96 protein-coding genes (1 of these 96 only partly in view) are annotated in these 115,343 nt (G+C 40.1%); 48 read left to right on the top strand and 48 right to left on the bottom strand.

The window, feature by feature from the left end:
* Both ybbP and ybbA read right to left on the bottom strand, forming a co-directional pair.
* Positions 1 to 331: the 5' portion of a putative ABC transporter permease subunit YbbP gene (ybbP, locus tag OOA_RS00800; protein ID WP_008910213.1), read on the bottom strand. It extends 2,105 nt beyond the left edge of the window; the window shows 331 of its 2,436 coding nt (coding positions 1-331); it begins with the start codon at positions 329 to 331; its stop codon lies off the left edge, out of view.
* On the bottom strand, positions 328 to 1,014 hold the full coding sequence (gene ybbA, locus OOA_RS00795) for a putative ABC transporter ATP-binding protein YbbA (protein WP_008910212.1): 687 nt from the start codon (positions 1,012 to 1,014) through the stop codon (positions 328 to 330). Before ybbA ends, ybbP begins: the two co-directional genes overlap by 4 nt.
* Between ybbA and tesA the strand changes: the two genes are divergently transcribed.
* The 5 genes from tesA to OOA_RS00770 all read left to right on the top strand — a co-directional run bounded on the left by tesA (position 985) and on the right by OOA_RS00770 (position 4,829).
* The gene (gene tesA / locus OOA_RS00790; protein ID WP_148284508.1) at positions 985 to 1,623 is read left to right on the top strand and encodes a multifunctional acyl-CoA thioesterase I/protease I/lysophospholipase L1; all 639 of its coding nucleotides are present in this window, start codon (positions 985 to 987) and stop codon (positions 1,621 to 1,623) included. The two genes, ybbA and tesA, sit on opposite strands and share 30 nt — an antisense overlap.
* Before the next feature lie 67 nt (positions 1,624 to 1,690).
* Entirely contained in the window at positions 1,691 to 2,476 is a 786-nt protein-coding gene (locus OOA_RS00785; RefSeq protein ID WP_008910210.1) for an SDR family oxidoreductase, read from the top strand.
* Positions 2,477 to 2,535: 59 nt separating this feature from the next.
* Positions 2,536 to 3,393: a co-chaperone YbbN gene (locus OOA_RS00780; protein WP_008910209.1), complete on the top strand. Its 858-nt coding sequence runs from the start codon at positions 2,536 to 2,538 to the stop codon at positions 3,391 to 3,393.
* A 15-nt stretch (positions 3,394 to 3,408) separates the two neighbouring features.
* Positions 3,409 to 4,353, top strand: a complete 945-nt coding sequence (locus tag OOA_RS00775; protein WP_008910208.1) for an SPFH domain-containing protein — start codon at positions 3,409 to 3,411, stop codon at positions 4,351 to 4,353.
* On the top strand, positions 4,350 to 4,829 hold the full coding sequence (locus tag OOA_RS00770) for an NfeD family protein (protein WP_008910207.1): 480 nt from the start codon (positions 4,350 to 4,352) through the stop codon (positions 4,827 to 4,829). The genes OOA_RS00775 and OOA_RS00770 overlap by 4 nt, the downstream gene beginning before the upstream one ends.
* Here the strand turns inward: OOA_RS00770 and cueR are convergent.
* Complete coding sequence (gene cueR / locus OOA_RS00765) at positions 4,783 to 5,193, bottom strand: Cu(I)-responsive transcriptional regulator (RefSeq protein ID WP_008910206.1); 411 nt, start codon at positions 5,191 to 5,193, stop codon at positions 4,783 to 4,785. The genes OOA_RS00770 and cueR overlap by 47 nt on opposite strands.
* A 242-nt stretch (positions 5,194 to 5,435) precedes the next feature.
* On the opposite strand from cueR, the gene copA reads away from it, so the two are divergent.
* Positions 5,436 to 8,381, top strand: coding sequence for a copper-exporting P-type ATPase CopA (gene copA, locus OOA_RS00760; protein ID WP_008910205.1), 2,946 nt, complete (start codon positions 5,436 to 5,438; stop codon positions 8,379 to 8,381).
* A gap of 117 nt (positions 8,382 to 8,498) precedes the next feature.
* On the opposite strand, the gene OOA_RS00755 is transcribed toward copA, so the two are convergent.
* A complete protein-coding gene (locus tag OOA_RS00755; RefSeq protein ID WP_008910204.1) occupies positions 8,499 to 9,401 on the bottom strand; it encodes a LysR family transcriptional regulator in 903 nt (300 codons plus the stop codon).
* Positions 9,402 to 9,498: 97 nt separating this feature from the next.
* On the opposite strand from OOA_RS00755, the gene OOA_RS00750 reads away from it, so the two are divergent.
* The 3 genes from OOA_RS00750 (at position 9,499) to ybaK (ending at position 11,653) form a co-directional block, all read left to right on the top strand.
* Positions 9,499 to 9,957, top strand: coding sequence for a multidrug/biocide efflux PACE transporter (locus OOA_RS00750; protein ID WP_008910203.1), 459 nt, complete (start codon positions 9,499 to 9,501; stop codon positions 9,955 to 9,957).
* A gap of 390 nt (positions 9,958 to 10,347) precedes the next feature.
* The gene (locus OOA_RS00745) at positions 10,348 to 11,148 is read left to right on the top strand and encodes a TraB/GumN family protein (protein ID WP_008910202.1); all 801 of its coding nucleotides are present in this window, start codon (positions 10,348 to 10,350) and stop codon (positions 11,146 to 11,148) included.
* Between the two features lie 28 nt (positions 11,149 to 11,176).
* Positions 11,177 to 11,653, top strand: coding sequence for a Cys-tRNA(Pro)/Cys-tRNA(Cys) deacylase YbaK (gene ybaK, locus OOA_RS00740; protein WP_008910201.1), 477 nt, complete (start codon positions 11,177 to 11,179; stop codon positions 11,651 to 11,653).
* A gap of 205 nt (positions 11,654 to 11,858) precedes the next feature.
* On the opposite strand, the gene ushA is transcribed toward ybaK, so the two are convergent.
* On the bottom strand, positions 11,859 to 13,526 hold the full coding sequence (gene ushA, locus OOA_RS00735; protein WP_008910200.1) for a bifunctional UDP-sugar hydrolase/5'-nucleotidase UshA: 1,668 nt from the start codon (positions 13,524 to 13,526) through the stop codon (positions 11,859 to 11,861).
* A 259-nt stretch (positions 13,527 to 13,785) separates the two neighbouring features.
* On the opposite strand from ushA, the gene OOA_RS00730 reads away from it, so the two are divergent.
* From OOA_RS00730 to OOA_RS20555, 3 genes are all read left to right on the top strand, one after another.
* Complete coding sequence (locus tag OOA_RS00730; RefSeq protein ID WP_008910199.1) at positions 13,786 to 15,000, top strand: MFS transporter; 1,215 nt, start codon at positions 13,786 to 13,788, stop codon at positions 14,998 to 15,000.
* 452 nt (positions 15,001 to 15,452) lie between these two features.
* The gene (gene ybaL, locus OOA_RS00720) at positions 15,453 to 17,192 is read left to right on the top strand and encodes a YbaL family putative K(+) efflux transporter (RefSeq protein WP_008910197.1); all 1,740 of its coding nucleotides are present in this window, start codon (positions 15,453 to 15,455) and stop codon (positions 17,190 to 17,192) included.
* Between the two features lie 863 nt (positions 17,193 to 18,055).
* Entirely contained in the window at positions 18,056 to 18,214 is a 159-nt protein-coding gene (locus OOA_RS20555; protein WP_158467565.1) for a hypothetical protein, read from the top strand.
* Between the two features lie 217 nt (positions 18,215 to 18,431).
* Here the strand turns inward: OOA_RS20555 and OOA_RS00710 are convergent, their stop codons facing one another.
* From OOA_RS00710 to apt, 9 genes are all read right to left on the bottom strand, one after another.
* On the bottom strand, positions 18,432 to 19,745 hold the full coding sequence (locus tag OOA_RS00710) for an inosine/guanosine kinase (RefSeq protein WP_008910196.1): 1,314 nt from the start codon (positions 19,743 to 19,745) through the stop codon (positions 18,432 to 18,434).
* A 242-nt stretch (positions 19,746 to 19,987) separates the two neighbouring features.
* On the bottom strand, positions 19,988 to 21,112 hold the full coding sequence (gene wzz(fepE) / locus OOA_RS00705) for an LPS O-antigen length regulator Wzz(fepE) (RefSeq protein WP_040690688.1): 1,125 nt from the start codon (positions 21,110 to 21,112) through the stop codon (positions 19,988 to 19,990).
* 117 nt (positions 21,113 to 21,229) lie between these two features.
* Positions 21,230 to 22,201 (bottom strand): ferrochelatase, encoded by a 972-nt coding sequence (gene hemH / locus OOA_RS00700; protein ID WP_008910194.1) that lies wholly within the window; start codon positions 22,199 to 22,201, stop codon positions 21,230 to 21,232.
* A 142-nt stretch (positions 22,202 to 22,343) separates the two neighbouring features.
* Positions 22,344 to 22,988, bottom strand: a complete 645-nt coding sequence (gene adk / locus OOA_RS00695; protein ID WP_008910193.1) for an adenylate kinase — start codon at positions 22,986 to 22,988, stop codon at positions 22,344 to 22,346.
* A gap of 191 nt (positions 22,989 to 23,179) precedes the next feature.
* Positions 23,180 to 25,054, bottom strand: coding sequence for a molecular chaperone HtpG (gene htpG / locus OOA_RS00690; protein WP_040690686.1), 1,875 nt, complete (start codon positions 25,052 to 25,054; stop codon positions 23,180 to 23,182).
* 390 nt (positions 25,055 to 25,444) lie between these two features.
* Positions 25,445 to 26,044, bottom strand: coding sequence for a recombination mediator RecR (gene recR, locus OOA_RS00685; RefSeq protein ID WP_008910191.1), 600 nt, complete (start codon positions 26,042 to 26,044; stop codon positions 25,445 to 25,447).
* On the bottom strand, positions 26,044 to 26,373 hold the full coding sequence (locus OOA_RS00680) for a YbaB/EbfC family nucleoid-associated protein (protein ID WP_008910190.1): 330 nt from the start codon (positions 26,371 to 26,373) through the stop codon (positions 26,044 to 26,046). The genes recR and OOA_RS00680 overlap by 1 nt, the downstream gene beginning before the upstream one ends.
* Positions 26,374 to 26,422: 49 nt before the next feature.
* Positions 26,423 to 28,342 (bottom strand): DNA polymerase III subunit gamma/tau, encoded by a 1,920-nt coding sequence (gene dnaX / locus OOA_RS00675; protein WP_008910189.1) that lies wholly within the window; start codon positions 28,340 to 28,342, stop codon positions 26,423 to 26,425.
* A gap of 95 nt (positions 28,343 to 28,437) precedes the next feature.
* Positions 28,438 to 28,989 (bottom strand): adenine phosphoribosyltransferase, encoded by a 552-nt coding sequence (gene apt, locus OOA_RS00670; protein WP_008910188.1) that lies wholly within the window; start codon positions 28,987 to 28,989, stop codon positions 28,438 to 28,440.
* Positions 28,990 to 29,138: 149 nt separating this feature from the next.
* Here apt and priC point away from each other — a divergent pair, with 149 nt between their 5' ends.
* Both priC and OOA_RS19870 read left to right on the top strand, forming a co-directional pair.
* The gene (priC, locus tag OOA_RS00665) at positions 29,139 to 29,687 is read left to right on the top strand and encodes a primosomal replication protein PriC (protein ID WP_040690979.1); all 549 of its coding nucleotides are present in this window, start codon (positions 29,139 to 29,141) and stop codon (positions 29,685 to 29,687) included.
* 16 nt (positions 29,688 to 29,703) lie between these two features.
* Positions 29,704 to 29,874 carry a DUF2496 domain-containing protein gene (locus tag OOA_RS19870; protein ID WP_008910186.1) on the top strand — a complete coding sequence of 57 codons (171 nt, stop codon included), beginning with the start codon at positions 29,704 to 29,706 and terminating at the stop codon, positions 29,872 to 29,874.
* Positions 29,875 to 29,880: 6 nt separating this feature from the next.
* Here the strand turns inward: OOA_RS19870 and mscK are convergent, their stop codons facing one another.
* From mscK to acrR, 3 genes are all read right to left on the bottom strand, one after another.
* The gene (mscK, locus tag OOA_RS00655; protein WP_008910185.1) at positions 29,881 to 33,261 is read right to left on the bottom strand and encodes a mechanosensitive channel MscK; all 3,381 of its coding nucleotides are present in this window, start codon (positions 33,259 to 33,261) and stop codon (positions 29,881 to 29,883) included.
* A gap of 86 nt (positions 33,262 to 33,347) precedes the next feature.
* A complete protein-coding gene (locus OOA_RS00650; RefSeq protein ID WP_008910184.1) occupies positions 33,348 to 33,701 on the bottom strand; it encodes a DsrE/DsrF/TusD sulfur relay family protein in 354 nt (117 codons plus the stop codon).
* A gap of 26 nt (positions 33,702 to 33,727) precedes the next feature.
* A complete protein-coding gene (gene acrR, locus OOA_RS00645) occupies positions 33,728 to 34,366 on the bottom strand; it encodes a multidrug efflux transporter transcriptional repressor AcrR (protein ID WP_008910183.1) in 639 nt (212 codons plus the stop codon).
* A gap of 131 nt (positions 34,367 to 34,497) precedes the next feature.
* Between acrR and OOA_RS00640 the strand changes: the two genes are divergently transcribed.
* Both OOA_RS00640 and OOA_RS00635 read left to right on the top strand, forming a co-directional pair.
* Positions 34,498 to 35,685 carry an efflux RND transporter periplasmic adaptor subunit gene (locus tag OOA_RS00640; protein WP_008910182.1) on the top strand — a complete coding sequence of 396 codons (1,188 nt, stop codon included), beginning with the start codon at positions 34,498 to 34,500 and terminating at the stop codon, positions 35,683 to 35,685.
* A gap of 15 nt (positions 35,686 to 35,700) precedes the next feature.
* On the top strand, positions 35,701 to 38,862 hold the full coding sequence (locus tag OOA_RS00635; protein WP_008910181.1) for an efflux RND transporter permease subunit: 3,162 nt from the start codon (positions 35,701 to 35,703) through the stop codon (positions 38,860 to 38,862).
* Positions 38,863 to 39,026: 164 nt separating this feature from the next.
* Here the strand turns inward: OOA_RS00635 and pdxR are convergent, their stop codons facing one another.
* Positions 39,027 to 40,436: a MocR-like pyridoxine biosynthesis transcription factor PdxR gene (gene pdxR, locus OOA_RS00630; RefSeq protein ID WP_008910180.1), complete on the bottom strand. Its 1,410-nt coding sequence runs from the start codon at positions 40,434 to 40,436 to the stop codon at positions 39,027 to 39,029.
* A 212-nt stretch (positions 40,437 to 40,648) separates the two neighbouring features.
* On the opposite strand from pdxR, the gene OOA_RS00625 reads away from it, so the two are divergent.
* On the top strand, positions 40,649 to 41,104 hold the full coding sequence (locus tag OOA_RS00625; protein WP_008910179.1) for a carboxymuconolactone decarboxylase family protein: 456 nt from the start codon (positions 40,649 to 40,651) through the stop codon (positions 41,102 to 41,104).
* Between the two features lie 215 nt (positions 41,105 to 41,319).
* Positions 41,320 to 42,255: a two-partner secretion domain-containing protein gene (locus OOA_RS00620; RefSeq protein ID WP_008910178.1), complete on the top strand. Its 936-nt coding sequence runs from the start codon at positions 41,320 to 41,322 to the stop codon at positions 42,253 to 42,255.
* Positions 42,256 to 42,534: 279 nt separating this feature from the next.
* Here the strand turns inward: OOA_RS00620 and OOA_RS00615 are convergent, their stop codons facing one another.
* The 7 genes from OOA_RS00615 to dgt all read right to left on the bottom strand — a co-directional run bounded on the left by OOA_RS00615 (position 42,535) and on the right by dgt (position 54,581).
* Positions 42,535 to 43,920: an SLC13 family permease gene (locus OOA_RS00615; RefSeq protein ID WP_008910177.1), complete on the bottom strand. Its 1,386-nt coding sequence runs from the start codon at positions 43,918 to 43,920 to the stop codon at positions 42,535 to 42,537.
* A gap of 627 nt (positions 43,921 to 44,547) precedes the next feature.
* Positions 44,548 to 45,849 (bottom strand): phosphopyruvate hydratase, encoded by a 1,302-nt coding sequence (eno, locus tag OOA_RS00610; protein ID WP_008910176.1) that lies wholly within the window; start codon positions 45,847 to 45,849, stop codon positions 44,548 to 44,550.
* Between the two features lie 154 nt (positions 45,850 to 46,003).
* A complete protein-coding gene (gene pyrG / locus OOA_RS00605) occupies positions 46,004 to 47,641 on the bottom strand; it encodes a glutamine hydrolyzing CTP synthase (RefSeq protein WP_008910175.1) in 1,638 nt (545 codons plus the stop codon).
* A 259-nt stretch (positions 47,642 to 47,900) separates the two neighbouring features.
* Positions 47,901 to 48,701 (bottom strand): nucleoside triphosphate pyrophosphohydrolase, encoded by an 801-nt coding sequence (mazG, locus tag OOA_RS00600; RefSeq protein WP_008910174.1) that lies wholly within the window; start codon positions 48,699 to 48,701, stop codon positions 47,901 to 47,903.
* 87 nt (positions 48,702 to 48,788) lie between these two features.
* The gene (gene relA, locus OOA_RS00595; protein WP_008910173.1) at positions 48,789 to 51,026 is read right to left on the bottom strand and encodes a GTP diphosphokinase; all 2,238 of its coding nucleotides are present in this window, start codon (positions 51,024 to 51,026) and stop codon (positions 48,789 to 48,791) included.
* A gap of 91 nt (positions 51,027 to 51,117) precedes the next feature.
* Complete coding sequence (rlmD, locus tag OOA_RS00590) at positions 51,118 to 52,437, bottom strand: 23S rRNA (uracil(1939)-C(5))-methyltransferase RlmD (protein WP_008910172.1); 1,320 nt, start codon at positions 52,435 to 52,437, stop codon at positions 51,118 to 51,120.
* Positions 52,438 to 53,057: 620 nt separating this feature from the next.
* Positions 53,058 to 54,581: a dGTPase gene (gene dgt, locus OOA_RS00585; protein ID WP_008910171.1), complete on the bottom strand. Its 1,524-nt coding sequence runs from the start codon at positions 54,579 to 54,581 to the stop codon at positions 53,058 to 53,060.
* Between the two features lie 228 nt (positions 54,582 to 54,809).
* Here dgt and mtnN point away from each other — a divergent pair, with 228 nt between their 5' ends.
* Together mtnN and btuF are read left to right on the top strand one after the other, a co-directional pair.
* A complete protein-coding gene (gene mtnN, locus OOA_RS00580) occupies positions 54,810 to 55,502 on the top strand; it encodes a 5'-methylthioadenosine/S-adenosylhomocysteine nucleosidase (RefSeq protein WP_008910170.1) in 693 nt (230 codons plus the stop codon).
* 281 nt (positions 55,503 to 55,783) lie between these two features.
* Positions 55,784 to 56,608 carry a vitamin B12 ABC transporter substrate-binding protein BtuF gene (gene btuF, locus OOA_RS00575; RefSeq protein ID WP_008910169.1) on the top strand — a complete coding sequence of 275 codons (825 nt, stop codon included), beginning with the start codon at positions 55,784 to 55,786 and terminating at the stop codon, positions 56,606 to 56,608.
* Positions 56,609 to 56,732: 124 nt separating this feature from the next.
* Here btuF and erpA read toward each other — a convergent pair whose 3' ends face one another.
* Positions 56,733 to 57,077, bottom strand: a complete 345-nt coding sequence (erpA, locus tag OOA_RS00570) for an iron-sulfur cluster insertion protein ErpA (RefSeq protein WP_008910168.1) — start codon at positions 57,075 to 57,077, stop codon at positions 56,733 to 56,735.
* A gap of 298 nt (positions 57,078 to 57,375) precedes the next feature.
* On the opposite strand from erpA, the gene hemL reads away from it, so the two are divergent.
* On the top strand, positions 57,376 to 58,665 hold the full coding sequence (gene hemL / locus OOA_RS00565; RefSeq protein WP_008910167.1) for a glutamate-1-semialdehyde 2,1-aminomutase: 1,290 nt from the start codon (positions 57,376 to 57,378) through the stop codon (positions 58,663 to 58,665).
* Between the two features lie 1,170 nt (positions 58,666 to 59,835).
* On the top strand, positions 59,836 to 61,143 hold the full coding sequence (locus tag OOA_RS00560) for an SGNH/GDSL hydrolase family protein (protein WP_008910166.1): 1,308 nt from the start codon (positions 59,836 to 59,838) through the stop codon (positions 61,141 to 61,143).
* A gap of 1,056 nt (positions 61,144 to 62,199) precedes the next feature.
* Here the strand turns inward: OOA_RS00560 and mrcB are convergent.
* Together mrcB and hrpB are read right to left on the bottom strand one after the other, a co-directional pair.
* On the bottom strand, positions 62,200 to 64,731 hold the full coding sequence (gene mrcB / locus OOA_RS00555) for a bifunctional glycosyl transferase/transpeptidase (RefSeq protein ID WP_008910165.1): 2,532 nt from the start codon (positions 64,729 to 64,731) through the stop codon (positions 62,200 to 62,202).
* A 330-nt stretch (positions 64,732 to 65,061) separates the two neighbouring features.
* Positions 65,062 to 67,563, bottom strand: coding sequence for an ATP-dependent helicase HrpB (gene hrpB, locus OOA_RS00550; RefSeq protein WP_008910164.1), 2,502 nt, complete (start codon positions 67,561 to 67,563; stop codon positions 65,062 to 65,064).
* 17 nt (positions 67,564 to 67,580) lie between these two features.
* Between hrpB and sfsA the strand changes: the two genes are divergently transcribed.
* The 7 genes from sfsA to panD all read left to right on the top strand — a co-directional run bounded on the left by sfsA (position 67,581) and on the right by panD (position 73,682).
* Positions 67,581 to 68,312, top strand: a complete 732-nt coding sequence (gene sfsA, locus OOA_RS00545; RefSeq protein ID WP_040690683.1) for a DNA/RNA nuclease SfsA — start codon at positions 67,581 to 67,583, stop codon at positions 68,310 to 68,312.
* Between the two features lie 197 nt (positions 68,313 to 68,509).
* Positions 68,510 to 68,965: an RNA polymerase-binding protein DksA gene (gene dksA, locus OOA_RS00540; protein WP_008910162.1), complete on the top strand. Its 456-nt coding sequence runs from the start codon at positions 68,510 to 68,512 to the stop codon at positions 68,963 to 68,965.
* Between the two features lie 487 nt (positions 68,966 to 69,452).
* On the top strand, positions 69,453 to 71,009 hold the full coding sequence (gene pcnB / locus OOA_RS00535) for a polynucleotide adenylyltransferase PcnB (protein ID WP_419177161.1): 1,557 nt from the start codon (positions 69,453 to 69,455) through the stop codon (positions 71,007 to 71,009).
* A gap of 1 nt (position 71,010) precedes the next feature.
* Positions 71,011 to 71,502, top strand: coding sequence for a 2-amino-4-hydroxy-6-hydroxymethyldihydropteridine diphosphokinase (folK, locus tag OOA_RS00530; protein ID WP_008910160.1), 492 nt, complete (start codon positions 71,011 to 71,013; stop codon positions 71,500 to 71,502).
* 59 nt (positions 71,503 to 71,561) lie between these two features.
* Entirely contained in the window at positions 71,562 to 72,353 is a 792-nt protein-coding gene (panB, locus tag OOA_RS00525) for a 3-methyl-2-oxobutanoate hydroxymethyltransferase (RefSeq protein WP_008910159.1), read from the top strand.
* A 33-nt stretch (positions 72,354 to 72,386) separates the two neighbouring features.
* Complete coding sequence (panC, locus tag OOA_RS00520) at positions 72,387 to 73,250, top strand: pantoate--beta-alanine ligase (RefSeq protein ID WP_008910158.1); 864 nt, start codon at positions 72,387 to 72,389, stop codon at positions 73,248 to 73,250.
* Positions 73,251 to 73,301: 51 nt separating this feature from the next.
* Positions 73,302 to 73,682 carry an aspartate 1-decarboxylase gene (panD, locus tag OOA_RS00515; RefSeq protein WP_008910157.1) on the top strand — a complete coding sequence of 127 codons (381 nt, stop codon included), beginning with the start codon at positions 73,302 to 73,304 and terminating at the stop codon, positions 73,680 to 73,682.
* A gap of 121 nt (positions 73,683 to 73,803) precedes the next feature.
* On the opposite strand, the gene OOA_RS00510 is transcribed toward panD, so the two are convergent.
* The gene (locus tag OOA_RS00510; protein WP_008910156.1) at positions 73,804 to 74,574 is read right to left on the bottom strand and encodes an ABC transporter permease; all 771 of its coding nucleotides are present in this window, start codon (positions 74,572 to 74,574) and stop codon (positions 73,804 to 73,806) included.
* Entirely contained in the window at positions 74,571 to 75,512 is a 942-nt protein-coding gene (locus OOA_RS00505; RefSeq protein ID WP_008910155.1) for an ABC transporter ATP-binding protein, read from the bottom strand. Before OOA_RS00505 ends, OOA_RS00510 begins: the two co-directional genes overlap by 4 nt.
* 382 nt (positions 75,513 to 75,894) lie before the next feature.
* Between OOA_RS00505 and can the strand changes: the two genes are divergently transcribed.
* Positions 75,895 to 76,548: a carbonate dehydratase gene (can, locus tag OOA_RS00500; RefSeq protein WP_040690679.1), complete on the top strand. Its 654-nt coding sequence runs from the start codon at positions 75,895 to 75,897 to the stop codon at positions 76,546 to 76,548.
* An 85-nt stretch (positions 76,549 to 76,633) separates the two neighbouring features.
* Here can and hpt read toward each other — a convergent pair whose 3' ends face one another.
* From hpt to OOA_RS00485, 3 genes are all read right to left on the bottom strand, one after another.
* Positions 76,634 to 77,170: a hypoxanthine phosphoribosyltransferase gene (gene hpt / locus OOA_RS00495; protein WP_008910153.1), complete on the bottom strand. Its 537-nt coding sequence runs from the start codon at positions 77,168 to 77,170 to the stop codon at positions 76,634 to 76,636.
* 325 nt (positions 77,171 to 77,495) lie between these two features.
* Entirely contained in the window at positions 77,496 to 77,705 is a 210-nt protein-coding gene (locus OOA_RS19865) for a DUF1240 domain-containing protein (RefSeq protein WP_008910152.1), read from the bottom strand.
* A 298-nt stretch (positions 77,706 to 78,003) separates the two neighbouring features.
* The gene (locus OOA_RS00485) at positions 78,004 to 78,306 is read right to left on the bottom strand and encodes a putative quinol monooxygenase (RefSeq protein WP_008910150.1); all 303 of its coding nucleotides are present in this window, start codon (positions 78,304 to 78,306) and stop codon (positions 78,004 to 78,006) included.
* Positions 78,307 to 78,852: 546 nt separating this feature from the next.
* On the opposite strand from OOA_RS00485, the gene OOA_RS19655 reads away from it, so the two are divergent.
* Both OOA_RS19655 and OOA_RS21155 read left to right on the top strand, forming a co-directional pair.
* The gene (locus tag OOA_RS19655; RefSeq protein ID WP_008910149.1) at positions 78,853 to 79,989 is read left to right on the top strand and encodes a DUF6396 domain-containing protein; all 1,137 of its coding nucleotides are present in this window, start codon (positions 78,853 to 78,855) and stop codon (positions 79,987 to 79,989) included.
* A 7-nt stretch (positions 79,990 to 79,996) separates the two neighbouring features.
* Positions 79,997 to 80,206, top strand: a complete 210-nt coding sequence (locus tag OOA_RS21155; protein ID WP_008910148.1) for a hypothetical protein — start codon at positions 79,997 to 79,999, stop codon at positions 80,204 to 80,206.
* A gap of 104 nt (positions 80,207 to 80,310) precedes the next feature.
* Here the strand turns inward: OOA_RS21155 and OOA_RS00475 are convergent, their stop codons facing one another.
* Positions 80,311 to 80,544 carry a YgdI/YgdR family lipoprotein gene (locus OOA_RS00475; protein ID WP_008910147.1) on the bottom strand — a complete coding sequence of 78 codons (234 nt, stop codon included), beginning with the start codon at positions 80,542 to 80,544 and terminating at the stop codon, positions 80,311 to 80,313.
* An 841-nt stretch (positions 80,545 to 81,385) separates the two neighbouring features.
* On the opposite strand from OOA_RS00475, the gene ada reads away from it, so the two are divergent.
* The 4 genes from ada to OOA_RS21345 are packed head-to-tail and all read left to right on the top strand — an operon-like array spanning position 81,386 to position 84,172.
* Positions 81,386 to 82,450: a bifunctional DNA-binding transcriptional regulator/O6-methylguanine-DNA methyltransferase Ada gene (gene ada, locus OOA_RS00470; RefSeq protein ID WP_008910146.1), complete on the top strand. Its 1,065-nt coding sequence runs from the start codon at positions 81,386 to 81,388 to the stop codon at positions 82,448 to 82,450.
* A complete protein-coding gene (locus tag OOA_RS00465) occupies positions 82,447 to 83,184 on the top strand; it encodes a 2OG-Fe(II) oxygenase (protein ID WP_008910145.1) in 738 nt (245 codons plus the stop codon). Before ada ends, OOA_RS00465 begins: the two co-directional genes overlap by 4 nt.
* 10 nt (positions 83,185 to 83,194) lie before the next feature.
* Positions 83,195 to 83,863 (top strand): DNA oxidative demethylase AlkB, encoded by a 669-nt coding sequence (alkB, locus tag OOA_RS00460; protein WP_008910144.1) that lies wholly within the window; start codon positions 83,195 to 83,197, stop codon positions 83,861 to 83,863.
* Positions 83,864 to 83,869: 6 nt separating this feature from the next.
* Complete coding sequence (locus OOA_RS21345) at positions 83,870 to 84,172, top strand: Ada metal-binding domain-containing protein (protein ID WP_419177157.1); 303 nt, start codon at positions 83,870 to 83,872, stop codon at positions 84,170 to 84,172.
* A gap of 391 nt (positions 84,173 to 84,563) precedes the next feature.
* Here OOA_RS21345 and cueO read toward each other — a convergent pair whose 3' ends face one another.
* On the bottom strand, positions 84,564 to 86,198 hold the full coding sequence (cueO, locus tag OOA_RS00450; RefSeq protein ID WP_008910142.1) for a multicopper oxidase CueO: 1,635 nt from the start codon (positions 86,196 to 86,198) through the stop codon (positions 84,564 to 84,566).
* 202 nt (positions 86,199 to 86,400) lie between these two features.
* On the opposite strand from cueO, the gene OOA_RS00445 reads away from it, so the two are divergent.
* On the top strand, positions 86,401 to 86,748 hold the full coding sequence (locus OOA_RS00445; RefSeq protein WP_008910141.1) for a YacC family pilotin-like protein: 348 nt from the start codon (positions 86,401 to 86,403) through the stop codon (positions 86,746 to 86,748).
* Between the two features lie 63 nt (positions 86,749 to 86,811).
* Here the strand turns inward: OOA_RS00445 and OOA_RS00440 are convergent, their stop codons facing one another.
* Positions 86,812 to 87,849 carry an AbrB family transcriptional regulator gene (locus OOA_RS00440; protein ID WP_008910140.1) on the bottom strand — a complete coding sequence of 346 codons (1,038 nt, stop codon included), beginning with the start codon at positions 87,847 to 87,849 and terminating at the stop codon, positions 86,812 to 86,814.
* Positions 87,850 to 88,002: 153 nt separating this feature from the next.
* Between OOA_RS00440 and OOA_RS00435 the strand changes: the two genes are divergently transcribed.
* Positions 88,003 to 88,413 (top strand): GNAT family N-acetyltransferase, encoded by a 411-nt coding sequence (locus OOA_RS00435; protein ID WP_008910139.1) that lies wholly within the window; start codon positions 88,003 to 88,005, stop codon positions 88,411 to 88,413.
* Between the two features lie 337 nt (positions 88,414 to 88,750).
* On the opposite strand, the gene OOA_RS00430 is transcribed toward OOA_RS00435, so the two are convergent.
* A complete protein-coding gene (locus OOA_RS00430) occupies positions 88,751 to 89,383 on the bottom strand; it encodes a TetR/AcrR family transcriptional regulator (RefSeq protein ID WP_008910138.1) in 633 nt (210 codons plus the stop codon).
* Between the two features lie 347 nt (positions 89,384 to 89,730).
* On the opposite strand from OOA_RS00430, the gene OOA_RS00425 reads away from it, so the two are divergent.
* The gene (locus OOA_RS00425; RefSeq protein WP_008910137.1) at positions 89,731 to 90,954 is read left to right on the top strand and encodes a Tm-1-like ATP-binding domain-containing protein; all 1,224 of its coding nucleotides are present in this window, start codon (positions 89,731 to 89,733) and stop codon (positions 90,952 to 90,954) included.
* A 10-nt stretch (positions 90,955 to 90,964) separates the two neighbouring features.
* The gene (locus OOA_RS00420; RefSeq protein ID WP_008910136.1) at positions 90,965 to 91,792 is read left to right on the top strand and encodes a phosphoenolpyruvate hydrolase family protein; all 828 of its coding nucleotides are present in this window, start codon (positions 90,965 to 90,967) and stop codon (positions 91,790 to 91,792) included.
* Positions 91,793 to 91,873: 81 nt separating this feature from the next.
* Here the strand turns inward: OOA_RS00420 and OOA_RS00415 are convergent, their stop codons facing one another.
* Entirely contained in the window at positions 91,874 to 92,770 is an 897-nt protein-coding gene (locus OOA_RS00415) for a diaminopimelate dehydrogenase (protein WP_008910135.1), read from the bottom strand.
* Positions 92,771 to 93,327: 557 nt separating this feature from the next.
* Here OOA_RS00415 and OOA_RS00410 point away from each other — a divergent pair.
* Both OOA_RS00410 and OOA_RS00405 read left to right on the top strand, forming a co-directional pair.
* Positions 93,328 to 94,674 carry an MATE family efflux transporter gene (locus OOA_RS00410; RefSeq protein ID WP_008910134.1) on the top strand — a complete coding sequence of 449 codons (1,347 nt, stop codon included), beginning with the start codon at positions 93,328 to 93,330 and terminating at the stop codon, positions 94,672 to 94,674.
* A 206-nt stretch (positions 94,675 to 94,880) separates the two neighbouring features.
* On the top strand, positions 94,881 to 96,200 hold the full coding sequence (locus tag OOA_RS00405) for an L-cysteine desulfidase family protein (RefSeq protein ID WP_008910133.1): 1,320 nt from the start codon (positions 94,881 to 94,883) through the stop codon (positions 96,198 to 96,200).
* A 79-nt stretch (positions 96,201 to 96,279) separates the two neighbouring features.
* On the opposite strand, the gene yjiA is transcribed toward OOA_RS00405, so the two are convergent.
* From yjiA to OOA_RS00385, 4 genes are all read right to left on the bottom strand, one after another.
* On the bottom strand, positions 96,280 to 97,239 hold the full coding sequence (gene yjiA / locus OOA_RS00400; protein WP_008910132.1) for a GTPase: 960 nt from the start codon (positions 97,237 to 97,239) through the stop codon (positions 96,280 to 96,282).
* 28 nt (positions 97,240 to 97,267) lie between these two features.
* Positions 97,268 to 97,471: a YbdD/YjiX family protein gene (locus OOA_RS00395; RefSeq protein WP_006815187.1), complete on the bottom strand. Its 204-nt coding sequence runs from the start codon at positions 97,469 to 97,471 to the stop codon at positions 97,268 to 97,270.
* Positions 97,472 to 97,542: 71 nt separating this feature from the next.
* Positions 97,543 to 99,696 carry a carbon starvation CstA family protein gene (locus OOA_RS00390; protein ID WP_008910131.1) on the bottom strand — a complete coding sequence of 718 codons (2,154 nt, stop codon included), beginning with the start codon at positions 99,694 to 99,696 and terminating at the stop codon, positions 97,543 to 97,545.
* A 390-nt stretch (positions 99,697 to 100,086) separates the two neighbouring features.
* Entirely contained in the window at positions 100,087 to 100,530 is a 444-nt protein-coding gene (locus tag OOA_RS00385; RefSeq protein ID WP_148284476.1) for a WG repeat-containing protein, read from the bottom strand.
* 476 nt (positions 100,531 to 101,006) lie between these two features.
* Here OOA_RS00385 and OOA_RS00380 point away from each other — a divergent pair, with 476 nt between their 5' ends.
* Both OOA_RS00380 and OOA_RS00375 read left to right on the top strand, forming a co-directional pair.
* On the top strand, positions 101,007 to 102,614 hold the full coding sequence (locus OOA_RS00380) for a GMC family oxidoreductase (protein ID WP_008910129.1): 1,608 nt from the start codon (positions 101,007 to 101,009) through the stop codon (positions 102,612 to 102,614).
* A 646-nt stretch (positions 102,615 to 103,260) separates the two neighbouring features.
* Positions 103,261 to 104,469, top strand: a complete 1,209-nt coding sequence (locus OOA_RS00375) for an MFS transporter (RefSeq protein WP_008910128.1) — start codon at positions 103,261 to 103,263, stop codon at positions 104,467 to 104,469.
* Between the two features lie 63 nt (positions 104,470 to 104,532).
* Here OOA_RS00375 and purT read toward each other — a convergent pair whose 3' ends face one another.
* From purT to OOA_RS00360, 3 genes are all read right to left on the bottom strand, one after another.
* Positions 104,533 to 105,711 (bottom strand): formate-dependent phosphoribosylglycinamide formyltransferase, encoded by a 1,179-nt coding sequence (purT, locus tag OOA_RS00370; RefSeq protein WP_008910127.1) that lies wholly within the window; start codon positions 105,709 to 105,711, stop codon positions 104,533 to 104,535.
* A gap of 112 nt (positions 105,712 to 105,823) precedes the next feature.
* Entirely contained in the window at positions 105,824 to 106,750 is a 927-nt protein-coding gene (rarD, locus tag OOA_RS00365) for an EamA family transporter RarD (protein WP_008910126.1), read from the bottom strand.
* A 234-nt stretch (positions 106,751 to 106,984) separates the two neighbouring features.
* Positions 106,985 to 107,929 (bottom strand): aminoimidazole riboside kinase, encoded by a 945-nt coding sequence (locus OOA_RS00360; protein ID WP_008910125.1) that lies wholly within the window; start codon positions 107,927 to 107,929, stop codon positions 106,985 to 106,987.
* A 293-nt stretch (positions 107,930 to 108,222) separates the two neighbouring features.
* Between OOA_RS00360 and OOA_RS00355 the strand changes: the two genes are divergently transcribed.
* Positions 108,223 to 109,677 (top strand): glycoside hydrolase family 32 protein, encoded by a 1,455-nt coding sequence (locus OOA_RS00355; protein WP_008910124.1) that lies wholly within the window; start codon positions 108,223 to 108,225, stop codon positions 109,675 to 109,677.
* 48 nt (positions 109,678 to 109,725) lie between these two features.
* Here OOA_RS00355 and OOA_RS00350 read toward each other — a convergent pair whose 3' ends face one another.
* Positions 109,726 to 110,721, bottom strand: a complete 996-nt coding sequence (locus OOA_RS00350; RefSeq protein ID WP_008910123.1) for a LacI family DNA-binding transcriptional regulator — start codon at positions 110,719 to 110,721, stop codon at positions 109,726 to 109,728.
* Positions 110,722 to 111,194: 473 nt separating this feature from the next.
* Here OOA_RS00350 and OOA_RS00345 point away from each other — a divergent pair, with 473 nt between their 5' ends.
* Both OOA_RS00345 and dhaM read left to right on the top strand, forming a co-directional pair.
* Positions 111,195 to 111,824 carry a response regulator transcription factor gene (locus tag OOA_RS00345; RefSeq protein ID WP_008910122.1) on the top strand — a complete coding sequence of 210 codons (630 nt, stop codon included), beginning with the start codon at positions 111,195 to 111,197 and terminating at the stop codon, positions 111,822 to 111,824.
* An 841-nt stretch (positions 111,825 to 112,665) separates the two neighbouring features.
* On the top strand, positions 112,666 to 114,096 hold the full coding sequence (dhaM, locus tag OOA_RS00340) for a dihydroxyacetone kinase phosphoryl donor subunit DhaM (protein ID WP_008910121.1): 1,431 nt from the start codon (positions 112,666 to 112,668) through the stop codon (positions 114,094 to 114,096).
* 42 nt (positions 114,097 to 114,138) lie between these two features.
* Here the strand turns inward: dhaM and OOA_RS21340 are convergent, their stop codons facing one another.
* Positions 114,139 to 114,780 carry a helix-turn-helix domain-containing protein gene (locus OOA_RS21340; RefSeq protein WP_008910120.1) on the bottom strand — a complete coding sequence of 214 codons (642 nt, stop codon included), beginning with the start codon at positions 114,778 to 114,780 and terminating at the stop codon, positions 114,139 to 114,141.
* 82 nt (positions 114,781 to 114,862) lie between these two features.
* Positions 114,863 to 115,027, bottom strand: coding sequence for a hypothetical protein (locus tag OOA_RS20550; protein ID WP_008910119.1), 165 nt, complete (start codon positions 115,025 to 115,027; stop codon positions 114,863 to 114,865).
* A 42-nt stretch (positions 115,028 to 115,069) separates the two neighbouring features.
* Here OOA_RS20550 and OOA_RS21335 point away from each other — a divergent pair, with 42 nt between their 5' ends.
* The gene (locus tag OOA_RS21335) at positions 115,070 to 115,306 is read left to right on the top strand and encodes a pilus assembly protein PilQ (protein WP_008910118.1); all 237 of its coding nucleotides are present in this window, start codon (positions 115,070 to 115,072) and stop codon (positions 115,304 to 115,306) included.
* The last annotated feature ends 37 nt before the right edge of the window (positions 115,307 to 115,343 follow it).

Here is a 115,343-nt window from a genome sequence, read left to right as displayed (position 1 = left end):
GATAAGCCTGATCAGCGGCTTTCACCAGCACTAGTTGTGGACGTAAGTCCTCATCCGCCGTTGAATATGCCATGGTTGAAAATGACATCTGTTGGCTTAACTTGATGCCATCGTCTTTGGCTTGTTGTAACCAAGCCGGATCAGTAGGATGAGAGGATTGTAAAACTAAATCCCCTGCCAATAGTTCACGGCTTTGATAACTCATGCTGTTTTCAATACGATCGCTTATCCGCCCTAAGGCGAGTACGCAGGCAACCGCTAAAGTGAGTGCGAGCCAGACAATCAACAGCGATGGCGTTTTCCACTCTCGCCAAAACCAACGCCAAATCATACCTCTTCCCTCAATACACCATCTACAAGCCGTAAGCGGCGCTGGCAGCGAGCCGCAAGTTCATTATCATGCGTGACGAGGATCAAGGTTGTGCCATGCTCTTTATTCATCGAAAACAGTAAGTCTGCAATTTTGTCGCCAGTATGACGATCGAGGTTACCTGTCGGCTCATCAGCAAATAAAATTTTTGGGCGACCATTAAACGCTCTGGCTAAAGCGACTCGTTGTTGCTCACCACCCGAAAGTTGTGCAGGCATGTGTTTAAGTCGTTTATCTAAACCCAATTCAGCTAATAGGCTAGCTGCTTGTTGGCTACTTTGGGATTCTGGCTCACCTCGTAATAGAGCTGGTAGTTGCACATTTTCAAGCGCATTAAGTGTCGGTATTAACATGAAGGATTGAAAAACAAATCCCACGCTTTGAGCGCGAAGGAACGCACGCTGCTCTTCGTTCATTTTAGTCAGTTCTTGCCCTAATAAACTAACGCTGCCGCTACTACCATCATCTAGTCCTGCAATAATCCCTAATAAGGTCGATTTACCTGAACCTGACTCACCAATCAAAGCAATTGTCTGTCCGGACTCGACAATTAGCTCAACACCTTGCAATATAGTCAGTTCATGTTCACCTTGACCAACACGTTTAATGAGATGATGAACTTCAAGAATATTTTTCGCCGACATTTACTGGTATTTCTCCTGTTACTGACCGCAAGTGGACAAGCACTCGCAGCAACGAAACTGTTAATCCTAGGTGACAGCCTAAGTGCAGGCTATCGCTTACCGGCTGAGCAAGCTTGGGCTACATTGCTCGCCGAGCGTTGGCAGAAAATGTCACCGCCCGTTATTGTGATTAACGGCAGTATCAGTGGAAACACTGCTGCGCAAGGGCTAGAGCGTCTTCCTGCCTTACTTAAACAACACAAACCTGACTGGGTTCTGGTCGAGTTAGGTGCAAACGATGGTTTGCAGGGGCTATCTGTCGAACAGATGGAGACCACATTACAGCAAATTATTGAACAAATAACGCAATCAGGTGCTAAACCGCTCTTAATGCAAATTCGTATACCACCGAACTATGGCAAACGCTATACTTCAAGCTTTGAAAAGGTTTACCCAACGCTTGCACAAAAAAATGATATTCCACTAATCCCTTTTTACATGGAAACTATCATTACCAAACCTGAGTGGATCCAACAAGATGGTATTCACCCAACTGAAGATGCTCAGCCTTCTATCGCTGATTTTATGGAAAAACAGCTTAAACCTTATCTAATTCCTGAAACTAAATAAGCACTTAGTGGATTGGCTATAGTAAAGCAGTTTTTAACTCAATGTGAGCCTACAGGTAGGTAAAGTTATGCAAAAATCACTATTTATCACCGGGGCATCTAGCGGTATTGGCTTTTGTGCCGCTCAAACTCTGCGCCAGCGTGGCTACCATGTGATTGTCGCCTGTCGTAAAGAATCTGATATTTTACGCCTGAAAGAACTCGGTTTTGATACGGTCGCTCTCGATCTCGATGATCACCATAGCATAGATGCTGCCGCTGATGAGGTACTTGCTCTGTGCCATGGGCGCCTTTTCGGATTATTTAATAATGCAGGTTTTGGTGTCTATGGTGCATTAACCAGCGTCAGCCGTAAACAGCTTGAAGCACAATTTTCAACCAATTTTTTCGGGATACACCAATTGACCCTACGCTTACTTCCAGCGATGCTAACGCATAATGAAGGCCGCATCGTACAAACCAGCTCAGTCATGGGTATTATCTCAACTCCGGGACGTGGTGCATATGCTGCCAGTAAATATGCATTAGAAGCTTGGTCTGATGCATTGCGTCTTGAGTTAAAAGGTTCTGGTATTCATATTAGTTTGATTGAACCCGGCCCAATTCACACCAGCTTCACCCAAAACGTAGCCCAAACTCAACAAGATAAACCCGTCAAAAACCCAGGAATTGCACAGCGTTTTACATTAACGCCAGAACACGTGGTCACGAAACTCATTCATGCACTTGAGAGTCCTCGCCCACGCATTCGCTACTCTGTTACCTTACTAACAGTAATTGTTCGTATCCTAAAACGGCTATTACCAGACTGCTTAATGGATAAAATACTGGCGGGTCAGGGAAAAAAGGCTTGAAAAAAAACAAAAAAGCCCCACCTTTAGATCATCAAGAATTCATTTAAAAGAGATATTTTATGCAAGCTTTTGCCCAAATAGTGGATGTTAACGAATCAAACCTACACCAAGTTGTTGAGCAATCCATGAGCATGCCTGTCATGTTCTATTTTTGGTCAGCACAAAGCCCACATTGCCAAGAGTTTGGCGCGACTTTGGATAAGATTGCCAATGACTATGCTGGCTTATTTATGCTGGCACGAGTCGATTGTGATGTTGAACAAAACGTCGCAGCTCAATTTGGGCTAAGAGCAATTCCTACCGTTTATATTTTGCAAGAAGGCCGTCCTGTCGATGGTTTCCAAGGCCCTCAGCCTGAAGAAGTTGTACTTGAAATGCTGTCGCGTGTTCTGCCAAGCCCTGAAGAATTGAAAGCAGCACAAGCTGCTGAACTGATAGCTGAAGGTAAGTTACAAGAAGCTCTGCCTTTATTAAAAGAAGCAAATCAACTCAACCCGAAGAATGGCGATATTACTCTGCTATTAGCTGAAACTCAGATTAAATTGCATCTGGTTGATGAAGCTGAAACCACGCTATCAACAGTACTCATGCAAGACCAAGATAGTCGCTATCAAGGGCTAGTCGCACAAATTGAGCTTGCAAGACAAGCTGCTGATACCCCTGAAATTCAGCAATTACAGCAAGAATTTGACGCTGCACCGGAAAATGCTGCACTTGCCGTGCAGTTAGCACTAAAATTACATGAAGTGAATCGTAATGAAGAAGCACTAGAAATATTGCTAACCTTCTTGAAAAAAGACCTCAGCGCTGGAGATGGCGCTGTTAGAAAAACTATGATGGATATTATGTCAGCGATGGGTACCGGAGATGCGGTAGCCAGTCAATATCGCCGCAAGGTGTATTCATTACTCTATTAATTAAGGATTAATACAATGGATTTGTTCGCGTTTGGTGCTATACCGATTATTATTTTTATTGCTATCGTTATTGTTTTTACCTGTGTAAAAACCGTACCGCAAGGTTATCAATGGACTGTTGAACGTTTCGGGCGTTATACCCGTACGTTACAACCAGGATTGCATTTTCTTGTGCCTTTTATGGATAGAATAGGTCGTCGCATCAACGTAATGGAACAAGTCCTTGATATCCCTTCGCAAGAAGTTATATCACGCGATAACGCTAACGTGACTATTGATGCAGTTTGCTTTATTCAAGTTGTCGATCCTGTGCGTGCCGCTTATGAAGTCAGCAATCTTGAGTTGTCAGTCCTCAATCTGACCATGACTAATATTCGTACGGTATTAGGCTCAATGGAATTGGATGAAATGCTGTCACAGCGTGATTCGATTAACACCCGACTCCTGCATATTGTGGATGATGCAACCAATCCATGGGGCGTTAAAATAACTCGTATCGAGATCCGTGATGTTAAGCCACCAAAAGAATTGGTTAATGCGATGAATGCCCAGATGAAAGCCGAACGTACCAAGCGTGCTGATATTCTGGAAGCAGAAGGTATTCGTCAAGCTGCTATCTTAAAAGCTGAGGGCGAAAAACAATCACAGATCCTCAAAGCTGAAGGTGAGCGAGCTTCAGCATTTTTACAAGCAGAAGCTCGTGAAAGGGCTGCTGAAGCAGAAGCTAAAGCAACTCAGATGGTTTCTGCGGCTATTGCTGCCGGTGATATGCAAGCGATTAACTACTTCGTTGCACAAAAATATACAGATGCATTAACCGCTATTGGTTCTGCTGAAAATAGCAAAGTGATCATGATGCCACTTGAAGCCAGTAATTTGATGGGCGCAATTGGTGGGATCACTGAACTTCTGAGTGAAAGTAAAAAAAACAGCGCCAATAAAAAGCAGGTAGGCTCATGATAGAACTTATCAGCATTCAACCCGCATGGTTTTGGCTGTGTCTTGGTGGTTTATTGCTGATTGGTGAACTACTTGGCACAGGTGGTTATTTACTCTGGTCAGGGATCGCCGCGGTTGCTGTGGCGATTATCGCACTGGTATTGCCCTTCGTCGGTTGGGAGTGGCAAGGCATCTTGTTTGCTATCTTAACCGTTGTTTCCGCTGTGTTATGGCGTAAATGGTTAAGTCTGCGTAAAGACCCGCAAACAGATGACGTTAATCAAAAGAGCCACCAATTAATTGGTGTTAAGGCACGTTTGATGATGGATACTGAAGAGGGTTTTGCCCGCGTGCGTCTTGCTGACGGTAGTTGGCGTGCCTACAGTGAATCACCGCTTAAAGCAGGCACTGAAGTGATCGTCACCTCAGTTGACGGCATTACATTACACGTTAAGCCTTACCATGATGGCAGCATCCACGAGCAAGATGGTCAATAATCGGGCAATCGGCACCCTCATCGCCGGGGCACGCGTCGACTAATTCTTGCAATGTACCTTTGATAGCAGACAATTTTGCGATTGTCTGCTCTATCTCTTGAATTTTGGCGATTGTCGTACTCTTCACATCTGCACTGTGTCTTTCTGGATTACGGAATAGCCCCAACAACTCACCGCACTCCTCTAAGGTAAAGCCAACATCTCGAGCCTGTTTGAGCAATCCCAGCTCATCTAGATGTCTATCTTGATAATAACGATAGCTATTTTCACCACGCTCAGGTGGAGTAATCAACCCTTTCTCTTCGTAAAAACGGATCGCTTTCGCGGTAAGACCGGTTTTTTTAGCAATTTCACTAATATTCATTATTCCCCCTTGACCTTAACCTTGCAGGAGGGTTTAACCTTTCCTACATGTCGACGCACCAATGATTATTTCAAGTTACATAACATTTGATTTAATTAGGGTACGGCACTTAGCACATCATATTAAACTGTTATATATGATGTTCGGGATATCTTTTCCAGTCAACTATAAGCAGCTTCGATTATTTTGTGTATAGAACTCGAATAAAAATATAATGAGTCATGAGTTAAGGAGATTTTACTATGAGCAGCAAAATCATTCTCTCACTGCAAGGCCTAAGTTGCATGCATTGCGTGGGTACAGTAACCAAAGCGCTTGAAGCGCGTTCTGATATTGAAAGCATCAAAGTCACCATTGAGTATGCAGTGATTGATACTGATGCCACTGCCGAATCACTGATTTCGACCATTGAAAAAGCAGGTTATGAGGCAAAAGTTGCTGGAGAACCAGATGTTACTTTGCAACTCTCTGGACTTAGCTGTATGAAATGTGCAGGTAAAACCCAGCAAGCATTAGAGGCTGTTGATGGTGTTGCCACCGCCATAGTTGATACAAAACAAGCTAAAATTTACGGTAATGTCGCTGTTGAGACATTGATCAATGCTGTCGAACAAGCAGGTTACAAAGCGACGCTAGCAGACTCCAACACAACTATTTTGGCACTATCTGGCCTCAGCTGCATGAAGTGTGCTGAGAAAACACGCCTTGCACTTGAAGCTGTCGACGGCGTTGAACAAGCTGAAGTGAATACAACCTCTGCTAGTGTTCGCGGCACAGCATCGGTAGATGCTTTAATTTCTGCTGTTACCTCTGCTGGCTACCAAGCTAGTCTCAGCCCAGAAGGTGATTCCCACCCAAAGACTGAGCCGCTGACCACGCAAATTGAGCAGCCGGAAGCTGACTCAGCGGCAATTTGTGATATTCCAGCTCAAGAATCTGATTTAGGTGAGCAACCTGAAATATCCCCAACAGATGACAGTGTTCAACTGTTATTAGATGGTATGACCTGCGCCAGCTGCGTTAATAAAGTACAAAAAGCACTGAGTAGCGTACCGGGCGTTGAAAATGCTCGTGTAAACCTTGCGGAACGTAGTGCATTAGTGACAGGAACAGCACAACAAGCTGACTTAATCGCTGCGGTTGAAAAAGCAGGTTATGGGGCTGAGATCATTCAAGATGAAACTGAGCGACGTGAACGGCAACAGCAAGTTGCTGATGCTAATATGCGTCGTTTCCGCTGGCAATCGGCGCTTGCATTAGCGCTCGGGATACCAGTGATGGTTTGGGGGATGATGGGCGATAATATGACCTTGACGTCTCAGAACCATTCTATTTGGCTCACTATCGGTATCTTAACACTCGCGGTCATGGTATTTGCTGGTGGTCATTTCTATCGAAATGCATGGCAAAGTCTCAAAAATGGTAGTGCTACCATGGATACGCTTGTTGCCCTCGGAACGGGTGCAGCTTGGCTCTATTCAATTGTTGTTAACCTTTGGCCTGATATGTTCCCAGAACAAGCTCGCCATCTCTATTATGAAGCCAGTGCAATGATCATCGGTCTGATTAATTTGGGCCATGCTCTTGAACAACGCGCCCGTCAGCGCTCATCAAAAGCATTGGAAAGATTATTAGATTTGACGCCACCCACTGCTCGTGTTGTCACAGAGCAAGGCGAAGTTGACATGCCACTCGAACAGGTCAAAAAAGGGATGATTTTACGCCTTGCAACCGGTGATCGTGTTCCTGTTGATGGTCAAATTATCGAAGGCGAAGTGTGGTTAGATGAAGCTATGCTGACAGGCGAAGCCATTCCGCAGCAAAAAAGTAAAGGTGATCAGGTTCATGCAGGAACCGTGGTGCAAGATGGTACCGTATTGTTCCGTGCGGCGGCGGTGGGAAGCCAAACAACTCTGGCACGTATCATTCACTTAGTTCGCCAAGCTCAAAGTAGTAAGCCACAAATTGGTCAATTAGCTGACCGCATTTCAGCAATATTCGTGCCTGTTGTGGTCGCTATCGCCGTAATTGCAGGCGCTATTTGGTACTTTGTTGGCCCTGCACCACAAATTACTTATGCCTTAGTGATTACGACCACAGTACTAATTATTGCTTGTCCATGTGCACTTGGTTTAGCAACACCGATGTCAATTATTTCAGGCGTGGGGCGTGCAGCTGAGTTTGGGGTGCTAGTTCGTGATGCTGATGCACTTCAACAAGCCAGTGAACTAGACACTATCGTATTTGATAAAACGGGCACATTAACCGAAGGGATGCCGCAAGTTACCGACATCCACACCTTTAATGGCTTTGATAAAGATGAAGCACTACAACTTGCCGCTTCGCTTGAAAGTGGTTCTAACCACCCTCTGGCGCGAGCTATCACCAATCGAGCTAAAGAGCTAATCATTCCCGCGAATGAACAGTTCAGAACTTTAGCAGGGTTAGGGGTCAGTGCGATAATTGACGGTAAAACAATTTACCTCGGTAACCAAAAATTATTGGTGCAGAGTGATATCGATACTCGCGCTATCGAAGAGACATTACATCAGCAAGCTTCTTTGGGAGTAACTCCAGTGCTGTTAGCCGTCGATGGTAAGGTCGCTGCTTTACTGTCGATTCGTGATCCATTACGAAAAGACAGTATCAGTGCGCTAACTCGCTTGCATAAACAAGGTTTCCGTTTAGTGATGTTGACGGGTGATAATCCAGTGACTGCAAATGCTATTGCTAAAGAAGCAGGTATTGATGAGGTGATTGCAGGCGTAATGCCAGATGGCAAATCAGCCGCTATTGAGGCACTACAAGCCAAGGGCCATAAAGTGGCTATGGTTGGAGATGGCATCAACGACGCTCCTGCCCTCGCCCGTGCTGATGTGGGAATTGCGATGGGCGGCGGTAGTGATATTGCGATTGAAACGGCTTCAATTACCTTAATGCGCCAAAGTCTACATGGCGTCGCTGATGCCATCGCAATCTCGAAAGGGACATTGCGTAATATGAAACAAAATCTGTTTGGTGCCTTTATTTACAATACACTAGGCATTCCAATTGCAGCAGGGATACTCTACCCACTGACTGGTACATTGTTAAACCCTGTCGTCGCCGGCGCAGCGATGGCGCTTTCATCCATCACTGTCGTCAGTAATGCAAACCGATTACTGCGGTTTAAACCCAAACAAGATTAATTGATAAATTGAGTCGGAGAGAACACATACTCCGACTCATATATCTAAATCGATCTCACCGTATAGCTCTTTATGTAATTCGGATAGCTGAACATCGTTATCAACAATACAATTTGATTAGTTATTGATATAGCTGACTTTATTAGGATCTTGAGCAACACGATTATTATCACTAAGCAATTTATTAATCAGCCAATAACCGGCTTTCCCTGGTGGGTTATTCTTAGACCAGACTAAATCTAAATCTATTTTACGCGGCCATTGGTCATATTTCAGGCTAACCAGTGTGCCGTGACCAAATTGTTTAACTAACCATGTCGGTAATATCGCCCACCCCATTCCTTGTTCCGCCATTTCTAGCAATAACAAGTAATTTGGTGCTAACCAATTCTTTTCACTATTAATAATAGTTTGGGTACTACTACTCAATCGCAATTGACGATTCATTGTTAGATGCTGATAGGTAATAGTTTTCTCTTGAGCTAGGAGATGTGTGTTTAAAACATATAAACCTAATTCACCTTGGATAGGTAGACGAGAAAACATAATATCAGCAGGATATTCAATCCTTGATTCCATCATGCCAATATGTGCTTGTTGATTTTGTAACATATCAATAACGTCGTCATTCTCAGCGATTAAAAACTCAAATTCGATATGTGGAAACTGTCTATCTAATGTATTCAACACATGTTCTGCATGTGGTGATTGATAAATATCAGAAAATGCACAACTTAATCTGGGTTCAATATCAGGAGAAAGCTCAACCCTTAGTGCCTGCAAACGCTCATCCGCAGATAAAATATCTTCGACTAAGCTCAATACTTTTTTACCTGCAATCGTTAAGGTTGATTCTCTCCCTTGACGATCAAATAAAGGGAACCCCATATCATCTTCTAGCCCACTAATGGTACTACTGACTGTTGATTGGCTTTTATTTAGCTTTCTGGCTGTTGCTGAAAACGATTTTAAAGATGCAGCTTCAACAAAGGTACGCAATGTTTCGATGGAATAATTCATATTGGTATCGGTTTTATCGATGGGTTCTATTTTGTATATATAGAGAAAATTGCAAATAATTGCACCTGTTTTATTGAATAATCAATTTGAGGTGGGTATGAGTCAATATCAAAAAACATTCATGGAGCGAGTTTTTCACGCTGTATCATTTGAAGTGATTGCAATTGCGATCACAGCCCCAATCAGCGCATGGCTTTTAGATCGCTCTATTTTTCAAATGGGGACTATCGCAATAGTATTATCAACACTCGCAATGCTGTTAAATTTATTTTACAACATGCTATTTGACCGTTATTGGCCACTTTCAAGAGGGCCTAGACCCATCAAAGTCCGCATCATTCACAGCATTGGTTTTGAATTAAGTTTTGTGATCTTCGGTGTTCCAATATTGGCAGTTTTACTGAAAATGTCCTTATTAGATGCATTCTTATTAGAACTTGGCTTTTTTGTATTTTTCCTTTTCTATACTTATGCATTTAACTTAGCTTATGACGTATTACGCGTGCGTTGGTTTGCTCGTAAAGAAAAGCAACATAAGACAGTATTGCGGTCATAATCGATAATAACTAAGTGCTTATAATGAGAAAACCCCATATAAATGGGGTTCTCAATGATTTGAATTGATTAAATACGAATGCTTTTTATTGGATCATAGACGATTATATTTGAGCAGTGACTTTCTCATGTTATGTGTATTTTACACTACAACAATAAGCTTTCTGCTCCATGCAAATTATGATTTTAATGTTATATCAATAAGTTGAGATTAAAATATCTTCTATACCGCGACATTTCGTTACTCTCTACTCGCCTCAATCGCATATTTATCTATCATTGTATTTATCTATGATCGACATAAAATGATTTTCTTGAACTTAAGTTGTTCGCAAATCCACGCTGGATTGTTTAATCTAACAAACTGATACTAAACAGTGGAAAGGCAAAAATGGGAAAGCTGCTCGAAAATCTAAGAAATTGGCTACATACAGAAGCCGCGATGGTCTATCCTTACCCTGCCATTGATGTTCGCCTATCAAAAAAATTAAAACTGCATATTGTTGGCAGTATTCATATGGGAACTGAAAATATGTTTCCTCTTTCTGCAACACTGCTCGAAAAATTGAACCAAGCCGATGCGTTAATTGTGGAAGCCGATATCACTGATATACGGTCGCCTTTTCCTCAAGAAGACACTTTGCGTATCCCATTAAATCAGCGTCTTAGCGAAAATGAATATCAACTATTCTTACAATATTGCCAAGAAATTCATCAAGATCCAGCTCAATTCGATAATCTTCCTTCATGGCAAATTGCGTTAGTTTTGCAAGCTACACAAGCACAAGGTCTGGGATTACGTGGCCAATATGGCATTGATTATCAGCTGCTACGCAATGCTCAATCCCAGCAAAAAAAGATTATTGAATTAGAAGGTACTGACTCCCAAGTAGAGCTACTCTTGAAGCTACCCAATGAAGGTCTACCTTTGTTAGAGGATACATTAGAACATTGGCGCACTAATGCCCGATCTTTGCAAACGATGATCAGTTGGTGGCTCGATTATCAGCCTGATCACTGTGTCACATTGCCAAAAACCTTTAGTGACGACGTTTATCAAGTACTGATGGAACAACGCAACCGCGATTGGAGTGGTACACTAAAATCATTACCCGATGGTAATTATGTGGTTGCAGTAGGTGCCTTACATTTATTTGGTGATGGTAGCCTAGTCGATTATCTGCGCAATTAGGTTATTTTTTTAAACAACAGGTGTAAACATGACTCCCGCAGTAAAGTTACTCGAAAAACAAAAAATTAATTTCACTCTTCATCCTTATGATCATGATCCTAGTGTACATAATTTTGGCGATGAAGCCGTTAGCAAACTAGGTTTAGATGCAAAACAAGTATTTAAAACGCTTCTCGTTGCGCTTAATGGTGATCAAAAAAATTTAGCAGTTGCAGTCACCCCTGTTTCGGGTCAATTAGATTTAAAATTGGTCGCTAAAGAATTCAAAGTCAAAAAAGTCGAAATGGCTGACCCACAAGTTGCACAAAAAACGACAGGTTACTTAGTTGGCGGCATCAGCCCATTAGGCCAGAAAAAACGCTTACCAACCGTAATTGATAGTCAAGCTCAGCAATTTACCACTATGTTTATTTCGGGTGGAAAGCGTGGTTTGGATATTGAGTTAGCACCGAATGATCTTGCCAATGTATTAAATGCAATATTTGCTGAAATAAAGAAAACGTAAGCAACAGCGGCTTTTAGCGATACAGGCAACGTATTGATTTTTTTATTGCTGATCTATCAATAGGCTCATTTTCTTACTTTCATTCGTTCGCTATTTATTAAGCTTCTCAACTCATAGCGCTTATTATGTGCTTACTTATATTTCCAAAAAAGCCTCAAATTCATTCCTGAATTGAGGCTTTCAATGTAAAACCGCGAACGTTTAATTATTTTTTATAAATAATCTCGCCTTTAGGCTCATAATCCGCTGCTTTGAGTGGTGAATGTTTCTCGATATAGCCTTTCAATACTTCAGCATCCACAAAGCCAGTATTGACATAACTAGGGTGACTATCCAGCTTCGGATAACCATCACCGCCGATCGCATTAAAATTCAATGTTGCCATACGGTAGGTTTTTTCAGGATCGACTGGCTTGCCATCAATTTTCACATCACTGATACTGCCGTCTGCATTTAATGTGAGGTTCACATTATAGAATTGAGCATAAGCACCTGAATCGGGCTTCATATTTGCAACAGCTTGTAGGTATGGCAGTACTTCGCTACCTTTGAAATCAATATAAACTAGTTCGTTAGTGAATGGTTGTACTTTCAGCACGTCTTTATAGCTGATATCACCGCTTTCGATTGAATCACGTACGCCGCCGCCACTCATGATAGCAAAATCAGCATCTGCGCGTTCTTTTTGTGCCGCTAACAATAAATGACCCATGTTAGTTTGCTCAAAACGAACTTTGTTACGATCACCGACCAACTTGCCATCAACAGAACCTACTTTCACATTCAGTTGCTCACCACCTTTTTCTTGGTATGGCGTCAACAGCTTCATCATTTCGGCATTATGTGCAATTTCTTTGGTGTAGTAAACGCGTTCACTTGTCCCGTCTTCTTTAGTGACTTTTTTACTTAAGTTGATTGGGATCAGTTGGTAATGTTTCAGCGTAAACTTACCATTTTTAAATTCAAAGTCAGCACGGCCGACATATTTGCCCCATTCGTGTGCTTGAACAATCCAAGTTCCATTTTGATTGTCTGGTGCACAAGGTGTACCTGGCACATAATCTGCTTGTTTATAGTCTTTATTTTCAGCCGACATACAAACCGGATCTTGGGAGTGACCACCAACAATCATATCCAAATAGCCTGCTGGTAAGCTGCGAGCCATCTCGACATCACCAGGCGCATTCGAACCATGTTGACCGTTATCATAGTGGCCCATATGAGTTGCAGCGATAATAATGTCTGGTTTTTCTGTCTCTCGAAGCTCTTCTACTACTTTTTTAGCTTCTACTGCTGGAATTCTAAATTCAACATCAGGGAAATTGGCTGGGTTGCCAAGTTTTGCAGTGTCATCTGTTGTTAAGCCTATAACTGCAATTTTAACGCCTTGTTTATCAAAAACTTGATATGGCTGGAAAAGACGTTTACCTGTGCTAGTTTGATAGATATTGGCAGATAAGAATGGGAAATTTGCCCATTTTTGCTGGTTACGAAGCGTTTCGAGAGGATTATCAAATTCATGGTTACCTAATGCCATCGCATCGTAACCCACTAAGTTCATGCCTTTGAAGTCAGGCTCAGCATCTTGTAAATCAGATTCTGGTACGCCAGTGTTAATATCACCACCGGAAAGCAGTAGTAGGCTACCACCTTGTTTTGCAACTTCATCGCGAATTTCATCAACAACTGTTTTTTGAGCAGCTAATCCATACTCGCCATGATCGTTATGCCAGAAGTGACCATGATGATCGTTAGTGTGCAAAATAGTAATATTATACGTTTTGTCTTTTTCCCAAGCATTTGCCAGAGCAGCTGGCAATAATGCTAAAGATACTGTTAATGCGCATGCAGATGCTTTAAATGTCAACTTCATACTTCTCTCCCGGCCCATATAAATTTTTTTTGCGATATGTGTAGATTATAGACTTAATAGTAAACCCTGTTTTATAGCATGAAACTGCGAGCAAAATCCGATAATCCATGCGTAAATCAATATCTGTTTCACTGAATTGAGATCTTATTCAAATTAATACTATCCGTGATTTTTTTAAACGGTATATTTATTGGTTCACATAAATTATAGATGCGTTATATTGATCACAATTGTGCAACACAACGAAAAGTTACTAATTATGAGTGAGCAAACAACAAGTCAAATAAAGACTAAACCATCAAAACCTGCCGGAAAAACTGTTTTTAGCATTCTAACTGCTATCAGCGTTTCTCATCTGTTGAATGATATGATTCAATCGTTGATATTAGCTATCTATCCTTTATTACAATCTGATTTCTCATTGAGCTTTGCACAAATTGGATTGATTACACTAACTTATCAAATTACAGCATCGCTGCTACAACCGATAATTGGCGCTTATACCGATAAATATCCGCAACCTTACTCGCTACCTATTGGTATGGGCTTCACCCTCACGGGGTTAATATTACTGGCAATGGCTGAAACCTACCCTGTCATATTGCTTGCCGCCGCACTTGTTGGAACGGGTTCTTCTGTATTCCATCCTGAATCATCCCGTGTCGCACGAATGGCTTCAGGTGGTCGCCATGGCCTTGCGCAATCATTTTTCCAAGTCGGTGGGAATTTAGGGTCTTCCCTAGGTCCTCTACTTGCAGCATTAATTATTGAACCATATGGCAAAGGTAATGTAGGTTGGTTCTCTCTCGCAGCATTGTTAGCGATTGTGATACTCCTGCAAGTGAGTAGCTGGTATAAACAGCAACATCGCGCTGCCAGTAAAAAACCAGCTTATCACGTTGAAATCAACGTTCTCCCACGTAAAGCCGTAGTTGGTTCCTTAGCAATATTATTGATATTAATTTTTTCTAAATACTTTTATTTAGCGAGCATCAGCAGTTACTACACGTTTTATCTAATCGATAAATTTGGTGTGTCAGTTCAAAATGCCCAAATTCATCTGTTTATTTTCCTATTCGCTGTTGCGGCTGGTACGATGATTGGTGGGCCTATTGGCGATAAAATTGGCCGAAAATATGTTATTTGGTTTTCTATTTTAGGCGTCGCACCTTTTACATTAATGCTTCCTCACGCCTCTTTATATTGGACAAGTATCCTAACGATAATTATTGGGTTGATATTAGCTTCAGCATTTTCCGCTATTTTGGTCTATGCCCAAGAATTGATACCGGGTAAAACAGGCATGGTTTCAGGACTGTTTTTCGGATTAGCATTTGGCATGGGAGGTGTTGGTGCTGCTGTACTGGGTCAGATTGCTGATAAAACGAGTATAGAGCAAGTTTATCAATACTGCGCTTTTCTCCCATTACTTGGAATTTTTACTGTATTGTTACCAAATTTAGAACAAAAATAGTCATTTCCCCTTATTTAACCCATACTTATCAAAACATAAGTATGGGTGGTTCTATCTATATACTACTTAAAATTCAACAAAAATTCATATAAACAACATCTTTGTAACGATTTAGCACTAATGAAGCGGTTTTATTTGAAAAACATTTCATTTTTTTAAGGAAATTTCCCTCAAATAAAGATAAAATGAAATTATATGCAAAGTGCATTCCAATATGTGAACGCATCGTTAGCCAAGATAGCGTGAGTTTATCAATCGAAGTATGACGGGCATGGCGGCAAACGAGTGAATCACTAGAAACATACATAAGTATGTGACTCGTGTGATCGAATGAAGCCAACAACGATATAAATCGAAGTATGACGGGCATGGCGAGCATTCACAATATTGGAAGTCAATGGCATGTAGGTACCCACCCAATACTTTTTCACACAATAACCAGAGGAGACTAGATGGAGCATTCAACGCCCTTAATTACAACCATTGTTGGTGGTCTCGCCCTTGCATATCTGTTAGGTATGATCGCTCAGCGATTAAAAATTTCCCCTTTAGTAGGTTATCTGGCTGCTGGTGTTTTAGCAGGTCCTTTCACACCTGGTTTTGTTGCAGATGCTGCACTTGCTCCAGAACTCGCCGAAATTGGTGTTATCCTATTGATGTTCGGAGTTGGATTACACTTTTCACTTAAAGATCTTTTAGCCGTTAAGGCAATTGCCATCCCTGGCGCGGTTGCACAGATTGCCGTTGCAACTTTACTGGGTTTTGGCCTTTCTATGTTGTTTGGCTGGAGCACCTTTTCAGGGATTGTTTTCGGTCTCTGTTTATCAACGGCAAGTACCGTTGTATTACTTCGAGCCCTAGAAGAACGACAGCTTATTGAAAGTCAGCGCGGACAAATCGCGATTGGCTGGTTGATTGTTGAAGATTTGGCAATGGTATTAGCACTTGTTTTGTTACCTGCCGCTGCCGCTATAATGAATTCAGAACAAGCAAGCTTTAGTGAACTACTCATAGGGCTTGCATGGACAATCGGTAAAGTGATTGCCTTTATCTTTATCATGATAGTCATTGGCCGCAGAGTGATTCCTTGGATCCTGTCCCGTACAGCATCAACTGGTTCTCGTGAGCTGTTTACGCTCGCGGTACTTGTACTTGCGCTCGGAATTGCCTATGCCGCTGTTGCTGTGTTTGATGCATCTTTCGCACTTGGTGCTTTCTTTGCGGGCATGGTTTTAAATGAATCTGAATTAAGCCATCGTGCAGCGCAAGACACATTACCATTAAGAGATGCATTTGCTGTTCTGTTCTTTGTTTCTGTTGGAATGCTATTTGACCCAACGGTATTGCTTGACCATCCATTAGGTGTCATTGCTGTTCTAGCGATTATTATTATCGGTAAATCAGCTGCTGCACTTGTCCTTGTTCGAATGTTTGGACATTCGCGGCGAACTGCATTAACGATCTCCGTCAGTCTCGCACAAATTGGTGAATTTGCCTTTATTTTAGCAGGCTTGGGAATGGCACTCGGTGTCATGGACAAAGATGCTCAGAACCTAGTTTTAGCTGGTGCTATTTTCTCAATTATGCTTAATCCGGTATTATTTAGTTTATTAGATAAGTATTTAGAAAGAACTGAAACTATTGAAGAGCAGCTTCTTGAAGAGACATTGGAAGAAGAGACGCAGATCCCTGTCGATATTTGTGGTCATGCGATTATCGTTGGCTATGGCCGTGTCGGAGCAATGTTAGCGGATAAACTACGCAGACGTAATATTCCATTAGTCGTCGTTGAAGATACTCGAGCTAAGTTTGAAGAACTAGCCGAAAATGGATTCAGCGCTATTCTAGGTAACGGTGCAAATAAAGATACGATTAATCTTGCTCGTATTGAATGCGCAAAAACACTACTTCTTACCATTCCTAATGGTTATGAAGCAGGTGAAATCGTCGCAAATGCCAAAGCACTTAATCCGAGTATTACTGTAATTGTTCGTGCTCACTATGACGATGAAGTTAGCTTTATTAAAGAGCGTGGTGCGGATCATATTATTATTGGTGAACATGAAATAGCCAAATCTATGGCAACATTTATGTGCCAAGATATTCCTGAGGCTGGTTCAACAAATAGTGATAGCTCAACCAAGGAAGATGAAGGTAGAAATCTCGATGAATACCTAAAACCGTCCCATTAATTTAAGCTGTATGTAAGAAATTGCGCCGATATTCAGGATCACAAGTTAACATTGTGATTCTGGGTATTAGCGCAGTGCATTATTAGCCACAACTCGATATAATGTGATGCATAAAAATCAACCATACCAAGATAAAATTAAATGCAAAAAAATGAACATGTATCTAAATATTTTATTTCACTCTCTACTCTGACACCAAAAATTCACCCAATATAAGCTAACATATAGAAAACTATTAATTCATCACACTTGGGAAATAAACATAACAATTAAAAGCTTAAATTTAAAACAACAACATCATATTAAATAAAACATCCATAATAAAAAATTATAAATATAAAATATCAACACCTATTATTATATAACTCTACAAACTCTTTAAAATTAACTATTATTCACAAAACAAACTTTGAGCATTATATTAAGTTAACACTACTAAAAATGTAAACTAATTAATCCAAAAGGAAATTACATGAATAATATATTTATATTACTTTCAAATAGCGATATTTTTATTGCAACCAAGAGCTCATCTTGGCAAATCTTACAAAAAAGGGCTTATTTCGGGAGTTTCAGCATCTGTTTCAGGAATTGGAGCATGGGCTAAATTAGAAGGTAGTGGCACCTTTGAAACAAGGGTATTAGAAGAGTCACAACGTTATAAAAATTTTATACATAAATATCAAATAGATCTCGGATTAAACTCTTTTTCATCTTGAATGAATACAAATGACCATGCTCAAATTCATAAGGAAGAACTCATTGAAATATTTGATGAAATATCTTAATCACAATCGTTCAAGGGGAAGGTTAATATCAATTTAAGTGCTAGCGGTTTATATCCAAATGTTGAAGTAACAGCAATGGCATATGTTTCAGTTCTCGAGGTTGTAAACTCTTCTGGAAATAGTTTCAATATAATTTCTTCGGAGCCTCCAGAACAAGATACTGGCGCATGTGACCCACAAAATGGTCAATCACTGCTAAGTGAAGATAATAACTCAATAATTACTATTCATTAATCTAGATATAAAATAACAAATTTATCCGTGGGTTCTATAAATAACATTTATTACTAATAAGGTATCATTAAAAAGAACCCACGACATCTATTTAATTTTAAAAGTTACTTTAACTAATCAAGGTGCAATTTTTTATATTTATCATATGAAATAACACCTCACTATTTATATAAACGGTAAGGTGTTATTTTGAAAAACATAAGAATAAAGTTGAGAATTAACGATCCCAGTAGGACTCCTCTAAACTATCTTCTTTTTCCGGTAAGCCACGAGTTAAACGTGGTGAGTGTTGACTGAGTACCTGATAACTAACTCGGTTAGCATATTTACACACTTGTGCTAATGATGAATAAGTCAGGTATTGACGTGGATGCTTACTAGAATTAGGCACATTCATACGATGATATGAATTTGCTGTAATATCATGCAACAATGCAGATAATGCACCATCTCCTGCACCGTTTGTGTTCATGATTTTTTCAGGCCCACCCATATAAGGTTCGATATGAGAATATATGCGCATGGGAGCATCACAATCTTGCTGTCTCATTGCACGGCTAAATTCATATAAATTGAATTCCGCAATTGCACCAGGCAATAATGGATGCTGAGTTGTTCGTTTGAACGCTTCTTCCGTATAACCCGCCATATACAGTCCCGATGGCCCTGCTGTGCACAACACTAAATCAACCCAATTAAGTGCCATATCTGAAGCCAGCAACGGATCATTGAATCCAGTTAGTTCCAATGCTTCATCTTCATTCATTGCGACGACAGAAACATGTTCTGAGAGAAAATCACGCCAGAATTGCGGATCTTGTGCAATAACAAACTTAGTACCAAGCGTTAATACCACTGGGACATTATGCTTTTTAGCATAAGTGATAGCTTGCATGGTTGCTTCTGGCATTGTTTCACCCGGCTTACAGCGAACTAAATATGCTGTCAAAACCAATGCAGATGCTCCAGCAATGATTTCTTCTGGGATGCTCTCAGGGCGTAGGCGATTCATATGGCCGGGACTAATAGCAAATGTCCGTTCGCCATTTTCTGTAATCAATGTAAAACAACGACCAATCGCACCATCAACGCCTTGTAAGTAGTTGAGATCCATGCGGCTGGAAGTATGGCAAAGGTAACGGTAAGAATAACTACCAATTTGAATATTGTTACACATGGTGCCTAATAGTACAGAGCGATCATCGGCTAACACAGAATAATTGTGTAATGTATTTCCGATTGTTCCCCCTGCAAACTCATGTGTAATTAATGCGTTGCTTGTGAGTTCTTCATATAACGCTTCTGCTACATCATCTTCAATCACTAAAGAGTGACCTTTGCTAAGTTGGTAGCGCTCAATAAACTCATCATCAACTTTGGCTTCAATATCTACCAATGTCTGGTCGATACCAACTATATAAGATTTACAGTTTTCATCATCATCCATACGCTCTTTAATAGGATGCAAAAGCGGATCTCTGAGACTAACTGGGAAATAATGCTTTGATTTACGTTGACCGGGGAATTTCATAATGAACAAATCAGATAGTTTAGATGACGCTATTCTAGCACGATAAATATAAACCATCACCTTAGACAACGGATTGTTTATAAAAACATCAAAATAATAAAGCACGCTTCTAAGTGAACAAAGCCGCTATTCCGATAAAAACCCCGTAAATATAAGAATATGATAATTCGGGTAGCTAGCTTCATTCAACATAAATGCAATTTAGTGTCTAATATAACTATCCAGTTTGGATTAGTTCCAATTTAAAGCAAAGTATTATTTTTTTTATAATCGCGATACAAATCTCGAGTCAGGACATAAACGCAACTAAGAATAAAACCTAATATTGCGCTTAATGCAATAATTAAAGATGATTTTGGCGAATCTTTTTTCGCGGGTAAATCAGGAGAAAGAATAAATTTAATTGGCGTAAAATCGATAGTATCAATATCTAGCTCTGACAGGCTTTTAATATAATGTTGACGGATTTGTAAATCCTCACTCATCAACGCAATATCTCTGTTTTGAGACTCAATTGTTAATTTTTTCTCCAACGCTTCAGTACCTAGGGCAATTGGATAATCAGGATCATCATTGATGATTGCTGAATCAGAGACAATTGGCTTGCGGACACCCGCTGCTTTTGCAATAGCAATCGCGCGTTTTAACCTTTCAACTTTCACATCATATTCAGTACGAATCTTGGTAACTTCTTGTTTAAACGACTCATTTGCATAAACTAGCTGTTGTGCTACCGCATTTTGAATATCATTCTTAAACTGTTCTCTTACTTTTGTTGCCGTAAAACGAATATAACCCGCTAATAAATCTTGAGCTTCAGCAGGTTGAGGCGCCGTAAATGTCAGAATAATATCTGTTGAATTACTATTCTTCTCTTTCGACTGATCTTTAATTTGAATACTACTGGAAATAATACTATTCACTAACCGTTGATCAATATTAACTTTATCCGCATTGTTTGTACTTTGAATAAAGTCTTTGTAGTAACTTGTACTTCTAACATAAACTTCTTGGTTAACTTTAGAACGATATTCATCAATAAAAGTGTTAAAAATTCGCTGCGTGGATAAATCAATTTTAACATCGAGTACACTTAGTTGTGTACCCAGTTCAGTGATATCTTTAATCTCTTCTGAAGTCGGTGGAATAATAACGGCTGTACTGCTCCATTTTTGAGGTAATTGAAATACCACAAGCGTACTGATAAGCGAAATTATTACAGTTATGGCAAGAATAAGAAATTTATTTCTTATTAAAACAGAGAGCAAAGCCATCAAATCAATTTCATCACTTTGCTGTACTTTGAATTGTGGAACCTCTATTTTACCTGCCATTTTGTCATTCCGCGAATGTTTCTCAGTGCTCATATAAGTTCCAGTTTAAAAATCAAATTAGAATGCAATGGAATATTGTATGTGCAAGTATAATGATTTTTGCAATTTATGATATATAGATTAACGCCAGATTAGGCAGCAATTTAAACCTTAAAGTTTACCTATTACATCATTTATAAGTAATTTAAATAACTCAATGCTATCGTCATTATCATTTAACGCTGGAATATAATGATAAGACTCGCCACCATTGCTTTTGAAGAACTCTTGATTTTGCTCACTAATCTCTTCTAACGTTTCCAAGCAATCTGCTGAAAACCCTGGGCAAATCACTTGCACAGATTTTACACCTTGCGATGGGAGCTGATTCATTGTTTCATCAGTATAAGGTGTTAACCAAGGTTCACGACCAAAACGAGACTGATAAGTCATTAATACGCGGTCACTCGGGAAATTCAATGCTTCTTTGAGTAAACTAAACGTTTTCTCGCATTCTTGTGAGTAAATGTCGCCTTTATCGATATAACGCTTAGGAATACCGTGAAATGAAAGGATTAAGCGGTCTGGTTCACCATGCTCAGCAAAGCTTTTTTCAATTGAATTTACTAACCCTTTGATATAAGCAGGATGTGTAGCATAGCTACGAATAAAAGACAAAGAAGGTATTGTCGGCATCTTACGAAAAACCGCTGAAATACCATCATAAACAGCTGCTGTTGTTGTTCCTGAATACTGAGGATACAGAGGAAGAACAATTAGTTGAGTAACCCCCTGATTGATTAAATTATCTATCGCACTCTTTAATGATGGAGAGCCATAACTCATCCCTACTTCCATAGGTATGCCAGGAAAACATTCGGAAAGTTTATGTTTTTGACGTAACGTATTGGCTAATAGTGGAGAGCCGTCCTCAGTCCAAATTGATTGATACAATTTAGCAACTTTTGGCGACCGAAATGGCAGGATAACGCCATGTAGAATAGGTTTCCAAATAATGCGCGAAAGATCAATAACCCGAATATCACTGAGAAATTCAGCTAGATAACGTTTTACGGCGGGGGTTGTCGGAGAATCAGGTGTCCCTAAGTTAACCAATAAAATACCATATTTATTTTCTGACACAATGATTTCTCCATAGTGATAATGACCACTGATGTTATATCACAAAATAATATCTTTTGGTCTTCTAATATGACAAAAGTATAAACCATGACAAAAAAAAGCAGCGATTTTCGCTGCCTTAACTAATCTGGGTTTTCAGGTTTTAGCCAAGAATTTTTGCCAATTCTTCACTAACTTCAACAACTTTACGAGTACCATCAAGTTTGAAGTATTTAGTATTACCAGCATCCGCTTCTTTTCGGTAATAAGCAACCAAAGGTGCAGTAAGGTCATGGTATTCAACTAAACGTTTACGAACAGTATCTTCTTGGTCATCTTTACGAAGAGTCAACTCATCACCAGTAACATCATCTTTGTTTTCAACCTTCGGTGGGTTGAATGCCACATGATAAACACGACCTGATGGCGCATGAACACGGCGACCAATAATGCGCTCAACAATGATTTCATCCGGCACATCGAACTCTAAAACGAAATCAACATTAATTCCAGCTTCCTTCATTGCATCTGCTTGAGGAATTGTGCGTGGGAACCCATCCAACAAGAAGCCATTGCGGCAGTCATCTTGTTTGATGCGCTCTTTAACTAATGCAATCACTAATTCATCAGTAACTAATTTACCATTATCCATTAGTTCTTTAGCTTGTATGCCTAACTCACTACCCGCTTTGACGGCTGCACGTAGCATGTCGCCAGTTGAAATTTGTGGGATCCCAAATTTCTCCATAATAAATTGAGCTTGAGTGCCCTTACCGGCGCCAGGAGCACCAAGTAGAATAATACGCATTGCGTAAACCCCTTGCTATTTAGTTTTTTATAATTTGAAAGAAAACAAGCTACCATACCATTAGCATAGCGCTCTACTCAAGAAGACACGTAAACGTTTTCGCATTTAACTTCTTTCGTAAAAGAAAAAAACCACGCTAAAGCACGAGCTAAAACGCGGTTTTTGTTCCAAAACGAAAATCAATCACCGAATTATTTTAATAATAATTCATTGATTTTACGGATGAATAAGTTCGGATCTTCTAATGTGCCACGTTCTGCCAATAGAGCCTGATCTAATAACACATCAACCCAATCCGCAAAAAGCGCTTCATCACTAACATCTGATGCTTTCTTAACCAATGGATGAGAAGGATTCAGCTCAAAGTTATATTTCACTTCTGGTGCAGCTTGGCCCGCAGCAGCAAATAATTTTGCCATTTGAGTACTCATTTCATCAGCATTCGTTGTCACAATGGCTGGTGTATCCGTTAAACGGTGAGTCAGCTTAACCTCTTTCACGCGATCGCCCAATAATGTTTTCACACGCTCAACAAATGGCTCTAACTGCTTATCAGTTTCTTCTTGCTCAGCTTTGTTTTCATCCGCTAATTTATCCAGAGACTCATCAGCCTTGCTCACTGATTGGAATTGTTTACCATCAAACTCGGATAAATAATTCATCATCCATTCGTCGATACGATCAGATAATAATAGAACCTCAATACCTTTTTTACGGAATAGCTCTAAGTGAGGGCTACTTTTCGCCGCAGCGTAACTATCAGCAGTGATAAAATAAATTTTATCCTGACCATCAACCATACGGCTAACATACTCTTCTAGTGATACATTTTGTACGTTGCTGTCATTATGTGTTGTAGCAAAACGTAATAGCTTAGCAATAGCTTCACCATTGCCACTATCTTCAGCAGGGCCTTCTTTGATCACCAGACCAAACTGCTGCCAGAAAGATTGGTATTTTTCAGCGTCGTTTTTAGCCAGTTTTTCTAACGTTTGTAGAACACGCTTTGTTAAAGCACTGCGCAAGCTACGCGTTAAGGCGCTATCTTGTAAAATTTCACGCGACACGTTAAGTGGTAAATCATTGGAATCCAATACACCACGCACAAAACGTAGGTAGTTTGGCATAAACTGCTCAGCATCATCCATAATAAAGACACGCTGAACATAAAGTTTTAAGCCATGGCGTTGATCACGATTCCATAGGTCAAATGGCGCCTGTGAAGGAATATATAGCAGGCTAGTGTACTCTTGCTTACCTTCAACACGGTTATGTGTCCATGTGAGTGGATCGGCATAATCGTGAGAAATATGTTTATAGAATTCGATATATTCTTCATCAGAAATATCAGATTTATTACGTGTCCACAGTGCTTTAGCTTGGTTAATTTTCTCCCAAGTTACTGTGCCATCTTCTTCATTTTTATCTTCGATCTCAACAGGCAATGCAATATGATCTGAATATTTACTAATGACTGAACGTAAACGCCAGTTATCTAAAAATTCGCTTTCATCAGCACGTAGGTGCAAGGTAATTTCTGTACCACGTTCAGCCTTCTCAATATCAGCGATAGTGTATTCACCTTCGCCAGCTGATTCCCAAAATACACCTTGGTCTGCTGGTGTACCAGCAGCTCGGCTACGCACAGTGACTTTATCAGCCACAATAAACGCAGAATAAAAACCAACACCAAACTGACCGATCATTTGGCTATCTTTAGCTTGGTCGCTGCCTAATGTTTCTAAAAAGGCTTTAGTACCTGACTTAGCGATAGTTCCTAAGTTATCAATAACTTCAGCACGGCTCATACCAATACCGTTATCGCTAATAGTGAGTGTCCCGTTCTCTTTATTTGCGCTGATGCGAACACGCAGTTCACCATCATTTTCATACAGCTCAGGTTTAGAGAGCGCACGAAAACGTAGTTTATCTGCCGCATCGGATGCGTTTGAAATAAGTTCACGCAAAAAGATTTCTTTGTTCGAATAAAGAGAGTGGATCATCAACTGCAGTAGTTGTTTAACTTCTGATTGGAACCCGCGAGTTTCTTGTCCTTTCATACTCATTAATGGCCTCTATATCATCAATCTAATGGGATAGTTTTGACTTATCGATGGAGATCTAATGGGGGCAAAAAATGGGAATTCAACTATTCAAAGTAAAAATCCTTAAAATAGAGAGAAAAAGCAGCACGTTAGCGATTAATGATAATTAACAAGTACTATCAACAAAGTAAAGGCAATGATTGAGGTTTGAGGTTTGATCTTAATCGTTTTAAATTTGAAGTAGAGAATTGAATTTTGTTGTTTTACGATAAAATTACAGGAGCAATCTCCTAAATAATTCGAGCTACAGCTAGGCGGCAAGCAAAGATATCCCGGGTAGCATACACAAGTATGTGACTCGGGTAGCTTCGCGTAGGCAACAAAGCTGTAGCTTGAAGTATGACGGAGATTTTAAAGGCGTTGGCGACCAGCGAGCGAATGGGACAACGTCGTCCCATCAACCATCTCTAGTTCACCGCCAACAGGTACTCCATGGGCAATACGACTCGCCATCACACCATATTGCGCACACATCTGCCCAATATAGTTTGCTGTCGCTTCTCCTTCTACTGTCGGATTGGTGGCGAGTATCACCTCAACAATCGTTTCAGAAGAAAGTCGCTCCTCAAGCCTATCGAGGCCAATATCCATTGGGCCGATCCCATCAAGTGGCGATAAATGCCCCATCAGTACAAAATAGCGCCCTGAAAACTGCCCCGTCTGCTCAATCGCATAAATATCTGCCGGACTTTCGACCACGCAGATTAAACCGTTTTGTATACGACGCGGATTTTCACAGATATTGCACGCATCTTGTTCGGTAAAGGTGCGGCAATCACGGCAATGCCCGATTTCGGACATCGCTCGCGTGAGCGCCTGTGCTAGGCGCATCCCACCACTACGGTCACGCTGAAGCAGCTGAAAAGCCATGCGCTGCGCTGACTTTGGTCCCACACCGGGAAGACAGCGCAGCGTTTCCATTAATGTCTCAAGAAGCGGACTTGTTTGCATTAGAATGGCATCTTAAAGCCTGGGGGCAATTGCATTCCATTAGAAACACCCGCCATTTTTTCTTTTTGCGTTTCTTCGATACGACGTGCAGCATCATTGAATGCAGCAGCAATCAAATCTTCCAGCATATCTTTATCATCTTCAAGAAGACTTGGGTCAATCTCAACACGACGGCAGTTATGTGAGCCATTGATGGTAACTTTTACTAAACCAGCACCTGACTCGCCCGTTGCTTCTAGATTGGCGATTTCTTCCTGAACCTTCTGCATTTTGTCTTGCATTTGTTGGGCCTGCTTCATCAGGTTACCCAAACCACCTTTACCAAACATAGTTATCTCTCACAACTGAGGCTACAGCTTACTCACAGAGACTGCAGCGTTAAACGGGGCGAATACTCTCTTCATCCAACTGCGCATCAAACATCGAGCGTAGTTTTTGAATTGTTTTATCCGCAATAATAGACTGACGAGCTTGTGCCAGTTTTTCTTCATAAATCGCCTGTCGCCATTCAAGTGGCGTTCTCACTGCCATATTATCATCTTGAACGACTTTCAGTTCAACAGAACGACCATAATGTTGGCTCAACGCACTTTGTAAGACCTCATGCGCTGAAGGTTTATCAAGGTGACGTTGTGCGAGTCGCAAATGAAGAACAATTTGTGATTCGCTTATCTCTTCTTTATATGAATTCAAAGCCAATTGTTCAACCAGCTTAGGAATATTTAATTGTGCTATTTCTGCTGACCACCCATCCCGCTCACGAGCTTCTTCAACAATTTTCGCTGCTAATTCAGGGGTTTTCTCGTACTCAAGTGCCTCTTTGATTCCTGCTGGCGTTGTTTTCGTTTCTTTTATTTCAGTATCTTCAAATTGAGGACGCCACTGATACGGTTTTGGTTTAGCTGATTTTTTAGCTTCAGAAGGGCTATTTGCTGCATTTTTTTGACGCTGGCTGGTGACAGCTGCCAGCCTTTCAAGTGCTGACACTGCCGGCTTAGCCTTTTCAGGCATGGCCGGTTTATTCTTTTTTGCGTCAGGGCCCTCATTTTGAGGCGATTGTAACGCTTCCCTTGCCTTCAATAATTGTAAGGTAGGGTTATTTTCTGAAACAGCTGTACTTGCAGATGCAGGAGCGGCAGCAGGTGAGCGAGTTGGTGCTATTCGCTCAAGTGGAGAAATCACCTTAGGTACGGAGACCTCTTCAATAATACTTTTGGGATGAAATGCTAATGCGCGTAGCAACGCCATTTCAACACCCATACGGCGTTCAGGTGCATAAGCAAGCTCTTTGCGGCCTACAAGTAACGTTTGATAAAATAGCTGTAAATCCGCAGGAGAAATAATTCTAGCAATTTGTCTGAGACGCCCATCTATTGATGAAGGATCGGTTTCTTTCGCTGCTGGTAATAACTGGATCATTGCAACTCGATGCAATAATGACAATATTTCAACCAGCAGATTTTCCCAATCAGCACCTCGACTAGCTGCATGTTCAACTTCAGACATCACCGCAATACCATCAGCACGAATCAATGCTTCTATTATCGCTAAAGGTTGCTCGTCATCCAATGTACCCAGCATTTGACTGACGATATCAGCAGTAACTTTACCTTGACCCATTGCAATTGCTTGGTCAGTTAAGCTAAGTGCATCACGTAGACTTCCATCAGCAGCTCGTGCAATTAACTGACGTGCACGGCTATCATGTTCAATGCTTTCAGCATTGAGGATATGCTCAAGCTGTTCACTGATTTGAGTCACATCCAATGCTTTTAAATGGAATTGCAAACACCGTGATAAAATAGTCACAGGTAATTTTTGCGGATCAGTGGTTGCCAATAAGAATTTCACATGTTCAGGAGGTTCTTCGAGCGTTTTTAATAACGCATTGAAGCTGTGACGTGAAAGCATGTGGACTTCATCAATGAGGTAAACTTTGAAGCGACCTCTTGCCGGTGCATATTGAACGTTGTCCAATAGTTCGCGGGTATCTTCAACTTTGGTTCTTGATGCTGCATCGATTTCAATCAAGTCAACAAAACGACCTTGCTCTATTTCTAGGCAATTAGCACATTTACCGCAAGGTGTTGCCGTAATTCCCGTTTCGCAATTAAGGCCTTTAGCAAATAAACGTGCAATTGTCGTTTTGCCAACACCACGAGTCCCCGAAAAAAGATAGGCGTGGTGAAGCCTTTGGTGCTCAAGACCATTTGCCAGTGCGGTCAGTACATGTTGTTGACCGACAACATCTGAAAATTTTTGGGGGCGCCACTTACGGGCAAGTACCTGATAGCTCATGAATTATGCAGTTTCTAAACATGGTGATAGCACCATGCTACCACAGCCTCAGCCCTTACGGCGAGACCGTGATAAAAATAGTGAGGAAAATAGGATTAATGGCCTGGGAATTCAACTAAGCTAAATGAGTGGATCCCTTCTGCCGCAAGGCGTTCCACACCACCTAAATCAGGTAGGCTGATAATAAAGGCAGCATCGATAATTTCCGCGCCTAATTGTTTGATCATTTTAACTGTGGCTTCAATCGTTCCGCCCGTTGCTAATAGATCATCGACAACCAATACTTTGTCTTCTGGCTGAATACTGTCTTTGTGAATTTCTAGTGTATCGCTGCCATATTCCAAATCATAGGTAATACTTAACACTTCACGTGGTAGCTTACCTTTTTTACGAACAGGAACAAAACCAACACCTAAGCGTAATGCTACGGGTGCACCAAACAGAAAGCCACGGGCTTCAGTTCCTACAATCTTAGTCACCCCTTTGTCCTTATAATGCTCAACCAATAAGTCAATGGTGGCTTGATAGGCAGCGGGATTATTTAATAGGGTCGTAATATCGCGAAATAGTATCCCTTCTTTAGGATAATCATAGATACATGCGATACTTTCTTTAATCAATTGCAGTTGTTGCTCTCTAGCAGTCATAATAAGTGCCAATATAGTAAAATAGTAAAAACGAAAAGGAAGAATCTATGTAAAGTAGCATAAAAATGCAATAAGGAGCCGCCTATTTACGGCAAGTTTTATTGTTACACATCAATATTCCATTATTTTTCACTGCTATCGAGAAAAAAATGAAAATTCAGGCTCTTTTAGACGCACTAAAAGCACAAATTGACATATTGAAAACCCGCATTGCACCTATTGCCGATCAGGAATTCTCACACTCCCGTTTTGATACTAAACTTTTTAGTACTAAATCAACACATCTGGGAGATTGCCAAAAAGAGTTAAATAAGCTGTACGAGCAGCTTTGTCATAGTGTGTCGCTGAATCACAAAGAGCAGGTTAACTTCCTAACTGAAAAAATCGCACATCAAATTCAAGCTCTTTCACGGGAGCTATCCACACAATCATTACGTAAGAAGGAAACCTCATTCCGCGAAAAGAAAGACCGAGTTGATTTGTATCAACGACTAGCAGAGCATCAAGATTTCGAGCGTCGTTTATTAGGTATGGTCAGTGAGCGCGAGTTGCAATTAAATGCGCTAACCGATCACACTAAACGCCATCAATGTCAAAAAGATATTGCTGCATTAGCTGGTCGATTGTATCGTTGCCGCCAAGCATTAATGCGCATTGAAAAAGCGATTGAACATCAGGAAAATCAATTTTTAGAATAAATGACAAGGAGTTAGAATGAGTTCCCTTAAGGATGCCCCAACAGAGACCAAACTTGCTGTTGATTTAATTTACCTACTCGAAACTTCAGAAGTTGAAACTGACATTGTTCTTAAAGCTCTTGAGATAGTCAAAAGTGATTTTCTGACAAAGCAGGCCACAGAAGCGATCTGCTCACCAAAAAATTAATGGATATTAGCTATCATCATTATCTTTTCTTTCATTGAAATCACGCTTAACCACTTGAATTTTATCACCTTTATCATTATGCAGATGAACCTCTAACTGGTTAAATGCAATATCAATATCATTTTCACGACATAATTTATCTATTGCTCGGTTGACTTCATCGCTGGTACTTCCACGATCACTAATTTGGCGAACATAAAAGCGTAATTCATGATCCAATGTACTCGCACCGAAGCCTGTAAAATAGACACTTGGACTAGGATCTGTCATTACCTTACTATTTGAAGTTGCTGCACTTAATAGCACTTGCTTAACTTTATCGAGATCAGAGCCATACGCGACACCAATCGACACAGTGATCCTTGTTACGGTATCTGAAAGTGACCAGTTAATAAGGCGATCTGTCACAAAAGCTTTATTAGGGATAATCACTTCTTTACGATCAGAATCAATAATCGTGGTAGCACGAATTCGAATTTTACTCACCGTTCCTGAATAAGTACCGATAGTCACAGTATCACCAATACGGATTGGTCTCTCGAACAGTAAGATGATCCCTGAGACAAAGTTTGCAAAAATCTCTTGTAAACCAAACCCTAGACCAACCGTCAATGCCGCCGCTAACCATTGCAATTTGCTCCATGTAACACCAATCATGCTTAATGATGTTATCGCCCCTATCCCAACAATTATATAAGTCAAAATAGTTGTAATTGCGTAAGTAGAGCCTTGTCGTAGTTGCAACCTTGACAATACTAAAACTTCTAATAAACCGGGTAAGTTACGCGTCATGATCCAAGACACCACAATAATCACCATCGCAAGGATTAAATTAGCGAGAGTGACAGACTGTACGGTATTACTTCCTTCAGCTGTTGCCGCTGTATAATGCCAAAGATCCACACTATCTAAAAATGAAAAAATAGTAATGAAGTCAGACCAAATTGCATAGAAGCCCAATGTAAAAATAATAAACAGCACCATGGTCATTAAACGTAATGATTGCTGACTGATTAGCTCAATTGTCATTGGTGGTTCTTTTATCGGCTCATTTTCGTTATCTTCTTGATTTTGCGCTTTACGGCGCTCAAGTGCACGTTGATACGCAAGCTTGCGTGCCACCAAAGTGAGCCCTCTCAAGCACGCATTGTAGGTGATATTCCAAAGTAACAATAAATATAGGCTATCTAACCAGCGATTCGCTAGGCGAAGTGTGGTGTAGTAATATCCAGCCATCATCAAACCAATTAATATCAGAGGGGAGAAAGTGAGTAATGTTATTACCACTGAACGTGTCAAATGGCTGGATTTCTCTTGCCAAATATATTTACAAAATGGCAGAGTAAAGATGAACAGCAACAATAATGAAATTAAAATAATTAGTTGCCCAATCACATCTTCAGACACTTTGAGTGGATTAATCACACCATAAGTTGAAAAGCAAATTAGCGGCAATAAAGGCAGTGATAGACGAAAAACTCTGCGCCGTGTTTGCGCGGCTATTTTTTTATCGATTCCAAAATGCCGTTCAGCAATACCTTTTGGCTTCAATAAACGCAAGGTTAACTCAAATAACAGCCAAAAAATCGCTAGCTGTAAACATAATGCCCAGACAAATTCACCTTGAGGATTACCTGTTTTCAAAAACCAATAACCGAATGCGGCGAGCACCAAAGCTATTGGTAACGTCTGTAGTAACGTCAGTAACAAAGCAAAAGGGGTATTCAATATACTATCTTGCCTTAAGTTAGATAGGCTCTGATCAATTTCCTGTAGCTTTAAGGTGATTTTTCGGTACATCCATACAAACACTATTGCCAATAGAATAAGAGGAATAACCACCAGCAAAGAGTTTGTAGTGCCTTTTTTTATACTTCCTTTTGAAAGATTAAAATCAAACTGTTTTACCTGCTGCTTTGCCGCTTCTGGAAAGGCTTTAACCCAAGTAAGGTCAATCGGTTTATTACTATTCACCCAGAATATTTGCTGAGTTAAAGTATGCTCAAGCGAACTAATCACATTTAATAACTGGTTTTGATCAAGCTGTAAGTTAATAGCTTGGGAGATCTGGTTGCCTAACTGAATATTAAGTTCATCAAGTAACTCACGTCTCACCTCTAATAACTTCATTAATGCAGCTTTATCTTCGGCTGGTAATAAATAGCTGCTCCCCGGTTCTCCACCTGACTTTTCAGCTAATTGCTTCTCTATATCAGCTATATAATCATTAACTTGGTATAACGAATCACGCTGCTGGTTGATGTCAAATTGTTCAAGGCGTAAGTCTGCTATGGAATTCGGTAGATTCTTGGTGAGGATATTTGGCGGTAAATTTATTTGTTGCTGAAACAAAATACGAGACAGCAATAAACTTCCTCGTAGCACATTGATTTGTTCTTTCAGATTACGCTCTGACTGTGTCGCTCGTTCTAGTAGTGCTTTAACTCGAATGCTATTTTGTACCATTCGATTGCTGTCTTGCGTTGTTTCAATTAAACGCTGACTCAAGGCATTATTAATAGCCAATTCTTTTTGAATCAGTGGATTTTGTTTTAATTGAGGATCATTTTCTGTGTAGGTTTGAGCTTCTCGCGCCGTTGCCTCAGAATCATTTAAGCGTTTATCACTGATAAATGATTGGAGGAGCTGAATACGCGCTTCAAGCTGTTCAATGTAAAAGAATGTGTAATCTCGTTGCTTTTGCACAACATCTTGCAATTGAGTATTACCCTGTAATACTCGCTTTTGATATTCATTTTGTTGCTGTAAATAGTTTTGCTCTATTTGTAGCAATTCGATTTGTGAGTCGCGTAACTTTACTGTTTCGTAAAAAGCATTGTTTAGTTCATTACGAATTTCTTGTAGCCTACGGGCATTATCTAGCATAATAGCTTGAGCCCTTTCAGGCTGTGTCTGTAAGCTAATTAAATAACTGTTGTAGCTGGCAAGGTCACTTTGTTCTGATTGTAATTGTTCTAGTGTGTTGCTCAGCATTGCTTCAAGTTGAGCTTGTGATGCGCTTTTTATTCGATTAGTAAAATTAAGAACGGTTTCTTCATTATTATTTTTTAACTGTAATAACGCATGAACTGCTTGTTTAGCATCATCATTCGCTCTATCTAATTTTTTTTGTAACTCTTCTGTTTTATCATCAAGCTTGGCTTGTTCATCATAAAAAACCAATGCTTTTTCAATATCATTAATGGCGAGCTTATCTTCAGCGCTTTGACTATTTTTTTTACTTAATGAGTTTAGTTGGTTTTGAATGTCATTTTTACTAGGTAATGAATTGTTTACCGCTGCGCTGGCATAGCAAGAAAAAAGTAAAGTGAAAAGTGTTAAAATAATTCCAAATTGACGCAACCACTCATTTTTAATTTTCTGCATAACTTAACCCATAATAGGTCTTATTTACATGTAATAAACTTACCAATCGGCACTGATAACAAGGTTAACAGCACCTCGGTACAGAATTAAAATGTTAGAACTTTATCGGCTTCCAGCGTCCAATTTGCAAGCTCAACTAAAGTACCGATTTCCACACCATCAGCTAGCGATAATTCGCTGATCCCGCGAGCATCGGTGCAGGTTTTACATAGTTTAACGGGGACTTGCTGCGCCGTCAGAATCTCTAACATCTGCTGGATATTATAGCCTTCTTTAGGCTTTTGAGCATTGAGGCCGGCAGTGACAGCATCTGACATTAAAAATAATTTTAACTCAGTTTGTGGATGTTGTTCTTTAAGTGTAATAGCTAAACGTAATGAATTAAATAATGTTTCATTACCATAAGGTGCGCCATTAGCGATAATAAGGATAGATGACATTTATATTTCCTTGCTTATTCAATTCGTTATGTTTTTAATCGTAATGATGGGCTGTATTTTAAGGTTTCTAAAATTGCCGTCACCAAAGTTTCTGTACGCTCGGGTATATTAAAACTCTCTGGTTGTAATAACCAGTTTTCGATTAAGCCCGCCGTCATGGCACGGACTAAAATAGCTGCACTTTCTAAATCAAGGTTCGCAGGTAGCTGCCCAATATCAATACAATTGCGTAAATGCTCAACAAGACGGCAATGACTGGCCATATAATTTTCTTTTTTTAAATCGATAAGTGATGCCATTTCACCAACCAATTCACATTTATGAAAAAGAATATCCATCAAAGCACGATTTTTAGAACTTTCAATAAAATCAGTCAAAATATAAACTAAAATTTCTTTTAGAATTGCAAGTGGATCATTACTATATTTCGAACGATAATAGCTTTCTGCCTGTTGTATTTGATTATCACTAAATTCACAAGCATGATGAAACAGATCAACTTTATTTTTGAAGTGCCAGTATATCGCGCCACGGGTCACACCCGCAGCCTTAGCGATATCGGCTAATGATGTTGACGAAACTCCTCGCTCAGAAAATGTTTTGATGGCAGCATCTAAAATTTCCTGACGGGTTTCTTCAGCCTGTTGTTTAGTTTTTCGTGCCATTGTAACTCGTTTAAGTCGAAAGCTGATTTACATACATTAGTGTATGTTTGTACTATAACATAGTTGATAAATCTTATTGTTCACCATTTTTCTTATTTTTTGTAATCATATTGATTAATTGAGGTTAATTTATGCGAAAAAACAGGGGGGTGTTACCTCTGGCTCTGTTGGTTCTTTCAGGTGGCTTAGCTTTATCAGGTTGTAACGATGAACAGAAAGGTGGCGGTGAACGCCCGGCGCCTGAAGTAGGCATTGTTACGCTTAAAGCCGAACCTCTGACTATCAAGACCGAATTGCCTGGCCGTACATCTGCATTTCTTGTTGCTGAAGTTCGCCCACAAGTAAGTGGCATTATACTCAAACGCAACTATAAAGAAGGCAGTGATGTTGAGGCGGGAACGTCTTTATACCAGATAGACCCAGCGCCTTACCAAGCTAGTTACGATAGCGCTAAAGCGGAGCTTGCTAAAGCTCAAGCTAATGCAAATTTAGCGGGCTTGACCGTTAAACGCTATAAGCCATTGTTAGGAACTAATTATATTAGCCAACAAGATTATGATCAGGCTACTTCAACTTATGCTCAAGCTTTAGCTGCCATTAAAGCCGCAGAAGCCGCTGTTGAATCTGCACGTATTAATCTTAATTATACTAAAGTCACTGCACCAATTAGTGGCCGTACAGGGAAATCAAATGTTACTGAAGGCGCATTGGTTTCAACTGGTCAAGCTACTGAGTTAATGCGTGTTCAGCAACTTGATCCTATCTATGTAGATGTCACTCAATCGAGTGATGACTTTTTACGTCTGCGTAATGAGATTGAAAAAGGATCACTACAAAAAGAACCGGGTAAAGCTCCTGTTAGCTTGATGATCAATAATGGTCACGAGTATGCCCAAAAAGGAACTTTGGAGTTTTCTGATGTCACTGTGGATGAAACAACTGGTTCAATCACAATGAGAGCTCAATTCCCTAACCCAAATAAAGAGTTGATGCCCGGAATGTTCGTGCGCGCTATCTTAGAAGATGGTGTCGTCGAAAAAGCGATTGTGATCCCTCAACAAGGATTATCTCGTACTCCACAAGGTGACGCTCAAGTCATGGTTGTTGGTGCAGAGGATAAAGTTGAAGTCAGGAAAGTGACAACAGCACAAGCTATTGGCAATAAATGGCTAATAAGTGATGGCTTGCAGGCAGGAGATCGCGTCATTGTGATTGGCCTACAAAAAATCAAACCGGGTGTTGTTGTCGTTCCTAAGGAAGCAAATTTAGAAACGCAATCCATAGACAATCAGGCTAAACCTGAAGAAAAGTCTAAATAAGGGAGCGGTTGATTAATGCCTAAGTTTTTTATTGATAGACCAATTTTTGCATGGGTAATTGCGATTATCATCATGCTTGCTGGTCTGTTGGCAATTATCAAGTTACCTGTGGCTCAGTACCCGACCATTGCACCGCCGTCCGTCTCTATCTCGGCAAATTATCCGGGTGCGGATGCAACGACGGTACAAAACACAGTGACTCAGGTTATCGAACAGAACATGAATGGTATCGATAACTTGGTATATATGTCATCAACCAGTGACTCATCAGGCTCTGCAAGTATTATGCTAACGTTTGAAGCAGGTACTGATGGTGATATCGCACAGGTTCAGGTGCAAAACAAATTACAACTTGCTATGCCTTTACTTCCACAAGAAGTACAGCAGCAAGGTATCAGTGTTGATAAATCTACCAGTTCTTTCTTAATGGTAGCGGGTTTCGTTTCATCCGATGGTTCAATGGGGCAATACGATATTGCCGACTATGTGGGTTCAAACATTAAAGATCCACTTAGCCGAGTTAATGGTGTTGGTGAAACCCAGTTATTTGGTACGCAATATGCGATGCGCATCTGGTTAAAGCCTGAGCAACTCGTTAAGTACAATATGACAACCACTGATGTCATCAATGCGATTAAAGTTCAAAACAACCAAGTTGCTGCTGGTCAATTAGGTGGGACACCACCTGTGGCAGGACAGCGCTTAAACGTCTCAATTATCGCGCAAACACGTTTAAACAACCCTGATGAATTTGCCAACATCCTACTACGCGTCAATCAGGATGGGTCACAGGTACGCTTAAAAGATGTTGCAAGTGTTGAGCTTGGCGCTGAAAACTACAGCACCACTGCACGTTTTAATAATAAACCTGCAGCTGGTATTGGTATTAAGTTAGCAACTGGCGCTAACGCATTAGAGACCTCGAATAACGTACGTGCGGCATTGGCAGGTATGGAACCTTTCTTCCCTGAAGGGCTACAAATCGTTTATCCATATGATACAACGCCATTCGTTAAAATTTCGATTAATGAGGTTGTTAAAACGCTCGTCGAAGCAATCATGTTGGTCGTTGTGGTAATGTACTTGTTCCTTCAGAACGTGCGCGCCACACTGATCCCAACTATTGCCGTGCCAGTCGTACTACTGGGAACATTCGCGATCTTATCCGCGTTTGGGTACTCCATTAACACCTTAACCATGTTTGCGATGGTTCTTGCTATCGGTCTACTTGTAGATGATGCCATCGTTGTTGTTGAAAACGTTGAGCGTGTAATGCAAGAAGAAGGCTTACCACCAAAAGAAGCTACCAAGAAGTCGATGGAGCAGATTCAAGGTGCGTTAGTCGGTATTGCAATGGTACTTTCTGCGGTATTTATCCCAATGGCTTTCTTCGGAGGCTCAACAGGGGCAATTTACCGTCAGTTCTCTATTACCATCGTCTCAGCAATGGTGTTATCCGTACTGGTTGCGATGATTTTAACCCCGGCACTTTGCGCTACCATGTTGAAACCTATTAAAAAAGGCGACCATGGTGACAAAAAAGGGTTCTTTGGTTGGTTTAACCGGACATTTGAAAAGCAGGCTCATCACTATACCGATAGTATTAGCCGCATGTTAAATGGTACAGGTCGTTACTTACTAATTTATCTAGCTTTAGTTGCTCTTATGGCATTTATGTTTATCCGCCTCCCTTCTTCATTCTTACCAGAAGAAGACCAAGGTGTATTCTTAGCGATGGTTCAATTACCACCAGGATCAACGCAAGAGCAAACACAAGCCGTATTAGAAGAAGTGAATGACTATTTCCATACCAAAGAAGAACATAATGTCGAATCCGTGTTTACTGTTGGTGGATTTAGCTTTGCGGGTCAAGGCCAAAATATGGGTCTAGCGTTCGTGGTTCTTAAGAACTGGAGCGAGCGTACAGGCGCAGAAAACAAGGTTGAAGCTATTGTCGCTCGTGCAAACGCGGGGTTATCGTCAAAACAAGAAGCGTTGATTTACGCCTTTAACCTACCGGCTATTGTCGAATTAGGTACTGCCAATGGTTTTGACTTTGAATTGGTTGACCAAGCTGGCTTAGGACATGATGCCCTGATGGCAGCTCGAAATCAGTTACTTGGCTTAGCTGCCCAACACCCTGAAATATTGCAAGGTGTACGTCCTAATGGTCAAGATGATACGTCTCAATACCGTATTTACATTGACCAGCAAAAAGCTCAGGCACAAGGTGTTGCTATCAGTGATATCAACGCAACACTCAGTTCAGTATTTGGTGGAACTTACGTCAACGACTTTATCGACCGTGGTCGTGTGAAGAAAGTTTACGTCCAAGGTGATGCTGAAAGCCGTATGTTACCGTCTGACATTAGCGCGCTATATGTTCGAAATGCTCAAGGAAACATGGTTCCATTCTCTGCATTTTTGGATGAGTCCCAAGATCCTTGGAAATTTGGTTCGCCACGTTTAGAGCGTTATAACGGTGTTCCATCAATGAACATTCAAGGGCAAGCAGCACAAGGTCAAAGTACCGGTGATGCCATGCTAATGATGGAAAAACTGACAACTGAAAACCTACCGAAAGGGATTGGTTATGAGTGGACAGGTATGTCATATCAGGAACGTTTGTCTGGAAATCAGGCTCCGGCCCTCTATGCTATCTCTCTGATTGTTGTCTTCCTATGTCTTGCGGCATTATATGAGAGCTGGTCTGTACCATTCTCGGTTATGTTAATCGTTCCGCTTGGTATCATTGGTGCATTACTATTTACTTCTGTTCGTGGATTATCGAACGACGTTTACTTTAAGGTTGGGCTCTTAACAACCATTGGGTTATCGGCGAAGAACGCAATATTGATTGTAGAATTCGCCAAAGACTTAATGGAAAAAGAAGGTAAAGGGTTAGTTGAAGCAACACTAAACGCAGTTAAAATGCGTTTACGACCAATCCTTATGACATCATTAGCCTTTATGTTAGGTGTTATCCCTCTAGTATTTAGTAATGGTGCAGGCTCTGCGGCACAGAACTCTGTAGGTACAGGTGTTCTGGGTGGTATGTTCGCAGCAACCTCATTGGCCATCTTCTTTGTTCCGGTCTTCTACGTGGTGATTAGTCGCCGCTTCGCGAAGAAACCTGATCATATTGAAACTAGTCAGCCACCTACAAAAGCTGAATAATCGTTTCAGATGAAGCAATGACAAAGGGCCACTAATGTGGCCCTTTTTTTATTCATTGATTTTGTTATCTATTTATCATCATTAAAAAAGTGATAAAAATTAGCAAAATGATAAATAAAATATTTTATAGCAATGTATCTAACTGATTATATGGTGAATTTATATCACAAAAACCTACGAATTAGTTGGTCGAGCCGTTTACATGCATTAAGTATTTCCTCTCCTTCTTTATCAGCAATTCCAAGTAATAACCCTGACTGAAATGACGTATCAGGTATGTACCATGCCGATAATGGAGACGGCGCGAGATTATCATGATATGCGTAACGGGCAATCATGATGTCATCGGTACTTTTTGGTAGCTTTAGCAATACAGAAAGCCCATTAATTTCAGCTTCATAACCCATCCCCTTCAAGGTCGACAATAGACTATCGCTCCGAGACATGTAGGTACGCTTCATTTTACGTAGATGACGTAAAAAATGCCCTTCATGCAAAAAAGCTTTAGCTGCCATTTGCAATGCAGGATCAGGAGCCGGTGCTAAACTCGCAACAACATCAGACACAGTATCAATTAAAGATAGCGGAACAACCATAAAACCGAGACGAAGAGTGGGACTGATAGTTTTGCTAAACGAGCCAACATAAATTACGCGCCCTCTCTGGTCCATTGATACCAATGCAGGAGCTGCGCGACGAGTTAACTGTAATTCACCAAGATAATCGTCTTCAATAATCCAACTTTGTTTTCGTTCAGCCCATGCCAAAAGTTGACTGCGTCTTTCAAGCGATAATGTTACACCTAAAGGAGCCTGTTGACCGGGAGTGATCAATACTAGCGCAGCATCATTTGCATTTAACTCACCATAACTAACATCAATGCCTTCGGCATCTACGGGTATAGGAGCAAGGGTTAATCCTGCAATTTCTAATGCTCTACGTGCGGGAGGAAACCCTGGATTTTCTACCCAAACTTTTTTTCCATATAGACCGAGAGCATGAAGAATGGTCCCCATTGCCCCAGTGAAGCCAGAGGTAATAAAAATTTGTGATGGATGACAATTAACACCACGAGATAAGGCTAACTGTACAGCAATCTCTCTTTTTAATTCCATTTCGCCTCGAGGATCTGCATAAAGTTGTTGTGATGAGATACGCTTTCGTGCAGATGCTGAAAACAAACGAGCAAATAATGTTGAAGGAAATGCATCACTCGCAGGTATTCCCATCTTGAAATGCCCTTTTGGAAAAAAGAAATCTTGATAAATTGATGTCCTTGGGAGCTGCTCAGACTTAATAAATCCTTTATTTTTAACAGGCAAATACTCAGCAACACATGTTCCTTTCGAACGGGAGGATGTAACTAATTGTTCATCGCTTAAGCGCTCATAAGCCGTTTTCACTGTACCTCTGGATATACCCAATTGCTTAGCCAGATCTATCCAAGAAGGTAAACGAGTACCCGGTGTAAGAACACCACTCTTGATAGCTTCCGTTATTCTCGTTCGTATTTGCTCAGAAAGTGAAATTCGTATTGAACGCTCAATCTCTAGTTTGAATGTATTTTTTGGCATTAAAATCACCTATTACTTGAACCTCTATGAGGCAATTCCTACACACCCCATCAAAATTAATAAGTCAAAATGACTTTAACAATAACGCTAACGATTGACTAAAAAGCATTTATTCATCTTCGTGGTACATCATAAAAATTCATTTTTGGTTCTTTTTTTTGCACCTATAGCTGTTAATCTTTAAACCCTAACCAGCTAATAGGAAAAACTCAATGACCCAACGTATCGATTATACAAAAACCTCTCCAGCAGGCGTAAAAGCACTTGGTGGCATATATGCCTATATTGCACAGTGTGGATTAGAAAATACCTTAATAGAGCTGGTTAATTTACGTGTGAGCCAGATTAATGGATGTGCATTTTGCCTCGACATGCACACACGCGATCTGCTTAAAAAAGGGCTGAATCCTGTAAAATTGGCTCTTGTACAAGTTTGGAATGAATCTGGAAATGTTTTCAATGAACGAGAAAAAGCAGCTCTAGCTTGGGCTGAAATAGTCACTCGTGTTTCTGAAACTCACGTACCGGACGAGGCATTTGAAGCAGCATCAGCTGTATTTGAGGACAAAGAGCTAGCAGATTTGACAATGGCTATAGGCCTTATTAATGCTTATAACCGCCTTGCGATCAGCTTCCGCAATGTTCCACAAGAAGCCATAAACGCATAATAGATGTGCTCTGCTTTATAATGAAGTAGAGCACTGATGTTATGGCATGCAAACATAAGCAACAAAAATATTAAAAACAAAATAAATAGATAACTAATGAAGATTACTAATGTATTCTTTTTTATTTATCACATTATATTTTTTGATAGGTCAAAAATGGTTTAGGCTTGGCTATACTCCAATGCAAGGAATTATTCACAGCAAGGAGCACAACCATGAAGTCATCAAAAATATGTTTTACCCCACTCATATTATTATTCATTCACAGCACGACCATCGCATCATCCCCCGTCGATATCAGTAAAGCTAAAATCATCAATATCGCTGCACCACTTGAAAATCATGTTTCTTTTAATACCTTTGAAGCATTATCTTCCAATGAACATGGTTTAGTTTTTAATAATGATATCAATGATAACAGCACTCTTGGTGGTAAAGCAGCACAGCTAATACTGGCGGAAGTGACTGGCTCTCAAGCCTCAAATATTCAAGGAATTCTTGGTATTAAAGGGCAAGTTGCAAACCTAGTTATTGCCAATCCTAATGGCATCACGTGGAGCAATGGATCAGTGAGTAATATCAGTAGCCTATCATTGATTGCAGGTAATTTTGAACGACAATTTATCAAAGATAAGGATAATCCTAGCCAACTGCTTCCTAAACCATTAAAAGATTATACTCAGCTAAAATTTTCTGTATCGCCAGGTAGCCAAGTAACGATTAATCAACAACAAGCTAATCCAATTCAGTTATCTGCAATCAATGTATTTGCTGACCGTATTAAGTTACAAAATGCCGTAAACATTACATCAGCAGTACAAAACTATCTAGGTACATCGGGCAATGCTTCACTTTCAATTCGTGAAGGTATTTTACGATCTGGTGTTAGACACAAAACAGCTGTTCCCCATAGCCAAGGTAGTCATTTTGAGCTCGGTGAAAACAGTAAATTAACGGGCCGCTCTATTTTACTCGAAAGTCATCAATATCAATGTAAAGATAGCTTTATGTGCCCACAGAATAAAATTGATATCAAAGGATTAATTTCAGCGATGAATTTTTCACTTCAAGGTGATAGCCAATTGGCACTCACCGGAAAAATACGCCTTGCGAGTAATCAACAAATACTGGTTGGACAAAAAGCCGAATAATAAATAGATGATGTGAGTTTAAAGGAAAATCATTGATGCGATCCCAAAAATCGTGACATGTCACACTCACAACTTTCATGCAAAAATCAGTCACTCATATTTATAGTGTCTTGTTTTTATTGATGGGCTAATTAGGGATATACAAAATGATTTGATTTTCATGTATATCGAAACAGTTCGAGTTACTGACGAAAAACGACAACCCTAAGCTTTCAACTATCGAGGATAGCAGCCTCATTTATGAGGCTGCTAAGTAAAGAACTAGCTAACACTTTACTTTTAAATCCAGAAGAACCATGCAAATAATGAAATAACAATGATACAAGCTACGTTCAGTACCGCTCCCACACGCACCATTTCAATTTGCCGGATATAACCAGAGCCGAAAACAATTGCGTTTGGTGGTGTTGCAACAGGTAACATAAAGGCACAAGATGCACCAATACCAATAATCATTGTTAATGCAATTACAGGCATACCTAATGCTTCAGCTACAGTTGCAAAGATGGGAACAAGGAGAGCTGCACTTGCTGTATTACTGGTAAATTCAGTTAAGATAATAATGAAAGTCGTCACGGCAAGTATAATGACAAACCAATGGCTTTGGCCAAATGTCAATTGCATCCAATCAGCCATAATTTTACTTGCACCAGATGAGCCTAATACTGCACTTAAGGTTAAACCTCCACCAAACAGCATCAATACGCCCCATTCGGTATTTTTCTGAATTTGGGACCAACTAGCAACTCCCGTAACACCGATCAGAATTGCAGCACTGAGTGCGATAATACTATCAAGATCCTTAATCCCACCGAGAGCATCACTAAGAAAAGCACTGCCAATCCAACAAACTACAGCAAGTAAAAAAATAACCATTGCTATGATGCGTTTGCCGTTCCATTTTACATGTTCAAGTTCTATCTCAAAACGATGCCTTAGATTTGGACGTAGCATCATATACATTAAAACAAACATCATTGGTAGCAGGACTACCATGATTGGAATACCGTACTTCATCCAAGATAAGAAATCTAATCCGAGCGCAGAAGCTGCAATCGCATTTGGTGGACTACCTACAATTGTTCCTAAACCACCGATACTGGCACTATAAGCAATACCTAACAATACAAATACAAAGGTATTGCGTTCATGGCGAACGTCTAGATTTGATAAAATCCCTAAGACAAGTGGCAGCATCATAGCTGCTGTTGCTGTGTTACTGATCCACATAGATAACAAGGCAGTTACGCCAAAAAGCAGTAACACAGCAACAGATAGACGCCCACGCGCAGCCATTAATAAACGATTAGCAATCAGTCTATCAAGACCTTGAATATGCAATGCTGTTGCAAGAGCAAAGCCACCAAAAAATAAAAAAATGATTGGATTTGCAAACGATTTTAAAGCATCACCTGTATTCATTAACCCTAGAGCAACAGCTAAAAGCGGAATACATAATGCTGTGATAGTCACGTGTATGGCTTCGGTCAGCCAAAGTACCCCCACAAACACTAGCATAGCTAACCCCGCATTAGCCTTATCATCAAAAGGCAAATATTTTAAAAGCAAGATTAGTAATACGATATCAACTGCCAGTATGATCCAGCCCCTTACATTAGACGGGGTGGGGCCTACTGATGGTTTTAGCGATTCAGATGCATCCATATTAACTCCATCGTTTCATCAACACTCCAGTTCACAAACCGGTGTTAAGATTTATTTACGGATTATGAAATATAGGGTTAATTGGATGAAATAGAAATGTAGATAGTCCAAAAATGAGATATGAATGGCGTAACTAAATATTTTTTTCATTTAATACATAAAATTTATCTATTCCACTAACAAGAAAAAATAAATAGGTACACCTATCTGGAATAATTAAAATCATAATTAGCCAACAGGCCAAGAAGCTCTAATTAATCATTACAATACAATGCATTGAGTATTTGATTCTGGCTATAATCATAAAAAGATTTGCGAGAAGTGTCGTAGATATATGACGAACCGAGAGGATACAGTGAAAAAAACTGGTAATTCTGGATTGATAACCAAAATAAAGAATCGAATATCTATGTCCTAATTGCGCTTTAACATGTCCTACCTTTCATTATATCGGTTAATTATCACACATTAGTAGAATAATAGATCTCATCAGGGAATTAATTTAAGCTTCCAGTAGATAACCTCATCCCAGTAAATACCCTGCTAAATAACTCATGCTTCGCGCGCGCAAAAAAAAGCGGGAAGATGATTCTTCCCGCTTTCTCTAATTAACTAGCACAAATTAAATTATGCTTGGCCTTTAACTTCTTTCAGGCCATTGAATGGTGCACGGTTACCCAGTGCTTCTTCAATACGGATCAGTTGGTTGTACTTAGCAACACGGTCAGAACGGCTCATTGAACCTGTTTTGATTTGACCTGCTGCTGTACCTACTGCTAAGTCAGCAATAGTTGCATCTTCAGTTTCGCCTGAACGGTGAGAGATAACTGCAGTATAGCCAGCATCTTTTGCCATTTTAATTGCAGCCAGAGTTTCGGTCAGAGAACCGATCTGGTTGAATTTGATCAGGATTGAGTTAGCGATGCCTTTATCAATACCTTCTTTCAAGATCTTAGTGTTGGTAACGAATAAGTCATCACCGACCAATTGGATTTTATCGCCAAGAACTTTAGTTTGGTATGCAAAGCCGTCCCAATCAGATTCGTTCAGACCATCTTCGATAGAAACGATTGGATATTCTTTGGTCAAGCCTTCTAAATAATGAGTGAACTCTTGTGAAGTGAAGGTTTTACCTTCGCCTTTCAGCTCATAGTTGCCAGTTTCTTTGTTGTAGAACTCAGAAGCTGCACAGTCCATAGCCAGAGTCACGTCTTTACCTAAAACATAACCTGCTTGCTCAACCGCTTCTTTGATAGCAGCCAATGCAGCAGCGTTAGATTCTAAGTTTGGCGCATAGCCACCTTCATCACCAACAGCAGTGTTCATACCTTTAGATTTCAGTACTTTTGCTAGGTGATGGAAAATTTCAGAACCCATACGAACAGCTTCTTTCAGGGTTGGAGCTCCGATAGGCTGGATCATGAATTCTTGGATATCAACGTTGTTATCTGCGTGCTCACCACCATTGATGATATTCATCATTGGTAGAGGCATAGAGTATTGGCCGTGAGTACCGTTCAGATCAGAAATATGCTCATAAAGAGGCATACCTTTTGCCGCTGCAGCTGCTTTTGCGTTAGCTAAAGAAACTGCAAGGATCGCATTCGCACCAAATTTAGATTTGTTTTCAGTACCATCAAGATCAATCATGATCTTATCGATATTAGCTTGGTCTTTTGCATTTTGGCCAATCAGCGCTTCTGCAATTGGGCCGTTAACTGCGCCAACTGCTTTCAGAACGCCTTTGCCCAGATAACGTGATTTATCACCATCACGCAGTTCCAGTGCTTCACGAGAACCTGTAGATGCACCTGAAGGTGCAGCCGCTAAACCAACAAAACCACCTTCTAAATGAACTTCTGCTTCTACAGTAGGGTTACCACGAGAATCAATGATTTCACGACCGATCACTTTAACGATTTTGGACATAAGGTTTTCCTCAGTATAAGTTAAATTTCGGGGAGTAGACTGCTTTACTTATTCCCAACCAGTTATTTTATTTACCAATTTGAGCCTAATTAGCGCTCAAATTGGCTTAACAATAACCTTTACTAGAATAGGCTACCTTCTACCCCGCCATATCTTATTTCAACTCACCTTTCTGGTATACACCAGCGGCTTTAACAAAACCTGCAAATAACGGATGACCATCTCTTGGTGTTGAAGTGAATTCAGGATGGAACTGGCATGCAACAAACCATGGGTGGTTTGGATTTTCAATAATTTCTACCAGTTTATTATCAACTGAACGACCTGCAATTTTTAAACCTGCTTCTTCGATACGTTTTAGTAGCAGATTATTCACTTCATAACGGTGACGATGACGCTCAACAATAGTGTCTTCGCCATACATATCACGAACCAAGCTGCCATTGACCAAATGGCATTGCTGACCGCCAACACGCATAGTTCCACCAAGATCACTCTCTTCAGAACGAACTTCAACATTACCTTCTTCGTCACGCCATTCTGTAATTAGCGCAACAACTGGGTATTTACAATCAGGACTAAACTCAGTTGAGTTAGCATCTTCCATGTGAGCAACATTGCGCGCAAATTCAATCAACGCAACTTGCATCCCTAAACAAATACCTAAGTAAGGAATTTTGTTTTCACGAGCATAACGCGCTGTCATGATTTTGCCTTCGATGCCACGTTCACCAAAGCCACCCGGAACAAGAATTGCATCTAGCCCCTTAAGAACTTCAACACCACGGGTTTCGACATCTTGTGAATCAATCAATTTGATATTGACTGTCAGACGATTTTTAAGGCCGCCGTGTTTTAGTGCTTCAATTACTGACTTATAAGCATCGGGTAATTCAACATATTTACCTACCATACCAATGGTCACTTCGCCAGTTGGGTTAGCTTCTTGGTAAATAACTTGTTCCCATTCAGAAAGATTTGCTTCTTGGCAATCGATGTTGAAACGCTTGCAGATATACTCATCCAAGCCTTGTGATTTCAACATTCCAGGAATTTTATAGATAGAATCAACATCTTTCAGTGAAATAACCGCTTTTTCAGGCACATTACAGAACAGTGCAATCTTAGCGCGTTCATTCGCTGGAATAACGCGGTCTGAACGACAGATCAATACATCCGGTTGAATACCAATAGATAACAGCTCTTTTACCGAATGCTGAGTTGGTTTCGTTTTAACTTCACCCGCTGCTGCCAAGTATGGCACTAGAGTCAAATGCAGATATAATGTACGCTCACGCCCCACTTCCGCAGCCATCTGGCGAATTGCCTCAAGGAATGGCAGAGACTCGATATCACCTACCGTTCCGCCAACTTCGACAAGAACGACATCATGGCCTTCACCGCCACGAATAATGCGATCTTTGATTTCATTAGTGATATGAGGGATAACTTGAATTGTTGCGCCAAGATAGTCGCCACGGCGCTCTTTGCGCAGAACTTCAGAGTATACACGACCCGTCGTGAAGTTATTACGGCGTGTCATTTTGGTACGGATGAAACGCTCATAGTGACCTAAATCTAAGTCAGTTTCAGCGCCGTCTTCTGTTACGAAAACTTCCCCGTGTTGGGTTGGACTCATGGTACCCGGATCGACGTTGATATACGGATCCAGTTTCATCATAGTGACATTGAGTCCACGGGCTTCGAGTATAGCCGCCAATGAGGCTGCGGCAATGCCTTTACCCAGAGAGGATACGACCCCGCCGGTCACAAAAATATAATTAGTTTTCATGCTGAACCTGAAAGTTTAGGTTTAAAAGATGATGGATATAACAGGACGGGAAAACAGTATACCCGAACCTTAATTTCGCTACAAATGTTCTAAGCATAATAAGGTTAGTTTTCATCAATACCCTAATAATATCAATAAATTAATAAGCAAAATATTTATTGCTCGGTAAATATACATTTTTATAATGTGCACATCTTGCTGTTTTTTTCATGTTAGCACATTTTGCAGATAAAGGCTAAATCCTTTCAGCTTGCCGTAGCTACTGTTTTTCTTCCTGTTTTATCTGCTGCCAATGTAACTCCATTTCATCTAGTGTAGCAGTTTCTGTCGATTTTCCACTGTCGGCTAAGCGATTTTCTATTTGACGAAAGCGTTTTTCAAACTTTTGGCATGCCTTGTTTAGCGCCATTTCGGGTTTATGACCAAGATGACGCGATAAATTAACGGTAGCAAATAGTAGATCACCGATTTCTTCTTCCAGTCTCTGCTCGTCGATAACAACCTGCGTTGCTTCTTCCATGACTTCATCCAATTCTTCACGAACTTTATCAACCACTGGGCCTAATGTATCCCAGTCAAATCCGACTGAAGCACAGCGTTTTTGAATTTTGTAGGCTTTCATCAGTGCAGGTAATGCATTTGGAATATCATCAAGAACGGAATATTGCGCTTTTTGTGCGCGCTCTGCGGATTTACGCTTTTCCCAGCCAGCGATGACTTCATGGCTACTCGCACTATTTTCAGCATCAAAAATATGTGGATGACGGCGCTCTAATTTATCGCTAACCGCTTGGCAAATTTCATCAAAATCAAATAAGGACTGTTCTTTCGCCATTTGTGCATAAAATACCACTTGGAAAAGTAAATCACCTAACTCACCTTTTAGATCATCAAAGTCTTCCCGTTCAATGGCATCGATGACTTCATATGTTTCTTCAAGTGTATAAGGCGCGATAGTTTTAAAAGTTTGTTGTGTATCCCATGGGCAACCTGATTGCGGATCGCGTAGCGTTTCCATAATGGCGAGTAATCGTTCAATTTGTGGTGTTATCGTGCTCATCTCTTTGACCCTTTTTATACAAAAAATCCCATGTATCACAAGGATAGCATGGGATCATTTTTTACTACATTAAACTTATGCCGCGAATTACTGTGAATTACGTTTTGCTTCAATTACATCCGGTAATTGATTTAGCTTTGCTAAAACACGTGCGAGCACTTGCAAATTGTAGATTTCAATCGTCATATCGATAGTGGCTAGTTGCTGTTTAACATCGCTACGGCTAGTCACTCCAAGCACATTAACCTTTTCGTTTGCTAAGATAGTCGTGATATCACGCAACAATCCACTTCTATCGTTCGCTACAACACGTACGACTAATGAATAGCCACTGGAGTAGTTTTCACCCCAAACCGCATCCACCAGCCGCTCAGGCGCATGGCTTTGCAATTCAGCTAGCTGTTCACAATCAACGCTGTGAATGGAGATGCCTCTTCCTTTGGTGATGAAACCAACAATATCATCGCCCGGAATTGGTTGGCAGCAACGTGCAATATGGTGCATCAAGTTACCAACCCCCTCGACAACAACTCGACCACTGCTATTACTTTGAGAACCTGGAGGTGGTGCAGTTATTTTATTTTCCAGCGTTTTCAATGCTTCACGGTCAGCTTCTTCCGCAGTGGTCTTTTTGAATTTGCTTTGCAGGAAGTTAACCAACTGGTTAATTCGAATATCGCCCCCACCAATTCCTGCCAATACTTCATCCAGAGAATGAACGTTATAGCGTGCTATCAGTAATTTTTCAGCTTCTTTAATGCTGATGTCTAAATGTACCAGCTCATTATCAAGAATTTGACGACCCGCGATGATGTTTTTATCTCGATCCTGTTTACGGAACCAGTTGTGAATTTTTGCGCGACCACGGCTGGTTGTGACATACCCTAAGTTTGGATTGAGCCAATCGCGGCTTGGATTTGGGTGTTTTTGGGTAATAATTTCAATTTGGTCACCCATTTGTAATTGGTAGCTAAATGGCACAATACGGCCACCAATTTTGGCACCAATACAACGATGCCCAACATCACTATGAATATGATAAGCAAAGTCTAGTGGTGTCGAGCCGGTGGGTAAATCAATCACATCACCTTTAGGCGTAAACACATATACTCTGTCATCGAATACTTGACTTCGGACTTCATCGAGCATTTCGCCCGAATCTGACATCTCTTCTTGCCATGCAATCAGTTTACGTAACCACGCAATACGGTGTTCATAGCTACCACCTTTACCAACGCCAGTCGTACCCTCTTTATATTTCCAGTGCGCGGCGACACCCAACTCTGCATCTTCATGCATTTGACGGGTACGAATTTGAATTTCAAGTGTTTTACCGTTTGGCCCAAGGACGACAGTATGAATAGATTGGTAACCATTCGGTTTTGGGTTAGCAACATAATCATCAAATTCATCGGGTAGATGACGAAAATGTGTATGGACAATACCCAATGCGGCATAACAATCCTGTAGACGCTCAACCACAATACGCACAGCTCTAACATCGAATAATTCATCGAATGCGAGCGCTTTTTTCTTCATTTTTCGCCAAATACTGTAAATATGCTTGGGACGCCCATAAATTTCAGCTTGAATATGCTCTTTGAGCATATTTTTGCGCAATGTTTCCACGAAGTTATCGATATAATCTTCACGATCTATTCGGCGTTCATGCAACAGTTTAGCGATTTTTTTGTATTCATCTGGATGTAAATAACGAAAACAGAAGTCTTCTAACTCCCATTTTAACTGCCCGATACCTAAACGATTTGCTAACGGGGCATAGATATTAGAACACTCTTTAGCCGCCAACACGCGGTCATCTTCTGTTCCATCTTTGACTTCACGTAGATGCGCGATCCGCTCAGCAAGTTTGATGACGACACAGCGGAAATCTTCCACCATCGACAATAACATGCGGCGGATGTTATCTACTTGAACTGAGCTAGTTTCACTTGATTGGGTCGCTTTGAGTTGGCGAATAGCATCCATTTCAAGGACGCCTTTGACTAATTCATGAATCGAGTTACCGAAATCATCAATCACCGATTGTTCATCGAGTTGATTCTCTTCAACCAGAGGGAACAGAAGCGCGGCTTGCAAGCTTCCGATATCCATACTCAGTGTTGAGAGAATTTCAGTCATCTCGATCCCGCGCCATAACAGTAAAGGTGCTATTTCCTGCCCTGCTAATTTATCATGACAATACTGCCAGGTATGGATGAGCTTTTGTTCTGATTGTGGATTATTTAGCCCCAGTCCGCTCACCCACTTTTCAGGGGCAAACTCACCTGCTGGGGTAAGATGTGCACTTCTTACAGCAACCATATTTTCTCCCTACCTGTTAACCCTCTGGGCTACACGTAAATATACCCGTAATCTTTCAAGTAGCAGCGTCGTTGGCTGGCGATAACTTGGATTATTTGGAGTACAGCGCCATTGACTCCAGATGACTGGTGTGTGGAAACATGTCCAACATCCGCAGTTGTATTAATTTATATCCAGCGTCAAGCAAAACTTTACTGTCCCGAGCAAGTGTTGTCGGGTTACAAGAAACATAGACAATTTTTTCCGGCATCAGTTTAATTAAATGTTCCATTACACCCGCAGCGCCGGCTCGAGCAGGATCCAATAACACTTTATTGAACCCTTCGGTCGCCCATGGCTGCGTATGGATTTGCATCTCTAAGTTCTCATTATAGAAGGTCGCGTTGACAATTGAATTGCGTTTAGCATTGTTTTGAGCTTGTTTGACCAAATTTTCTACGCCTTCAACGCCTACGACGGCTTTTGCATGCCGCGCGATAGGTAATGTGAAATTTCCCATACCACAGAATAAATCCAAAACACGATCTTGCGCATTAATATCAAGCCATTCAAGTACTTGAACTACCATTTTCTGGTTAATCTCACCATTTACTTGGATGAAGTTTAGAGGGCTAAATTGCAAGGTTTCTCCAGCAACTTGATATTCAGGATAAACTGACGATTCAGTAAGTGCTTCTAAGCAATTTTCTTCACCTGCCAACCAGACTGCAACGCCATATTGTTGTTCAAAATATTGTAGTTGTTGTTTATCTGATGAAGTTAATGGAGCAAGATGGCGAAGCAACACGATAATGCTATTATCGGCGCGGATCAGCTCAACATGTCCAAGTTTAGATACAATATTTAATTTATTTAAGCAATCTGATAATGGTGAGATCAGCGCATCAAGTTGATGATGCAAAACGGGGCAATGTTTGATATCTACCAGCGTATTGGATTGTGTTTGACGAAAACCCATCACCAGATGTTTATTTTTATTTTGATATTGCAGCCCTAAACGCGCTCTTCGACGATAGCCATAAGCTTCGCCAAAAATAACCGACTCGACCTCTTTTTGTACACCCGTTTCTCGTGCTATCAGGTGCTGTAATGCGTTAGATTTGCTTTCTCTTTGTAATGAGATATCAATATGTTGCTGCTGGCAGCCACCACATTGATTAAAATATTGGCAATGAGGTTTAACTCGTTGCGGACTGGTATTAAAGCGTTTAATTACTTTTGCTTTAGCAAAGTGGCGTTTATCTTCAATAATTTCGACTTGAGCCTCTTCCCCCGGCAGTAAACCCGCAATAAAAATAGTTTTACCATCAGAGCGAGCAACGCCTTGGCCTGCGGAATCTAAACTATCAGCTGTTACCGTTATTTGACGGCGTTGTGTGGTACGGCGGTTTGGCGAGTAAAATTGGGCCATAATTCGTCACTACGAGGGGTTAAGTTTCAGAAAATAATATTATATTTTCTCTCTATTTCAAGATAATGCCAATTACTTGCATAAAATACGCACAGCAAAAAGGCGAGTGTATAGTATCATTTTTTTGACCAACATGAGTTATCACTTTTTCACTTAGCATATATTTTTTACTGCTTTTACTCATTTTTCATCGTGTTACACCTACAAAAAACCTTACAGCAATATACATAACCTAAATAATTCAAGTTTTAACGAAACTACAAACAAATGAGATCAACAATAAGATATTTTTGCATTTTTGCATTTTTGCACTTTTGCACTTTTGCACTTTTGCACTTTTGCACTTTTGCACTTTTGCACTTTTGCACTTTCGTTGTTTTGTTGTTTTGTTGTTATACATCGATATATCCTCAAAATAGTTCGTGTTGCAGCTAGGCGGCGATTGAGTGAATCCCTAGGAGCATACATAAGTATGTGACTAGGGTTCGCGAATGAAGCCAACAACGCTGCAGCGCGAAATATGACGAGGATAGGAGCACATACATAAGTATGTGACTCGAGCACGCTAATAAAGCCAACAACGCTGCGGCGCGAAATATGAAGAGGATATGAAGAGGATATTAATTGGAGACCATACACTTGCGAAACTCCTCGTACGCATAATGATCTGTCATCCCACTGATATAATCTTGAATCAATCTCGCTCGATAATAAAATTCCAAAATAGATTTTTCGACCTCATCTGTCGCGCAAATTTTTTCGATTGCTTCGCTATAGGATAGACGGTGTTTATTAGAAAGTTTATGAAATAGGCGAGTCTCAATAAAAAACTTTTTATGGTAATTATTCTCGACTAAAGAGGCAAAATCATTCTTTTCTAGCATCAACAATGGGCTATAAAAATCTAATAGGCCGCCAATAATGCGATAGCCTTGTAACTCAAGCTCCTCTACCTCGTGATGATTAAAAACATGTTTGAAAGCCACTGTTTTAAGCACTTTGAGTAATCGATGTTCTGGGCTTTTATCTTCTAATAGCGCACTATTAAGCGATCCCGCATAAATTTCAGGAAGGTTTCTAATAAAACGCTGAGCGCTATAACGAGCAAGCTTACTCGTGATATTGACACGTAAATACATAAAAAATTGGTCTTGCTGAATACGCCGAGTATGGTTGTCGCTAATATTATTAAAAGCTCCCATAATAGTTTCATCAAACAGATCGCCCTTTTTGACAGTTCCCCACTCGGCTTGTAAGTAACCAATTAATTGATCGACTGTAAATATGCCTTTCTCCGCAGCATCATCCAAATCGGCAATGCAATAAGAGATATCATCCGCAGCTTCCATAATATAAGACAATGGAAATCGGCAATATTTTTCCATATTTAATTTTTTATATAATTCATTGACGAAATTCAATTCAGACCAATAATAGCCCGGTTTTTTCATCAAATAATCGAATTGTTCAGGGATCGGATCAAGATCGTATGCCCCTCGCGTATATTTTAAGAGTGCACCAACCTGAGCATAGGTTAAGTTTAATTTTAACAGTCTGTGTACCATACGCAGCCCTTGAGCATTACCTTCAAAAGAGCACAAATCCTGTTTTAACTGACGACGAAATAAATCAAGGCGAGCATCTCCCGTTAAACGCATTGCTGCAATACGGCAAGGATCTGAAGATTCAGAGGTGTATTGGTAATCAGGCGCTAAAAGTTGCCTAAACCAGCTTTGAATAGCCGCTTCGCCAAAGTGACCAAACGGTGGATTGCCAATATCGTGCATCAAACACGACATTTCAACGAGGCTTTCAAAAGCATCGCAGCGTTCATCTAAACCATATTGCTCTAATAAATTTTTCTTTTTTAGCTCATTGAGAACGGTTTTACTGATATAGCGTCCAACTTGCTGCACTTCTAATGAATGGGTTAACCGGCTACGCACCGCTGCATTTTGTTCTAAAGGAAAAACTTGTGTTTTTTGTTGTAAACGGCGAATGGCTGCTGAGTTAATAATGCGACCGCGGTCGCTTTCGAATAGTCGATTGACTGCATCTTCATTATGAGCAGAAATTTTGGGGCTATTAGAACTACTATAGTTTCGTTGATAATTAAATTTGGTCAGGAAATTAATATTGCTCACACCGACTCCTTAAGTTGTTTGGTTATTAACTTCACTCAACGCCTAATCGTTTACTTATATGCCTATTAAATAGTTTAGCTTATCGACTATATTCAATTTTAATTATTATGGTATATATCGATTACTATAAAAAGAGAGAGGAAAAATACATTCCATCGGTCTTTCAATGCTACAATTTATCCATCTCAATCTTAATTACCTAAATTAATCAATAGTGAGTATGGCATAATGAAAGTTGGTATCATAGGTGCAATGGAGCAGGAAGTCGCTATCCTGCGTGAACAAATTGAAGAGTGCAAAACGCTAAGCCGCGCTGGCTGTGAAATTTACACCGGAAAAATTAATGGCGTTGATGTTGCGCTATTAAAATCGGGTATTGGCAAAGTTGCTGCCGCTATCGGCACCACGTTATTACTTGAACACTGCCAACCTGATATCGTCATAAATACCGGTTCTGCAGGTGGGTTAGATCCTCGCCTCAATGTCGGTGACATCGTTGTTTCAACGGAAGTTCGCTATCACGATGCAGATGTCACTGCATTTGGTTATGAACCGGGTCAAATGGCACAATGCCCACCTGCTTTTATCGCAGATCACAAACTGATTGAACTCGCCGAAAAATGTATTCAACAACTTGGTATGAATGCCGTTCGTGGCCTTGTCTGTAGTGGTGATGCCTTTATTAATGGTGCTGCCCCCCTAGCTCGCATCAAAAAAGCCTTCCCACAAGTTGCTGCTGTTGAAATGGAAGCAACCGCTATTGGCCAAGTTTGCCATCAATTTGGCGTACCTTTTGTCGTTGTGCGTGCAATTTCTGATGTTGCAGATAAAGAGTCACACACCAGTTTTGATGAATTCTTACCTGTTGCTGCTCGTCAATCATCACTGATGATCGCTGCCATCTTGGCTGAACTTGCCTAGAAATGATTTAATTTTAATGGCAAAAAGTGACAAAATGGCACTTTTAATGGCTATAAAAAGAGGGATAAGCATCATTTTCCCTCTTTTCATGATCAACCGATCGTTATCCGTCGAAAATCAATAAATTGGTTTTCTCTGTATATATGCTCAAGATAATTTGATTTTCATGTAGGCAGCAAGGAAAAATAGTCGGGAGCATAGCTAAACTCTAAGACTCGCTAAACGTAGTCAACAAACCCGAAAATAGAAGTATAACGAATATAGTTTGGAAATGAGCCAACATGAAATGGATCCCTAATAGTCTTAAAGCAACATTCACTTTATTAATTTTATGCTTATTAAATCCCCAAGCTATTGCGGAAACAAAACATCGTGTCATCAGCCTATCCCCAGCGAATACTGAATTAGCTTATGCAGCAGGGTTAGGTGACAGCTTAATTGCCGTTAGCGCCTATTCGGACTATCCTCCAGATGCTAAACAATTAGAGCAAGTCTCTGATTGGCAAGGAATCAATGTTGAACGAATTATTGCGCTTAAACCTGATTTAATTCTCGCTTGGCGTGGCGGTAATCCACAGCGCCCACTCGATCAGCTGGCTGCACTTGATTTCCCGATCGTCTATTTAGATCCTAATAATATTGAGTCTGTTATTTCAGCTGTAAAGAAACTGGAAGAGTACAGCCCAAAACCTGATATCGCTAAACAATCGATTTCAACGATGCAAGAACAACTTACTCAATTAAAACAAAAATATACTAAATCGAGCACCTCAAAAAAACGCGTATTTATTCAATTAGGTACTCAACCCTTATTCTCTACTGGAAAGGATACAATTCAAAATGAGATCATTTCGCTGTGCGGTGGGGAAAATATATTTGAAAATAGCCCGGTACAATGGCCACAAGTGAGCCGTGAGCAGGTATTAATAAGAAAGCCAGAAGTGATTGTAATAACCGGAGAGCAAGCTCAAGAAAAAACGGTACAACAATTTTGGCAGGCGCAATTACCGATACCTGTCATTCGCTTAAATGAAGATTGGTTCCATCGCGCAGGGCCGCGTGTGTTACTCGCCGCTAAAGAATTATGCGAGCAGTTATCCCCGTAACCCTTCAGGTTGCTGAGTATCGGCTTTGCTGGTTGCTTAAATGTAAACCGAATTATTTTAGATATGGACTTCAGAAGAAACATCGAGATTAGTGAGAGGGGAAAATCCCCTCTCCACAAAAAACTTAAACGCTGAATGAAGAGCCACATCCGCAAGTCGTTTTTGCATTTGGGTTGGTCACAATAAAACGTGATCCTTCTAACCCTTCAGTATAGTCAACACTTCCGCCAACCAAATATTGCAAGCTCATTGGATCAACAACTAAGGCAACACCTTGTTTTTCAATGGTCATGTCGCCATCGTTGATTTGGTCATCAAAGGTAAAGCCATATTGGAATCCACTACAACCACCGCCTGTAATATAAACACGGAGACGCAGGTTTGGGTTCTCTTCATCAGAAACTAAGTCTTTTACTTTAATTGCTGCCGCATCAGTAAACTTCAGTGGCAAAGCTGCATCATCACTCATTTTTTACTCCAGACCGGTCTACCGGTAATTCAGGGTAGGTAAGAAACCTACTCAGATCAATTGCTCTAATTATCCGCTAGCTTATTCATTCATTCAAGTGTTGTTACACAATTCGGCACATTGTGCATCTTTCACTCGGTTGAATGACATTTGGTTTAATTGGTTCAGTGCTTTAGAATACGTACCTAAAATAATTCAAGATGCATCTTGCTGAACGTAGCCAATTGGCAACTTGAAGTATGATAACCCTATACTCTCAATAGTTTAAGATACATTTAGCCTCTTTCAGGAGCCTTGCATGAGCCACTCTTTAGACCTATACAATGAAGCACAACAGCTAATTCCCGGCGGTGTCAACTCACCCGTTCGCGCCTTTAATGGCGTTGGTGGTACTCCATTATTTATTGAACGTGCTGATGGCGCTTATATTTTTGATGTTGATGGTAAAGCTTATGTTGACTATGTAGGCTCATGGGGACCAATGGTTCTCGGCCATAATCATCCCGCTATTCGCGATGCTGTAATTAAAGCCGTCAACAAAGGTTTGAGCTTTGGCGCTCCTACCGCAGCAGAAGTTGAGATGGCGAAACTGGTTTGTGAGTTAGTTCCATCCATTGACATGATCCGTATGGTTAACTCAGGCACCGAAGCCACAATGAGCGCAATCCGCCTTGCTCGTGGTTACACTGGTCGTGACAAAATTATCAAATTCGAAGGTTGCTACCATGGACATGCTGACTGCTTATTAGTTAAGGCTGGTTCAGGTGCATTAACAATGGGTGAACCTAACTCCCCTGGTGTGCCTGAAGACTTTGTTAAACACACACTCACTTGCACCTATAATGATCTCGCTTCTGTTCGTCAAGCCTTTGAAAATTATCCGCAAGAAATTGCCTGTATTATTGTCGAGCCAGTCGCAGGAAACATGAACTGTGTACCACCAACAGCAGAATTTTTACCTGGTCTACGTGCACTCTGCGATGAGTTCAATGCTTTATTGATCATTGATGAAGTGATGACGGGTTTTCGCGTAGCATTAGGCGGAGCACAAGACTACTACGATGTGCAACCTGACCTAACTTGCTTAGGTAAAATCATCGGTGGCGGCATGCCTGTTGGTGCTTTTGGTGGTCGTTATGAAGTGATGGAAAAATTGGCTCCATTAGGACCTGTTTATCAAGCCGGGACCTTATCCGGTAATCCTGTTGCTATGGCCGCTGGCCTTGCATGCTTAAATGAAGTATCACAACCAGGCGTTCACTCGAAACTGACTGAATTGACCGATAAACTGGCTCGTGGCTTAGAGCGTGTATCAAAAGCACAAGGAATACCAATGGTCATCAACCGTGTTGGCGGGATGTTTGGTCTATTCTTTACTGATGCAAAAAGTGTTACATGCTACCAAGATGTGATGAAATGCGACGTTGAGCGCTTTAAACAATTCTTTCATCTGATGTTAGAGCAAGGTATCTATTTAGCGCCATCAGCATTCGAAGCTGGCTTTATGTCTATCGCTCATAGTGATGAGGATATTGAAAAAACGATTGATGCCGCTGAAGTTGCATTCGCGAAGATGAAAAAGGCATAATTCTCAACAAGCCAAGCAATATCTTATCCCAATTCTCTGCTATGAGCCGTTTTGGGTTATATCGGGCTAACGCTATAACGTTAGTCCGATATTTAATTTACCGTGAAGCAACTTAACTTCAACGATTAAACGAGCAAAAGCACAAATCTTCATTCGCAATTCGTATTAAATGCCTTAAGCTACCTTTCAGTAGAATAAGATTTTAATATCCAGATGAAAAAGTGATAGACAGCATTTTTATTTTACTCAAGAGGAATGAAAATCATTGTGATTGCGTATTCATTCATTGCTCGATATTTTTTCTGTGTTAATACGAAAGAATCAATATATACAACCCAAGAGAGCTGGTATTCATTTCATTTCTAACTGTAAATTACACTTTTAAAAGTAAAAACAATAATTAGTAGTAATATTCCTTATTACTTGGCATTTTTGATAATTTATTCATTTAATAAGCTCAAACATTTTGATATAAAAAATCTCCATCAAAACACCATAAATAAACGACAAATAGACCATTACTCATAAGTGAATTTATTATTAACTCATGGTATCAAAAAAAATAATAGGCACAATGGATATGAGAATCATTATAATTCAGATGTAAAGACAGTATTTTCCGTAAGTTCAATCTTAACAAAAAAATCATATTTCTTATGAAAATAACGCTAATAGTATTGATGATATGGATCCATTACAATCCAAACTATTAATTTTTCACTAACTGATTAGTTAGTGTTGATACTCAGTTAAATCAATCATTAAAGCTACTCAATCACACTCTATTTCCTTGCCGATAATACTTTACTGCTCACTCAACATTCTAAATCACTTTATTTTAATAAAAACACATTACTAAATATAAAAAAATAAATTTACAATTAAATCCACACATTAACACATTCGTATTTTTATTATTATTTTAAAAATATATTAATAATAATTAAATGAGTTTACATCGACCTATAATCCAACCCTAAGAAAATTACTTAAATCTGTATTATCAGATGAAATTGACAAACTTTTATTTAAATTTAAATATTGGAATGAAAGGGATTGAATATTTGCGAGTGAAAACTTAAAGCAAATAAAATCAGTCTTCATAAAGAAATTCAATTGCATATTATCGCTATTTTGAATTATTACCTTATAATACAGAGGGAGTTTATTTTGATCAAAAAAAATATTATTTGCACTATTTTACTTTCATATATCATGTTTCATTGTTTACCCGCATCTTCTGAAAACCAATCTATTAACTGGACAGCGATTGAACCGCCTCAATTTTTACCCGATCCTCAACAGAGTAATAATATTAGGTCAGAGACATCTGCTTACCTAAAATGCGTGTATAAAAAATCAATTGATGATGACACACAGGTTGCCTCTTCATGGGCATGGGGTAGAAACCCTTCATCCCCCAAGGAATACGCTAAGATTTATGGCCATTGGTATAATGGGAAGATTCTCACTAATATGTTTTACACCAAGGCAGCTTACCAAGAATTAAAAGATATTTGCCAGTCAACTCTCAAACAAAAAAATATAACATCGAATATCATTCTTCCTTATGCATCAAACCAATACTTACCTTACTACTATAATTTTTGGAGTGAAGGAAAGAATATCCCGAAACAATCAATTGGGTATGCGCAATTTGATAGAATGGTGATTTTCGGAGATAGCTTATCAGACATTATTAATGTTTATAATGTCACTCAAAGAATTGTACCTAATCATAATTCTTGGTTTTTAGGTCATTTTTCAAACGGTAAACTTTGGCACGAATACCTGACCGATGCCTTTGACTTACCTGCTTATGTTTGGGCTACAGGGAACGCAGAAAGCGGAGACAAGATCATCTTCCCAGGTCTATCGTCACAATTAGAATCATTCATTAAGTATTCAAATAAATCACATGATTATGATATTTCACAGACACTCTTTGTAGCATCATTTGGGATTAATGATCTCCTTTCTGGTGGAAAAACAGCAAAGGATGTTCTTGATAATTATAATAAGCAGTTACCTATATTAGCTAACACCGGGGCAAAAAAAATTGTAATAATGAATATACCTGATTTATTGATTGCACCTATGACCAAAAGCTGGAATCCAAGCAAAAAAGAAAATATGAGGAGAAACATTGATTTACTTAATGAACAACTGCCTATTTTGATAAGTGAATTGAGAATAAAATATCCAGATATCCATTGGATTGAGGTTGATCTTCATTCTGCATTCGCTTCAATATTAGCAGACCCCGAATTTGTAAATACTACAGATGCTTGCTTAGATATGAGTAATAGTCGTCTTTCATTTTTGAAAGCACACAATGTTAAATCAGATTGTAAAAAGGCTAATGGTAAATTTATGTTTTGGGATGTTTTGCATCCAACGACACTATCACATCAAAAACTAGCTAAAATCATCCAAGCCAGCTTGCTAAAAAGCCTTGCTAACGACTCTAAGTCCTAAAAGAGCGAAGGTTCCCACTTCAATGAACTGAGCCTAAACCACGTTTCGCGATTTAGAGTTATAGGCTCTGCGTGGAGAACACTTTCAGTACAGTAGCTTGTCTGTTTCTCCTATATTTTTGCATGGTCGAATAAATCAAGATTTAACTTTATTGATGAGCTTTAACACCAAACTTAGCCATACAGTGCCAAATCCATTTCACCATTTGATAGCGCAGTAATAATTATTTTGCGCTATCTATATTCCCTGACGTGAGAGCGTCTGTAACCAATTATTGATCAATGACAGGGCCAATTGTTCATCCCGTAACTCGCGACATGCCACTAAAGCGCCACATCCAAACCTGAAACCTGAATGTCATTCAACCTAACATCCTATAATACGTTCTGCGAGTTTCTATATCTGCATAGTTCTGTGGCATGGATTAAGCACACTCACGTCAACATCCTCTTGCAGAGAGATGATGCTATGTACTTGCGCTTCAATTTCAATATAGCCCCCCAAAACCGTATCCGGATTCCTTCTTTTTTAATCGCTAATTCGATAAGTGCCAAGATGGTCAAATTATCTGGATTAGATGCATGCCTATCTTATTAATAGAATAAGACTACGTGAATAATTCCAAAACTAACTTCGTAGAAAAATGTCATTTCATTTGCTATTTCTATTCAAAATAATTCAACTTGTTTCTATGTGACAAATAAACGAAACCCCAGGGGTTGTTTATCTTTATTGCTGATTTTTACCGCACCAATCGGTTTAAATAACAGCAATATAATCATATCACGTACTTAGGGGTCTAAAAAAACATCACCAAAAACCCTAAATGAAAAGCGCCCTTCGGGTTCGATTAAACGGGATTTTCTCTATGTTGACCGACTCTTGCCTAGTTCACTAACCTTGCTTAAAATACGCGCAAATAGAATAAAAATTAACCTTCAAAGAAAACTGTTCTTCAAAGATAAACAGCCCCTAGAACATACAAAAGTATGTGACTAGGGGCTGTTTATCAATTAAGCCAACAAGGATACAGCTTAATGCATGACCGGTGTCAGATTAATTCTTACTCCCAAACATATCTTTAACCCACTCCGGAGCATCATCCTTAGACTCAGGTTCGGAATTATTATTTAAATCCCACGTTGGGCTTTGATTAGCAGATGATTGGCATAAGCTTTCTGGATTATCAGTCCAGATTGGTAATGTTCGCCCACCACCAAAATCTGAGCAGTTGAATTGCCCATCAGGCATCACTTTCATATCAACAATGCCTTCAGGTTGACGGTTATTCAAGGCTAATGGTGCTTGGTTATCTAAGTAGCGTTGATACACTTTCAAAGCACCTGTTGCTCCAGTCAATTGTGTAGGGCCGTTGTTATCGCGACCAATCCACACAATTGCCACTTCTTTACCATCAATTCCGGCATACCAGCTATCTATCAAATCATTAGTCGTACCCGTTTTCCCTGCAAGGTTATATTTACTGTATTTCGACAATAAAACTCGCCCTGTTCCTTGCTGAACAACTTGCTGCATACCATATAAGGTGAGATAAGCTGCTTGTGACGGAATAGCCCTCTCTGCGGATGGATAGCTTTGATAAATTTCACTTCCATCACCATCAATGACTGAACGCAGCGCAGATAGTTTTGCTCGGTTACCATTACCACCAATGGTTTGATAAACCTGAGCCACTTCCGCTGGTGTTAAGTTAACTGCACCTAATAGCATTGCTGGCACTTTTTCCATTGCAGTCGCTGGTGCACCTAGGCGAACGAAGATATTGAGAACTTGATCTAGCCCGACTTCTAACCCTAAATTAACAGTAGGAACGTTTTGCGATTTAGCTAACGCATCCACCAGCAACATACCGCCAGTAAAATTACGGCTGTAGTTTCTTGGGCTCCACGTTTGATTGCCAACTTTGACAGTCAGTGGTTCATCTTTTAACCACGTATTTAAACGGAAACGATCAGGCTCGTTCAATGCCGCTAAATAAACGGGCGGTTTCGCCAATGAACCAATGCTACGACGCGCATTGAGCGCACGGTTAAATCCAGAATATTGTGTTTGAGAACCGCCAACCATTGCTCTTACTTCACCGTTGATGCGATCAACGACGACCATCGCACCTTCAATATCATTCAATTTACGATCTTTGCGAAGTTGAGCAACACCAGTTTCAATCGCTGTTTCTGCGGCTGTTTGTGCAACAGGGTCTAACGTAGTAAAGACTTTAGCTCCAGATAAGTCTTTAACTTTATCACCCAGTTTTTCATTTAATTCCTGACGTACCATTTGCATAAAGGCAGGCTGAGAAGCAACTAAGCCTTCTTTGTTTTTCACACCTAGAGGTCGTGCACTCAGTACTTCATACATTTCTTTGTCGATAACATTCCGTGTTTCAAGTATTTTCAACACGATATTACGACGTTTGGTCGCATTTTCAGGCTTAGTCCATGGATTATAAGTAGATGCACCTTGCACCATACCGACTAATAATGCTTGTTGGTCGAGGCTCAATTCGTTAATTGGGCGTCCAAAATAGTACAAACTGGCTAATGGAAAACCACGAATTTCATCATTACCGTTTTGCCCTAAATAAACCTCATTGAGATACAACTCAAGAATACGTTGTTTGCCATAACTGTAATCCAACAAGATAGCCATAATGGCTTCGTTAACTTTACGACTTAACGTACGCTCGTTGGTCAAAAACAGATTTTTCACTAACTGTTGAGTTAAGGTACTTCCGCCTTGAACAGATTTACCTGCCGACACGTTAGCAACCACAGCACGACCGATAGAATATAGGCTAACACCATCATGTTCATAAAAGTTACGGTCTTCTGTTTCTAATAAGATTTTTACTAATGATTCAGGGAAATCAGTCAGAGGTAACACCAGACGCTGTTCATTGTTCGCTGACTGCATCATCGTGATGAGCTTAGGATCTAAACGGAAAAAGCCGAATGAGCGCCCATTTTCCATGTTCTCAATCTTATTTAAAACCCCGTTATCAAACTCCATGCGAGCGAGGATTTGCCCTTCTTTTTGATCAGGGAAGTTGAAAGGTCGACGTAAAATTTCAATCGTATTTCCTTTCACCGAGAATTCGCCAGAGCTGGTGATTTTTGTCACTTTACGGTATTGCATACCTTCGAGTAGACGAACCATTTCAGCTTGGCTGTAATCCATTCCTGGTTCTAAGTTAACCATTCGCCCATAGACCGCCGCAGGTAAATCCCACACTTTACCATCTAGCCGTTCTTTGATTTGTTGGTTTAAATAGAAGGCATAAACCCCAAGCAATACCGCAAAGACAATAAACAGCTTGAAGAGCAGCCAAAACCAGCGCCATTTACTTTTTGGCTTACGATTTTTTTTACCATTATTGTTTGATTGGCGTTTTTTAGCCATTAGCTCATCCTCTTCATCATCGAGGTTTTGCTCATTAAAATTATCATCGTCAAAGAATTCTTCATCATCATAATCATCACGGCGGTCACGACGGCGTGAGCCTGACCGTTTTTTTTGAGCAGACGGTTTTTTTCGTCTACCGATAGGTTCTAAATCTTTACCGGACATGGTCGCTCCATATCACCTAAATTCTTAATTTGATCATTTAGGTTTGTTAGCCTATTACAGTTGCTATTTCACTCAAAAAACAACCTTAAAAGTCAACAACACCTTCATAGCCTTGATTTTGGCTTAAAATAGCCAACAATTCCCAGAAGAAAGCTCTTAATTACATTTTATTACCTTAAATGAGCAACTTCTATGGCTCCGATTGTTGGCGGCTATTAGAACATAAAACGAACTCATTTCGCACCTATACATAAAATAATTCCCATTTCTTGCAAAGCCACTCGTATAGTTGTTTCAATTACATATTGAGTTTTAGATTGATGCATATTTCTACATCATGGCTTTTTTAGTCTTACTGGTTGGTTGCGTGTTTACCGGATCATCTGGCCATAAATGTTTTGGATAACGCCCTTTCATCTCTTTCTGTATTTCGCGATAACTGCCTTGCCAAAATGCCCCTAGGTCTTGGGTTATCTGCAATGGACGCATTGCAGGTGATAATAAAGATAACGTCACCACTATCTTGCCATTAGCGACTGTCGGGTTTGCGCTTTGCCCATACATCTCTTGCATTCGAATGTCGATTTGTGGTGGTTTATCTAAAAAATAGTGAATACTCACATCTTTACCTGACTCAGCCAAATAACGCGTTGGCAAGGTATTATCTAGCCATTTTTTCTGTTGCCAATCCAAGCGATAAGAGAGAAGTTCACCTAAATTGATAGCCTGAAGCTGCTTACGGTGAGTGATGCCATCAAGATAAGGTGCTAACCAAACATCTAAAGAGGCTAAGAGAGACTCATCATCAATATTTGGCAATAACACCTCTGGAAACCACTGTTGTGCTAGTTGGCAACGAATGCGTAATTGTTCTACTGATTGATTCCAATCCAAACTTTCTAAACCATTTTGACGTAACCAGTTCAGTAATGCGTATTTAATCTGTTTTTTATCGGGGTTAGTCAATCTTTCTGATTGTATAACCAGTTGCCCACATTGTAGCCGCCGCCAAGCATTCAATGTGCCCTTTAGTTCGTCCCATTCGACGGTTTCTTGCGGAGAAAATAATTCAGGACAACTCGTTCGTAGCTGGTCAATATCGATAGGCAATGCAAGAGTTATTTTTGCATCAGCAGACGATTCCGGTTGCCAGAGTATTGGTGCTATCAACCATTGTGTTCCCGACAACATATCGGATTCGTCCAAAGAAGAACCTAATCCACTAGCGAGTTGATACCGGTACTGATTATCACGATTTTTGGCGATACGATCGGGAAATCCTGCGGCTAATAACGTAGGTAACCACTCACTTATTAATGTCGCATTCTTGCCTATTGCTACAGTGATTTTTTGCCCACTTAATATAGATGCACGCTTACACCAATTCTCTGTAGGCTTTTCTAAATAATGATAAATATCGCTGCCTGAACGGCGAGGAGGTTCTTCTAATATTGCGACTAATAAAGCGGCAAGTTTGATCACTTCTTTATTATTGCTTTGATGTGCTTTATTTAACACGGCAGCTGTACGCACAGAGCTACCTGACTCCGCCATTCCTCGACCGATTGCAGTTAGCTGCCCTTGCTTATCAATTGCACCCAACTGGCTAAGTAAACCTTTTGCTGCAGCAATAGCCGCCTGTGGTGGCAGATCTAGCCATGATAATTGTGTTACCTCATGACAGCCCCATTGCAGCAAAGATAACCATAACGAACTTAAATCACTGTGTAATATTTCAGCTTCGCTAAATTGTGCAGCACGTTGCGCCTGTTCCTGACTAAATAGATGCCAACAAACCCCCGCTTCTAAACGCCCTGCACGACCAGCACGCTGCACCATAGATGCTTGGCTGATACGCTGCTTGACCAACTTTGTTAGCCCTGTTCTTGGGTTAAATAACCCAACACGTTCAAAGCCACTGTCGACGACTAATCTGATCCCTTCAATCGTCAAACTCGTTTCCGCAATATTAGTGGCGAGCACCACTTTGCGTTTTCCTTCTGGAGCAGGCTGTATAGCTTGTTGCTGTTCTTTTATTGAGAGTGCTCCATACATGGGACATAAAAGTATGTCCTCACTAACCTTCTGAGCCAATTCCGTAAGCGTTTTTTCTATTTCCCCAACACCAGGAAGAAATAATAATAAACTGCCACTCTCTTGTTGAAGTAACTGCCAAACCGCATTTGCGACTTCTTTATGAAATAATTTATTAGGATTAATCGACTGAAAATGCCGTATAACGGGGTAGGCGCGACCTTGTGAGGTAATAATAGGTGCATCAGGAAACAATTTGCTGAGTCCTTGGTCATCTAATGTCGCCGACATGACCAAAATCCTTATATCATCTCGCAGCCCTTGTTGTGCATCTAACAATAGCGCAAGGCCTAAATCAGCTTGTAAGCTTCGTTCATGAAATTCATCCAGAATAACAAGACCAATGCCTTCTAACATAGGGTCATGTTGTAGCATACGCGTCAAAACGCCCTCGGTAACAACTTCAATTCGAGTTTTTGCGCTTGTTCGGCTTTCTGAGCGCATGCGCAATCCTACTGTTTGGCCTACCTCTTCACCCAACTGCTGAGCAAGTCGGGTTGCCACACTGCGTGCAGCAATACGGCGAGGCTCCAACATAATAATGCGCCCATTAATAATACCACTTTCCAAAATTAGCAGCGGTAAAACGGTTGATTTTCCAGCACCTGTTGGGGCATGTAGCAATATTTGTGATGATTGTTTCAAAGCAGTAAGTAAGGAATCACTAACGTCATAAATGGGTAGCACGTGGATAATAGCTCCATGATGTTTAACTTTTGCTGGCAAACATTGTAGCATTGCCAATTATTTTCTGGATGCCTATTACGGAGATCCCATGGAGTTTATTCCCCCCATTACAACCAGCCACACTGATTAAACGCTATAAACGCTTTTTAGCGGATGTCATGACACCAGAAGGCGATGTGATGACAATTCATTGTGCAAATACAGGTGCAATGACAGGCTGTGCAACTCCCGGCGATAAAATTTGGTATTCAACATCTAATAATACAAAACGAAAATACCCACACAGTTGGGAAATCACTCAAACATTACAAAACCACCTAATTTGTATCAATACATTGCGAGCCAATCAGGTGATTGCCGAAGCATTATCACAAAAACACATTCCAGAATTGTCTGAATACAATATTATTAAACCAGAAGTTAAATATGGCTCAGAAAATAGTCGCATTGACTTTTTTTTATCCAGTTGTGACCTACCAGATTGCTTTATTGAAGTAAAATCAGTGACTTTACTAGAGAAGAATCATGGCTATTTCCCTGATACAGTCACCGAGCGAGGTCAAAAGCATTTACGTGAGTTAACAATAATTGCTAAAGAAGGAAAAAAGGCCATACTGTTGTTTGCAGTTTTACATACGGGTATTTTCGAAGTTTCAGCGGCAGCTCATATTGATAAGGAATATGCTAATCTGTTAGATGAAGCCATCGAAAATGGCGTCGAAGTTATCTGTTATCAAATTGATATAACTGAAAAAAAATTGTCATTGGGTAAAAGGATTAAATTTACAAGTTTCAAATAATAATGGTTTGATCGCTTCCTAAAGCGAGGACGCATGAGTTCTGGGGGCTTAAAAAGGAATAAACACGCGCACCTTCACAGCGTTACAAAACTCATTGCATGAACGATTGCCAAGAGAGCCTACTTCTGCTATTTATAGCGGCCTTAATTTTTCCCCTTTGGGGTTTTTGTGAAATTTGCGTGTGTAGGAGAAGCATTATGCAAGAAGGGCAAAAACGTAAGACATCGTCCTTAAGCATTCTCGCCATTGCCGGAGTTGAACCTTATCAACAGAAAGCTGGCGAAGAGTACATGAACGACGCCCAGTTGGCGCATTTTAAACTCATTCTCGAAGCATGGCGCAATCAACTCAGGGATGAAGTAGACCGGACAGTTACTCATATGCAAGATGAGGCAGCTAACTTTCCAGATCCCGTTGACCGAGCAGCCCAGGAAGAAGAATTCAGTCTTGAATTACGTAACCGGGACCGTGAACGTAAGTTGATTAAGAAAATCGAGAAGACGTTGAAAAAAGTCGAAGACGAAGATTTTGGCTTCTGCGAATCTTGTGGAGTAGAAATCGGCATCCGTCGTTTGGAAGCCCGTCCTACTGCTGACTTGTGCATCGATTGTAAAACATTAGCAGAAATTCGCGAAAAGCAAATGGCTGGCTAATTACTGATTATGTAATCCTTAACGGCGCATCCCCTGCGCCGTTATATTTCAAAAATATCGCGTAAGTATTCTCTGTATACCATTAAAATTATTCAATATTTTCGAACCATATCAAACTAAAAATATGATGGATATACCATCCTTCTGTTTTATTCGCCTTAATATAATCATTTACCTTAAATCACGATAATAATAAACTATCATAATGAAATCATACTAATGTACAGCCCAGATGGATCTATACCCAATAAAATGAGTTACGGTAACAACTGCTAATTCTGCACTAACGGTAGCGATAAGTTATAATTTTTTATAACTTGAACCTAAAAATGGTACCTCCTTGTGATCCCATCTAATGATATTATTGACAATACTTATGGCTGAATATGACTTTTATGCGTTTAACCATTCTCAAAGAAAGGCCAGTAAGCTATTATTAGCCGCTTATTTTGTTTAATGAATATTTGTAACGATATCGAGGTGTACTATTTTTAACCGAGTAGCAAATTTCTGCCGCAATATTTTATCGCGAAATGACAAGGACACGCGTGACGCACAGGCAGCAGGTGAAAGGCCAGTCACTTATTCTGACCCTGCGACAGCTAAGCCCGTAGAGCAGAACGCTAAACAAACGAAAAATACGGTTCGTCAGTCCAAGCGTGCCGATACTCAGGCAGAGAAATCACAAACAATGACGACCGAAATTGATGAACACATCACTATTATCCCACGTCCCGAGCATAATATCTCACGAAGTGATATTAGTGATAACGCACTGAAAGTACTTTATCGCCTCAATAAAAGTGGGTTTGAAGCTTATCTTGTTGGTGGTGGCGTGCGTGACTTACTCCTTGGCAAAAAGCCAAAGGATTTCGATATCACCACGAATGCAACGCCAGAACAGATCCGCAAGTTATTTCGTAACTGCCGCCTCGTTGGCCGTAGGTTCCGTCTTGCACATATCATGTTCGGCCCAGAAGTGATTGAAGTCGCCACTTTCCGTGGTCACCATGATCAAAACTTACCTGAAGATAAGAACATGTCACAGCAAGCGCAAAATGGCATGCTACTACGTGACAATATTTTCGGGTCAATTGAAGACGATGCAATTCGCCGTGACTTTACTGTTAATAGTCTCTATTACAATATTGATGACTTCTCGGTACGTGACTATGTTGGCGGGCTCCAAGATCTAAAAGATGGCATTATTCGCATGATTGGCGATCCTGAAACACGTTACCGTGAGGATCCGGTAAGAATGTTACGGGCGGTTCGCTTTGCCTGTAAACTTGATATGCGTATAGAGCCGAATACTGCGCAGCCAATTTATCAACTCGCCCCGCTTCTACGCGAAATTCCGTCAGCAAGGCTATTTGAAGAATCATTAAAACTGCTACAAGCAGGCCAAGGCTATTCAACCTATAAGATGTTGATCGAATATCATTTATTTGATCATCTATTTCCCGTTATTAGCAGCAGATTCAGTGAACACAATGACTCGCCAATGGAAAAAATCATTGAGCAAGTACTTAAAAATACTGATTTTAGACTCAAAAATGATAAACGAGTCAACCCAGCATTTTTATTTGCGGCGATGCTCTGGTATCCAGTCACTGAACATGCTGAAAAGTTGTCTCAAGAAGGTGGTCTTGCCTATTATGATGCCTTTGCATTGGCGATGAATGATGTGCTTGATGATCAATGTCGTTCAATTGCAATTCCAAAACGCATCACGACAACGATGCGCGATATCTGGCAATTGCAATTACGCCTTCCCCGCCGCCAAGGTCGTCGAGCAAGTAAGTTGATGGAACATCCAAAGTTCCGTGCAGCCTTTGACTTATTAGAATTAAGGGCTAATGTTGAGCGCAGAAACGAACTGCAAGAGCTCGCAATTTGGTGGGATGAATATCAAGTCGCCAATAATACCAAACAACGAGAAATGATCTCTGAGTTAGGCAATGTTCCAACCCGTAAGCGACATCGCCCACGTAAACCCTCAACGGCAGCCTCACGTAAGCCAAATAAGTCTCAGGAGTCATAGCATGACATCGGTCTATATAGCGATTGGCAGTAATCTGGGGGAGCCGCTAAAACAAGCTCAGCAGGCTATTGAAGCATTAAATGCAATCCCAACTAGCTGTGTCGCTAAGACCTCTTCCGTCTATCGCACCAAACCACTAGGGCCGCAAGACCAAAACGATTTTCTTAATATGGCTGTCCTACTCGAAACAGAGCTTGAGCCTGAAGCGTTGCTTGACCATACGCAACGCATTGAGCTTGAGCTTGGCCGAGTTCGCAAAGCAGAACGTTGGGGCCCTAGAACACTCGATCTTGATATTATGCTTTTTGGCAATCGTGTTATTAATACCCCGCGATTGACCGTACCGCACTATGGGCTAAAAGAGCGGGAGTTTATGTTATACCCGCTCGTTGAAATCGCTCCTGACCTTATTTTCCCTGATGGTGAACCACTATCAGAAAGGCTCACACACGTTCCACGCAATGGCCTCACCTTTTGGGATATTACAACCTAATTATGGTGTACCTCCTAATAAGGGGGGTTATCAGTGGGATCTTTCCGGAGGTTATTATCATGAAATCAATTTCTCTAGCAGCTCTGGGTCAATTCAAAAAAGACAAACGCAAATTCGCTACCATAACTGCCTATGATTCCAGCTTTGCTCAATTATTTGCAGAACAAGGGATCCAAGTCATGCTTGTGGGTGATTCGCTTGGAATGACAATACAAGGCGAATCCAGCACACTCCCAGTCACCGTTGAGCAAATCGCCTACCATACCCGTTGTGTCCGTAAAGGTGCTCCTGACGTTTTTATCATCGCTGATATGCCTTTTATGAGCTACGCAACTCCAGAGCAAGCCTGTGCTAATGCAGCTATCTTGATGCAAGCAGGCGCAAACATGGTCAAAATTGAAGGCGGTAGCTGGTTGTGTGATACCGTTAAAATGCTCTGTGAGCGTTCAGTTCCTGTTTGTGGTCATCTCGGATTAACACCACAAGCGGTGAATGTCCTCGGGGGCTATAAAGTCCAAGGACGAGATGAAGTTACCGCTAATCAGCTTATAAAAGATGCAATTGCCTTGGAGAATGCAGGCATGCAGCTTCTCGTACTCGAATGTGTGCCAAGCTCACTCGCAAATCATGTCACGGAAGAGCTACTATTACCTGTTATTGGTATTGGTGCAGGGAATGGCACTGATGGGCAAATTCTTGTCATGCATGATGCGTTAGGTATCACGGCTCGCCCACCTAAATTCGCCAAAAATTTTCTTGCGCAGGCAGGTAATATTCATGATGCCATTCGATTATATATTCAAGAAGTTGAAGCAAGTATCTATCCAAACGAAACTCACTCATTTGAATAAGTTCATTACCGCTGAATAATAAGGAATGCAGTTATGCTGATTGTTGAAACTTTACCAATACTTCGTCGTGAAATTCGTCGCTGGAAGCTTGCTGGTAAACGCATTGCACTTGTGCCAACAATGGGGAATTTACATGATGGGCACTTGACGTTAATTGATGAGGCAAAACAGCAGGCAGATATTGTTATTGTCAGTATTTTTGTCAATCCAATGCAATTTAACCGTCAAGCCGATTTAGAGAACTACCCACGCACCTTACAAGAAGATTGTGAAAAACTTAAACGTCGCGATATTAACTTAGTCTTTGCACCTTCAGCGAAAGAGTTTTACCCAGATGGTATGGAACTACAGACTTTTGTTGAAGTTCCAGAGCTATCATCGATTCTTGAAGGCGCTAGCCGCCCTGGGCATTTCCGTGGCGTCTCTACCGTTGTGACGAAGTTATTCAATTTAGTTCAACCTGACCTAGCTTTTTTTGGTGAAAAAGATTTCCAACAGCTTCAGCTAATTCGCAAAATGATTCATGATCTTTCTTTTGATATTCAAGTCATTTCAGTTCCTACTGTCAGAGAAAAAAGTGGCCTTGCACTGAGTTCAAGAAATAACAACCTTTCCGCTGATGAGCTAAAAACCGCGCCGCAATTGTTTAGTATCATGAAACACGCTGCCGATAAACTGACGCAAGCGCCTGAAACAGCAGAAACTATTGTTCAAGAAATGGAGCAATCACTTCGCCAAGCTGGGTTCACGCCAGATGAACTGTTTATCCGTGATGCACAAACACTAGCGCCACTGAGTAGTTTAAGTTCTAGAGCCGTTATCCTAATGGCTGCATGGCTAGGCCAAACACGGTTGATTGATAACTTACAGATTGATCTACCGACTATTTCAGCTTAAAAAAACAGTAGTAAACACAGCATTAATAATAAAAATAGGCAGATAATAACTATGTTTAGAAAAATGTTACAGGGCAAGCTACACAGAGTCAAAGTGACGCAAGCCGATCTTCACTATGAAGGATCATGTGCTATTGATCAGGACTTTATGGATGCAGCAGGGATCCTCGAATATGAAGCTATCGATATTTACAATGTTGATAATGGCGAACGCTTTTCAACATATGCCATTGCGGGTGAAAGAGGCTCGAAAATTATCTCTGTAAATGGCGCTGCTGCACGCCGTGCCGCTGTCGGTGATAAACTGATTATCTGTTCTTATGTCGACATGAGTGATGACGATGCTCGCCATCATCAGCCTAAGGTTGCGTATTTCGATGGTGATAATGTCATGAGCCGTATTGCTAAAGCGGTTCCGGTGCAAGTCGCTTAACCTATACCAACTGCAATTGGTTTGAATATTCCTGTCGTATATTTAATTCGATAATAGGAATAAAGCTATAAAAAACCCATCAATTGATGGGTTTTTTGGCTTGATACATCACGTCGTGGAATTAACTTCTCAAGCCACGTCCCTGCTCAATCAGATACCACGTCAGTGCATAGAACACGATTAAGAAAATCATTAATACACTCAAGGTGACAACGATTGACACATCTGCGATACCTAAGAATCCATATCTAAAACCACTAATCATATATACAATCGGATTTAGTTTTGATACAGCCTGCCAAACAGGTGGCAGTAATGATAGTGAGTAGAAAACCCCGCCTAAATAAGTCAGTGGCGTCAAAATAAAGGTCGGTACAATGCTAATATCGTCAAACGATTTTGCAAAAATAGCATTCAGTAATCCCGCTAATGAAAAGACAATTGACGTCAGTAGCAAGGTCACAACGACCATCGACCAAGAATGCACTTGTAATGGAATAAAGAATAACGAAACAAGAGTGACTAACAAGCCTACGAGAATACCACGAGCAACACCACCGCCGACAAATCCGGCAATAATGATATGTGTTGGTACTGGTGCAACTAATAGTTCTTCAATATTTTTTTGAAATTTAGAACCAAAAAATGAAGAACAAACATTAGAGTAGGAGTTGGTTATCACCGCCATCATAATCAGACCGGGGACAATAAACTGCATATAATCCACCCCGCCCATATCGCCAATTCTTGAACCAATTAGGTTGCCAAAAATGACAAAATAGAGTGACATCGTAATCACTGGTGGCAATAATGTTTGCACCCAAATACGACCAAAACGAGTGACTTCTTTAATCCAAATCGTTTTTAGCGCAACCCAATATAGCGAAATCATTGTGCTCCCTCCGCATGAGTGACACCATTTTCTTTTCTCACTAAATTCACAAATAGTTCTTCTAGTCGGTTTGCTTTATTACGCATACTTACAATTTCGATACCTTGCTCATTTAATTGGCTAAACACACCGTTTAGTCCTTGTTCCCTTTTGACATCCACTTCTAAAGTTGAAGTATCAATTAAACGTGTTTCATAACCTTTAAGTTCAGGAATAGGGCTTCTCGCACCAAGGTCAAAAATAAAGGTTTCTGACTCTAGTTTGCTTAATAGCTGTTTCATACTGGTATTTTCAACCAGTTCACCATGTTGAATGATCCCAATATTACGGCACAACATTTCCGCTTCTTCAAGATAATGCGTGGTCAGAATAATTGTCGTTCCTTGCGCATTTAGTTTTTTCAAGAAGCTCCACATTGAGCGGCGTAATTCAATATCCACACCCGCGGTCGGTTCATCCAAAATTAATAATTTGGGTTCATGCATCAATGCACGAGCGATCATCAAGCGGCGTTTCATCCCTCCGGATAAATTACGCGCACGCTCATCACGTTTTTCCCATAGGTCAAGCTGAGTGAGATAGGTTTGTGCTCTTTGATGAGCTAAATCACGAGGTACACCATAGTAACCCGCTTGGTTAAGTACTATCTGTAACACAGTTTCGAAAGGATTAAAGTTAAATTCTTGAGGTACTAGCCCTAATTGTTGCTTAGCTAGTACCACTTGTTTGTCTAAATCATAGCCAAACACTTTAACTGACCCACTGGTTTTATTGACCAATGAGCTAATTATTCCTATTGTGGTCGACTTACCTGCACCATTAGGCCCAAGTAATGCATAGAAGTCACCATCTTCAACGCTTAGATCAATACCTCGCAGGGCTTTCACGCCACCTGGATAGGTTTTGGTCAGCTGCGACAACTCAAGTGCGTACGTCATATGTAAAAAACACCTTTATTCTTGGGATGGTTTAGGAGCAATATAATACTATGATGCCACTTTTTTGTGATCTATGTTATGCAGAAAAGTGATAAACGGCTTATACCTTGAATCTATTAGGTTGCATCGGCATAGATTATACGCAACTATTTGAATAGCAGTATTTTCTTTGCTTCAAGATTAACGTTGTTTATCGTCTACATACAGATTGAATTGATTAGATGATTAATTATATATTTCAATTAATTGAGTCTATTAACATGGCTTTATCGGAATAAAATGGGCATCAAAAAAGTGTAAAAATTAATACAACTAAATATTAATTAATAAATAAATGCTGTATAAGATTTTAACGTAAAGTAACACAACTGGGCTACACGTCATGATGAAGAAAATTGAAGAGCTGTTTGCTAATAACGAAGCATGGTCAGCTTCTGTAAAAGAGAAAGATCCTGAATTTTTTAAAGAATTATCCAAAGCTCAGAAACCGAGATTTTTATGGATAGGCTGTTCAGATAGCCGAGTACCTGCTGAAAAATTAATTAATGCGGCGCCAGGTGATCTATTTGTTCACCGTAATGTAGCAAACTTAGTTATTCACACTGATCTTAACTGCTTGTCAGTGATCCAATATGCTGTGGATGTCCTTGAAGTTGAGCATATTATCATCTGTGGTCACTATGGATGTGGTGGTATTGAGGCTGCGGTTGACAATACTGAGCTTGGTCTGATTAATAACTGGTTACTGCATATTCGTGATATTTGGTACCGACACAGCTCCATGCTGGGTGAGCTAAAACCTTGCGAGCGTTTGGATCGCCTGTGTGAATTGAACGTTGTTGAACAAGTTTATAACCTTGGCCACTCAACTATTATGCAATCAGCATGGAAACGTGGGCAAAAAGTAATGATTCATGGATGGGTTTACGGGATCAATAATGGCCGCCTACACGATTTACATACCACCGCAGACAGCCGCGAAAAACTTGAGCTTTGCTACCGTGAAGCAATTTCTAAGTTAACGCCGAAAAAATAATTTTGCTTATAAAATAATAAACTAAGGGGAAGCAAAAGCTTCCCCTTTTAATTTGGCTATTCCGTCTTAAATAGCGTTGACGTATTTACTCTTCAATTAGTGTGACATGACCGATATAAGGTAAATGGCGGTACTGTTGTGCATAGTCAATACCATAACCAACCACAAACTTATCTTCGATTGAATAACCAGCCCACTCAACAGGCACTTCAACTTCACGACGTGAAGGTTTATCCAATAGCGTACAGATTGCTACCGACTTTGGCCCACGCAGTTCAAAAATTTGACGAACTTTATTTAAGGTATTTCCTGAGTCGATAATATCTTCAACAATCAGCACGTGTTTTCCACGAATATCTTCATCAAGGTCTTTGACGATTTTAACATCACGGCTTGAATTCATTGAGTTACCGTAGCTTGAAACGGTCATGAAATCGACTTCGTGAGGTGCTTCAATTTTACGGCATAAGTCCGCCATAAAAATAAACGAACCTTTCAGTAAGCCGACTAAGACTAGCTCGCCATCAATATTTTTATAATGTGCACTAATTTCTTTAGCCAGCTCACTCACTCGCTGGCTCAGCTCTTCTTCAGAGATCATCACTTCAAGAGTATGTTTCAATTTACCAATACCTATTTGTTTTAAAACCTAAAAATCATATTTCTTAATCCTGAAATCACCGTTATTGAGGTACTGGTTAAAACGCAGTGCTCTCTAAAACAGTGAAGTCATCAGAAATATGAGAACAAAATATGCAGCGAAGTATAACAGAACTCACTATCCTCCGTAAAAGAACGGTTAAGGATTTTGCCAAATCGATTTGTGAGTTTCGGAGAATAAGGTATTTACGAAAACTTTACCAAATCGATAGAAGTGATAAAAAATCGAATAAAAAGCGTCTAACAATGAGAGGCAAAACATACAAATCAATATCCTATAAACCTCTTCAATCACAAAGAGATAAATCTGTGACATAGGTCGTCGGTAACATCCACGATATTTTATCGCAAGTTTGGTAACCATCACTGCCAATAATTACCTTTATAATCAAAGATATAGGTAGGAAACTAATAATTCCAGCAAATAATAAATAGGTTAAGTATTTGATTATTATTTTGTTATCCTTTGGAGCCCTGTTGAAAATAATGGAACACACACTTCCACCAAGTGCATATAGTACGGATGGAAAACCTAGTGACACCTATAACATCAAAAAATTCATGCTGAGGTTTTAATTTGTTAACGCCAACATTGCCCCGTAAGTAATCCCCCATGTAGCCACTCCATGATGGATCATACTTTTTAGAACTTTCTGGTACGAAAAAATGGTGATTGGCTTTACAAGGTTTTTTTGAACCTGTTGACATTGCAGAAGCAAAAATAATGATGGCTGGCATTGACGTCTTTGCTAATCAACCCGCATGATTAGCGGGTTAACCTATCGACAAAAGTTTTTAAATTTCAATTTGAGATAGTGTTCCATCTTTTATAAAAGTGACGTCAAATGTGCCGTTAACAATACATTGCTTCATTTTAGGCACATACTTTTTGACGTGCGCCTGCTCGAAATGAACATCTAAAAGCTCTTGGCTCTCCCATACTTCTATCGTAATAAAGCTATCTCCATCAATAAAAGATTCATAACGATTACAGCCCTTTTCAAAGGGTGCATAATCAAATTGTAATGTGTTGGCGATATGACGGAGTTCATCTATTTTATCAGATAAAATTTTTGCTTTTACAATTGCTACAATCATTCAATTTACCTATCTGCTAATGATGTGTTGATATGTAAGATCACGGTACGTTCAAAGGCAACGCTCAATATCAATGGCTCCTCGATAAATATTTTTGCTTCCTTAACTGTATATCCCTTTTATATCTCGATGTCATGTATACATGGGAACTATAAAAAGATTTAAAAACAATTAGATATAATTTTTTAATATATACAGTAGAGAAAATTGTTAGCAGATAGATTGCGTAAAGCTATTTGATCGATAAGATTTAAATTCCCGACTAGAAAATGGAGTTTTTCGATGCCGTTACCTAATAGATTCCGCCCTCAAACATCCAATAAATAAATCGTCACTAAATTAAAATTATTATTAAAAAATATTGAAAATGAAAGTGATAGATGTGTATTTTAGGAGAAGTGGACAATTTATCGCTCTCATTCTGGTACAGAGTGAACTTGCTGAATTATTTTCTATCTCGCGGCCAATAATTTAGAGAATACTTTCATGATCACGAAAATGATCAACTTAACCTCAGAGTAGAAACATGGCATTAAGGACAATACGATGACAGTAATTAGGATAATCCGTTATTTTATAACAATAACGATACTTACCTTTACCTATCAGGTGCAAAGCAATGAGCTAACTCAAGCTGAAGTTGACCAGACGCTAAGAGAACTCCACAACATAACGTCCTTTACCTGCACCCACGAACAATTCTCTCCCACAACCAAAGAAGTTGAATCACTCTTTCGCTACGGTCAGTACCTAGAACAACAGATCCCAGAAGATTTTTATTTTACTGAAGAAGATGGTGATTTCACAGCGATAGCACGTTACTACCGTATTGCTGTGGCAAAAAATTACCATCCTGCCTATGTAGCACTCATTAGTCTTTTATATAAATATCATCCAGATAGCGGTTATTACAGCAATCTTTCAACAGCTCGTAGACAGCTACGTGACGATGAAATAATGAACCTTAAAGATCAACTACTGCAACAAAAAACGGCGAGTGGGTATTTAGCAAAGGCTGGAGAACTTGAACAAAAATGGAACAGCCGCGAAGCAACGGCTTATTACTACCTAGCGGCAATGAAAGGAAGTATGAAAGGACAAAATCGGCTGGCAATATTTCTTGATGATAGTCAAATTATCAGTGGCATTGCGATCCCCAACCCACCTAAAAATGCTTGGCTGCGTGCAAAAGAACTCTACCTGTGTGCTGCTAGTCAAGGGCATCAAAGTGCATGGGGCAATGCTGCCGCGATTGAGCTACGGTATGGCACTGACGAAAGCGTTATACCATTATTACAACGCGGCGTTTCTGCAGGTTCAACACGTTCCGCTATATTATTAGAAGCTATTTTTCAGGGGAAATCGCTTAGTGAGATGTTCAGTGGAAGTAAGAAAACACGCAAAAGATTAAACATTAAAACTGATCAGGAACGAGCCAGGCGTTATGATCTTTATCGCCAATTTTTATCCTCCAATCAAAATAACTTCGTTGTCTCCAATGTGGTCATCCCTGACGTGAACAAGTATGTACCGCTACCGCCCGCCCAGCTTCCCGAATGGGATGGCGTAATTCCGGAGCAAAAAACCATGATAGTAGAGATAACAAAGCCCTCGGAAGCCCTGATTGAAAAATTAAGTAATGAAGAGAATCTCGATCCTGCCACCGGTAAGCCAAAGAATTGATGAAGCAATGCAAAACGACGCATTAGAGCTGCTTGAAATAAATTTCCCGAATGCAAATCCATCAGATCTAATTTACTGGCTGAACGAATGGTTTGAAAATGAAGATATATCTGATGATTTAAGCGCTGAGGAAATGGTTAATTACCTTTGCCTACGTTCAGGCAGGATCTTATCTGATATTCCAGTGATAGCATTACGTTTCACTTTGCTTAAGTAAATAAAACCTTTCGGTCAAAGCATGCCTGCTTTAAATCAGATTTAACATATTAAAAGCAGGCATATATATAATGTAAATTTCAGCCTAGTGAAACTTAAATTATATTAATTATCCAACTCGCTCATGTTAGTAATTTGGTCGCGATTAATTTGCTCATTTTTACCGGTCTGAGCATCTTTATATGATACCAGCCCAGTATCATTATCTATCTGAGGCTTGCCATCAGTGACTATCGTCCGTCCATCAGTGGTTTTTAGTGACTGATTAGAAGAGCAACCTGTTACAGTAAAGGCTACAAGGGATGATAGAATCGCAGCGGCTAGCGTTAGCTTTTTCATATGAACTCCTAATGTAGTGTATGGCTGTGTAACAACTTAAGCTTAGATGAATTTTATCAGTATGTTAACTTTTTAACGCTATTTAAGGATTATTCTGGGAAATCAAAACCATCTTAAATTGATATTTGTAGTATCCTTAACATATCGTTTATCACTAGATGGCAGCATGTTTAGAGCATACTCAAAAATCGAATATATTGTGAAAAATCACTATTTTTAATGTTCGTGACATGTCACGATTTTTAGTTCTCAATATATGTTAAACAATAAAAAACTATTTAATATCAATAAAATAAACAACACTTAAAAATACTAAAATAAAATATACTTTAGTAATCAATAAGTTATATAAGAAATTATTTTATCCATATAAACCCCATCAATAATTAGCTTGTCTCTATAATTCAGTTCAAACAATTGCGTATTATTTAAGCCTGTAAGTACATATTGCAAAACTAAATATCAATTAACCATGTGGTTGTATTTTTTTCGCTGACATTATCTTTAAAAGAAATAAGTAATGAAATGATCGTTATTCCAAGCTTGAAATTGAAAAGCAAGACACGGATAGTTTATGCCAGTTCAGGTAGACATAATAAGCCACACAATTCATTAATTGGGTCATATATCAAACGTGAAACAACATGAATATGAAATGATGGTTGTCTTATATTGCCAGAGTGAACAATTTCATAAATAGATAACGATAATACGGCATAGTGTTAACCGATTGCACCGAGGTTCACGCTACACTGCTGGAATTATTTTTCACGATGCGCAATCCTAAGGACTAGCACTTCATGATAAAGCGGCGATATATCCCTGATAACAGGTATTACATATGAATAAAATATCTCCTTGGATAACTGACGAAATCCGTTGGCAGGCTGTTGTCGAACGCAATAAAGCAGCAGATGGACATTTTGTATACGGCGTCCGTACAACTGGCGTGTACTGTCTACCATCAGGAGCGACTCGTTTACCTAAACGTGAAAATATTGAATTTTTCGATACACCAGAAGCAGCTGAGGAAAATGGATATCGACCAAGTAAACGTCTACGACGTGACCACCCCCAACTGGAAAACGAACATGCCGCCAAAATAGCCAAAGCCTGCCGATATATTGAAGAACACAGCAATGATACAACACTGGCCGATATCGCCACTCATGTGGGGATGAGTACATTCCATTTTCACCGACGGTTCAAAGCAATCACAGGCCTGACCCCCAAAGCTTACGCAAGTGCACACCGAAATCGGCGATTACGTGAAGTCCTCAGCGATACTGGTAGCGTAACAGACGCGATTTTCGATGCAGGATTTAACTCTAACAGTCGTTTTTATGAAAATTCATCCGCTATGTTAGGCATGACGCCAAAGACTTGGCGTGCCGGTGGTAAAGGGACCGAGATTTACTTCACGCTGGGAATCTGTTCTTTAGGCGATATTTTGGTAGCACAAAGTGTAAAAGGTATTTGTGCCATCCTACTCGGAAACGATCCAGACAAGCTTCTACAAGATTTACAGGATAAGTTTCCGCAGGCTGAATTGGTCGGTAAAAATGCGCAGTTTGAGCAATTAGTTGCCCAAATAGTCGGATTTATTGATGCACCAGAAACGGGTTTGGAGTTACCGCTGGATATCCGTGGTACGGCATTTCAGCAGCGTGTCTGGCAGGCACTTCGCGACATTCCCGTCGGGACAACCGTGAGCTATGCCGACATTGCACAGCGCATCGGTTCGCCTAAAGCGGTACGTGCTGTCGCCGGTGCCTGTGCGGCTAATATGCTGGCGGTGGCCATTCCCTGTCATCGTGTGGTCAGAAATAATGGTGCTCTGTCAGGGTACCGCTGGGGCGTCGAACGCAAGCGTGCCTTGCTAGATAAAGAGGCTAAAATATCATGAGTAAACTAAAGCGACATGGAGCTGCACAACTTTTGACTGAACGTCTCAGTGATATTGACTGGGAAGAGATCCGCGGGCAATTGTCCACATTCGGTTGTGTACGCTTATCTCAGATACTCAGTCCGGAAATCTGTGACGAACTGTCAGCAATGTACCCACAGAATGGCCGATTCCGCTCGCATATTCATCTGGCGAGACACGGCTTTGGTAAAGGAGAATATAAGTATTTTAATTATCCGCTACCAGATACGATCACCACGCTACGAACGAATCTGTACCCTGCTTTGGCAGATATCGCCAATCGATGGAATGCATTGATGGATATTGATATTCGTTATCCAGCAGAGCATCAAAATTATCTTAATCGGTGTCATGCAGCAGGACAGAACAAACCTACACCACTGTTGTTGCAGTATGTGGAAGGGGATTTTAACTGCCTGCATCAGGATTTGTATGGTGAACAGGTATTCCCTCTGCAAGTTGCCTTTCTGCTTTCTGAGCCGGATATAGATTTTACTGGTGGTGAATTTGTCATGACTGAACAACGCCCACGAATGCAGACTCGGCCCGAGGTTGTTCGTCTCCAGAAAGGTGATGCTGTAATTTTTGCCGTACATCACCGCCCTGTTCAGGGAACAAAGGGAATATACCGAGTCAATATGCGTCATGGAGTCAGTAAAATACGCAGCGGTCAGCGCCACACGCTCGGCATTATTTTCCATGACTCACAATGAGCACAAAATAATGATAGAAGATCTCTTTGCCAATGATGAAAGTCTGCCGCGACAGTGGCAGGAAAACCTAGCACCGGGTGCAGTGATTCTTCGGGGCTATGCCACCGAATACGTACCAGCACTGTTTGATATGATTATGGCACTCTCGAAAGCTGCGCCATTTAGACATTTAAGAACGCCTAGTGGGCACACAATGTCTGTAGGTATGACTAACTGCGGTGATTTGGGTTGGATAAGTGACGAGCTTGGCTACCGATATACGCCAACAGATCCGGAAACGGGGCAGCTCTGGCCGCCGATGCCTGCGTTGTTACGCCAACTGGCGGAGGATGCATCCTCTGCGGCGGGTTATAGCGGGTTCAATCCCGACGCCTGCCTGATTAATCGGTATTACCCAGGCTCACGACTCACGCTTCATCAAGATAAAAATGAACGGGATATGTCGCAGCCAATCGTATCGGTTTCGCTGGGACTGCCGGCCATGTTTCTGTTCGGTGGGCTAACTCGAGAACAAACGTGCAAGCGATTTCCCCTCACGCAAGGTGATGTGATGGTCTGGGGCGGGCCTTCTCGGCTCAACTATCATGGCGTTATGCCGCTAAAAGATGCTATCCCACCCTCACCTGCACAGGAAAGCGTACGTTACAACCTCACGTTCCGCCGAGTCAGTGCTATCTGAGAAAACATGATGAAAAGATCGTGGACGCTACTGGGACGCGACGGCAGCTCCTATAAGAGTAGTACGCCCGGAATATTGGGTGGGCATAGAAAAAACAAAATTTACGGTCAACTTAACTGTCCCGCCGCAGCACGTGCTCTTGCAAAAGGGCATTACGTAAAACAGCGTGTATTTTTTCAGAATGAAGCAACCGCAATTACAGCAGACTACCGGCCTTGCGGAACCTGCATGCGGGAAAAGTACCTGAAATGGAAGCAACTCCAAGATAAGAATATAGAGGATAAAAGAAAGATTACATCCCTAGACTAAATAATCAGAATTGAGCCTATACCCGACATAATCAGTATTTATTCTTTACTCTCTAAGATAGAGATCCTCATTCATACACTAAATAATCAGTATTTATTCTTAATTATCTAAGATATAGAGATGAATTCATACCCTAAATAATTCGAACTATATCTAGGCGGCAAACGAAGATATCTCGGGGAGCATACATAAGTATGTGACCCGAGTAGCTGAGAGAAGCCAACAACGATATAGCTCGAAGTATGACGGGGATGATAAGTATGTGCCCCGAGTAGCTGAGACCTGCCAACAACGATATAGCTCGATGTATGACGGGGATGATAAGTATGTGACCCGAGTAGCTGAGACCTGCCAACAACGATATAGCTCGATGTATGACGGGTATGGGGTATTAGCTCACCGTAAACCCCATCATCATCCCCGTATCCTCATGCTCTAGCAGATGGCAATGTGCCATGTATGGGTGCTGTTTCGTAGCTGGGTGCTTAAATTCCACCAGCACTTCGCTAACTTGGCCTTCGACTTTAACGATATCTTTCCAGCCTTGTCTGTGAGGTTCCACTGGTTTACCGTTCTCTTTCAGGATACGAAAACGGGTGCCATGCACATGAAATGGGTGCAACATCATATCGCCACGACCGGAGATCACCCAGACTTCTTGGCGATTCATTGGCGCATCAAAAGCGGCTTCTGTCATTGAGAATACTTGGCCATTGATGGTATTGGCATTATGGATATCCAACTGATTCGCATCAGTATCACCGCTACCGCTTGGCATACCGCTCATATTACTGTGATTCATATTGCCATGCTTCATCATGCCCATACCGCTGCCATTATTACTAGACATCATATGACCGTCCATCATCGCTCCATGCCCACCCATGTTGCCCATAGCTTGATCACCATAGCGCTCACGAAGCATCATCATACCTTGCATATCCAAGCGCATATCCATCATTAAATGGAAACGACGACGATTGAGCCCTTTCACTGATGGAATAGTAGGAATTGCCCCTAAGACAGAAGGTAGTTCACCAGCTCCTGCGCTCATGGTCGTTTCAATGTGCAGCACGGGTAATGGCTGATTAAATGGCGCAATAGTCATGCCCATTTGGTTGACCGGTAATGTAACTAAATCAAAAGAGCGACCATCGGAAGCATCAATAAGCACTTCAAAACGTTCGCCCATCAAAATCGGCAGTTCAGTAACCGCAATAGGTTCCGCTAATAATCCACCATCGCTCGCTACCACATACATTTTGCGTCCATCACTGATCGAAATATTTAAACTACGTGCGTTACAGCCATTGAGAAGCCTCAAACGCAGCCAGCCTTTTGGGGCTATGTGTTTGGGAAATACCGCGCCATTCGTCAGCATGAGGTCACCAAACCAGCCTACTGCCGCTGTCATCACATCCAGCTGATAGTCAATCTGACCATCTTCTTTGAGTCGCTTATCCTGTAATATCACAGGAATATCATCGACTCCCCAAGTATTAGGTAAGCCGTGTTTATTACTTTCATCATCTTTAATAATAACCAGACCTGCCAATCCCATTGCAACCTGATAACCCGTTATTCCATGCGTATGAGGATGGAACCAACAAGTTGCTTCAGGCTGATTGATGGTAAAATTGACTTTACGACTTTCATTTGGTCGAATAATCGCTTGAGGGCCGCCATCTTGTTCCCCCGAAATTTCGAGACCATGCCAATGCACGGTTGTCTCTTCAGGTAGTTGGTTCACGATATTAATATTGACACTTTGACCATTTTTCAGGCTGAGTGCAGGGCCTAGCAAATCACCGTTATATCCCCATGTTGTGGTTTTTTTTCCCGGAATGAATTGAGATGAACCTTGTTTAATTGCGAGTTGAATTTGACCTTGAGAATCAGGCTCAATCAAAGGAGGAATGGCTAAAGTAGAATAATTTTCCGCAGCAACAGCAATACGGCTCCAAAGCGGTAAGGCACTAGCGGCATAGGCCATAGTACTCAATTTAATAAAATCTCGGCGTAACATTGATAACCTTCCTTTTATTATTAAATCAATAAAATGGTGTACGAAGTAATAACTAAAATCATAAAGCCTCCCCCTACAGGAAGGTCAAGAAAACCATATAAATATTGAGGATATAATATATGACTTTAAGAAAAATAGACTTGACTAACCATTCCATTGTTATGTTAACGTTACTCGACTTAAAAAACAGATAGAATATTTAATGCGCAAATTTACTGTAATTTTTTACCTCATTACGTTGTTAGGAATAACTCACTCTGCTAAAGCGTTAACGCCTAATGAAGCAGAAGATCTCGCTGATCTGACGGCAGTTTTTATCTACTTGAAATATGACTGCGGCTACTCACAACTCCCTGATCGGGAAATTGAACGAGCAATTATCTACTTTGCCCGAAGTAATCATTGGAGCCTTGAAGGTTATGATTCGCAAAAAATGACGATGCTCAACAAAGAAAGTTACAATGACCTAAAAGGGATCCCTCTCCCTCAAGACTTTAAATGCCAAGCTCTCGCCCGAGATTCATTAGGATTATTGGCTTACGTCAAATAGCATTAAAGTAACTCCCCTCATCAGGGGAGTCAGTAATCGGTCATTGTCCTATTTCTGAATTTGTCACTTTCTCTTAGCTCGCCTTTCTTGCACAAATAGCGCTATTGATGGAATACTTTGAATAATCACCATTCTGATAATGTGATTTGACATCACAAACCCTGCATCTAGATTCATCGCGATTGCGGCGAATGTCATTGCTTCCATGCTTCCTGGCACCCAAGCCAGTAATAACAATGAAATCGGATAACCCGTGAGCCACGAGGCAAACACGGTAATTAGGAATGTCAGAATGATATTGACGATAACAACTTGAGCAGATGAATAGATATTCTTGATCAGTGAAGACAGCGGGAACACGATAAAATGATTCCCAATATTCATGCCGATCAATACCATACTCAGCTCAGTGATCATGATTGGAAAGTGTATTTGAACATCTATCCAACTTTGGATCACCGTCGCTGCGGCCAAAGACGTCAACATGAAAGGCGCTGGAATACGTACGCGCTGTAATGCTAATCCTGCTCCTAAACCAATTAACACAATCACAATTAGCCAAAAGGTCGCTTCAAGCGATAAAGATGGAAATTCAATCAGTGGCTGCGGATCGCCGTCACTACCCACCACAATACCGGCAAGAAAGATCAGAATAATTAAGCGAATCGTATGCGAAATAACAATTTTTTGCGGTGGTGCATGCGTGTGATCGACTAACGCGAGTATTGCAGCCATTGCACCGGGAACTGAGCCAAGCATCGCTTCTTGTTTCGTCCAGCCGACTTTATGATGAAACCAAAAGTAGCTAAATGAAAACTGTACTGCTAAACACACCACCAGCATCAACAATAATAGAAAAAGATTGTCTGCCTGACCTAATGACACTTGATTAAACATCAATCCCACTAAAGTACCTAACGAGATTTGAACAAAAGTCAGAGTATATTTGGGAATAGCTAACTGGATATTGAAGCGGTGAAAAATGATAACAGCGAAGATAGGACCAAACATCAGGGCAAGAGGAACGCCGAGGTAGGTGAGCGTTCCACCAATAAGGGCGCAAATAGCAATGCCTAAGCCCATCTTCAATAATCGTATCATTGTAAAAACCTACCACAGTGGGAGTACTTCAAGCGTCGATTGACATGTGATCTTTATACTATCCGCTAAATCTGTTGATTTCATTAAATAATTACGTTAGTAATTATTACTCGATATTTAATAACGTAAATATTTTTCAGTAGGAAAAAAATCATGACGATACGAGTCACAACAACGCCATCAAAAGACGAAATCGACCATATTTTTCAGTCATTGATATCCTACAATTCACAATTTATTGATCACAGTATTCTGACACCGATTGCCGTTTTCTATGAACAAGATGGCAAAACACTGGGCGGAATTACGGGATCGACGCTTGGAAATTGGCTGAGGATTAATTACCTTTGGCTTGATGAGTCACTGCGAACACAAGGCGTGGGGACAAAGTTAATACAAGCAATGGAAAACAAAGCCAGAGAGGTGGGGGCTAAATATGCTGAGGTTGATACTTTTAGCTTTCAAGCTAAACCATTTTATGAAAAACAAGGCTATCAACTTACCTCAACGCTAATTGACTACCCAATTAACCATGAAAAGTATTATTTTATGAAAGAGTTATAATCGAAAACGATAGGTCATCAGCCATCATCTATGGCCTATTGCCCTTCTAATAATTAGGGGCTGTTTATCTTTACTGCTGATTTTTACCGCACTAACCGGTTTAAATAACAGCAATATAATCATATCACGCACTCAAGTGCCTAAAAAAACATCACCAAAAACCTAAACCGTAAATGAAAAACGCCCTTCGGGTTCGATTAAACGGGATTTTTGCTGTGTTGAGCGACTCTTGCCTAGGTCACTAAGCGGCGAGCCACTCGCCTTGCTTCTTTTTGTCTTAACTAAAGACGTGTAATTCGAATAAAAATTGACCTTCAAAGATAAACAGCCCCTAATATTAAGATTCTTGGGCTTTTTTATCTGCAACGGCTTGATTAATTACCGCTTTAGCCATCCACTGTGCTATCTCAATCACTTCAGCGTCTTCTTGCTTCCAAATATCTTTTAGCACTAAAAATATTTCAGAACCATAAATCACTGAAAATGCTTTGATCACTTTATCAATGACATCTTGTGGGTATTCGTCTTTCATCGGCTCCGTAACCATCGCCAAAATATCTTTACGATTTCCCCTTTCTAGTCGTTTTTCTTTCGGATCTTGTGTTAGCGACCGCCCTTGAGCCCATTGTTGTAATGATATTTGTAATGCAGCTCTCAGTGCGCCTTCATGTTCAAACATGCGCGGTAAGGCAAATGCTAAGAGTTCATCAATGCGCTCTTCCGTTTTTTCACTACTCGGGCGCCATGTTAAAATAGGCCCAAGACTGGCATTGACTATTGAAGCAATCAGGTCACTCTGTGTTGGAAAGTATCGATATGCCGTTGCTCTTGATACACCTGCTTCAATAGCAAGCTCAGAAACCGAAGGCATGGCGCCTTTCTCAAATAGTTCTAATGCGGTGTTAACCAGTAGGTTATAGGTTCGCTTCCTTGTTCCCTTATACTCTTGGTTTGAATGCATTGATTGCATTGTATCTCCCATCTTACTCGCGTTTTATTACTCTAATTTCAGTACCACTTAGAATGCCATTATTTTGCATTTCATCATGGTACTTTGCAATTTGTGCGGCTATCGTTCTTTAGGTTATTTTAATTTTACTTCGTTCGCATCGGGAAAAAGTAACATTTTATTTAAAATAAAAAACACATAAAATGATAAAAAATTTTATTTTTCAAAAAGATAAATCAATAACCTATATAAAGTGTTAAATAAACCATAAATGAGACTACAATCTCATTTTACATTTAAATCAAATGATACTATAGTCTCATTAAGATGGAAAAATAAACATCCACCTAACCTGTAAGGATTTTCCGATGAAGCAACATCAGGGATATATCTACATAGCAACCACTTTAGATACTAAAAGTGCCGAACTGTTTTATGTCAGCGACTTAATCAAAGACACAGGTTTATCTGTACGCACCGTTGATCTAACGACGCGCCCAACACAATTAAATAAGAATGCAGATATTAGCGCGCAAACTGTCGCCGATTATCACCCTTCAGGTGCAGATGCGGTCTTCTGTGGCGATAGAGGTAAAGCGATTGAAGCGATGGCGGAAGCATTTAGTCTCTACCTCGCGGCACAAACTGATGTTGCTGCTATTTTAGGATTAGGTGGCTCAGGTGGTACGGCATTAATCACCCCTGCAATGCAGGTTCTTCCTGTCGGTATTCCAAAGTTAATGGTCTCGACCATGGCTTCAGGTGATGTGTCGGGTTATATCGGCGCTAGCGATATTTCCATGATGTACTCAGTCACTGATGTGTCTGGGCTTAACATTATTTCGCGAAAAATCCTTAAAAACGCAGCAAACCAAATTGCAGGTTCTGTCTATTTTCATCGTGAAGAAGATGTTGAAACGACATTAAAACCGGCCATTGCGCTGACAATGTTTGGTGTTACGACACCTTGTGTCCAACAACTTACTGAACAACTGGATCAGCAATATGATTGCTTAGTTTTTCACGCTACAGGCAGTGGCGGCAAAGCAATGGAAAAACTGATTGATAGTCGTTTATTACATTCAGTATTAGACATCACCACGACTGAAGTGTGTGATTATCTCTTTGATGGTGTTCTCGCTTGTGATGTCGATCGCTTTGGCGCGATAGCACGAACAGAAACACCTTGTGTGCTCTCTTGTGGCGCACTGGATATGATCAATTTTGGCCGCCCATCAAGTGTGCCTGAGCGTTACCGTGATCGACTATTTTATCACCATAATGCTCAAGTGACATTGATGCGGACAACACAAGAAGAAAATCAACAAATGGGTCGCTGGATAGCAGACAAGCTTAACCACTGCGAAGGCGAAGTGCGTTTTATTATACCAACGGCTGGTTTCTCTGCACTAGATATTGAGGGTGCCCCATTTTGGAACCCTCAAGCAGACCAAGCATTTATTGATGCATTAACTAAAAATCTTATAACAACAGAAAAACGCAAACTTATTTTGAGTCCGTATCACATCAACTCAACGGAGTTTTGCGAACAAGTCATACAATTACACCAGGACATTTTGAATAGTAAATAGGGGTTCATCAATGAAACATAATCGCGAAAGCTTACTGAGTAACTTCAGAGCTATGATTGCTCGGGGCGAGCCAATTATCGGCGGTGGTGCGGGCACAGGCCTATCTGCCAAATGTGAAGAAGCTGGCGGCATCGACTTAATTGTCATTTATAATTCGGGTCGATATCGTATGGCCGGGCGCGGCTCACTCGCAGGCTTATTAGCTTACGGTAATGCTAATGAAATCGTGATGGATATGGCAAAAGAAGTATTGCCAGTCGTTAAACATACCCCTGTACTTGCTGGCGTTAACGGTACGGATCCCTTCTGCCAGTTCGACCGTTTTCTTGATGAAATAAAAGCAACTGGCTTTGCAGGTGTCCAAAACTTCCCAACCGTTGGCTTAATTGATGGTAACTTTAGAGCCAACCTTGAAGAAACAGGAATGGGCTATGGCTTAGAAGTCGATATGATCCGACTCGCTCATGAGAAAGACTTGCTAACCACACCTTATGTATTCAGCCGCGAAGATGCGATTGCAATGACTGAAGCGGGCGCGGATATTATTGTTCCACACATGGGTTTAACCACTGGCGGCAATATTGGTGCTGAAACAGCATTAACACTGAAAGACTGCGTCCCATTAATCAATGATTGGGCAAAAGCAGCAAAATCAGTGCGTGATGATGTGATTGTACTGTGCCATGGCGGACCAATCGCCACGCCAGAAGATGCTGAATATATTTTAGCAAACTGTCCAGATTGCCATGGCTTCTATGGTGCAAGTTCGATGGAACGTCTACCCACTGAGGTTGCATTAACAGAAACAACAGAAAAATTTAAATCTATTACGCGTTAATACTTTTTATGGCTTTGCCAACACTAGGGGCGCCTACTTCGGTAGGCGCTTTTACTTTTTTGCTTACTACAACTGCCGAGATTAAACTAACTTAGCGATCAAACTATCGAGATCACCTTGTAAGAAATTAACCGGTGGGATTTCAATCACGGTATAAGCACCTGAAGCTTGCTTCATCGTCGCTCTCGCGGCAGAAACCATAAATTGTGACGTTAATGCAGGATTATTAATGCGCATTGAATATTCAAATAATTGATTGTGTGTCGCACCAGAAACCCCTTTATGTGTCATATGTACACCATGGCCAACATCTTTTAATGCATCAACGCTGTCAACTTGGCGGATATGCGTTTCATCAGAAGAGAAATAGCTATCTGCTTTAATTGCTTGAACGACTTCATCAAATTTTGCCCCCGCCTCTAGCTCGATATAGACCATGCGGCGATGAACACCAGTACCAAGTGGGATAGTAACTGACAATGCATCTTTAACGCCCGCAATAGCTTTGGCAGCCACACTGTGCCCCATACTCATTCCCGGACCAAAGTTAGTGAATGTGACACCTTTTGGTGCCATCGCTAACATCAACGCACGCATAATAGAATCAGAACCAGGATCCCAACCAGCAGAAACAATAGCAACTGCATCACGTTCTTTTGCCACTTTATCTAAACTATTTTTTAGTGCGACAATGTCCGAGTGCACATCAAAGCTGTCTACTGTGTTAATCCCAAGACTTAAAATTTTCTCTGCCAATTCACCAATCGCGCGTGTTGGCGAACACAACAATGCGACATCGACTTGGCCTAATTTTTCAATATCATCAACAACTTTGTACCCTGCTAATTCCGCAGGAATATCTTGCACATTACGACGCACAACGCCTACGAATTCAAAATCATCTGCTGCCAATACCGCTTCAAGCGCATAACGGCCAATATTTCCGTAGCCTACTATTGCGGCTTTAATTTTTGTCATTTTTTCTCCTTACTGGTGTGATGTAGTCACTTTTTTAAGATCTATCTCGTCATTCTTCAAGTGGTATGAGGTTTAGTCACACGCAACGAGAATTATTTTTTGCATAAAATCTTAATATAAAACACTAATAAACTAACAGAATCATTAAAAGTAAACAAAAGATTAACTTCGTTGTAAATAAGCACATTTAAACTCTATTATCCCTGAATGAATAGAGGTAGAATCTCGCCGTTTTTCCTTTATAACCGAAATGACTCGAATTATATGAGTTTCGGCATAAGAGCCGAATAAAACTATTTCTACGACAAATCCCGATCAACAGATATTAAAAATCATTCAAGATTTATGTCTTCGCCCTGTGAAGCAATTTTTATAAACAAACACGGGAGCATTAGTGACTCTATGATTTGAGAAATAGCCTGTGCCGTACTGCGGTACCTTAAGGTATGACGGACACATCATTTAAATTGATGAGTCCCTGAAGAGATAAACAACATTCGCCATCCTATTTTCAATATGGCGGTATATCATTAATGACTTTATATTGAAGGTTCTCAATGCCCCAATCCAATGTCACTGAGAGATCGCTTTTCTCTCTCAGTTGGCCGATATTTATTGATATTTTTCTTCATTTGGCCACATTACTTATCAATACCTATATGGTTAGTCATGTTTCGACCGCCTACCTTGCTGCTATGGGGGTGGGGAATCAGGTATTCGATCTTTTTATCACTATATTTAGTTTTATTAGTGTGGGCTGTAGTGTTGTTATCGCTCAATACTTAGGTGCTGGTCGCCGAGACAAAGCGAATCAAGCTATTCATATTTCTATCGCTTTTAACTTTTTACTGGGTTTTGCAAGTGCATTAATCACACTGTTTTTCGGTTATAAAATACTAAGTATAATGAATACACCATCTCAATTAATGGATGATGGTTATGCTTACTTACATATTCTGGGAATTTGTTTAATCCCTGAAGCTATCTCAATAATTCTTGCCGCTTGCTTACGCGTGTATGGCAAAGCTCAACCGGCGATGTGGGTCACACTGATTGCCAACATAATCACAGTATTTGGCAACATGATTGTTTTGTATGGCTTCTTTGGATTACCGCAATATGGACTCGAAGGAGTTGCATGGTCCACGGTCGTAGGGCGTGTAGTTGCCGTGTTCTTACTCTGTGGACTATTATTTTATGGACTAAGAATTAAATTTTCTCCGCTACTCTTAGTTCGTTGGTCACGTGATATGTTGGGAAAAATCCTGCATATCGGGTTACCTTCAGCAGGTGAAAACTTAGTGTGGATCCTGCATTTTATGACCGCTTCTGCCTTTATCGGTTTAATGGGCGAAACTTCTCTTGCAGCTCAAACACTTTATTTCCAACTATCACTGTTCATTATGTTGTTTGGTATTTCGATCAGTATAGGTAATGAAATTATGGTTGGCCATCTTGTGGGAGCTAAACGTTTTGAAGATGCTTACCGACGTGGGATTAAAAGCCTAAAAATGGGATTTTATGTCACCATTGGCGTGGTCTTTTTCTTCTGGCTACTTCGTGATCCAATCCTTGAAAATATTACTGAAGATCAAGGCATTATTAAGCTACTTCTCCCTCTGTTCTTACTGTCTGTCTTTTTAGAACCGGGTCGTACACTGAATATCGTCATGGTTAACGCTCTGAGGGCATCTGGTGATGCCCGTTTCCCACTCTGTACAGCGATTATTTTTATGTGGGGTGTCGCTATTCCATTGGGTTATTTCCTCGGTATCAAAATGGAAATGGGCTTGTTCGGTATCTGGATTGGCTTTTTTGCTGATGAATGGCTACGCGGTTTAACCAATGCATGGCGTTGGCGTTCTCGCAAATGGCAAAACAAAAGACTCGACCTCGAAAGTTAGTTCAAAAACCAGCCTTGTCCTGCCTAATGTTTTAGGCAGGATTTTTTGTGATATAGCTCAATATTGGCATTATTTTCTCCATTACAAACAAATTTAAGAAAATATTTCTACAATTCTGTTTTATCGCCTCTAACATAATGAAAACTTTCTCCTCATTTTTCATTAAAATATCCATATTAAATCGCGGTTTTTTAGGGAATTTCATTATGCAAACACCAGCTCAGCCTCTTCTATGGCAATACTTTATCAGCGCAGTAAAACAAGAAGTAAAGCCTGCGCTAGGATGTACAGAACCGATTTCATTAGCATTAGCGGCAGCAAAAGCAGCGGCATGTCTTCATGGTGAAGTCATTCGTGTTGTTGCATATGTTTCGCCTAACCTAATGAAAAATGGGATGGGCGTAACTATTCCAGGAACCGGAATGGTCGGTCTCCCTATTGCCGCAGCTCTGGGTGCTGTGGGTGGTGATGCAGAAGCGGGACTTGAAGTCCTTAAATCGGTGACCTCCTCCGAGATAGAACAAAGTAAAAAAATGTTGGCTCAAGGCTCAGTGACGGTCGATATTAAGCACCCTTGCGACGATGTTATCTATTCTGAAGCCACTGTTTTTACTGAACAAGGTTCTGCCACTGTGATGATCGCAGGTTCACACACGCACGTGGTAAAAATAATCAGCAACGGTAAAGTTATTTTTGATGTCACTCAAAAAGCACAACAAGATGAATTTACAACTGATTGTGCCGCTGATGTCGCTTTGCCCACAGTCACCGCAAAAGCTGTCTACCAATTTGCGACACAAGCTCCCCTTAACGATATCCGTTTTATATTAGAAGCTGCACATTTAAATGATGCGTTATCCCAAGAAGGATTACGTAATGTCTACGGCCTACATATCGGCAAAACATTACAAACTCAGCGTGATCGCGGTTTACTGTCAAAAGACCTTCTATCTGAAATTATGATCCGTACCTCAGCAGCATCTGATGCACGTATGGGAGGTGCAGTACTCCCTGCAATGAGTAATTCAGGTTCTGGCAATCAAGGAATTGCTGCGACAATGCCCGTTGTTGTGACCGCGGACTATTTACAATCAACCGAAGAGCAATTAGCTCGTGCGTTAATGTTGTCCCACTTGATGGCGATTTATATCCATAACCAATTGCCTGCTTTATCAGCATTGTGTGCGGCAACTACCGCAGCAATGGGTGCTGCCGCTGGAATTGCATGGTTACTTGAACCACGCTATGAAGTTGTTGCAATGGCAATCAGTAGCATGATTGGTGATGTGAGTGGCATGATTTGTGATGGAGCATCCAATAGCTGTGCAATGAAAGTGTCGACTAGCGCAAGCGCAGCCTACAAAGCGGTGCTAATGGCTCTCGATAATAGCTGTGTAAGAGGTTCAGATGGCATTGTTTCCGATGATGTTGACCAATCAATTGCCAATTTATGTGCTTTAGCGGCGGGTTCAATGCGTCATACTGACATGCAAATTATTGAGATCATGGCCGCTAAAGCGCGCTAATCCTATTCACTTATCCCCCCATTCAAAAACCGGCTTCTATTTTAAAAGCCGGTTTTTTATGAAACTGAAATGTGATGAATCATGATGCCAATTGAGCAAATTTTTCGCGAATTATCTCTTCAGGCAAATTAACACCAATAAATACTAAGATACTTTTGCGTGTTTCATTTTTTTCCCAGTCTCTATCCCAATCAGCACTGTATAGGCGTTGGACACCTTGGAAAAGCAAACGCTTAGGCTCATCTTTTATCGATAAGATCCCTTTGTAGCGTAATAAATTATCTGCAAAACTGACCAACAGATTTTCCATCACCTCAGAGACTGCCATCAGCTCAACCGGATAATCAAACTCCACAACAATTGAACTGACTTCATTTTGCTGTTTTGGTGCAAATCGGAAAGTCGGCTGACTCACTTTAAGCTGTGAATCTAATAGAAACCCTTCGATATCAAACAATAATTCGAGATTAATATCACCATGAGTAACCGAATAAATAGGTGCTCGCGCATTCATGCGCTGTAAGCGTTCTCTTAAAGCATCATGGTCAGGCTGTACATCAGTTTTGGTTAATAAAATCCTATCTGCATAACCAATTTGCGCCTGTGCTATGGCGAAATCATCGAGTTGTTTGTCAGCATGAACCGCATCCACCAAAGTGATAATGCCATCCAATAGAAAACGTTCACATAATATTTCATGTGAAAAAAAGGTTTGCGTAATGGGTCCTGGATCGGCCATTCCCGTACATTCAATCACTAATCTATCAAAATCAAGCTTACCCGTATCTAAGCCATCTAACAGGTCTAATAATGCATTTTCTAATTCATTTGAGCGGCTACAACAGATACAACCATTGCTCAATGTGGTAATTTGCGTTGCACGATCACCAATTAAGGCATTATCAATCGGCACTTCACCAAATTCATTTTCAATGACCGCAATTTTATGCCCATGATCAGCCTGAAGAATATGGCGCAATAGGGTGGTTTTTCCCGCACCGAGAAAACCGGTCAGAATAGTTACAGGGATAGCTTTCATTGTCTTCCTCATTACGTCACGTCATTGATTAACAGCAGCGAAATCCGCCTTTACCACTTCCACCATAACGAGCATCTTGGCGCTCACGAAAAAATTCTTTGTATGTCATCATGGGCTTATCGGGATGATTGTCTTTCATATGTTGTACATAAGTATCATAGTCAGGAATACCCACTAACATACGAGCGGCTTGCCCTAGGTATTTACCTGTTTTGCCTAAATTTCCAAACATAATACGCTCCAATAGAAATGCCCTACATCGCTTTTTTCGCGATGCAGGGCACTCTTTTTATGCACTAAAGATTAATGTGAAGATGAAATTTTCACACCTTCTTTAGGTACTGGTACATACGGAGTCTCTGCATCGGTACGTTCTGGGTTTTTGTAAGATTTAATACCCATTCTGATACCATAGAAAATAATACCGTAGACGACAACTAAGAACAGGATACTCAGACCCGCATTCGTATAGTTATTGATAATAATGTGATTCATGTCAGTGATTTGTTGTGCTGTTAAATCTGCACCACCCGCAGCAATCTTCTCTTTATACGCTTTTGCTAGATATAGGAAGCCTTCGAGTTGTGGGTTTTCACTGAATAATTTCAGACCTAATGCCCAAGTGGTACAAATCAGCAACCATACCGCAGGCAATACCGTTACGTAGATATATTTGCTACGTTTCATTTTAATCAATACAACCGTACTGAGAACCAACGCTACCGCCGCTAGCATCTGGTTCGAGATACCGAACAGAGGCCATAGGCTCTTAACGCCGCCCAGTGGGTCAACAACGCCTTGGTACAACAAGTAGCCCCACAAACCAACACAGCCCGCAGTTCCGATAATACCAGCCACAAGGGAATCAGTTTTTTTCAAGCCGGGTACAAAGTTACCAAGCAAATCTTGCAGCATGAAACGACCTGAGCGCGTTCCCGCATCCAGTGCAGTTAAAATAAACAGCGCTTCGAATAGAATACCAAAGTGGTACCAGAAGCCCATATTTGCCGCAGGAATGATTTCATGGAATACATAAGCAATACCAACGGCTAGGGTTGGTGCACCACCCGCACGGTTCAGAACCGATGGTTCACCGATATCTTTCGCAGTTTGCATGATTTGTTCAGGCGAAATGACAAAGCCCCATGAACTAATTGTGGCGGCTGCTTGAACAGAGACATCTTTCAGCTGCGCCATAATCATAGCACCGTCAGGTCCACCTAATTCATGCAGGTTAGGCATTGTGATACCTAAAGCAGCTGGTGGTGTATTCATCGCAAAATAGAGTCCCGGCTCGATGATAGAGGCAGCAACCAATGCCATAATCGCAACAAAAGATTCCATTAACATCGCACCATAACCGATGTAACGCGCATCTTTTTCGTTAGCCAGTAACTTAGGTGTTGTGCCCGATGCAATCAATGCGTGGAAACCAGATACCGCACCACAAGCAATCGTGATAAACAGGAATGGGAATAATGTTCCTTTCCATACAGGACCTGTGCCATCAACGTACTGAGTTACCGCAGGCATTTTCAGTTCTGGGTTTAAGATCACAATACCGACAGCTAAACCAACAATTACCCCAATTTTTAGGAAGGTCGCCAGATAGTCACGTGGAGCCAAAATCAGCCAAACGGGCAGCAAAGCAGAAATAAATGCATAACCAACTAATACATAAGTAATCGTTGTATCTTTAAAGGTCAATGCTGGTCCCCAGTATGGGTCATGAGCAATAACACCACCAAACCAGATTGATAGAACTAATAGAATGATGCCGATGGCCGAGATCTCACCCACACGCCCCGGTCGGATATATCGCATATATATCCCCATAAATAGCGCAATCGGTACAGTCGAACAAACAGTAAAGACCCCCCATGGGCTTTCCGCCAATGCTTTAACCACAATCAGTGCTAACACGGCAAGAATAATGATCATAATGAGGAAACAACCAAAAAGAGCCAAGGTTCCCGGAATTGGGCCTAGCTCTTCTTTGATTATTTCCCCCAAAGATGCACCATTACGGCGTGATGAAATAAATAGCACCATAAAATCTTGTACCGCACCTGCGAGCACAACCCCTGCTAGCAGCCATAAGGTACCGGGTAAATAGCCAACTTGTGCAGCTAAAACAGGACCTACTAGAGGCCCAGCCCCCGCAATTGCAGCAAAGTGGTGACCAAACAATACGTTTTTATTGGTCGGTACATAGTTTAAACCATCATTATTAATGACGGCAGGTGTTGCCCGTGTTTCATCCAACTTCATTACTTTTTTAGCGATATACAAGCTGTAATAACGATAAGCAATTAGATAAACAGCAACTGACGCCACAACAATCCATAGTGCACTGATGTGTTCCCCACGTCTAAGCGCAACAACGCCTAAACAGACCGCACCAATTATTCCAAGGATAAACCAAGGAACGTGCTTTAAAATACCATTTTTAGTCATAGAGCACCCTTTAAGGTAAAACGAAGTTCTCTCTTATTTTATTGATTTATCGATGAAAGTTATGAAATCATATTTTGAATAATATGATTTCACTATTGATAAATCTGTTTTTTGGCAGTTATTATCGCCGCATACTAAGATAAATTTGAGCTATGCCATGGTGTCTATGATAAGAAATATCTATTTATGAAGGAGTGAAGTTCAGGCGAGTGGTCGCATACGAAATTAAGCGGTCATATTCTTGATGTGAATGGTTTGAACAAAATACCAATTAGAGTAAAAATGTGATTAACTTAACAATAATCATTCATTATCAGTAAGTTAATCACTTTAAGTTAAATAATGAAAGTGAAGTAATTTGTTAATTATTACCCATAAAAAAGTAAATATTTAAGGTTGTGAATTTATTTCTGTAACATTGCCCTGCAAGTCTATTGAGTGCCAATCACCACCAACCCACCAGCTATGCTCACCATCTGTTTCACGCAGGCAACCCATTCCAATATTAGCTTTGCCATTTTCGAAAGGGAAAGCGCAATCATATTTAGCGTTAATGACGATATTTCCCGTTTTTTCATCAGCGAAACCAATTTTGTCGCCTTGGCGAATGCGATAGACCCCATCTTTAGGTTCATCGGGCCAGTTATCAAAGAAATAAATCTGATACGCTTCATTTCCTTGTTTGTCAGTAACTATCACCCCCTGCTTTGGGATATATTTTAAACAATATTGATAAGTAGACCCTGCCTCAAAGCAATTTATTGAAATATCAGGTTCACCAATCTGCTGCACATATTGTTCATATTGCTCATGAAGCGAATTCGCGAACATCATATGAGGTACAGCTAACATCAGTATAAATAGGCATTTTGTAATCATGATTATTTTTTACTTACAGTTAGTTATGTTGAATTTAATATATCGAATATGTTGTAGATTAAAACTAAGAATAAAATGAAAAAAGAAGATCCTGATAAAATAATTGAAATACATGCCAATAAAGCCGCCTATTTCGATAGCCTAATGTTTTAGCTTAGTTCCTTTTCATCAAGATCAAAATATTTCCCCCAATGATCAATAGTAACTTCATTTATCTATTAACAATATTTTACCCATCCTTCACCTTCCATTAAAAAATAAATTAATCATATTAAATAAATAGTTAGATATGAAATTAGTAATAAATATAGATAATCACTTTGAGCAACCTCACAAAAATAAAATATTATTAATACATTAACAAAATAAAGCGATATCGTTAATCAAATGAATGAAATTTGTTAAATACTTAATGTATATCAGGGAAAATGATGAACACAGAAAACTATGATTATATTATTGTTGGTGCTGGTTCTGCGGGTTGTGTCATCGCCGCACGTCTCATAAAAGAAACTCAATTACGGGTTCTATTGATTGAAGCTGGTGGTAGCGATAATAATCTCTACATTCGCATGCCAGCGGGTGTTGCAAAAATTATCGCTCAAAAAAGCTGGCCATATGAAACGGAGCCAGAGCCTCACGCTAACAACCGTAAAATGCAAATAGCACAAGGTAAAGTGTTGGGTGGTAGCAGTTCAATCAATGGCATGATTTATATTCGAGGCCAAAAACAAGACTATGATAATTGGGCTCAAAAATATGGTTGTGAAGGCTGGAGCTATAACGATGTCCTACCTTGGTTCAAAAAAGCAGAGCAAAACGAAAGTTTATCCGATAGCTACCATGGTACAACCGGGCCATTACTAGTCAGTGAAAACCGCTATCGTCACCCTCTTTCAATGGCCTTTGTACGAGCCGCACAAGAGCAAGGTCTTCCTTATGTGAATGACCTGAATGGTGAGAATCAACAAGGTGTTGGTTTTTACCAAACCACCACCCAAAATGGTGAAAGAGCTAGTACCTCAAAAACTTACCTTAAAAGTGTCATGCCAAGCGATAAACTGACACTAAAACTTAATAAACAAGTCAACCGTATTATTATCCGTAATGGTGTCGCCGTTGGCGTTGCTTATCAGGGAAATCATGGTCATGAAATTGAAGCATTCGCCAGTCAGGAAGTTGTTATCTGTGCTGGAGCAATGGGATCCGCAAAACTGTTAATGTTGTCGGGTATTGGACCTAAAGAGCATTTAACTTCATTGGGCATTGAGAGCATTGCAGATTTACCTGTTGGTAAAAACTTCCATGACCATCTTCACATGTCGATAAATGTCACCACTAAAGAACCAATTAGCCTATTTGGTGCCGACCAAGGGCTTAATGCTCTGCGTCATGGTTTTCAATGGATGGCCTTTCGCAGCGGGTTACTGGCTTCTAACGTGCTCGAAGGTGCGGCATTTATTGATAGCTGCGGGCAAGGCCGCCCAGATGTTCAAATTCATTTTTTACCGATACTCGATAGCTGGGATGATGTTCCGGGAGAGCCACTTCCTGCAACCCACGGCTACTCATTAAAAGTAGGATACCTACAACCAAAATCTCGTGGTGAGTTGCTACTGCGCAGTAAAGACCCACAAGCGCCATTGAAAATTCATGCTAACTATTTAGCTTCACCAGAAGATATGGAAGGCTGTAAACGCGCAGTTTTATTTGGTTTAAAGGTTCTTGAATCTGAGGCTCTTCAATCTGTAAGCAAAGAAATTCTGATGCCACCACCGCAAGTACGTCATGATGATGCGGCACTCGAAGAGTTTGTTCGCAATTTTTGTAAGACTGTTTATCACCCTGTGGGCAGTTGTAGAATGGGGAAAGAGACAACAACATCGGTCACTGATTTACGCTTACGCGTTCATGGCATCAATAAGTTAAGAGTAATTGATTGTTCCGTGATGCCAGAAATCCCAAGCGGTAATACCAATGCCCCAACAATTATGATTGCCGAACGCGGTGCAGCGATGATCCTGCAAGATAACCATTAGTATATACCCTCGCCCCCCAGTGCAGTACGGTGGGCGATTATTAGCTATAAAATTAATTCTTAGGCGATAATGACTTACCAATAATATTTTTTATATTAAATATATAAACAATCAATGATTAAATCATATTCATTATATGATAAATCACAATTACTATTCTATTTAAAATTACTGAATATTTTATTAACTAAAAAATTCATAATTGAATAATATTTAGATTATATAATTGTAAACTTATACTCCAAATAATTAAACTTGCATCTGGATGATAAGAGTAATTCATTGAAGAGTATAGATAATTTCCGTGATTCGACTAGCAAATTTTAGCCACCAGTCATGCAATTTGAAGCGTGACTGGTTATTCTAGATGACAAAAAAGTCACTCTATCGCAATAACATTAAACAATTCGTTTAATTATTCTATGTGCATCTATAAATAAATATAACTATATGATTTAAACGCAAAATAATTAACAGATTCATACCGCTCATTATTTAACTCAACTAAAAAAGGAATTTAACATGAAAAATATATCAGCCGACCTGACATGAATAAAACTGTTCACTCTAATCTGAAACTAAAATATTCAAAATGCAAGGTTATCAATCACCCGGTCAGAAATTTATTAGGCTGGTAGAGTAATTTATGAAAAAAAATACCGTATTATCTCAACGTGCTCTTTGGTTATTTCCTTTGGTTGCTGTTGCGCCACTAGGTTTGGATATTTGTATTCCTAGCATGACAACTATTGCAGACTCCTTTAATAGCTCAGCCGCGACAACACAATGGTTAATCAGTGGATTTATTATCAGTTTAAGTTTCGGCCAGCTGGTTTTTGGTCCTTTAGTTGACCGCTTTAGTCCCCAACGCATTTTTACGTTAGGCTGTTATATTTATTTTTTTAGTGCTCTCCTCACTTACTTTGCAGAGAGTATTTCTGTATTGATCGGATTTCGACTACTGCAAGGGCTCGGTGCCAGTGCAGCAGCTGTTGCTGTTTTTGCAAGTGTTCCTAAACTATTTAATGGCCGAGATATTGGCCGAATGTTCAGCCTATTAAATGGCGTAATTAGCATTGTTCCTGTTTTGGCTCCAATTGTCGGGGGTACTTTAATTATTCATTATGGTTGGGAAGCGAGTTTTTATTTTCTTTCTGGATACCTATTACTTTGTTTTATTCTAATAAGGTTCAGACCATTACCTTTAGAAATCAATCAAACCTCAATCAGTCTTCAAACAATCATTGGCAACTATAGAAATGTTCTCAAACACCCTAGTTTTAGATTAGGTATGGTGGCAAGTAGCTGTGGTTTTGCAAGCCAATTAATTTTTTTCTCGAGTTCTCCAATTGTAATTATTGAACAGTTCTCTATCCCAATTAATGAATTTGGTTTTTATTTTGCCGTAAATGCAATTGCTATCACGGCAGGAAGCTTATCCGTTTCCTTCTTGTTAAAAACCCTAAAAGAGCCTCTTATTTTATTGTTTGGGGCGATGAGCTTATTAATGGCGGTAGTTGGCTTTACATTAGCTAATGGATTGTGGGGTAGTGTCAATAATGTGTGGCGCTTTATTATTCCAGCTACAGTGGGTAGCTTTGGTTTTGCGTTACTCATGGGGGCGGGAGCTTCAATCGCACTCTCGCCTTTTAAAGCATTGTCCGGCACAGCAGCTGCACTTATCGCTACTATTCAGATGTCTTTCGCATCTATAGTTGCATGGGGATGCATTCAATTCTGGGTGCCCGACTGGTCTAGCATCATTGTATGCTATGGGATGCTATCAGCCATTATAATCTTAGCCGTGTTTCACTATCGAAAAATCGAACAGATTGCCAAATATAAGCAAGTGTAAAAAGAGAGCATGAATTATGACTAATCACAGCCCCCGTGAAAACAAAGGGCTATGATGAAATAATTATCCGCTAACTTTTACTGTTATGGCTGCGTTTTTGGCTTTCTTTAACGCAGTTTCAATAGAATCTGCTATAGCGAGAGCAACTCCTAATCGACGTGTTCCCGCAATTTCTGGTTTACCAAACAAGCGTAATTGAATGTCAGAATCGAATGCCTGACTAAGGCCTGCAAAAACCACATCACGGCTATGTAATTCTGGCAAAATTACCGCAGACGCACTTGGGCCATATTGGCGAATGATACCAATCGGTAACCCTAAAAAGGCGCGCACATGTAATGCAAATTCAGATAAGTTTTGTGAAATCAGAGTCACCATCCCTGTATCATGAGGTCTTGGCGAAACTTCATTGAAAATGATGTCATTACCGCAAACAAACAATTCAACACCAAATAAACCATATCCGCCTAAAGCAGTAACAATTTTAGCGGCTGCATATTGTGCATTTTTCAATGCAGTTTCACTCATCTGTTGCGGCTGCCATGATTCACGATAATCACCTTTTTCTTGGCGATGTCCGATTGACGCACAGAAATGAATGCCATCAATAGCATTGATCGTCAGCATGGTAATTTCAAAATCAAAATTAACCATTTTTTCCACAATCACACGACCCTGACCGGCGCGTCCACCGTCTTGTGAATAATGCCACGCGGCATCAAGATCTTGTGCGGTGCGAATAATACTCTGCCCCTTACCCGATGAGCTCATCACTGGTTTTACGATACAAGGGAAACCAATCTCTATCGCTGCTGCAATAAAATCAGCTTGAGTCTCAACAAAACGATAATCTGATGTTGGTAATCCCAGCTCTTCTGCTGCAAGTCGACGGATCCCTTCACGATTCATCGTTAAATAAACTGCATTAGCAGAAGGCACTACTTTTTGCCCTTGTTCCTCAAGTTCGACTAACGTTTTTGTCGCGATAGCTTCAATTTCCGGCACAATAAAATCAGGCTTTTCTATCTCAACAAGTTGGCGAATGGCCTCACCATCTAACATATTGATGGTATAACTACGATGAGCTACATGCATTGCAGGCGCATTGTCATAACGATCAACCGCAATCACTTCAATGCCCAAACGCTGACACTCAATCGCCACTTCTTTTCCAAGCTCGCCAGAGCCAAGTAACATAACTTTAGTTGCAGAAGGACAAAGTGCTGTACCTAATTGATTCATGATAGATAACCTTTTATGCAAATGTACCGATTTGATAGCACAGATTATATAGGCAATCGTTTGCCTTAACCATCGAAGATCTTCAATACCACTTAATCTATTGAACGTGGTACTAGGTGTGAGGCGTTTTATCTCGCCCCGTTACAAAAGGTGCTTTTTTATGTAATTGACCATAGCGCTTGTACAATAGAGCGATAATGCAACAGAGTAGTCCCAACCAAATCAGAGAGAAGCTAACTCCCTTTACCCAGTCAAATAATTCGTTAAATAGGAACACTGCGAGTAAAAATTGAATAGTGGGTTCAATATATTGAGCGAGGCCTATCACCGTTAATGTCGTACGTTTAATCGCCGCAGTGAAAAACAGTAATGGAATAATGGTCACAGGTGCTGCCAGCATATACAGTAACTTAATGTGCCAATCGCCCACAGCTACTGCGCTGGTTCCATTAGCTGTCAACCACCACGTAATTCCGATAGCCACAGGTAATAGCCATACCGCCTCAATGAAAAGCGAGGTGATAACATCAAAACGAATAAATTTACGGATCAAACCATAAATGGCAAAAGCACTGCCCATCACCAATGCAAGCATTGGCAATTGACCGTATTGCCAAATTTGAAAACAAACGCCAGCAAGAATAAGCATCACTGCCATTTTTTCAGCTAAAACTAGCCTTTCATGCAAAAATAGCATTCCCAATAAAATGGAAAATAGCGGATTAATAAAATAACCAAGACTGGCGGCTAACACTTGCTCATGAGTCAAAGCGTAAGTGAACGCTCCCCATGATATCGCCATGACAGCTGAACTAAATAAACACAAAATTACCGACCGCTTATCAGCCCAGACTTGCTTCCATATTGTTTTATTGTTAATCACCATGCGGATTAACAATAAAAGTGGAATAGACCAGATAACACGCTGAGCAAGTAACTCTAGGGGTTGCGCACCAGGTAATAAACGATAAAACAGTGGTGTAATTCCCCAAAGGATATAAGAAAAAATAGCTAACCCGACTCCAGATCGTAACCACATAATAAACCCAAACTGATGTCATTTTAAAAAAAATTTAGATGGGAATATCATACGCCTTTACTTACCTATTTGTCTGTTACAAAAGCAATATTTATGATTTTAGCCTATTTCGACACACTAAAAATTTAAGTATATGTGTGCATCAAGCCAAGCAATCTTACTAACCTAACTAAACATCACAATTTAAGCTGTAGACTATATTTGCATGTACAGCCTACAGTATTGGTTTGGATATTATAATTCGCGAATATGTAATGGCGGTTGTTGTTCAATAAACAGCGCCAGTTCCTGCTGGGTTGGTGCGGCACTGATTGCACCTTTGCGTGTTGTTGCTAAAGCACCACATGCCGCAGCTTGAGTGATAATCTTCAAGAAGTACTCATCTTCATCACTAACACCAAACTGGGCAATTGCAGCAAGTAACCCTGCCATAAACGCATCTCCAGCTCCTGTTGTATCAACACTTTTTACCAGATAAGCACTAATCGCAACTTGGCTATTTTGAGTCAAAACTAAGCACCCTTTAGCGCCCTGCGTCACTATTTTCAAACGAGCTGGGTAGCTCTTTAATTTTTCAATCGCACTATCTAGTGTAATTTCCTTAGTCAGCCACAACAATTCTTCCTCAGAAAGCTTAAGAATATCAGCTTGATAAGCAAATTGATCAACTATGGTATGCATTTCAACAGGATCAGACCACATTTGAGGGCGAATATTGACATCAAAACTGAGTAGTCCGCCCGCTTGTTTCATTTTGTTCATGGCTTCGCTTAAAGACCCTCGGCAAACAGGATGCACAAGAGCTAATGAACAAAAATGTAATATATCTTTATCAAATATAGGTAATTTTTTATTACTGAGAAATTGGTCAGCTGAAGGTGAAACTAAAAATGAAAATTCACGCTCACCATTTTCATGTAGTGATACTAATACTGTACTTGTGCGATGCTGTTCATCAAATTCCATCGCATTCGTATCAACGCCAATATCAAATAACGTTTTTTGCATGAAGTGACCGAAGGCATCTTCACCTACACGGCCAATAAAACCACTTGGCTGCCCTAACTTTGCAACCCCAGCTGCAACATTGACAGGTGCCCCACCAGCGCAAGCCTCATATTGCATATTCTGTAAAGGAATTAAATCAACAACTGCATCACCTAAAGACCAAACTTTCATAATTTTTCCTTTTCCAATCTTTTCTCTGTTTTACCAAAACTCGAATTAGATGTATTTGGCATAGATTAGCAACAATTATGATTAAAGAAAATTAGCACGAGAAACGTTGCATTGTTAACGTTAACATAATAGTATAGAGTATAATTAAAAACCGATATCAACGCACGCGTTATATCACACCATCCGATTAACGGTAAGTTGAATTAGCATTAAATCTTCTAATAAATTGTATTTCTTAAAGATTCAAAATTCTTAGCTAAATTCAAAACCAATCTGTAACAAAAGGAACCATGATGAAACAGCGCATTGACCTGGCATCTACCGCCCTTGAAACAGCAAGAAAATCACTCAACAAGCAATTTTATCCTGAATATCACCTTGCCACCTATGCCGGCTGGTTAAATGATCCTAATGGGCTGATTTATCATGAGGGGCTTTATCATGCATTCTACCAACATCACCCTTTCAGTTCTGACTGGGGGCCGATGCACTGGGGACATGCAACAAGTAAAGATATGGTTAACTGGCAACACCAACCTATCGCGCTTGCACCCGGTGATGAATATGACCGCGATGGTTGCTTTTCAGGATCAGCAATAAGTCATGAGGGTAAATTATACCTATTCTATACGGGTCATATTTGGTTAGACGGCGAAGGGAATGACAGTCAAATCTACCAATCCCAATGTCTTGCGATCAGTGAGGATGGGATCCATTTTGAGAAAAAAGGTGTGATCATTCCATCACCTGAAGGTTACATGCACTTCCGTGATCCTAAAGTTTGGTATCAAGATGCTCGTTGGTGGATGGTTGTTGGTGCAAGAGATAGCTTGGATCAAGGGCAAATTTTATTATTTAGTAGTGATGAGCTTTTACACTGGTCTGATGAATATCAAGTGCTCGCCAAAACAGATGATAAAAACGTTTATATGTGGGAATGCCCAGACTTTTTCCCTTTAGGCGAACAATTTGTCACACTGTTTTCGCCGCAAGGAAAAAAGCCGCAAGGACACCAGTATCGAAATCGTTTCCAAAATGGTTATCTTGTTGGTAATTGGTCTCCTAATCAGCCTTATGAGATCACCAATCAATTCACGGAGATCGATTTTGGCCATGATTTTTATGCACCTCAAACATTCTTAGCTGAAGATGACCGTCGAATTGCAATTGCGTGGATGGATATGTGGGAAAGCAATATGCCGTCAAAAGTCGATGGTTGGGCTGGTTGCTTCACTTTACCAAGAGAACTTACCTTGAATGATCAAGGTAAAGTGTTGGTTAATCCAATCAGAGAACTTACGTCACTACGCCAAGAAGCGATTGAAATTAAGCCAAGTGTTCTGGCAAAAAACCAAACTATAGTGCTGCATAGCGATGCAAGTGCATGTGAAATAGAATTAATTTGGGATTTACAGCAAAGTCCTGCTGAAAAATTCGGTTTAGCAATAGGTAACGGTGCCGAATTTTTTATTGATGGTCAAACTCAACAACTCACATTATCCCGACATTATCCTGAGCATGTGATAAGTGACTATCGCTGTACTGCACTACCTCAAACTCGGCATCTTAAAATTCGAGCCTTTATTGATAAATCAAGTCTTGAGGTATTTATCAACGATGGCGAGTTGTGCTTCACCAGCCGAATTTATCCACAAGAAGGTGAACGAGCATTGACATTATTTGCAATTAATCAAAGTGCAAAATTACTCAAAGGAACGATGTGGCAATTAAATAAATCCGTAGAATAATATATTGCTTTTAAGGATCGCTTTCTTGAAGAGCGATCCTATCTTTAATTATATTGATAACCTTTCAAGAAGGTTACAAGGAACATATTGAGTACCATTATTTTTTCTTTGCTCAATTATATGTAATGCCGCTTGCTGACCAAGTTGATAGTGCGGTAATACGACTGTACTGAGTGGCGGGTAGAACAACTCCCCCACACCAATCATATTGTCATACCCCAACACAGCAACATCGTTAGGAATTCGTAGTCCTTTAGAAAGTAAAACTTGATAAGCTAAAAAGGCGATACGATCATTACCACAAATAACAACATCAAAATCAGGCTTGCCATTATCACAATGTGAATTGATTAGCCCAATGACATCAAGATAGTGTTCATCACCCCAATCAAGGTGATACTGCCTTAGCGCTTCTTTAGGAAGCTTAGCGACATCCCATGCAGACTCGACGGCTTCTCTACGTATTTTTCCTGCTAATGTTTCTTGTGGGATATACAGGCATAGTGGCTTTCGGTAGCCTTTTTCGATCAGCCGGCAAATAGCGCTATATTGTCCATTATAGTCATCAGGGATATAAGCAGGAAAATTTTTTGAGGTATCAATGCAGTTTGCGAGTACTAAATGGCTTTTATGTAGTCGCTCAGGGATAGAAACTTCCCTTAATCCCATTGTTGTATAAATGATGCCATCTGGTCGTTGAGATAATAATTGTCGAACCGCACGTTCACTGTCTTCAGTGGATGTGATGTTAACGACAAAGCTACTCCATCCAAATTGCCTTGCGGTCTGTTCGATTGAAAGAATGATCTCAACCGAGTAAGGCGTTGTCGCTGTATCAAGCGCTAAAACACCGACGGTGGATATTTTTGACCCTTTACCTCTAATTTTACGCGCAGAAAAATCCGGGACATAGTTAAGTTTTTCAATGGCTTGCTGTACCTGCTTTAATGTTTCAGGCTTCAGAAGTTCAGGATTGTTGATAGCTCTTGAGACTGTCATCAATGAAACATTAGCAAGTCGAGCTACATCTTTTAAAGAAGCCATTAAGTATATCCACTCAGCCGATAAATAAGTTGAATGAAAATTCTAACACGATAGGGATAAAAATCATCTATTAAGGTAAATGTAAACTAAAGTTATTATCACAAAAAAAATTGAATTAAAATGCACTATTAACACTTTTTATGATTACTCTTTTACGATATTATCATTTAGTTATATAAGAATTTTTTATAAAAGATCTAATAAAACAAACGAAATTAAGTAAACTTACATATAACTTTTAATGAGTATTAATTATTTCTTACTTGTAGATACAAACTTTAACCATTATCTCTATTTTTATATTAAATTTATCTGGCTGTAGAATTTAATATAAATTAAGGTCTGAGAATATTATTAATAATAAAACAAAAAAATTAGCAAGAAAATATTACCATCAGCTTAGTTTGCTGTTTGGTTCCACATATTTAATCAAATTTATATGAATATCAAATCAGTGTAATAGGAGTATGGTGATGAATAACACCATTCACATAATCATAGAAAGTGACAATGTCATTAAGAATAAACTGAAACTTATGATGGATTCTTTTGGTTTCAACTTTAAATTCTATAATGATGAAGATACATTCACAAGTAATTATACTTACCCTGAAGAAGAAGGAGCAAAAGAGTGTGTATTAATATTCCTAAACAGTGAAAATAATCATTTTGATAGGTTAAATAATATCAATGGTTCATTTGGTATCCTCCCGTTTATTGTCCTATCAGAAAAACCTTCTGTAGAACTTTGTCGTGAGAGCTTCAAATCAGGTGCATTCGATTTCTTTTCTTTTCCTTTTAAAGATTCAGATATTGCATATGCGATTAATAATGCAACAGAACACTTTATTAATGTATACGAGGAATATAAGAAATATACCCACCTAACGGATAAGTTTGACCGCCTTTCGAATCGAGAAAAAGAGATTATGGATATGATTCTTAAAGGTAATACAAGCAAGGAAACAGCTGAAATATTGGAGCTTTCACCAAGAACTGTTGAGGTACATCGTTCGAATATTTATACAAAACTTGGAATAAAATCCTTACCGCAATTAATACAAGAGTACGAATACATAAATACATACTCTAGAAATTTATAAGATATATGGGACATGGACTGCCAACATTACTGTAAAGATATTGATTTGGTTTTTCATCATTAAATCATCAGAAATTTTAACTATTTAATATGGTTTCACTTTGAATGTTAAGAATTTTACAGTTAAAACAAGCTATAGTTAATTCATATGGCTAGATTATTGACCTAGGCTGGCACATGTTAATTTTAGATGTGGCAGCCTTACCTATTTACACTACATTTAAGCTTAAGTTGAATTATTGATTTCACAAAGCAACTATTACATATATAAACTGTATATTCCTCTACTAATTAGCCTTACCAATGTAAATACATTATTTCGTTATGTATAAAATAAATTATCGTCAAGTTAAATTATTAACCTTAAAAAGGTCTTCTTAATCCAAATAATCACTGCAATATCACAATATAAACATCAAATAATTAGTTGATTCCAACTCACAACATCATTCGAATTTATTTTACCTACTTACGCTAAAAAAAATAAAATATCATATATAAGTTAAATATAAATAACATCCACCCTACAGATTGCTAAATAGCAAATATATTTGATTACTAATAAAACCACTCATTTTTGTGAAATGACTTTTCGTTTTTATTGCTAAATGTCAGCAATCACCCTCTCTTTATTCTGTAAAATCTTCTAATATCAAATGATATCAATTTGATATATCAAAAATAATTTTGCTTGCACCACGGTGAATAACAACGCTATTCTGATGAATAAATAATCATAAAAGAAAAAGAATTGTAATTTGAATTAAGTCGTTGATACCATTCAACGGCAACTTGAAATATCGCAGGTATAAATGTTTCAATACTTGATAAAGGAGAGGTAAATGATTGGTCTCATTATTGTTTCTCACAGCAAAATGCTTGCAGACGGATTACTACAATTAGCAGAGCAAATGCAAAATAAACAAAATTGCCAGATAATCACTGCTGCTGGTGTTGATGATGAAGCCCATCCTATTGGCACAGATGCAGTCAAAGTGATGGAAGCAATCGAAGCATTATCTGAAGCTTCTAGTATTATTTTATTGATGGATTTAGGTAGCGCACTTCTTAGCGCAGAAACGGCACTGGATTTAATCGACCCCGTCTTGGCAGAAAAAGTTCATTTGTGCAGTGCTCCGCTTGTAGAAGGTACTATTGCTATTACCGCAGCCGCTTCTGGTGGTGCTTCAATTGATACAATTTTGGCAGAAGCTCGCCAAGCACTACAAGCCAAACAGCAACAACTCAATGACAATGTTACCGTCACACCTAAAAAAGAAATTGAGCATAATTCATTTTCAGAAGCCGCGATTAAAACACACTGGGTAGTACGAAACCCAGCAGGACTTCATATCCGCCCCGCAGCAAAACTTGCATCACAACTTTCGAGCTTCAAAGCAAGACTTGAATTACATAATGGCCAGAAACAAGCTGATGCCAAAAGCATGAACCAAATCGCACTGTTACAAGTTAAGAAAGGCGATAAAATTACCTTGATTGCTGAAGGCTCAGATAGTCAAGCAGCAATCGCTGCCTTCGAACAGTTAGCTCAGCAAAACTTTGGTGATGATGTCAATTCAACAAGTCATACAATCCTTATAGGAAAAGCAGCCTACATCCCCACAGTTACGGGCCTTGCGTACCATTGGACTCCAAGTATTGAATTGATTGAATCTTCACACCAAGGTAGTAAAAATGAAATAACCAAAGCAACTCAAGCCTTTGAGCAATTAAAATCACAATTGAATACATTGGCAGACACCCTTACAGAGCAATATGGAAAAAGTATTGCTGATATTTTTCGCGGTCATAGCTTATTGCTAGATGATGATGACATCATTGGTTCGGTGAAACAAAAAATAGAGAATGAAGAAATTACTGCCTATGCCGCAATTTTGGCGATATTCAATGAGATGTCCGAGCAATATCAACAGTTAGATGATGCTTATTTACAAGCACGATTTATCGATATTGATGACTTAAAGAAACAACTATTGATGTCAATATCGTCACAGACTGCGAAAACATTAACCTTAGCAGAACCGACTATTATTCTGAGTGATAACCTTGGCCCATCTGAATTAGTTCGTAACCAAAATACAATGATAGCAGGGATTGCTCTCGCTAAAGGTTCACCTTACTCACATACCAGCATTATTGCAGCAAAAATGGGGATCCCAATGCTCGTCAACCTTGGTGAGAATATTATTAATATTCCTGATCACATAAAAATCACTCTATCGACTGAAGATTCCTCATTAACTATCAATTAAATATCATAATTCCCTTTCAAAGCAACGAAAGGGAATATCCCATTATTTGTACGCTTTTATATTAATGTCATATTGCTTTAGCTTGCGCCATAGCGTTGTTCTACCCATATTTAAAATCTGGTGCATCTCTTGAATTTTCCCGCAACATACTTTAGCCGCTTCAATAATCGCCGCTTTTTCAACTTGTTGAATACTAAGTTCACGCCGATCTGTATTGATATCATGTTCAAAAGCAAGGTTTTGCAAATACAGATGACGTTTTATTTTTTCGCTAATTTCACGGCCTACCGAATGAGCTAATGCAAGTAAAATAGTACTATTTACGGTTTGAGAAACAAAAACCACAATGGCTATCAACGATCTGTTTTCACACAGAACTGGAGCGAGATAATAAAATGCGCCTTTTAGCTCAATAGGATGAGTAAATAAGCTAAATTGTTCGTCTTGGTTTTTACACATCGATAACACATTCGCTATGGCAAAAGGCTCTGTAAGCATATTGCTGAGCCACAATGTTTTTCCTTGTGGTTCAATGAGTGAGGCATCAATCCGTATGTCATTTATGGGGGCTAAGCCATTTTCGATAGTAAGGCTAGCAAAATGCATTAACAAGTCAGATGATATAGCGCTCTCTACTTCAGCTAATTTTAAAGAAACTATAGGGTAGGATAAGTCAACAGACATAATCATCCTTATATATCGATCAATTATGTTGTGATTATGTCGATTTCTAATTAAGTTTTAATATCACAAATCAAACTATGTATTAATAAATTTTTATTCTTTGATCTAGACCCAGAACAATTTCAATTACAGGCAAGCGACTGGTGACGAATCTCGATAAAAAAGCAGATAAGTCACCGTGGTTATATCTATCCCAAATAATCACTTTCTGTTCAGGTGTATAGTAAATACGTTTTCTTGGTTTCATAACAATGCCCTCCTTATTTAAGGATAGTGTTGCATTGATTAATTGAACTCACAGCATAGATCAGACTGTTCTGCACAACATACAACCGTTCAACTTAAAGACGGTGATACGCTGTTAATAAGTGGTTTAATTCAGCATAATGCGGTTGATTCTTCGACATCAACACCAGGGGCTTCCGATATACCTTTAATCGGTTGTTTATTTGATTCTAATTCTAAAAATGAAGACTCATCTGTGATGTATATTCTTATTCGTGCGCGAATTCTGCGTACCTTGTAAAATCAATGGCTAGTGTCCACTTCCCTTAAAATAAGAT

The sequence above is a fragment of the Providencia burhodogranariea DSM 19968 genome (genome assembly GCF_000314855.2).
Taxonomy (GTDB): Bacteria; Pseudomonadota; Gammaproteobacteria; order Enterobacterales; family Enterobacteriaceae; genus Providencia; species Providencia burhodogranariea.
This window is presented reverse-complemented; position numbering and strand designations above follow the sequence as displayed.

Bases quoted from the DNA above. Each gene is read 5' to 3' on its own strand.
- tesA (WP_148284508.1), top strand. From the start codon at position 985: ATGAACTTCAAGAATATTTTTCGCCGACATTTACTGGTATTTCTCCTG.
- ybbA (WP_008910212.1), bottom strand. From the start codon at position 1,014: ATGTCGGCGAAAAATATTCTTGAAGTTCATCATCTCATTAAACGTGTT.
- OOA_RS00785 (WP_008910210.1), top strand. From the start codon at position 1,691: ATGCAAAAATCACTATTTATCACCGGGGCATCTAGCGGTATTGGCTTT.
- OOA_RS00780 (WP_008910209.1), top strand. From the start codon at position 2,536: ATGCAAGCTTTTGCCCAAATAGTGGATGTTAACGAATCAAACCTACAC.
- OOA_RS00775 (WP_008910208.1), top strand. From the start codon at position 3,409: ATGGATTTGTTCGCGTTTGGTGCTATACCGATTATTATTTTTATTGCT.
- OOA_RS00770 (WP_008910207.1), top strand. From the start codon at position 4,350: ATGATAGAACTTATCAGCATTCAACCCGCATGGTTTTGGCTGTGTCTT.
- cueR (WP_008910206.1), bottom strand. From the start codon at position 5,193: ATGAATATTAGTGAAATTGCTAAAAAAACCGGTCTTACCGCGAAAGCG.
- copA (WP_008910205.1), top strand. From the start codon at position 5,436: ATGAGCAGCAAAATCATTCTCTCACTGCAAGGCCTAAGTTGCATGCAT.
- OOA_RS00755 (WP_008910204.1), bottom strand. From the start codon at position 9,401: ATGAATTATTCCATCGAAACATTGCGTACCTTTGTTGAAGCTGCATCT.
- OOA_RS00750 (WP_008910203.1), top strand. From the start codon at position 9,499: ATGAGTCAATATCAAAAAACATTCATGGAGCGAGTTTTTCACGCTGTA.
- OOA_RS00745 (WP_008910202.1), top strand. From the start codon at position 10,348: ATGGGAAAGCTGCTCGAAAATCTAAGAAATTGGCTACATACAGAAGCC.
- ybaK (WP_008910201.1), top strand. From the start codon at position 11,177: ATGACTCCCGCAGTAAAGTTACTCGAAAAACAAAAAATTAATTTCACT.
- ushA (WP_008910200.1), bottom strand. From the start codon at position 13,526: ATGAAGTTGACATTTAAAGCATCTGCATGCGCATTAACAGTATCTTTA.
- OOA_RS00730 (WP_008910199.1), top strand. From the start codon at position 13,786: ATGAGTGAGCAAACAACAAGTCAAATAAAGACTAAACCATCAAAACCT.
- ybaL (WP_008910197.1), top strand. From the start codon at position 15,453: ATGGAGCATTCAACGCCCTTAATTACAACCATTGTTGGTGGTCTCGCC.
- OOA_RS20555 (WP_158467565.1), top strand. From the start codon at position 18,056: ATGGCATATGTTTCAGTTCTCGAGGTTGTAAACTCTTCTGGAAATAGT.
- OOA_RS00710 (WP_008910196.1), bottom strand. From the start codon at position 19,745: ATGAAATTCCCCGGTCAACGTAAATCAAAGCATTATTTCCCAGTTAGT.
- adk (WP_008910193.1), bottom strand. From the start codon at position 22,988: ATGCGTATTATTCTACTTGGTGCTCCTGGCGCCGGTAAGGGCACTCAA.
- htpG (WP_040690686.1), bottom strand. From the start codon at position 25,054: ATGAGTATGAAAGGACAAGAAACTCGCGGGTTCCAATCAGAAGTTAAA.
- recR (WP_008910191.1), bottom strand. From the start codon at position 26,044: ATGCAAACAAGTCCGCTTCTTGAGACATTAATGGAAACGCTGCGCTGT.
- OOA_RS00680 (WP_008910190.1), bottom strand. From the start codon at position 26,373: ATGTTTGGTAAAGGTGGTTTGGGTAACCTGATGAAGCAGGCCCAACAA.
- dnaX (WP_008910189.1), bottom strand. From the start codon at position 28,342: ATGAGCTATCAGGTACTTGCCCGTAAGTGGCGCCCCCAAAAATTTTCA.
- apt (WP_008910188.1), bottom strand. From the start codon at position 28,989: ATGACTGCTAGAGAGCAACAACTGCAATTGATTAAAGAAAGTATCGCA.
- priC (WP_040690979.1), top strand. From the start codon at position 29,139: ATGAAAATTCAGGCTCTTTTAGACGCACTAAAAGCACAAATTGACATA.
- OOA_RS19870 (WP_008910186.1), top strand. From the start codon at position 29,704: ATGAGTTCCCTTAAGGATGCCCCAACAGAGACCAAACTTGCTGTTGAT.
- mscK (WP_008910185.1), bottom strand. From the start codon at position 33,261: ATGCAGAAAATTAAAAATGAGTGGTTGCGTCAATTTGGAATTATTTTA.
- OOA_RS00650 (WP_008910184.1), bottom strand. From the start codon at position 33,701: ATGTCATCTATCCTTATTATCGCTAATGGCGCACCTTATGGTAATGAA.
- acrR (WP_008910183.1), bottom strand. From the start codon at position 34,366: ATGGCACGAAAAACTAAACAACAGGCTGAAGAAACCCGTCAGGAAATT.
- OOA_RS00640 (WP_008910182.1), top strand. From the start codon at position 34,498: ATGCGAAAAAACAGGGGGGTGTTACCTCTGGCTCTGTTGGTTCTTTCA.
- OOA_RS00635 (WP_008910181.1), top strand. From the start codon at position 35,701: ATGCCTAAGTTTTTTATTGATAGACCAATTTTTGCATGGGTAATTGCG.
- pdxR (WP_008910180.1), bottom strand. From the start codon at position 40,436: ATGCCAAAAAATACATTCAAACTAGAGATTGAGCGTTCAATACGAATT.
- OOA_RS00625 (WP_008910179.1), top strand. From the start codon at position 40,649: ATGACCCAACGTATCGATTATACAAAAACCTCTCCAGCAGGCGTAAAA.
- OOA_RS00620 (WP_008910178.1), top strand. From the start codon at position 41,320: ATGAAGTCATCAAAAATATGTTTTACCCCACTCATATTATTATTCATT.
- OOA_RS00615 (WP_008910177.1), bottom strand. From the start codon at position 43,920: ATGGATGCATCTGAATCGCTAAAACCATCAGTAGGCCCCACCCCGTCT.
- eno (WP_008910176.1), bottom strand. From the start codon at position 45,849: ATGTCCAAAATCGTTAAAGTGATCGGTCGTGAAATCATTGATTCTCGT.
- pyrG (WP_008910175.1), bottom strand. From the start codon at position 47,641: ATGAAAACTAATTATATTTTTGTGACCGGCGGGGTCGTATCCTCTCTG.
- mazG (WP_008910174.1), bottom strand. From the start codon at position 48,701: ATGAGCACGATAACACCACAAATTGAACGATTACTCGCCATTATGGAA.
- relA (WP_008910173.1), bottom strand. From the start codon at position 51,026: ATGGTTGCTGTAAGAAGTGCACATCTTACCCCAGCAGGTGAGTTTGCC.
- rlmD (WP_008910172.1), bottom strand. From the start codon at position 52,437: ATGGCCCAATTTTACTCGCCAAACCGCCGTACCACACAACGCCGTCAA.
- mtnN (WP_008910170.1), top strand. From the start codon at position 54,810: ATGAAAGTTGGTATCATAGGTGCAATGGAGCAGGAAGTCGCTATCCTG.
- btuF (WP_008910169.1), top strand. From the start codon at position 55,784: ATGAAATGGATCCCTAATAGTCTTAAAGCAACATTCACTTTATTAATT.
- erpA (WP_008910168.1), bottom strand. From the start codon at position 57,077: ATGAGTGATGATGCAGCTTTGCCACTGAAGTTTACTGATGCGGCAGCA.
- hemL (WP_008910167.1), top strand. From the start codon at position 57,376: ATGAGCCACTCTTTAGACCTATACAATGAAGCACAACAGCTAATTCCC.
- mrcB (WP_008910165.1), bottom strand. From the start codon at position 64,731: ATGTCCGGTAAAGATTTAGAACCTATCGGTAGACGAAAAAAACCGTCT.
- hrpB (WP_008910164.1), bottom strand. From the start codon at position 67,563: ATGCTACAATGTTTGCCAGCAAAAGTTAAACATCATGGAGCTATTATC.
- sfsA (WP_040690683.1), top strand. From the start codon at position 67,581: ATGCCTATTACGGAGATCCCATGGAGTTTATTCCCCCCATTACAACCA.
- dksA (WP_008910162.1), top strand. From the start codon at position 68,510: ATGCAAGAAGGGCAAAAACGTAAGACATCGTCCTTAAGCATTCTCGCC.
- folK (WP_008910160.1), top strand. From the start codon at position 71,011: ATGACATCGGTCTATATAGCGATTGGCAGTAATCTGGGGGAGCCGCTA.
- panB (WP_008910159.1), top strand. From the start codon at position 71,562: ATGAAATCAATTTCTCTAGCAGCTCTGGGTCAATTCAAAAAAGACAAA.
- panC (WP_008910158.1), top strand. From the start codon at position 72,387: ATGCTGATTGTTGAAACTTTACCAATACTTCGTCGTGAAATTCGTCGC.
- panD (WP_008910157.1), top strand. From the start codon at position 73,302: ATGTTTAGAAAAATGTTACAGGGCAAGCTACACAGAGTCAAAGTGACG.
- OOA_RS00510 (WP_008910156.1), bottom strand. From the start codon at position 74,574: ATGATTTCGCTATATTGGGTTGCGCTAAAAACGATTTGGATTAAAGAA.
- OOA_RS00505 (WP_008910155.1), bottom strand. From the start codon at position 75,512: ATGACGTACGCACTTGAGTTGTCGCAGCTGACCAAAACCTATCCAGGT.
- can (WP_040690679.1), top strand. From the start codon at position 75,895: ATGATGAAGAAAATTGAAGAGCTGTTTGCTAATAACGAAGCATGGTCA.
- OOA_RS00485 (WP_008910150.1), bottom strand. From the start codon at position 78,306: ATGATTGTAGCAATTGTAAAAGCAAAAATTTTATCTGATAAAATAGAT.
- OOA_RS19655 (WP_008910149.1), top strand. From the start codon at position 78,853: ATGACAGTAATTAGGATAATCCGTTATTTTATAACAATAACGATACTT.
- OOA_RS21155 (WP_008910148.1), top strand. From the start codon at position 79,997: ATGCAAAACGACGCATTAGAGCTGCTTGAAATAAATTTCCCGAATGCA.
- OOA_RS00475 (WP_008910147.1), bottom strand. From the start codon at position 80,544: ATGAAAAAGCTAACGCTAGCCGCTGCGATTCTATCATCCCTTGTAGCC.
- ada (WP_008910146.1), top strand. From the start codon at position 81,386: ATGAATAAAATATCTCCTTGGATAACTGACGAAATCCGTTGGCAGGCT.
- OOA_RS00465 (WP_008910145.1), top strand. From the start codon at position 82,447: ATGAGTAAACTAAAGCGACATGGAGCTGCACAACTTTTGACTGAACGT.
- alkB (WP_008910144.1), top strand. From the start codon at position 83,195: ATGATAGAAGATCTCTTTGCCAATGATGAAAGTCTGCCGCGACAGTGG.
- OOA_RS21345 (WP_419177157.1), top strand. From the start codon at position 83,870: ATGATGAAAAGATCGTGGACGCTACTGGGACGCGACGGCAGCTCCTAT.
- cueO (WP_008910142.1), bottom strand. From the start codon at position 86,198: ATGTTACGCCGAGATTTTATTAAATTGAGTACTATGGCCTATGCCGCT.
- OOA_RS00445 (WP_008910141.1), top strand. From the start codon at position 86,401: ATGCGCAAATTTACTGTAATTTTTTACCTCATTACGTTGTTAGGAATA.
- OOA_RS00440 (WP_008910140.1), bottom strand. From the start codon at position 87,849: ATGATACGATTATTGAAGATGGGCTTAGGCATTGCTATTTGCGCCCTT.
- OOA_RS00435 (WP_008910139.1), top strand. From the start codon at position 88,003: ATGACGATACGAGTCACAACAACGCCATCAAAAGACGAAATCGACCAT.
- OOA_RS00430 (WP_008910138.1), bottom strand. From the start codon at position 89,383: ATGCAATCAATGCATTCAAACCAAGAGTATAAGGGAACAAGGAAGCGA.
- OOA_RS00425 (WP_008910137.1), top strand. From the start codon at position 89,731: ATGAAGCAACATCAGGGATATATCTACATAGCAACCACTTTAGATACT.
- OOA_RS00420 (WP_008910136.1), top strand. From the start codon at position 90,965: ATGAAACATAATCGCGAAAGCTTACTGAGTAACTTCAGAGCTATGATT.
- OOA_RS00415 (WP_008910135.1), bottom strand. From the start codon at position 92,770: ATGACAAAAATTAAAGCCGCAATAGTAGGCTACGGAAATATTGGCCGT.
- OOA_RS00410 (WP_008910134.1), top strand. From the start codon at position 93,328: ATGCCCCAATCCAATGTCACTGAGAGATCGCTTTTCTCTCTCAGTTGG.
- OOA_RS00405 (WP_008910133.1), top strand. From the start codon at position 94,881: ATGCAAACACCAGCTCAGCCTCTTCTATGGCAATACTTTATCAGCGCA.
- yjiA (WP_008910132.1), bottom strand. From the start codon at position 97,239: ATGAAAGCTATCCCTGTAACTATTCTGACCGGTTTTCTCGGTGCGGGA.
- OOA_RS00395 (WP_006815187.1), bottom strand. From the start codon at position 97,471: ATGTTTGGAAATTTAGGCAAAACAGGTAAATACCTAGGGCAAGCCGCT.
- OOA_RS00390 (WP_008910131.1), bottom strand. From the start codon at position 99,696: ATGACTAAAAATGGTATTTTAAAGCACGTTCCTTGGTTTATCCTTGGA.
- OOA_RS00385 (WP_148284476.1), bottom strand. From the start codon at position 100,530: ATGATGTTCGCGAATTCGCTTCATGAGCAATATGAACAATATGTGCAG.
- OOA_RS00380 (WP_008910129.1), top strand. From the start codon at position 101,007: ATGAACACAGAAAACTATGATTATATTATTGTTGGTGCTGGTTCTGCG.
- OOA_RS00375 (WP_008910128.1), top strand. From the start codon at position 103,261: ATGAAAAAAAATACCGTATTATCTCAACGTGCTCTTTGGTTATTTCCT.
- purT (WP_008910127.1), bottom strand. From the start codon at position 105,711: ATGAATCAATTAGGTACAGCACTTTGTCCTTCTGCAACTAAAGTTATG.
- rarD (WP_008910126.1), bottom strand. From the start codon at position 106,750: ATGTGGTTACGATCTGGAGTCGGGTTAGCTATTTTTTCTTATATCCTT.
- OOA_RS00360 (WP_008910125.1), bottom strand. From the start codon at position 107,929: ATGAAAGTTTGGTCTTTAGGTGATGCAGTTGTTGATTTAATTCCTTTA.
- OOA_RS00355 (WP_008910124.1), top strand. From the start codon at position 108,223: ATGAAACAGCGCATTGACCTGGCATCTACCGCCCTTGAAACAGCAAGA.
- OOA_RS00350 (WP_008910123.1), bottom strand. From the start codon at position 110,721: ATGGCTTCTTTAAAAGATGTAGCTCGACTTGCTAATGTTTCATTGATG.
- OOA_RS00345 (WP_008910122.1), top strand. From the start codon at position 111,195: ATGAATAACACCATTCACATAATCATAGAAAGTGACAATGTCATTAAG.
- dhaM (WP_008910121.1), top strand. From the start codon at position 112,666: ATGATTGGTCTCATTATTGTTTCTCACAGCAAAATGCTTGCAGACGGA.
- OOA_RS21340 (WP_008910120.1), bottom strand. From the start codon at position 114,780: ATGTCTGTTGACTTATCCTACCCTATAGTTTCTTTAAAATTAGCTGAA.
- OOA_RS20550 (WP_008910119.1), bottom strand. From the start codon at position 115,027: ATGAAACCAAGAAAACGTATTTACTATACACCTGAACAGAAAGTGATT.